This is a genomic window from Sporosarcina sp. P13, from assembly GCF_002743055.1.
In the GTDB taxonomy this organism is placed as follows: Bacteria; Bacillota; Bacilli; order Bacillales_A; family Planococcaceae; genus Sporosarcina.
Window position 1 is genome coordinate 57,672 of sequence record NZ_PDYM01000003.1, and the last position, 111,557, is coordinate 169,228.

Here is a 111,557-nt window from a genome sequence, read left to right on the forward strand (position 1 = left end):
CTTAGGGAACTATATTAATTCCTATCCACACCAATTATCAGGCGGGATGAAACAACGTGTATCCATTGCGAGAGCACTAGTTATGGAGCCGGATATTTTATTAATGGATGAACCGTTCGCAGCACTAGATGAACAGACGCGCATGGTTTTGCATAAAGAGTTATTGGAAATTTGGAGAAAAACGAAAGTGACAGTTTTCTTCATTACACATAATATCCGAGAGGCGGTATTACTTTCACAAAAGATTGTTGTGTTCGCTACTCGACCTGGAAAAATTAAAGCGGTTTTTAATTCGAAAGATTCGAAGGACGGCATTGAACCAAATGATGTTATGTTGCAACTGGAAAAGCAAATTTTAGCTGAACTGCAAGATGAAATAGAGAAAGTGTTGAAGGAGGAGATGGGCGATGACTACAGCTTTAAGACGAATAGTGTTTCTCGGGATACTAGTGGCGATATGGGAAGTCACATCTAGACTATCAGAGTTACCAGACTTTATGTTTCCGAGTTTCACACAAGTCATGTCTACTTTGTTTTCAGGACTTCTCTCTGGTCAGATTTTAATCGCCATTGGAGCCAGCCTTAGTCGCTTGCTCATTGGATTTACAATCGCCTCTGTACTCGGTCTCATCCTAGGTTACTTGATTTGGCGTTATAAACTAGTTGAAGATACGCTTGGTTTTCTAGTAACTGCATTGCAGTCGATTCCAAGTATCGTATGGTTTCCACTGGCAATCATCTGGTTTGGCCTAAATGATTTTGCAATTTTATTCATTGTTACATTAGGGGCTACTTGGACGATGATTGTCAATGCAACAAGTGGATTCAAAAACGTACCCGTGCTTTACCAACGTGTGGCGAAATCGCTTGGCTCAGGCGGATTTCACTTCTTACGTACAGTAATCTTACCAGCATCCGTACCACAATTAATATCGGGTTTACGCATTGCTTGGGCTTTCTCCTGGCGCGCACTCATGGCGGGGGAATTACTTGGTGCAAGTGTCGGGTTAGGTCAACTACTTGAAGCTGGCCGGGCACTAGGTCAAATGGATTTAGTTATTTCCGTCATGATCATCATCGGTGTGATCGGTACAATTATGGATAATGTATTATTCTTACGTTTGGAACGAAGTGTAGAAAGAAAATGGGGAATTCGAGCGTAACTCGCTGAATTAGAAAAGGGGAATAGAATATGAAAAAGAAATTACTAGGTGGATTACTTTCAGCAGTGGCGGTTGCCGGACTTTTAGCTGGATGTGGCAATAAGGACGCGGTGGATGCTGAAAAAAATGAAGTAAAGATCGGTTACTTTCCGAACTTAACGCATATTGCAACAATTATTGGGTTAGAGAAGAACTATTTCGGAGAAGAATTTGGTGAAGACATTAAAATCACAACGAAAACGGTAAGTAATGGTGGATTGTTCATGGAAGCAATGGCTTCAAACTCGATTGATATAGGAACAGTAGGTCCTGGACCCATCATCAACTATTTCGTCAAAGACCCGAAATACCATATTGTTTCTGGAGCAGTAAATGGTGGTGCGGTATTGGTTGCGGATGGTGACAGTGATATTAATGAATTATCGGATTTAGATGGTAAGCGAATTGCGATTCCAGTAATCGGTAGTACTCAGGATGTAATGTTACGTAAAGCGTTGAAAGACGTTGATTTGAAGGCAAAAGTAAATGGTGGATCAGTAGATTTATTCGCAGCTGCTCCGGCAGATACAGCGACATTGTTCATCCAAAACTCAGTAGACGGTGCAGCGACACAAGAACCTTGGGGCTATATTTTGCAAAACCAGGCAGGCGGAAAACTATTATTGGATTGGGAAGACTTCGCTTGGGGTAAAGAATCAACGAACACAGTTGTTGCAACGAGCGATAATTTCTTGAAGCATGATGATTTAGTAAAAGCTTATTTATCAGCGCACGCAAAAGCCGTACAATTCGTGCGTGACGAGCCAGAAGAAGCACAAGCACTTGTCGTAAAGCATATTAAGGATCTAACAGGTAAAGAGCTAGAAGCAGCCGAACTAGAAGCTGCATTCAGCCGTATCGAAGTAACAACAGCAGTTAACGAAGACGTTTTACAAGAAATGGCTGACATCAGTCAAGAAGCAGACTATATTAAAACGAACGACATTAACGGTCTGATTGATTTAAAAGTAATTAATGAGATTACATCTAAATAAAAGCGAGCGAGTATCCTAAAGTGGATGCTCGTTTTTTGGTTAAAAGAATAGGAGGAGTGGAAAGGCTATCGTTACACAGCACACAATGCGAACATGTTCGGGAGGATCCGGAGTGAGCCAACTTTGAAAACCGATGATCCTAACGCTTTACTAGTGTATTTTACTGAAGATAGCGAGTGAGATCTTTAACTTTGCACTTTGTATTTTCTTTTGCATTTAAAAAGATAAAGAACAAATACTAAATCAATAAATAATTAAAATGGACTCTATAAGTATTTGTCATCTAGCTATAGGATTGGAGCGGAAGACGGGCGACTCCTGTGGGGTTAAGCGGGATAGGCGAGACCCCGCAGTGTCGAATAGCGACCGAGGAGGCTCCCTCCCGCCCCACGGAAAGCGCCCGTCTGTAGCGTAAATCCCGAACCACTTATTCTATATCTTTAAGCCATTGTCAATCCCGCTGAAAACAAAATATGTTATTCTATATATAGAACATAATTTCGTATAAATGGAAAGGATGAAGGAAATGCTAGCAGATTTATTGAAGGAATCGAAGCGTACGATTGTCTACACGGGTGCAGGAATGTCAACAGAGAGTGGATTGCCTGACTTCCGTTCCGCAAAGACAGGCATGTGGGAAATGGAAGATCCGTCAAAGGTTGCAAGCGTTACAGCGCTAAATCAACACGTCGAACAATTTTTCCAATTCTATAAACACCGCGTCCTAGCTGCAAAGAAAACAGGTCCACATAAAGGACATGAAATCTTGGCGAAATGGGAGCAACAAGGCTTAATCAACGGCATCATCACACAAAATGTTGATGGTTTCCACACGATGGCTGGTTCGAATAATATTATGGAACTACATGGTACATTGCGCAAAGTTCATTGCGAAACTTGTGGGGAAGTCTACGGCAATGAGCGCTATGCACAAGATGACTTCTATTGTGATTGCGGAGGGAAGTTACGCCCATCCGTTGTTTTATTCGGTGAAATGTTGCCGCAAGAACCATTCATCCAATCGATAGTTGAAAGCGAAAAAGCGGACTTATTTATCGTTCTTGGATCATCCTTAACTGTCACGCCAGCGAACCAATTCCCGATAATGGCGAAACAAGCGGGTGCTAAACTCGTAATTATCAACATGGAACCAACCGAAATGGATCATCTAGCAGACTTAGTCATCCATGACCGGAAGATTGGCGAAGTGCTTAAAGAAGCCGATGATACATTAACTAGTTAATTCTATTAAAATAAGAGGTGACTATTTTGAAAATATTCCACACAGCTGACTGGCATCTTGGAAAACTTGTTCAAGGTGTCTACATGACAGAAGACCAACGTTATATCTTACAGGCTTTTATCGAAGACATCAAGACGGAACAACCAGATGTCGTCATTATTGCAGGAGACTTGTACGACCGAGCCATCCCTCCAACAGAAGCTGTCGGACTGTTAAATGAAGTTTTACATGAAATAGTCATTGGTCTAAAGACCCCGGTGATTGCCATAGCAGGTAACCATGATAGCCCCAGTCGACTGCATTTTGGTAGTACATTTATGAAAGACCAAGGACTCTACATAACAGGTGAACTGCGTGCAGACTTGCAACCTGTAGTATTGCAAGATACGTTTGGTGACGTGAATTTTCATCTCATACCTTACGCGGACCCCACGATTGTTAGTCACCTATTTGAAGATGATACAATCACTAGCCATCAGCAAGCGATGAAGAAAGTCATCGAATGTATCCAGCAATCAATGAATCAAGAGGCGAGACATGTCTTCATCGGGCATGCGTTTATCACGCCGCATGGTGAAAAGGAAGACAATACAAGTGATGCGGAACGACCTTTATCCATCGGAGGAGCAGAATATGTCTCTTCTGATTTATTTGAGCCGTTCCATTATACGGCACTCGGCCATTTGCATAGGGCGCATTTTGTAGACAATGAAACGATACGTTACTCAGGCTCTCCTTTGAAATATTCTATATCTGAAGAGAATCATCAAAAAGGTTATCTGATTGTCAACTTACAAGAAGATGGTCAAGTAGAGATTGAGAAAAGATTACTGACTCCATTACATGATATTCGTACAGTTGAAGGGACGATGGAGGAAGTACTTGCGATGGATCCGAATGAAGATTACGTTTTCGTTAAACTCCTCGATACCGTACCAATCATCCAACCGATGGAGAAAATTCGCTCCGTCTTTCCTAATGCGATGCATGTGGAGCGTAAACTATTCGCTTCTTCAACAGACAGTCTTGGCAGTACAGTGGATGTAGAAAAACGACAAGATGACCGTGCGATGTTTTCTTCCTTCTATAAAGAGTTACAAGGGGAAGAGGCCGACGCTGAAACAACACAGTTATTCGCAGAAGTGTTGTGGGAAGTAAATGAGGAGGAAAACGTATGAAGCCTATACAATTAACTATGACGGCGTTCGGTCCGTATAAAGATACTGAAATCGTAGATTTTCGCGACTTAAAAGAGCATCGTCTCTTTGTTATCTCCGGAAAGACGGGAGCTGGGAAAACAACGATATTCGATGGCATTTGTTTTGCGTTGTACGGACAAGCGAGCGGTGAAGACCGAACCGATACGAAAGCATTGCGTAGTCAATTTGCAGATGATGCTGTTCAGACAACCGTAGAATTGATATTTGACATTCATCAACGTAGATTTCGCGTATTGCGCCAAATCCCTTACAGAAAGCAAGGCAATAAATCGGATACACTTGGCCGTTGTGAATTATATGAAATAAAAGAAGAGCAATCAATTCCTGTAGTTGATAGGCAAATCGTGACGGAAGTAAATGAAAAAATCGAGCAATTACTCGGATTCACGTATGCACAATTTAGCCAAATCATGATGTTGCCGCAAGGAGAATTCCGAAAATTTCTAACGTCTGATACAGGAAATAAAGAAGCGATTATGCGTAAAATCTTTAAAACCGAACCGTATCAAAAAATTGTAGATCGATTAAAAGTGAAAAAAGATGAAGCGCATGTGGCGTATTTGCAGGAAAAACAGATGGGTGACACAATACTTCATCAAATACCTGCGAAATTACCAGCACGAGAATCATTGCTGTTCACAGAACTAGCTTCAGAATATCCAAACTACCATCAATTGATCGTCGGTCTTCAAGAAGAGAACCGCTATTATAAAGTGAGAACTGCTGAATACAACACAGAATATACGAATCTTTATAAAGCGCATGATGATAAGCAAAAAGAATTATACAATGCGCGCTCCATTAATGAACAATTTGATAAACTTCTAAAGCGTCAGCAAGAACTTGTGCATCTTGAAATGAAAACAGCAGAAATGGCTAGCCTTAAGCAACAACTCCAAGAAGCAGAACGTGCAGCTATGCTTGAAGACTTAGAGCAACAAGTGAAAGCGAACAAAATCGAGTCGCAAAAGAAAGAAGCTAGCTATCAAGAAGCTATAGCTTTACTTGCGACTGCCAATGAAAAACTAGTCCTAACAACCGCTAATTATAAAGAGCAACAAGCAAAGGAACCTGAGCGCACAGCTATAAAAGAACAGTTGCTCCAATTAAATGCGCTCTTGCCAACAGTATCAAGCCTTGCTGCGCAGCTTCAGCAGATGGAAGTGTTACAGAAAAATGTATCGCAACTTGATAAACAAGTACAACAAAATCTTCAAGAAATCGAACAACAACGACGCTCCATTAACACGCAGAAGGATGAAATTAAAGAGCTCGAATCTACATTAGAAGACTATGAGCTACATGTGGACGAACTATCAAACGTTACGGATATTGCGAAGCTTTTAAAAAAATTTCAACAGCAAATCCTAGCTTGTAAGTTACTTGATCAACAATATGAAGCTGCTAAAGAGGAAAATGAAACGAGTGCGGTTGCTTACCAGAAACTCGAAGATCATTGGATTAGTAACCAGGCTGTTCTGTTAGCTGAATCATTGTACGATGGAGCTACTTGTCCAGTGTGCGGTAGTGTCGATCATCCTGCAAAAGCAACAAGCATTGGAGAGCGTCAGGTGACGAAGCAACAAGTAGATGATGCGAAGAAAGAATTGCAGGCAAAAGACCAATATTTTCATTCGAAGCAAGCAGAAAGACAGCAACTTCTACAACAAATAGAAACAATCAAAGCTGAACTAACAGAAAGGCGTGTCGAACTAGCGCATGATTACGAAACGGAACGAGTAGAATTAACACAAAAAGTAGCGATGTTAAGAAAAAATCGTGAAGTGCTAAAATCTAAAAAAGAGGCATATTCCCAGGCTGAAACCGCACAGGAAGATCGATATACCCAGTCGAAACTTTTACAACAACAACGTAATGAAACGAATAGCGAGTTTGAAACAAAGCGAGCGCTCTATAATCATTCGATTGCAAGAGTACCAGAAAAGCTAAGAGAACTACCAGCCTTGCAGCAACAAATTCGAACAAAAGAAATGGCTAGTGAACAGTTGGAGAATGTGTGGAAAACGACCCAACAGCAACTTCAGGAAGCTAGTACAAAGCAAACAAAACTGGAATCACGTCAACAGATGGAAAAACAAGCTAACTTAGAAATGAAAGAAAAACTAGTGAATAGTGTGCAAGCTTTTGAGCAACGTCTGAAAGAACAAGGTTTTGATACGGAAGCTAGCTATCTACAAGTAAAGCTACCTCATAGTCGCAGACAGGAAATTCAGCAACTTCTACAAATGCATGAACAACAGCTACATACAGTAAAAGCTGCTGTAGATGAATTAAAGCAAGTGACTGAAGGAAAGCAACCTGTTGAAATTGAGATAGTAGAGCAACAAGTACAGCAACTGAAAGAACAATATGAGAAAGCATTCGAAATATGTAATCAAACACGTACGTGGCAACAGGCTGCTCTGGACTTTTGTAAGCAACTAGAAACAAGTAAATCTCGCGCCGTTACATTAGAAGATACATACGGTAAAGTGACGAATCTATACGACATCGTTCGCGGCCAAAATCGACTCAAAATCTCTTTTGAACGATATATTCAAATCGAATACTTAGAACGGATTATTCAAGCTGCAAACATCCGATTACGTGATCTTTCAAACGGCCAATATGAATTAGTCCGTAGTGACCGTCAAGAGACTAGAGGGAAGCAAAGTGGCCTTGGGATCGATGTGTATGATTCGTATACAGGGCAGACAAGAGACGTGAAAACATTGTCTGGTGGAGAGAAATTCAATGCTTCGCTGTGCTTGGCGCTAGGCATGGCTGACGTGATCCAGAGCTTCCAAGGTGCGGTGCGTATGGAGACGATGTTCATCGATGAAGGATTTGGAGCGCTAGATGAAGAAGCTATCCAAAAAGCAATTGATACATTAATTGCTCTTCAACAATCCGGTAGAATGATTGGCGTGATTTCCCATATAGAGGAGATGAAAGAAGCGATCCCTGCAACTTTAGTAGTGACGAAGATGAGAGAAGGGTATAGTAAGACGAAATTTGTCTTGAATTAAATGAAAAAAAGAGGAATCTAGTTGCATCTGCAGCTAGATTTTTTGAATTGACTCATATTTATATCACTATTAAAAAGAAGGAGCTTAAAAAGAAAGGACATGAATGAATAGTCAGTGAGTTAGAAATAAAGCCAATAGTTAAATGATTTATAGATGTATTGATTTTCTCATTGGGTAAGCGTACTATGAAAATGCGCAATATATTGCATACATAAAGGCGTAGTTGTTAGTAGGAGGTTTTTTGCTCAAATGGAGAAGAAATTATCGTTTTCATCAAGTCTAGTCATAGGAGTAATGCTATTCGCTTTATTTTTCGGTGCAGGCAATTTGATCTTTCCTGCAGAATTAGGTCAGCTCGCAGGAACCTATACATGGAAAGCTATGCTAGGATTTTTGGTAACTGGAGTTGGATTACCTTTCCTAGGTATTTTAGCTATAGGTTTTTCAGGAAAAAGAGATTTACAGGACTTAGCTAGTCGGATTCATCCTGTCTATGCAGTTTTTTTTACTGCCGCTTTATATTTAACAATCGGCCCTTTTTTTGCCGCGCCACGTACGGGAGCAGTTGCCTTTGATATTGGAGTTGCACCGTTCCTAAATGAAATGTCTATTGATTTTGCACGCTTGATTTTCACTATTATATTTTTCGGTCTTAGCATGTGGTTATCATTGAATCCAGCGAAAATCGTTGATAGAGTAGGTAAATACTTATCGCCTTTGATTATCATTCTGTTAATCGGCTTGATAACGATGACAATCATTAATCCGATAGGGGAGATTCAAGCTCCGCAAGAACCATATACAGAGACACCATTCTTCGCAGGCTTTCTCGATGGATACAATACAATGGATGCATTAGCATCGCTAGTTTTTGGAATCATCGTGATTAAAGCTTTACATGTAATGGGTATCAAGAGTAAAAAGGAAGTTTTGACATCTACTGCAAAAACAGGATTTGTTGCAGCTGGATTCTTGGCAATTATCTATTTAGGTATAGCGTATCTTGGTGCTACGTCGGTTGAGTTATTTGGCTATTTAGATGGGGGAGGAGCTGTCCTTAGTCAGACCGCTTCACACTTCTTTGGCTCTATTGGACTTGTATTGCTAAGTGTAGTCATCATGCTCGCGTGTTTGACAACAGCAATCGGTTTACTTACAGCGTGTGGTGAATATTTCCATTCCATCATTCCGCGGATTAGCTATAAGGTTTTCGTCGTATTCTTTTCAACATTTTGTTTAATTGTTGCGAATTTCGGTTTACATAATATTATTAAGTTCTCTCTTCCCGTGCTAGTACTGCTTTATCCACTTGCGATGGTATTGATGTTACTGACATTTGCTGGACCTTTATTCCGCCAATCTAGACTAGTTTATCAGGCAGCAACTATTACAGCGTTTGTCGTCAGTTTTGTTGAAGCGCTTGTGAAGTTCTATTCCTTGATCGAACAACAGATGCCGAATTGGTTGGCTTTCATTCAGGAACTATATGTAGACTTTATACCGTACTATGAGCAAGGAATCGGCTGGTTAATACCCGTCTTACTCGTTACATTCATCACTGCACTTCCAGCAGTGCTATTTAATAAAAAAACAGGAAACGAATCTAGTTGATTCGTTTCCTGTTTTCATGTATTTACTTTTTCTTGTGAATGAAACTCATCAATCGCTCGTAACCAATTCTCGCGCATGACTTTCGTTACTTTCTCGCCATCACGTGTACTCATTAAATGGATAATCTGCTCATGTTCTACAATCGATTTCTCCGTCAAAATAATAGAATTGTGGAAAAAGAGTCTACGTACATGTGCTTGCAGTGAGACAAGTAGGGAAGAGATATACGAGTTATCAGCGGTGTCCACGATGATTTGATGGAACTGCTCATCAATTTTCAACGCTTGAAAATAGTCTTCCTTTTCAACGGCTTGTGCAAATCGTTTATTTGTATCGCGTAGTTTCTTAATTATATTATCAGTCAAATTAGGAATAGAAAGTTCTGCTGATAATGCTTGTAATGCAGCTAGCGGAGGCAATAGATCCGAAATGGATTCACGATCCACATCCGTTACTTGCGTAGCTTTTCCCGGGAACATCTGAACAAAACCTTGAACTTCTAACAACTGGAGAGATTCACGAATTGGCGTTCGGCTAACACCAAGTGCTTCTGCAAGTTCTACATCATTCAATTTTTCGCCAGGCTGCAGTGTTCCATCAATAATCCACTTTTGCAATTGACTAAATGCATTTTCCTTTGCAGTCTTGCGAACAGGTTGTGCATGGTTAGTAGGTATAGGCAAAGTATTACACCATCTTTCTTTAGTATAAGTCTATTTTTACAAAGTATTTCAACATTAGCCGATATACAATATACTACATCTTTTTGCTGTTATTGAACAGTATTAATAAAAAAAGGTTGAGAAATGAATAGTGATTATTTAGTCTATTAAAGAGTTTATTTATTGAATTCAAAATTGCCCTTGTAACTTTGCCGTGTATTTGATAGATTTATATTTATACCAAATATTTAAGGTAATATTGCAAATGTAGTAAACATTTGGTATTGTTATCGTGTGTACTATAACAAAAGATTATCACTCCGCTGTGATAAAGCATTTATTTTAGTTAATGTTGAAAGCGGTTTCAGATGGGGGAGGGATTTAGTAACGGTTTCACTAGTTATATCAAATGGAAAGGGGATTATCAAATGGGTAATCAATCAAAACATGGGAAATCCACATTAGACTATGAAAAAATCGTCGAAACAGAAGATTTCAAAGCGCTAGTAAAAAGGAAGAAGACTTTTTCAAGACCTTATGTGGTGTTTTTCTTCGCAGCATACTTTGCACTACCACTTTTAACAGGTTATACAAAAATTTTAGAAACACCCGCAATTGGTTCAATGAATTATACTTGGATTTATGCATTTTCCATGTTCATTATGGTATGGGTATTCACTTCCATCTACATGAACAAAGCAAAGCATTTTGACAATGATGTAGACAAGATTATAGAGAAAAACGTTCTAAAATAAGGGGGTTGTGTTCATGAGTTTGATTTCATATGTTATATTCTTTTCGGTAATTGTGTTAACACTTTACATTACATACTGGGCGGCAAAGCAGACGACAACAGCAAGTGATTTCTATACAGCTGGCGGCTCTTTGACTGGTTGGCAAAACGGTATGGCAATCGCTGGTGACTACTTATCTGCAGCATCATTCCTAGGTATCGCAGGTGCGATTTCACTTAACGGATTTGATGGTTTCTACTATAGTGTTGGTTGGTTAACAGCTTACCTTGTTGTACTATTCTTAATTGCTGAACCACTACGAAACCTAGGTAAATTTACGATGGCAGATATGATCGGTGCTCGTTTCGGCGCAAAGAAAGTGCGTGGAGCTGCAGCATTGAACACAATTACAATCGTTATGTTTTACATGCTTGCACAATTAGTTGGTGCGGGGGCTCTTATTAAATTATTATTCGGGATTGAATATTGGATCGCAGTTCTAATCGTTGGAACAATGATGTTAATCTACGTTCTGTTCGGTGGAATGACTGCAACAAGTTGGGTGCAAATTATTAAAGCCGTTCTATTGATGGCTGGTACAATTATTATCTCCTTCTTGGTTCTAATGAAATTCAACTTCAACTTCATCGGTATGTTTGATGCAATGAAGACTGCTACTCCACATGGCGAAGCGTTCCTTAACTCTGGAGTAGTTTATAAAGACACAATTGGACTAATTTCAGTATTGATTGCACTAGTTTTAGGTACTGCTGGTCTTCCACACATCTTAATGCGTTTCTTCACAGTTAAAGATGCGAAAACAGCACGTTCTTCCGTTATTTATTCTGTATGGATCATTGGTATCTTCTACGTATTGACTATCTTCCTTGGGTTTGGTGCAGCTAAATTCGTTGGAGCAGATGCAATTATCGCAGAAAACGCCGCTGGAAACATGGCAGCACCTATGCTTGCCGGAGTTCTGGGTGGAGATGCACTTGAATCATTCGTAGCAGCAGTTGCATTTGCTACAATCCTAGCAGTTGTTGCAGGTCTTGTACTTTCTGGTGCTTCTGCAATCGCACACGATATTTATGGACAAATCTTCAAAAGTGGTAAAGTAACAGAGAAGGAGCAAGTAAATGCAGCGCGTTGGGCATCTATTGCAATTGGTGTATTCTCTATCCTTCTAGCATTAGGTTCTGAGAAACTAAACGTAGCGTTCCTAGTATCACTTGCATTCTGTGTTGCTGCATCCGCCAACGTTCCAACAATTCTTTTAACAATCTATTGGAAGCGTTTTAATACAACAGGCGCTGTAGCTTCAATGCTTACAGGTTTGATCGTTGCACTAGTACTAGTGGCAATCAGTCCAAGTGTTATGAATCCAGTTGAAGGAGCTACTCTAATCACTGGTAACCCAATCTTCCCTTATGCTAACCCAGCAATAGTATCCGTACCAGCAGGTTTCCTTGCTGCGTGGATCGGTACACTTGTTGGAGCGAAACGTATTGAGAAAGACGAGATCACGTATGCAGAAGTTCGCTTTAAAGCAGAAACTGGATACAAAGAGCTTGGCAACTAATCTATTTTGACATTCAACTAACGCTCCCCCTTCTACTAGTTATTTAGAAGGGGGCTGTTTTTTGTACTGAATGAATCTTTGCGATAATAAAATGTGAAGTACGGGTATGTATCTATAATTACTATTATGATTCCTTGAGTGTTAAAAGGGGGTATAGAAATGCTACAGATGATAAAAGATCGTGAGTTGTATGACAGAATCCATAAGAACCCTTTGTTCGTTAATACGACGGAAGAAGAGTTTAATCTATTACTAACGGCCTGCAAACTTAGGTTTTATGACAAAGCCGAGAAATCTAATTACTTTAAAAAGCCTGAAGAGGGCTTGTTGCTCGTTTTGCAAGGATCAGCAGAAGTGTTAATTGAGGGACAGGATGGAAGTTCCGTCATGCTTGAAGTGATTCAAGAAAATGAATTTATCGGATTCTCTAACTTTGCTTATTATTTAGGTGAAATGGCTAGACCGCTTGATAAACATCACATCGAAATGGAAGTTGCGGAAAACTCCATCTGTCTCAAAATTCCATATGAAGTAATTAAACGTCGAATGGAACATCAAAGTGTACGTGACTATGTATTGCGTAAAATGTCCTCACGTTTATCAAATATCTATACCTCTCTAGGAGAGCAAGTTCGCTTGGCGGATGAGTATGGTGAAAGCGAGCCGTATGTTCGCCGCGTGCAAGATTTTATGAGTAGACCAGTACTTACGATTCATGCAGAGGCGAAAGCGAAAGAAATTGCAGAGTTGATGATTGCTAGTTCTGTAAGCTCCATTGTTGTGACAGATCAGGCAGGAAAACTGCTTGGTATTGTAACAGAAAAAGATTTAGTGGAACGAGTAATTGCGGGTGGAGGTTCACCAACTTTGCTACTTGCGAAGGATATTATGACAAAAAAACCGCATACTTTGAAAGTAACGGATTATTATTATGAAGCGTTATCAAAGTTCTATAGGCATGGCATCAAACATTTACCGGTCGTCAAAGCAGGAAAGCCCATAGGAATCGTAACATTTGCTACATTAATGACAAAACGTGATCGGAATTCCATGAATATATTAAAGACGATTGAAGAAGCTTCATTTGAAAACTTGCCTGTTGTCAAAGCGGCAATTTACGATGTGTTGTCTAACTTGATACAAGATGAAATTTCGACGATTCATACATTGGAAATTATTACGAAGTTCTATGACCGTTTAGCCAAACACTGTGTCATGCTTGCTATACAGTCTATAGAAGGTAAAGGTCAAGTGGCACCCGTGCCGTTTGCATGGTATCAGATGGGAAGTGGTGCACGAGGCGAGCAATTCATGCTTACCGATCAAGATCATTTCCTCGTTTATGAAGATGTGCCCGCCAATCGTGCGAAGGAAGTTGAGGAGTATTTTGAACTTCTTGGAAATGAAATTGTTATCCATTTAGAAAAGGCAGGTTATACGAGGTGTTTAGGATTTATGATGGCAAGTGAATCACAGTGGCGAGGCACGATGGCAGTGTGGCAAGAACGACTTCGCCAATGGGCTTTACATTCAACGCCTGAACAAATTTTGCTTGGCTATAACTTCTTATCATTCCGTTTCCTTTATGGTGAATCAACGGTTGATGCTCGTTTTGTTGATATGGTGAATAATCAACTACGGAAATCAGCAACTTTCATCTACTATATGGCACAACAGGAGAAAGAGAAGCCGATTCCGCAACTACAGCAAAACTTCTTAACAATCTTTAGAAGTCGCGGTAAAACAGATATCATTGATATTAAAAAGCATGCCTTATTCCCATTGCATCATTGTTTGCAAATATTAGGTGTGAATAGTGGGATTATTAATGCGACTCCTTTGGAGATTATTTCTACATTGCAGAAAAAGAAGAAGATTACAAAAGACTTCGCTGAAGAAATACGTCATGCCTATGAAATTTCATTGAGTATTCGCATTTCTATGTCATGGGAAAAACATTTACGAAATGAATCGATTTCAACTGAAATTGATTTACGAAAACTTAGACGTTGGGAATTGAATGAGTTACGTACTACATTAGATACAGTCCGTGCGCTTCAATCGCATTTATTATCCAAACTGTAAGATGATATAAATGAAAGTTCCTGTGCAAATGCAGTGTGTATTGTACTATACAAACAGAGGGGGCAATAGTATGTTCTGGAAAAAGAAAAAATTAACCTATGAGCTACAGCAATCGCTTCAGCTGAATACACCACTGCAAGATATGAGCTTTACCGTATTCGATACAGAAACTACTGGTTTTGCTATTGGGGCGAATGATCGAATGATTGAAATTGGCGCTGTACAAGTGGAAGGGTTCCATGTAACGGATCGTGTATTTCAAACCTTTGTCAATCCATCTAGAGAGATTCCGTCTGTCATCAGCAAACTGACTACTATACAGCAATCACAAGTCGATACAGCACCTATGCCTTTACCTGCGATTGAAGAGTACTTTGCATTCATTGAAAAAAACAAAAGCGCGGGCTGGGTAGGACATCATGTCAGCTTCGATGAAATGGTGATCAAAAAGGAATTAGGACGGCAGAAATGTACGTTTGAAATGCCAACATCATTTGATACGATGCATTTGATTCGCTATCTAGATCCGACGGGTGAACAGCAAGATTTAGGAGACTATGCAAAGTTGTTTGGTACAGAAACTTTCGAGCGCCATCGGGCGTTAGGAGATGCCTTAACAACTGCTTATGTGTTCACAGCATTATTAAAGAAACTTGATCGACAAGGCGTGAAAACACTTGCAGATTTATTACGAATCAAAAATGGTGGCGCACATAAATTTGTACCTCTAAGTTAATCCATATGAAGCGGCTCGTTATTCAGTGAGCTTGAATAGTGGGCTGTTTTTCTAGTATGTTATAGTAGCTGTAGTAACTTGTAAGGGACGTGACTGAATGAATAGACGTCAGACGATTTTACTGATCATCATTGGTATTGCCATCGCTATATATTGTTGGATCTTGTTTTTCGAACTACCTGATAAGACAGCACAAGGTCGACTAGTAGAATACATAGAAGGAGGTAGATTACTGTGGAAGTAGTAATCATTACAGGTGCGTCAAAAGGGATTGGCCTACAACTCTATAAGCAATTCAATGAAGCGGGTGCGGTTGTGTATGGTTTTGCAAGAACCAATCCTGACGAGTTAGAACGCATGGAAAAAGTAGATATTACAGACTATGAAAATGCAAAAAATACGTTGCAAGAGATTTTAGTTCGCCATAAAGAAAAAGCGACATCCTTTACATTAATTAATAATGCCGGTGTTATCGATCCAATCAGTTTAGTAGGTGCACTGGATTCTATAGAAGTTGAGCAAGCGATGAAAGTGAATTTGACTGCACCTATTCAGCTGACTAATACGTTTATCGAGACATTAGCAACTTATCAAGGGACGAAGAAGATTTTGAATATCTCGTCTGGTGCAGGTCGTCATCCGTATGAAGGGTGGAGTATTTATTGCACAACAAAAGCGGGGCTCGATCACTTTTCCAGAGTTGTTTCAGAAGAACAGAAAGTTGCACAACACCCAGTAGGCATTGTCTCCATTGCACCTGGTATTATTGATACCGGTATGCAAGAGACGATTCGGTCCGCTTCAAACAAACAATTCCCGCATTTGCAGAAGTTTATCTCCTATAAGAAAGAAGGACTGCTAAGCACGCCTGAAGATACTGCTAGTAACATCCTACGATTTGTTCGGGAAACGGATTTTATGAGGACAGAAACTATTGCGGATATTCGTCATATCGATTAAATAGAAATGCCGCTGAAACTTGTATAATCAAGTTCTAGCGGCATGTTATTATTCTTCACTGACTTTACGAACTTCTGTAAAATCTTTCATTTTCTCTAGCCCAATTAAAAACGGAGGATTGCGACGCTGATTTAACAATTCATATCGAATGGCATGGACATCTCCTTGATGGAGTGTGCTTACGTACGCGAGCAACGCATCACGTTCTTCGCTTCCACCTTCATGTCCATCATAGACCGTAATGGTAATAATGCCAGTTTTCTTTAAAAGCCCTAATAAAGCATCGAGTGCCGCAATAGTTGAAGAGGGTTTTGTAATGATGCTGTGATCATCACTATAAGGCAAATAGCCTAGATTGAACATCGCACCACCAATTTCTTCTGTTACATATTGCCGGACATTTGCATGACTATCTAAAACTAACGTAGCACGATTCGCTAAACTTCCGAGATGTGCATGCGTTGCTTCAAGTGCTTGTTGCTGAATATCGAATGCAACGACATGGCCGGTATCTCCAACTAATTCTGCGAGAAAAAGCGTGTCATTGCCATTTCCCGCTGTCGCGTCTACTACTGTTTCGCCAGGCATCACTCGTTCTGAAATGAGTCGCTTCGCAATCGGTAGAACACGATGCAAGATAATGTTTGTCAATTCATCGTCACCTCTTGTAAATACTTTTTTCCTTGCCAACTATTGCGTCGTTCAAGTTCCATATCAATGCCGTTTAATACTTCCCATTTCGTTACACTCCACATCGGTCCAATCAATAAATCAATCGGGCCATCTCCTGTAATGCGGTGTACAATCATTTCTGGTGGTATAATTTCTAACTGATCCACAACGAGATTGATATATGCTTCCTTCGTCAGGAATTCCAGTTTTCCTTTTTCGTATTGCTTCACCATTGGCGTGCCTTTAAGTAAATGTAGCAAATGAATTTTAATCCCTTGCACATCTAACTTCGCTACGGCTTTAGCGGTTTCCATCATCATCTCTTCTGTTTCGCCAGGTAACCCATTAATGATGTGACTGCAAATGCGAATCCCGTGTTTGCGTAGCTTGTCGACACCTTCTTTGTAACATTCAAAGTCATGCGCGCGATTGACTAATTTTGCTGTGGATTCGTGGACGGTTTGTAAACCAAGTTCCACCCATAAATAGGTACGTTCATTAAGCTCAGCCAAATATTCAACCACATCGTCCGGTAGACAATCAGGTCGTGTAGCAATTGATAACGCAACGACACCTTCTTGGGCTAAGGCTGCTTCGAATTTTTCCTTAAGTACAGGAAGGGGAGCATGCGTATTGGTATACGCTTGGAAATAAGCCATGTATTTTGCGTCTTTCCATTTTCTCTGCGAACGTTCTTTGATTTCGGCAAATTGAAGGTCGATGGTGTCGACTCGGTCACCAGCAAAATCACCAGAACCTGCTACGCTACAAAACGTGCAACCGCCATGTGCTACTGTGCCATCACGGTTCGGGCAGTCAAAACCCGCGTCCAGTGCGACTTTCGCTATTTTACAACCGAATGTATCCTTTAAATGACGTGACCATGTATGGTACCGTTTCCCTTCACTCGGGAACGGAAAAATCGTTTGTTCCATTATGTACAGCTCCTTTACATCAGACATTGTACCACGGATTATGACAATACATCACCTACCAAGCCAGAGTACTTCAAGGATTCCGACAAAATGCCACATAAGAAGACTTGTATTCGCTCTGTGTTTCGGGTAAACTGAAGAAAATATTGAAGGTTTTGAATAGGAATAGTACTTCTTTCGCTATTTTTTAGAGAGCAGACGGTCAGTGCGAGTCTGTAATAGTGAAGAACGAACTCGCCTAGGAGCCTGTATTGGTGAATGTTTGTAACTAATACCGTGATCCGCGTTAAGGAATCAAGTTGGACGGCGCAATCCGTCAATTTGGGTGGTACCGCGGGAAACTATACTAGCTCTCGTCCCTTACGTAGGGACGAGAGTCTTTTTATTTGAATTGGAGGAATTTTCAGATGAGTTATCAGCACACGAAGATTGAGAAGAAATGGCAACAGTATTGGGAAGAAAACGACACGTATAAAATGATTGACGATCCATCTAAACCGAAGTTTTACGCTTTGGATATGTTCCCGTATCCGTCAGGCGCAGGTTTACACGTTGGCCATCCACTTGGTTATATCGCCACGGATATTTTGAGTGCATTTAAACGTAAGCAAGGCTATAACGTCCTTCACCCAATGGGATGGGATGCGTTTGGATTACCTGCTGAGCAGTATGCGATCGACACAGGTAATGACCCGGCTGAATTCACAGCGAAAAATATTGCTACATTCAAGCGTCAAATGCAAGATCTTGGGTTCTCTTATGATTGGGATCGTGAAGTCAATACGACAGACCCAAGCTACTATAAGTGGACGCAATGGATTTTTATTCAATTGTATAATAAAGGTCTTGCGTATATCGATGAAGTGGCGGTTAACTGGTGTCCAGCGTTAGGAACTGTGCTTGCCAATGAAGAAGTAATCGATGGTTTATCTGAGCGTGGAAATCATCCAGTAGAACGTCGCCCAATGCGCCAGTGGGTCTTGCGTATTACAGAGTATGCGGATCGTTTACTCGAAGACTTAGATGATTTGGATTGGCCAGAAAGTTTAAAAGATATGCAACGTAACTGGATTGGTCGCTCGGAAGGTGCACAATTGAAGTTTGAAATCGCGGATACTGAGTATTCATTCGAAGCTTTCACGACGCGTCCAGATACAATCTTTGGTGCGACTTATGCTGTATTGGCACCTGAGCATAAATTGGTCGACAAGATTACGACAGAAGAGCAGCGCGAAGCCGTAAAAACTTATATCGATGCAGTGAAGTCTAAGAGTGATTTAGAGCGTACCGATTTAGCTAAAGATAAAACGGGTGTATTTACAGGAGCATATGCAATCAACCCAGCAAGTGGCGAGAAAATGCCAATCTGGATTGCAGACTATGTATTAGCAACTTACGGTACTGGTGCAATCATGGCGGTTCCTGCGCATGATGAGCGTGACTATGAATTCGCGAAGACATTTGATTTGCCGATTGTTGAAGTTGTAGCGGGTGGCAACATTGAAGTAGAAGCTTATGCAGGTGAAGGCGAGCATGTGAACTCCGACTTCTTAAATGGTTTAGGCAAAGAAGAAGCAATCACAAAATCCATCGAATGGTTTGAAGAACAAGGTACGGGCGAACGTAAAATCACGTATCGTTTACGTGACTGGTTATTCTCCCGTCAGCGTTATTGGGGCGAGCCGATTCCTGTTATTCATTGGGAAGATGGAACGATGACAACTGTCGATGAATCCGAATTGCCATTGACGCTTCCAGTAACGGATAATATTAAGCCGAGCGGAACAGGTGAGTCACCACTAGCGAATATTACAGAATGGATCAATGTAGTAGATCCAAAAACAGGTATGAAAGGTCGTCGTGAAACGAATACGATGCCACAATGGGCTGGAAGCTGCTGGTATTATATACGCTATATCGATCCGAACAACGATGAGCAGTTGATCGATCCGGAACTTGCGAAGCGCTGGTTGCCAGTTGATATTTATGTTGGGGGAGCGGAGCACGCAGTTCTGCATTTATTGTATGCACGTTTCTGGCATAAAGTATTGTACGATATTGGTGTCGTACAAACGAAAGAGCCATTCCAGAAGTTATTCAACCAAGGCATGATTCTAGGAGAAGGGCATGTTAAAATGTCTAAGTCACTAGGTAATGTTATCAACCCGGACGATATTGTTCATTCACATGGTGCGGATACATTGCGTATTTATGAAATGTTCATGGGACCACTAGACGCTTCTAAAGAATGGTCAACAAACGGCTTAGATGGTTCACGTCGCTTCCTAGATCGTGTATGGCGTTTACTAGTCAATGAGGATGATACATTGACAGATAAATTGACGGATGAAACAGGCGGTCCTTTGGAGAAAGTTTATAACCAGACAGTCAAGAAGGTTACCGAGGATTTCGAAGCTATGCGTAATAATACAGCGATTTCACAATTAATGGTGTTCATTAATGAATGCTATAAAGCGGAAAAGCTACCGAAAGCGTATATCGAAGGATTTTTATTATTGATTTCACCAATCACACCTCACTTGTCTGAAGAACTTTGGGAGAAGCTTGGTCATACAGAGACGATTGCTTACGCGCAGTGGCCGACATATGACGAAACGAAACTATTCGATGATACAGTAGAAGTGGCTGTTCAGATCAACGGTAAGATCCGGGCGAAAATCACGGTCGCTAAAGATTGTTCAAAAGAAGAATTAGAACAAGTAGCTCTTGCGAACGAAGACGTGAAGCAATGGATGGAAGGTAAAGAATTAAAGAAAATCATTGCGATCCCTGGACGTTTAGTCAATATCGTTGCAGGTTAAATGAAATGAAAGCCGCCCGGAGACAGTAGATAGTCTCCGGGCGGCTTCTTTTATAGGGGGATACTTATTCGACTAATCCTGCATTCATACCAGCTAACCTACCCGTTACCAGTGCAGAGGTAATATTATAACCACCAGTATAACCGTGGATATCAAGGATTTCTCCGCAGAAGAACAAACCATTCTTTTTACGTGATGCCATCGTTTTTGGCTCGATTTCTTTTACGGATACACCGCCACCTGTAACAAAGGCTTTTTCTATAGGTTGCGTACCCGTGACGTGAACGGGGAATGTCTTAAGTAACTGCGCGAGTCTACGTATCGCTTCACGTGAAATATCCGCACCGATATCAGTCTCGTTAATCTCAGCTTTCTTCAATAAGAACAATAACCAACGTTCAGGAACGAGACCTTTTAATGAAGTCTTTACTTGTTTCTTAGACTCTTCTTTAAGAATCTTCGCTATTGTTTGTGATAGCTGTTCCTCGTGCTGATCAGGTATGGAATCGATTTGCAAAAGCACAGGCTGTTTACCGTTTTTCATTTGCTCTTTGACGACAAATTGACTGCAGCGTAAAATGGCAGGGCCACTAAGACCAAAGTGTGTAAACAGCATGTCCATTTGGTGTGTTACAAGTGTTTTCCCTTTTTTATTGAGTACGGAAACTTTAACATCACGTAAGGCGAGACCTTGTAATTCTTTTGAGACGATAAAAGGTTCGCGCGATAATAACGGTACTTCAGTTGGATAAAGTGTTGTCACGGTATGGCCTGCACGCTCCGCCCAAGGGTAACCGTCTCCTGTACTACCTGTTTGCGGAACTGCTTTGCCACCAACTGCTACGACAACCGCATGTGCACGAAATTCTTCACCATCATCCATTCGAACGCCTAGAATTTTTTCGTCATCCATCAATAACTTTTGTACGCGGCTATCAAGACGTATGTCTACACCGAAAGTGTCCAGTTGGTCGAGTAGTGCATTGACAACATCTTTCGCGTTGTTCGAGATCGGGAACATTCGCCCATGATCTTCTTCTTTTAATGGAACACCTAAGCCTTCGAAATAGTTGATGATATCTTGATTATTGAAGACAGAGAACGGGCCGTAAAGAAATTTACCGTTTCCGGGGATATGTTTAATAATTTCCTCTTGGGAGAGTCGATTCGTAACGTTACAACGACCACCACCAGAGATAGCTAGTTTATTGCCGAGTTTGCGTCCTTTTTCAAGCAATACTACACGCTTGTTTTGTTCGGCTGCTGCAATGGAAGCCATTAAACCAGAAGGGCCTCCACCGATCACGATTACATCATACATGCTAGAACCACGCTTTCATTCGTTTTGCTTTTTATTATACCACCAAGTGGATGATGGATTCAGTTAAAGATTGTGCAAAAGCGTGTCGAGAGGTAAACTATACAAGTATCTCTTAAGAAATGGAAGGAATAAATTATGGCATCGAATTTAATTAAAGGAACAGCCATTTTGACGATTGGTTTGTTTCTATCAAAAGCACTTGGTTTACTTTATGTTATTCCTTTTTATGCGATTGTAGGAGAGAAAAGTGTCGGTCTCTATCAATACGCGTACATACCTTATAATCTAGCATTGGCGGTGGCTGTTTCGGGTGCTCCACTAGCGATTTCGAAATTTGTTTCGAAATATAACGCACTCGGAGATTATGCGACCGGTCGGAAATTGATGAAGTCCGGTATGATCATCATGTCGTTGACTGGTTTCTTATCATTTCTAGCCTTATTTTTCTTAGCGGATCCCATCGCTGGACTCGTCATTAAAGATGATGAGCAAATATTCACTGTACAAGATATCGCTACAGTTATACGTTGGGTCAGCTTCGCCTTGTTAGCTGTTCCGTTACTAAGTATCGGACGAGGCTTTTTACAAGGGTATCAAAAATTTGAACCGACATCCGTTTCTCAATTAATTGAACAGATTGTGCGGATTATCGTAGTACTGGTCGGGGCGTATGTAGTAGTCAATGTACTAGACTTGTCTCCACGAATTGCCGTTCAATTTGCGGTGTTCGCTGCGTTTATCGGAGCACTTGCGGGACTTTGGAGTTTGTATTACTATTGGAAGAAATATCAAGACGAATTTAATTATTTATTATCGAATAGTCCGCCTGCAAGTTCGGTGTCACTACGTCAAATGTATACCGAAGTATTTGCCTATGTATTACCGTTCGTTTTAGTCGGCACGATTAATCCACTTTATCAATTTGTCGATATGGTGACGTTCAATGGCGCGATGAAGTCTATCGGCTTAGCTAGTGTGTCGGATTTATATTTGACGAAGCTGAACTTTTTGACACATAAAGTCGTAATGATTCCCGTGATGGTGGCAACTGGTTTTTCAATGGCACTTATTTCGATTATTACGAAAGACTATACGACGAATAATCAAAAAGGTATTACGCGGTCACTTGATCAGACATATCAAATTATGTTGTTTTTGACTATTCCTATGGTCAGTGGCTTGATCGTTCTAAACAGTGAAATTTATCAATTCTTATATGAATACGATGTAGCGGGAGCAAGTGTGCTTGCATCCTATGCACCCGTTGCTATTTTGTTTGCAATGTTTACGGTAACGGCTGCGATTTTACAAGGGATTGATCATCATAAATGGATCGTCTTCACGTCATTACTTGGCTTATTAATTAAAATGGTCATTAATATTCCGCTTATCACGATGTTTGAGACGAATGGTGCCATCCTAGCTACAGCGATTGGTTATTCAGTAGCGGTGGTGATTAACTTGGTCGTCATTAAGAAGGCGATGAACTATAAGTCTGACATGGTTATTAAACGCTTGTTCCTAATTCTATCTTTCAATGCAGTCATGTTTGTAGGGGTCTGGTTGACGAATAAAGGACTGAATATGCTACATATACCAGTCGGTCGTTGGCAAGCATTACTGTATGTCATGATCGGTGCATTTGTAGGTATGGTTATTTATGGGGTTTTAGCTTTCAAATCAGGATTAGCACAACAATTATTCGGAGATCGTCTAACAAGAATAGCACGACGCTTCGGCTTGGGAGGGTAACAAATGAGACTCGATAAATTATTATCCAATACAGGCTACGGCTCAAGAAAAGAAGTACGTCAGATATTGAAAAAAGGAATGGTCCGCGTGAATGGCTCAGTGGCGAAAGACCCTGCGCTACATGTGGATCCTGAATCAGATACAATATCTTTGTTGGGCGAAGATGTCATCTATAGGGAATTCATCTATTTGATGATGCACAAACCGCCTGGCGTATTATCCGCGACGGAAGATAATCGGGATCGGACAGTAGTGGATTTGCTAGGAAGCGAAGAGAGACATTTTGAGCCATTTCCAGTCGGTCGATTAGATAAGGATACGGAAGGGTTATTGCTTTTGACGAATGACGGCAAACTTGCACATAGTTTATTGTCACCTAAAAAAGAAGTACCGAAAACGTATTTTGCGAAAGTGGCGGGGCGTGTAACGGAAGAAGATACGGAGGCATTCTCTCGTGGTGTTATACTTGATGATGCTTATGAAACGAAGCCGGGTATTTTGAATGTTTTACAGTCCGATGAGATTTCGGAAATCGAACTGACGATTACGGAAGGGAAGTTCCATCAAGTGAAGCGGATGTTCGAAGCAGTAGGAAAGAAAGTCATTTATCTGAAGCGCTTAACGATGGGCCCACTTGTGTTGGACGAGGACCTGAAGTTAGGGGAGTATCGGGAACTTACTGAAAAGGAATTGCAAGCGTTAGTAAAGCTTGACAGTTCCAAGCAAAAAGGCTGATGCAAAAGCGTCAGCCTTTTTACTTTATAAACTCATCTATAGGAAGCATAGTCAGGAAGGTAATTTCACTTTCTTGGAAGTCGTCGTCCATTCACCGCGGACTGAGTTCTCAATCAATTCATTGTACTCTAATACGTTAAGATCACGTTGAGCCGTTCGTGGAGAGATGTTGAATTCCTCCGCTACATCCTCAGTCGTCACCTTACCGTTATCCCGAATGAACAGATAGACATCTTTGATACGAATTAACATGCGATCGGTAGCTGGGTTCATCTAAGAAACCACTCCTTCATCTTCATATTTTGACACCAACATTGCAAAAGAAGACTGCTGGGGTATTCTCTGACATTACCTTTTCTAATTCGCTCCTTATAAATAAGTCATGCCAGAATAGTGAGTTAATTATTCTGACAATAGTAGTATAACTTATTTTTGGATAAATCGCACATATTTCCGCTTTACTCTTAAATGCCTAATGGAAAAATAGTTTTGCTTTATTTTATCGTTTAAACATGTGAAAATAGAAATAGCGGAAACTAGCAGGATGAACTGCTCGATGTTTCATAACAAAAGAGGTGATGGGTGTATGATCTATTTTAAAGATGGACAATTCCTACAAGAACAACAGATGAATCTATCAGTTAACGATCGCGGTTATGCATTTGGCGATGGTGTTTATGAAGTAATAAAAGTGTATGATGGTGTACTCTATACAGCGCAAGAACATTTGGAGCGTTTCCTTGAAAGTGCAAAGAAGATCCGTATGCCTATACCTTATACGATTGAGCAGCTGACAAACATTGTGCAAAAATTATTGGAAGAAAACCAATTGTCAGTCGGTCATATATATCTTCAAGTGACACGTGGTGTTGCACCGCGTGCCCACCAATTTCCTGGGCGTGATGTACCGCCGGTGATGATTGGTTATACAGTAGTTAACCCACGTCCACTTGAATATTTGAAAATGGGTACAGCGATGAAGTCTGTAGAAGATATGCGCTGGCTTCGCTGTGATATTAAAAGTTTAAATTTATTAGGTAATGTATTAGCTAAACAAGAAGCGTTAGAACAAGGTTGTCAAGAAGCCTTATTTGTACGTGATGGTCTGGTTCGTGAAGGTTCTGCTTCCAATGTATTTGGCATTAAGGACGGTATATTACATACGCATCCTGCGAATAATTACATTTTAAATGGTATTACGCGTCGTGTTGTCTTGCAATTAGCTAAACATTTAGCTATTCCAGTAGAAGAAAAAGAATTTACGTTAGCTGAGGCACTCGCGATGGATGAGTTTTTCTTCACATCTACTAATGCCGAAATTACTCCTGTCATAACAATTGATGAAAAGCAGATAGGAGAAGGTGTGCCAGGTCCCCTTACTCGAAAGCTACAAAGTGCATTTGATGAGCAGATTCCTATGTTAGTTGCGGCTGGTAATGCTAAGGAAAGAGAATCAAATGGCCCAGCTAGTTAAGCTAGTCGATTACATTTCTCGATATGAGAACGACTTAACACGATACCCTACACAATTCATCCGTTTGAAACGTTATCAATGGAAGCGTGTAAAAAACCAGTGGGAGCATGGTTTTGATCTTTATGCTGAACAAACAGCAATGGAACCGGAAAACTTAAAAGAAAATAGCAAATGGTATTCTATGTTATTTACTAAATGGCGCAAACCTCGACCGCAAGAAGGTAAGGTACCATCAACTGACGAAGGTGAGAAGTTAGAGGAGGATCTGGGTTTTGAAGCGCCGCTTACTAGAAGAGACACAAGCCTAGAGCAACTTAAAAAATCCTATACCGATCAACTATTTCAGTTCCAATTAAAATGGGCGAGTTCAACGTTGTACGATCGATCGCGCGTGGATGCTAAGTTTTTCTCTGATACACTATTGAAGCAGTTGGTGATTCGTTTACCAGATAGTTTTTTGCTGTTTTATTATCCGATTGTCAAAGTGAATAAAGCGCCTGTTGAATTAGATATTGTTCTTCTTGCACCAACTACATGCTATTGCATCACGGTCCTGGAAGATGAACGGATGGCGGCTTATATTGGAAGTGGCGATCGATTTTGGCTGAAGAGGGTTGGAGAAACTGTGGTGAAGGTGCTAAATCCGACGATTGCACTAAGTCGAATGGAGAAAGTTGTTAATTCCTATTTCAAAGCGGCAAAAGTAGATTTGCCAATTAAAAAGGTGATTATTTCGAGAAATGGCTATATTGATTATTCAGGTATACCATATGAGATTACAACGATTGACAAAAAAAAATATGATGACTGGTTAGCAAAACTTAGCAGTAATCCAAGTCCGATGAAACATACACAATTTAAGGCAGCGCAAGCTATTTTAAATCATACACAAACAATCGCAATGAGTCGGTTATTTGATACGGAAGAGCCGGTAGGCGAATAAAATAATTTAAGGATAAAGAGAGAGTGTACTAATTATGCGTTTACGAAACAAACCATGGGCGAAGGATTTCATGGCAGAACATCCTGACATGTTAATATTGAATCCGGAAGATAAAAAAGGTCAATGGGCAAAAGAATTTGGAAATGAAGCGCCAATCCACATTGAGGTAGGAACAGGTAAAGGTCAATTTATCATTGGAATGGCACTTGCTAACCCATCTGTTAACTATATTGGTATCGAACATTTCGATAATGTCGTAGTCTCTGCTTTAGAGAAAGCAATTGATTCAGATAAGCCAGCTAATCTTCGACTGTTACGTTTTAATGGTGAAGATTTGGCGTCGGTTTTTGCAGATGCAGAGATTGATCGGGTCTATTTGAACTTCTCTGATCCATGGCCCAAATTGCGTCATGAAAAACGTCGGCTGACACATGCAAGATTTTTAGAGAAGTATGAAGGTGTTTTGAAGCCGGGTGGAGAAATTCATTTTAAGACAGATAATCGTTCACTGTTCGAATATTCACTTCGTTCACTTACTGATTATGGCATGAAATTACTATCGGTTTCTTTAGATTTACATGCGAACATGCCTGAAGACAATATTTTAACTGAATATGAAGAAAAGTTCTCAAGCAAAGGACAACCGATTTATCGACTTGAGGCGCAGTATCAAGTGAAGTAAGCACCTTTCCACTGATGAGAGTTTTAGTAGACGTGCTCCTTAGGTAAAACTAAGGAATACGTCTATAAGTCAAATGATTGTAAGCGTTAACAGTCTATGTGTATACTTGCTTTTATACATAACTACCATTGTTTATATGCTTTATCTTTCTAAAACTATTTTTTTGGTGTGTAGGAACATTGAAAACTAGGAATGTCGGGAGGAATTAATTTGGATCAATTAACTTTTCATGGAATGAAATTAACATGGCTTGACGGTGGCGTGAACTATTTGGATGGAGGCACGATGTTCGGTGTTGTACCGAAAGCTTTGTGGTCAAGACGATATGAAGCAGATGAAAACAACTTGATTGAGCTTCGAACGGACCCGATTCTTATTCAATATCAAGACAAAAATGTATTGATTGATTCAGGAATTGGTAAAGGTAAATTAGACGAAAAAAAGAAACGTAACTTAGGTGTTCGTGCAGAAACACGTGTAGAAGAAAGTTTGGAAGAACTAGGCTTAACACCGAAAGATATCGATATCATTTTAATGTCCCATCTACATAACGATCACGCGGCAGGCTTAACACAGTGGGAAGGCGATCAACTAGTTTCTGTATTCCCTAATGCTACGATCTACACATCCAAAGTAGAGTGGGATGAAATGAGAGAGCCGAATATTCGCTCACGCAACACATATTGGACGGAAAACTGGGAGCCTATTCAAGCGCAGGTCAAAACGTTCGAGGATGAACTCGAAATCATGCCTGGCGTGAAAATGATCCATACAGGCGGTCATAGTGACGGACATTGCGTCATTACACTAGATCAAGAGGGCGAGACGTTGATTCATATGGCGGATATTATGCCCACACATGCCCACACGAATCCACTATGGGTGCTTGCATACGACGACTACCCAATGGACTCTATTTTTGCAAAAGAACGCATCATGAAAGAAGCGTTACCAAACAACTACGGCTTTATCTTCTACCACGATGCGGTGTACCGCATGGCGAAATTTAGTGAAGACGGCAAGAAAATCGTAGAAAGTTTAGAGCGGACAAGATAAAAAACGAAGGACACGTCATAGTTGGCGTGTCCTTTTAAGGATAGGGATTTCCAATACTTCATTCTTTTGTAGCAATCTAAAAGGACCCGTCAGTAGCTGACGGGTCCTTGATTGATGTTTGGATTATTGACGAATTAACTCCACGACCGTACCTGTTTTTGAATCTGCTGCAAATTCGTATTGCTCTAATTTACCATCTTTCATACGAGAAACGCCTCCGCGGTAGACGTCCATAGAAATCACATGATTTGTGTACGGTTCTGGCTTCATTACGATCCATGAACCATCTATTGGACCTTCTTCTTTAAACGCGTCTTTTACTTTTTTCAATACGTTGTCCGCAGGTACTTCTTCATTAAATCTGTTAAATGCTTCATTTACTACTATTCCTGCAGCAACCCCGGTTAAAATGCCAGCTAAAAATTCTTTTAATCTCATAGTTAATTGCAGCTCCTTCGCAAAACATTTCTTATAGTGTACCATAGATTAAAAGAGCTTGGCGATTCATATGTCTTTCCTAAATGTCTGTTTCGCGAGGTTCTGCGGTACACTGGGATTGTGGTTATGTAGTTCGGGGGTCTAATTAGTTTTCATCTGTTTGGCATACCGATATAATACAAGAGGACAGTATAAAAAGTGAGGGGTTTGTATGAAAAAAGAAACATTGGATTTATTTCGTACGTTGACAGAACTACCGGGCGCACCTGGGAATGAATATCGCGTGCGGGCTTTTATGCGTGAACAACTAGCGCAGAACTCTGATGAAATCATACAAGATGGTCTGGGCGGAGTGTTTGGTGTACGACGCGGTAAGGAAGACCAACCGAAAATTATGGTTGCAGGTCATATGGATGAAGTTGGCTTTATGGTGACGGGTATTACGGATAACGGTATGCTACGTTTTCAGCCTCTAGGTGGGTGGTGGAATCAAGTCTTGCTTGCACAGCGCGTACAAATCATTGCGGAAAAAGAAACGATACCGGGTGTAATTGGTTCTATACCTCCTCATTTATTGAGTGATGCGGAACGCGCGAAACCAATGGATATTAAAAACATGCTTATTGATGTAGGTGCAGACGATAAGGCAGACGCTGAAAGTTTTGGAATTCGTCCGGGACAGCAGATTTTACCGATTTGTCCATTTACCCCAATGGCGAATGCCAAAAAGATTATGGCGAAAGCATGGGATAATCGCTATGGTTGTGGCTTAGCAATCGAACTCTTACAAGAAGTGAAAAACGACACACTCCCGAATACACTTTATTCAGGTGCAACGGTTATGGAAGAAGTTGGACTACGTGGTGCACAAACGGCGGCCAGAATGATTGATCCAGATCTATTTTTCGCTTTGGATGCTAGCCCTGCAAATGATGCTAGTGGCAATAAACAAGAGTTTGGTCAGTTAGGGAAAGGTGCATTGCTTCGCATCATGGACCGCTCAATGGTCACTCATCGCGGCATGCGTGAATTCATTCTCGATATGGCGGAAACGCATAAGGTACCGTACCAATACTTTGTCTCCCAAGGAGGCACTGATGCGGGCCAAGTACATGTAGCGAATGAAGGGGTACCGAGTGCGGTCATTGGGATTTGTTCACGTTATATCCATACAGCGGCATCGATTATTCATACGGATGATTATGCAGCAGCGAAAGAACTGATTGTTCATTTAGTAAAAGCATGCGATAAAACAACAGTCGAAACGATAAAACAAAATAGCTAATGAACATAGTAGAAAAGAGGATACTGAATGAAATTTGTACTAGGCTCAGAAAATCAGGCAAAACTTCGTGCGGTTATTCGAACGATTGAACGCCATATGGGAAATAGTACGGTTTCTTCAGCAGCTGTTGCCTCGGGTGTCAGTACTCAGCCGATAAATGATGAAGAAACGAGACAGGGCGCGATCAACCGTGCTGTTGCAGCGAGCGCCCTGGAACATACATATGGCATCGGACTTGAAGGTGGTGTCCGTATGATCGAAGAAACGATGTATTTATGTAATTGGGGTGCACTTGCTACACCGGAAGGTCAGATTTTTACAGCAGCAGGTGCGCAAATTCCGCTACCAGAAGAGTTGGCTGATGAGATCCGAAGCGGTAAGGAATTAGGTGATGCAGTCGATCAATACTTCAAAAAGCAAAACATTCGTCTCTCAGAAGGGGCGATGGGTATGCTAACGGCTCAAACGGTTCCTAGAGACGTGTTGTTTGAGCATATTATGCAACTATTGATTGGCCAGTTTCTCTATCATAAAACGTCCCGCAGTTGACGATTGCAATAGCGGTGTCGTGCGATTAGAATAAGACTGATAGAAATTTGTACGGAGTAGAGAAGGGGGGAACCTTTATGTCTCAAAAAGGAAAGGTTTTCTTGCTAGTGTTGCTGGCTGTCGTGCTTGTCGGCTGTAATCAAAAAGTCGAATTTCGCACAGACGATGCTTTCGTAGCAGCGAAAAAAGTATTTGAATCGAATGCGAAAAGCACGAACAATACAGTAGGTGGCATCTCTTTTTATAAGCCGCCTACGATGAAAGTGGACAAGGAATCAACTTCACAAACGATTGTATTAACGAAGAAAAGTGATTCGTTTTATTTAACACTCAATCCGAATGAGAAGAAAAATAGTCGTGTCTATTATGATGAACTACTAACAGACGAACCTGAGCAACTAATCGGCTCGCGAACGTTCACAAAAGATGAAGCGTTTGGTTTTGTCGTCGTTATTCAAAAAAGTGAGAAATTAGTAGAAATAATTGCCGGCGTTGGTGGTGCAAAGATCGCAACTGTGACGGATGAAAAAAACATCACTCGGTATGTGGAGAAAATGATGGAGATCACTCGTTCTGTTCAGCAAGAAAATAAGTAATGGTAGCGGTTAGTAGTAGGGAAGGTGAGAGATAAATGGAAGCAAAAGATGTAGTAGAAGAACTGAAGAAGCGATTACCTGCTGAGAAATTTGAATGGCAATTTGATCGTAAAGCGGACAAGCTACGAATTGTCCATCATACGCTTCATAAAGGCATGGAAATTTCATTGCCGGAAATCGTCTCGAAATTTATGCAGAAAAAAGAGTTGGCTATAGACGAAGTAGTGTATACGATTCAAGAAACATTTCGTGCAATGGAGCGTGAACAAGCACATGGCTTTACTGGTGAAAAGACGATCTATCCTGTCATCCGTTCAACGTCTTTTCCTACTAAAAGTGCAGCTGGTCAGTCGTTTTTAACGAAAGACCATACAGCGGAGACACGGATCTTTTATGCGTTAGATCTTGGGACGACTTATCGTCTGATTGATATGGCTATGCTTCCAGAGCTAGGCATGACTGCAACAGAAATACAGGAAATGGCGATGTTTAAAGTGAAGGCACTGCCGGTTTCTTATAAAAAAGATGTTGTGTCCGATAATACATTTTATTTCATCAATAATAATGATGGATACGATGCAAGTAGATTATTGAATCAGCCATTTATGAAGGAAATGGAACAACGGATTGAAGGACATATGGTTGTATCTGTTCCGCATCAAGATGTGTTGATCATTGGCGATATTCGCAATGATACGGGGTATGATGTAATTGCACAAATCGCAATGCAGTTTTTCACGACTGGTGCAGTACCAGTTACGTCACTGTCGTTTATTTATGAAGATGGTAAGCTAGAACCTATATTTATTATGGCGAAAAATCGATTAGCTAGAAGGGAAAAGAAAAAATGAATCTATTTTATAACTTACAAGGCGTAGGCGACGTATTACTCGCTCAATTAACTACTGAAAAACCTACAGAAATCGTTTGTGAAAGAAAAAATGACGTAGCGGTCCTAACAGAAGAAAAGACTGGAAACATAGTAGCATTCAATTTATTTAACGCATCAAGCTATTTAGCTGTAAGAGCGGAAGGGCAAGTCGATTTGACGGAAGAGCTGGCAGAACAAGTAAAAAGAGCGCTTGAGAAAAATGAAGTAAAAATCAAGCTTGACCTAGACTTCAGTCCGAAATTCGTTGTTGGCTTTGTAGCAGAAAAAGTGAAGCATCCAAATGCTGATAAATTGAATATTTGTCAAGTAGATGTAGGCAGTGAGACATTGCAAATCGTTTGTGGCGCGGCGAACGTGGAAGCGGGACAAAAAGTTGTTGTAGCAAAAGTTGGTGCTGTTATGCCTTCGGGTATGGTCATTCGTGATGCAGAATTACGTGGTGTAGCTTCATCAGGTATGATTTGTTCAGCTAAAGAACTTGAATTGAAAGATGCGCCAGATGCAAAAGGCATTCTTGTTCTTGAAAATCAACGTGTAGCTGGAGAACCATTCACAGGATAAGAATTAGTAGCTTTTGTGCGAGGCTTCGTCTAGCTCGTAACAAAAGCTTTTTATTTTGTACATACTATTTGTGAGTAACTATCTATTTATTCCCTAACTACATAGATCTGTTTGATTTTCGCATAGGAAACCTGTTAAAATAGAATGATTGACATGAAAAGAGTGATTTATTTGAGCTGGTTACGAGATATGAAAAGACGCCTTCAGCAATTAGAAGAAGGAAATAAACTATTACATGAACTATTTGACAAACCTAATACTAAAATCAAAGAAGAAAATAGACCTACAAACTTTCAATTCCCGATTGTATCTGACCATGAGATTTATGGTTGGGAACCGCAAAAAGATCTGGATGAACCGATAAGCGATGAACAATTAACCTCAATAGTAGACAACCAAGAAAGAGAAGAACGACATGTGACAGAGGACGACTATGAAATCGTTCCACTTCAACAAAACGAGCGTTGGCCGGGTAGATATGAAAAGGTAGCTAACGTTTATCGGGCAGACTCTATACATGAGTCTTCATTACCTATTCCATCATTTTCTGAAAGCAGGGTTAAACCACAACGAGAGATGAATTCACAGAGCGAACTCAAACCTAAACGTGAATTAAAGTCAATTAGAGAATTACAGTCTCAAAGAGAACTATCCTCTCGTAAGCAAATAGAACCGCAACCAGAAACTGTGAAAACAGAGCGCCCGAAGAAAATGAGAAGACCATTCTCTCCAACGTCTGTGCCTTCACCTGTATATGGTTTAAAGAAAACTTCGCCAATAGGTGCTGCTATTGAAGAGATTCAGTTGAAAAAAGAATCAGAGATTACTATCGAGCCAGAACCATTTAACGAATTCGCGGTAAAGGCTATTAAAAACAGAGAAAAAACACCGCTGTTCGCTAGTTCAACTGAAAAGCGCGAGTCGGTAGACGAAACAGAGCATGTCTATGAAAAACCTGTGGACGTTATTGAACAGCCAATAGAAGAACGGCAAGAGTCAGTGACTGATATAGTAGAAACAGAACAACAACAAGTCGATCAACTAATTTTTGAGCACTTAGAGGAAGCAGGGCAGCAAGTAAGAGAAGAAAAGTCGCAAGAAGTGGAAATAGAAGAAGATGAAGTAATCGATCAAGAACTACAAGAAGTAATGGTAGAAGTACCAGAACTAGAATTAGACATGGATGATCACGTACAAACAGAAACAGAAACAGAAGAACTATCTGAGGAACAACCAGAGCAAAAAAGGAAAGAGAAAATTGTTCCATTCAACGTTATGATGCTTTCTTCAGATAAAGAGAAATTGGCTATGAAAAATAAATCAGTAGTTGAACAACAAGTTGTTAAACCAGAGATTATAGAGAATAGACCACCAGTTGCTAAACCTCCTATTAATCAATTACACAATGTAGAAGAAGTGCAGAATGAATTTGCAGAGGAAGAACCACCTACTTACTACGGCTTTCCGTCCATAAGTTATCTAGCACCACCTGAAGAAGAAGTGACAGATACGGAGTGGCTTGAAACACAGTCCGCAAAGTTGGAAGAAGCATTATCTCACTTTGCTATTCATGCAACCGTCGAAAACGCTGTACAAGGACCTGCAGTTACAATGTTTGAACTGACTGTTGAACAAGGCGTGAAAGTAAGTAAAATTCGAAATTTGACAGATGATTTGAAACTTGCTTTAGCAGCACGAGACATTCGAATTCAAGCCCCTATTCCTGGGACAAGTATGATTGGTATTGAAATTCCGAATCGTCAAACAAGAGCGGTACGAATTTCTGAAGTGATAGATAGCCATTCGTTCAAAAATTCGGAATCGCCTCTTGAGGCCGTTCTAGGTTTAAGTTTAACAGGCGAGCCGCAAACGATTGATTTGCGAAAAATGCCTCATGGAATGATTGCAGGCGCCACTGGTTCTGGTAAATCTGTGTGCATTAACTCATTATTGATCAGTTTATTGTATAAAGCTTCATATCATGATTTAAAGCTATTATTAATTGATCCAAAGATGGTGGAGCTTGCTCCTTACAATGGTATTCCACATTTATTGAGTCCGGTGATTACAGACGTCAAAGCTGCGACGGCTGCATTAAAATGGGCGGTTCAGGAAATGGAGCGCAGATATGAGTTATTCGCACATTCAGGTGTACGTAATATCGAACGTTACAATGAAATGGTCATGGAGTCCCGTCGTTTCTCTTTAAAGATGCCTTATATATTAGTAGTCATTGATGAATTGGCTGATTTGATGATGATGGCGCCAGCTGATGTAGAGGTTTCGATTAGTCGAATTACGCAAAAAGCAAGAGCATGTGGAATTCACTTAATCATTGCGACTCAAAGACCTTCTGTGGACGTTATTACAGGAACAATTAAAGCAAATATTCCGACGCGTATTGCATTCGCAGTATCTTCTCAAGTGGATTCAAGAACAATTTTGGATTCCGTAGGTGCCGATCGTTTGCTAGGTAAAGGGGATATGCTGTATTTAGGTAACGGTCAATCCGCGCCAGTGCGTCTACAGGGGACATTTGTCACGGATGATGAAATCGAGCGTATAATAGAACATGTTCGCAATGAAGCGGATCCGGATTATCTATTTGGTCAAGACGATTTATTGGCAGCAGCTGTGCAAGAAGAGGAAACTGATCCATTATTCCAGCAAGCTTGTAGCTTTATCATCGAACAGGGGAGTGCGTCGACGTCCGCATTGCAACGACAATTTAGTATTGGCTATAATCGCGCCGCTAAATTAATTGACCGTATGGAAGCGAACCAGTTTATTTCTGAACAACGAGGAAGTAGACCAAGGGACGTCTATTTAACTGAGCAAACTTTTGAGAATTTTATGAAATAAACAATCACAAGTTTGCACCTAATATATCCCTTTCAGACATGCTATACTATGACAAGATATCATCTTCTGACGTAGTCTTCGTCAACTGAAGAGAAAAAGAGGGATGAAAGAATTCCCGGGAGGTTTCAATATGACATTGTTTCACTTTACAGGCATAAAAGGATCGGGAATGAGTTCTCTTGCCCAGCTGCTTCATGATTCTGCTTATACAATTCAAGGTTCTGACGTGGAGAAGTACTTTTTCACAGAAGATCCTTTACATGAAAGAAATATAACTGTACTTCCATTTAATGAAGATAATATCCAGCAGGGCATGAAAGTCATTGCAGGAAATGCTTTCAAAGACGATCATCCTGAATTGAAAAGAGCGGAAGAATTAGGTTTAGAAGTGACGCGCTATCATGATTTCCTAGGCTCATATATGGAACAATTCACATCTGTCGGTGTAACAGGTACCCATGGTAAGACATCTACAACAGGCTTGCTGTCGCATGTGCTAGGCGGTTTTGCACCGACATCTTATTTAATTGGAGATGGCACAGGTAAAGGTGTAGAGGACACGGAGTACTTTGTTTTTGAAGCATGTGAATACAAACGTCACTTTTTGGCATACCATCCAGACTATGCAATTATGACGAATATTGATTTTGATCATCCAGATTATTTTACAAGTTTGGACGATATTTTGGATGCCTTCGAACAAATGGCCAATCAAGTAAAGAAAGCATTGATTGCTTGCGGTGATGATGAAAATCTTCAGCGTTTACAAAGTCGAGTACCAATCGTTTATTACGGACTTGATTCATCCAATGACTTTTATGCAACTAACATAGAAAAAAATCGTGTAGGATGCTCATTTGACGTGTTTATCCGCAATGAATTCTATTACCGCTTCACTATTCCATTGACAGGTGATCACGCAATTAAGAATGCGCTAGGTGTTATTACGCTATGCCATTATGAAAATGTGCCAGCAACAATTGTTAATGAACGTTTTGCTACATTTTCAGGCGTGAAAAGACGTTTTTCAGTATCGGAATTTGAAGGCAGAGTCATCGTGGATGATTATGCACATCACCCAACTGAAATCCGCGCCACAATGGATTCAGCACGTCAAAAATATCCAGACCGTGAAGTAATTGCGATATTCCAGCCGCACACATTCACACGCACTGCAGCTCTTTTAGAACAATTTGCAGACAGTCTGGCTGAAGCGGATCAAGTTTACCTTTGCGATATCTTTGGCTCAGCGAGAGAACAAGAAGGGAATTTAACGATAGTGGATCTAATCAATAAAGTACCTAATTCCCGCTATTTGAAAATGGATGATATGTCTGATTTAGCAAGTCATCAAAACGCAGTCTTATTATTTATGGGCGCGGGAGATATCCAACAATATTTAAAACAATTCAAGTCAACTATCACAAACGAAGAAACAGCCTAACCCTTTTAAGGGAAGGCTGTTTTTTTCCTTATAGACTAAAGAGTGGGGAGGTGGAAAGATGCCGTTTTGCTACGTTCCAGGTGGAAGCGATAGGAGTACATCTTTGTCGTAAATCCCGGAACTTTAATTAATTATTCCTCTTATATTATCACTTTCCACTCCCACTCTTTTCGTATTAAAAAGAAACAATTGGAATTTGTAAAAGGAAATCGCCTAGTTATGTCGAACAGGAAGTAGTGGGACGAAAAGTTTAGAAACTTCGCAAGAGGGGTAAAGTTTTCGTAAGAATATGCTCTAGGAGGACGTCATCAGTGGTCAATTTACTTTATATCGCAGCAGTTGTAGCTGCGATAGCATTTCTTATCCTTTGTATCAGTCTCGCCATGACGCTCGGGTCTTTAAAGACCAGTCTACAAAGCGTCACCCATACGGTAGACGACTTAACAAAGCAATTGGAAGGAGTTACTACAGAAAGTACACAGCTCCTTCACAAAACAAATCAACTAGCAGAAGACTTGCAAAGCAAGGTTGAAAAGTTGAACACTGTAGTGGACGCGGTAAAAGGAGTAGGCGATTCAGTGAATAACTTAAATCAGTCAGTTCATCGAATCTCTAATTCTGTTTCCGCGCAAGCTGAACAAAACAGTGATAAAATTGCGCAAGTGTTACAATGGGGGACTGTAGCAGTTGGTCTTTACGACCAGGTGAAAGAACGTCAACCTGAAAAGTCCGGCGGCTGGACAGTGTATAAAGCGCGCTCCTAGCACGATCCTTAGTAGCATACAAAACATTCAATTTACAGGAGGAAGAAAACATGACAGAAAACAAACCGAACTATAGTGAAAACCAAGAAACGTACGCAAATACTTACGGGCAATCTCAATATCCAGCAACCTATAATTATCGTTCAACAAACGACCTTTATGATGAGGATAATAGTGGCGCAAGTAGTTTCATTGCCGGTGCAATTGTAGGTGGAATTATCGGAGCAGCGACAGCATTGTTCCTAGCGCCGAAAACAGGCCGTGAAATGCGTGAAGATTTTACATCTCAGGCATCACAGTTAAAAGATAAGAGTATTGAACTCAGCTCAACGGCAAAAGACAAAGCAGTGGAATTATCGGGTACGGCAAAAGAAAAGGCAGTAGAATTATCTAGTACTGCAAAAGATAAAGCTGTAGAACTATCAAGCGCAGCAAAAGATAAAACTGCAGGTCTTACAGATACTGCAAAAGAAAAGACAGCTGCATTCACAGCAGCTGCAAAAGACAAAACGACTGAGCTTTCTCAAACAATCCAGGAGCAATCAGGACAATTGGTTGATAAAGTGAAATCAGCTACATCTAAAGCAAATATTCCAATGGACGATGGTACGGTATCGTCTGAAGGGGAAGAGGCAACTGATTATAAGAGCGTTATAGAAAACAACGAAGAATCAGGAGAGCTTTCTAAAGAAAATGAAACAACGGCTAAGAAAGAAGTTAAACCTGCTAAAGTAGAAGAGTCGGTTGGTAAGAAAGATGCTAAGGTGGTTGAAGCAACAACCAAAAATGATTTGAAAGCACCTAAAGCAAACAGATCTTCAGCTAAAAATGAAGACAAAGCAATTTCAAAATAATGAAAAGACCTTCCGATATGGAAGGTCTTTTTCGTTGTTTTATTTATTCAAAACTGATTTCTATTTTATCCCCGCCGAAAATAGGTTCCGTAAAACGAATGGATTCTCCGTTTCGCACTATACGATAAGCTGAAGCGGAGTTGGTGGGCAATGAGAAGTCTGTAAATGCAAAGATATCGCTAAAGATGATGGGGGCATTTGAAACAGATGTAAATTCTACTTGATCAGTTGGATAAACCCGGTAATCGGGATTAGCGAGTTGTCCATTTACATAAACCACCGTACGTTTTTTCTTAACAGTGACGGGTTGGCTATTGAGAGTTATCTCTGCACGAACTTCTAAGGTAATGTCTAGCTCATCTGCAATCTCTTGTAAGGTAGCTGCAAGAGGATGACGTGTCTCAATATAATCTCCATTTTGTATTATGTAATCACCTAATATTTCTTTATCATTAACTAGATACACGGTAGAACGGGACTTCAGTAGATGTTTTTGTCCATTATACATCACAGAAAGCAGATCGGGTGCATTTTTCTTTATGACTAAAGCTAATAGGTTAGAAGTTTTTATTGTCAATTCATCGCGATCAGCTAACGTGGTATCTAAAGATGCTACGCGCCCGTTTACTAAGATTTCATCGGTAACTTGCATAGGCGATCCATCCAATTGGAAATGGATAGAAGTAGGCTCTTGTACTAAATCCCTGACCGTCGCTACTGCATCTTTGCCGTCTTTACCGAACTGTAGTTTAATCACATCCTGATGTTGAATCAAATCTTTCGTACTCGCTTCTTGTCCATTCAATAAAATCGTTGTAGATGATCCGTGCTCACCGATTCGTGTAATCCATTCCCCATTGACTTTCACTGTCAACGCAAGGCCTGGCTTGCCATATAATTTACGAGCGGATACATTGGCGGCAAGCAACGCATCCCCGACCGTCATTTCTTTTAATTCAAATAGCCGTATCGTCTTGTCATTCACTGTAAGGGATATATAGTGAATAGGAGCCCTGTGAGCAGCAATCGCAATTCCAATCGGTGTAACAAGCGCTGGAGAAGATTTAATGTTATCCGCAAGCGTAACGCCAGATAATGCATCCAAACTTCGAATCGCAACTCTATTGTTAGGTAATTCTAGTTCGGTGCTCAATTCTTTAGATAATGTCGGTGTCAAACTACCGCCACCTACAATCATCACAGCTTGCGGAGAACCGTCGTTGTTCAAACGTTTAATCTCTTGTGCGATAGAGCTAGCTAGCCGTTTAACGGTGGGACTTATCACATCTACCACTTCTGCAGCGGGAATTTGTTGTTCGAATCCTAAAATATCTTGAATCGTCAACAACTCTTGTGTTGAAGTTTGACGTTTCAGTTGTTCGGCTAAAGGGAAGTCGAGCAAGTAATGGCTACTTAATGTTTCGGTAATTTCATCTCCTGCAACAGGCACCATACCATATGCCGTCACGGTATTTTCATTGACGATAGCAATATCGGAAGTACCCGCTCCTATATCGACTAAGGCAATATTTAATCTTCTCATAGAAGGCGGGACGAGCACATTGATCGCCGCAATTGGTTCAAGTGTTAAAGCTTCCATTTCCAGATCAGCACGTTTAAGAGCAGTCAGTAATGATTCTACGACCACGCGTGGCAAGAAAGTTGCGATGACTTCCACGGTCGCTTGATTTCCCGTCTGATCAATCAAACTACCAATCTTTTCATTATTTAATTTGTAATATAATACGGAATAACCAACGCAATAATAGTGATCATCCTCTTTCAACTCATTTGAAGAGAGCAAGGTTTGCTGAGCATTCTGAACAGCCGAGAGTTCCAAACGATTAATATCTTCAGTAGAAATTAATGTTCGTTCGGAAATATCAACAGTGATAGTACCCATCGCTGTTTTCAATGAACGCCCCGCTGCGGCAACGCTGACTCGATTGAACTTGCCATGATACTGTTCTAATTGCTGTTTTATGTCTATAATAACTGATGCCACGCTTAAAATATTATGTATTTGTCCATCAATCATGGATCGTTCTTTATGTTCTTTTGAAAGTAGATCAACAATATGAAATGAATCATCTTGTTGTTCGAGCACGATACCAACAACGGAGCATGTTCCAATGTCTAGTGCAAATAATTTTTTCCCCAGAAATTCCAACCTCTTTTCAACCTGTATTCTATGTGAAAATAGTGAAAATGTATTAATTCGGTGAAATTGCGTGACTTTTCAAAGATAAGTCATTATACTTGGTTTAGTATATAAAAATGTACCATAGATTCCAGCGTTAGAAAAGGATGATATGTGCGGGGAGGAGACAGAATGATGAGACAGCAAGATCTAGGAGAGTTAAGAGGACGCATTGATGAATTGAATATTGATATTCTAAAATTGATCAATGAGCGTACAAGTATTGTTCAAGAAATTGGTAACGTAAAAGAAAAGCAAGGTGTAAATAGATATGATCCAATCCGCGAACGGGAGATGCTGAATGTCTTAAAGAACGCTAACAACGGTCCTTTACCAGACGGTATCTTGGAACAAGTTTTTAAATCTATTTTTATGTCTGCACTTGAAGTACAACAGGACAAGCAAAAGAATGCGCTGCTCGTATCCCGTACGAAAAAAGCGGAAGATACAATCGTAGACGTGAACGGTCAGAAAATTGGGGGCGGAGAACCAACTTTCATTTTCGGACCTTGTGCAGTAGAATCTTACGAGCAAGTATTGGCAGTCGCGAAATCTATCAAAGCAAAAGGTTTAACGATGATCCGCGGAGGGGCTTACAAGCCGCGTACATCACCATATGACTTCCAAGGCTTAGGTCTTGAAGGATTAAAAATTCTAAAACGTGTTGCGGATGAAACTGGACTTTCCATCGTCACTGAAATCATTACACCTACGCACTTGGAGGAAGCGCTCGAGTATATCGATGTCATCCAAATTGGTGCACGTAATATGCAGAACTTTGAATTGCTGAAAGAAGTAGGAATGGTTAATAAGCCGGTTCTTCTAAAGCGTGGAATGTCTGCTACGATTTCTGAGTTCGTTAACGCAGCTGAATATATTATTTCTAAAGGAAATACAGAAATTATGTTATGTGAGCGCGGTATTCGTACGTATGAACCAGCTACACGAAATACACTCGACATCTCTGCTGTTCCAATCCTGAAGCAAGAAACTCACTTGCCGGTATTTGTAGATGTAACTCACTCTACGGGCCGTAAAGACTTGTTGCTTCCAACAGCAAAAGCTGCAATTGCAGTAGGAGCCGACGGCGTTATGGCAGAAGTTCATCCGGATCCAGCAGTAGCATTATCGGATTCAGCACAACAAATGGACATACCGCAGTTTGATACATTCTACGAAGAGATGAAACACTTCATGAAAACACACCAAACGATCTAACATGTCAGCACCGATCCTTTAAAATAGGGGATCGGTGCTTTCTACATAAACAGAAATATTTTCAATACAGAAAAAATGCTATAGATCGGGAAAACACGGTATACTAGTAATGAAGAAGGATAGGAGGAACAAATATGGCCATCACCATTTACGATGTAGCAAGAGAAGCAAACGTATCTATGGCAACGGTTTCGCGTGTAGTGAATGGCAATCAGAATGTTAAGCCTGCTACTCGCAAAAAGGTATTGGATTGTATCGAAAGATTAGGATATAGACCGAACGCAGTTGCTCGAGGGTTAGCTAGTAAACGGACAACGACCATTGGCGTCATCGTTCCGGATATGTCAAAAAGTTATTATGCTGAGCTTTCTAGAGGGATTGCAGACGTGGCGACGATGTATGAGTACAATATTATCATCTCTAATTCCGACAAGAGTGCATCCCGAGAAGTAGAGTTATTCGAAGATCATTTGGGCAAACAAGTGGATGGTTTAATTTTCATGAGTGATTCTATTTCGCCAGAAGTACGAACAGAAATGAAAACAGCAAATGTTCCAATAGTCTTGGCAGGGACATTGGATTTTGAAACGAATTTACCGTCAGTCAATATCGACCATGAACAAGCGGCCTATGATGTAGTGAAAAAGCTGATAGACAATGGCCATAAGCGAATCGCATTTGTTTCAGGCCCTTTCACACGAGATATTAATCGTGTGTGTAAGCGTGTGGGGTATGTACGTGCGCTAGAAGAGGCTGGTCTAGTGATTGATGAAGAGTTAATCGTGGAGACGGATAACACCTATGATGAAGCCTATGAGAGTTGGAATATCTTAGGGAAACTATCGGATCGACCGACAGCAGTAATGGCGAGTAGTGATGAGATTGCTGTGGGAATTATGAATGGGGTTCGAGATGTAGATCTTCGCATTCCAGAAGACTTGGAAATCATCTGTTTCCAGCACTCTAATCTCGCGCGAATCGTTCGCCCGCAGTTATCTGCCATTGTTGTTCCGCTTTACGATCTAGGTGCCGTGTCGATGCGTTTATTGACAAAGCTTATGAGTGAAGAAGAGGTAGAAGAAACAGAAGTTGTCCTACCATATCATTTAGAAGAACGCCAATCAGTAAGATGAAAAAAGCAACTTATCGTTTGATAAGTTGCTTTTTTGAATACGGATTATCCTTTACGAATGACGTGTAGCGCTCTAGTTAACATTTGTTCATTCTTTTCCTCAATGTCTTTTTTTCGTGGCACAGGCTCGTACAAGTTAGGTGGGTCTTGCCATGTTTCGATAAGAGGGAAGGGAGATTCAGTTTGCCACTTCTTCACCCAAGCCTCTGGTAGGGGACCGGCTGGTGTCGGGATAGATTTCATCGTCAACCATAGATGAGACCATGCTCGCGGTACGACGCGCCAAATATCATACCCTCCACCACCAATGGCGATCCAACGACCATCGCAGTATTCCTCTGCAATTTCCTTCGCAAGTTTAGGGATCTCCTCATAAATCTTCATTGTGCTATATAGATGCGTTAGTGGATCGAAATAATGTGCATCGGCACCGTTTTGTGTCAGGATGACGTCTGGCTTAAAGTATTCTGCTACTTCTCGCAAAGCGGTACGATAGATGTGTAAAAACGAATCATCTTCTGTAAATGCATCGACAGGGAAGTTAAAAGAAGTACCATAGCCTTTGCCGTTCCCGCGTTCAGTTACATTGCCCGTTCCAGGGAATAGGTAGCGGCCAGTTTCATGTATTGAAAACGTGCAAACGTCTGGATCATCGTAAAATGTCCACTGTACACCATCTCCGTGATGCGCATCTGTATCTACATAGAGTACACGCGCACCATATTTCTTCTGTAAATATTTAATTGCAACGGAACTATCATTATAAATACAAAAACCTGAAGCTTTTCCTTGGAAACCGTGATGCAGCCCTCCACCAAGATTTAAGGCGTACCGTGAGCGGCCTTCCATCACTTCCTCGATAGCAGAAAGTGTACCGCCAACGAGCAATGCGCTTGCATCGTGCATGCCAGTAAAAAATGGCGTGTCTTCTGTACCAATCCCATAAATGCTACCGATACTTTCACTTACTTCACCGTTGCTTGCCTTTTTTACAATTTCAATATATTTCGCATCATGTGCGAGGAGCAGTTCCTCATCAGTTGCAGTTCTAGGCTCAACGATGTCATCAGGATCAATAGAATGCATTTCTTTCAATAAATCCATGGTTAAAATTATTCGCTTTTGATTGAAAGGGTGCGTCTCTGAAAATTCATAATTTAACTGCTCGGGTGAGAAGATAAAACTCGCTGTTTTTTTCATAAGTCCATCTCCAGTTCACCTGGCCAAAGTACGTCAAACCCTTCCGCTTTCAAATCCGTGATGATCGCAAGGGGATTCATCCGTTTGATGCGGACGGCTAGAATTTTACAGTCTTCATCATCTTGATAAGGATGAACTAAGACACTTAGTACATTGGTATTATGTTTATTGAATACTTTTGTCACTTCATAAAGAACACCGGCTTGATTCGGCACGCGGATTTGTATATGTGAACTCGGCTGGTTCGCCCCAGTCAATTCAATGTAATTATATAGTAAATCCGTTTTTGTCAGAATTCCAACGAGTTGATAATTAGAAACGATAGGTAAACAACCAATTTCGTACGTGTAGAATAACAAAGCAGCTTCTTCTGCGAAGTCTCTTGGGTGTCCAATTAAAAGATCGGTTTTCATAATCTTATCAAGCGTTGTTTCGTATAGTGAAGGTTCCGATGTCTCGGAAATACTGGAAGGGGAAGCCTCTTTCACATCACGATCAGTTACTAATCCTATTAAACGGTCATTTTCAATAATCGGTATATGTCTAATTCTTTTCTGCTTCATCATTTGAACAGCGTCAGCAATTGTGTGCGTGGAATTCAATGTAATCACGTCTGTTTTCATAATGTCCTGTACGAGCATGATCATTCCTCACTTTCAGTAGTTAACACGATTTTTGAATCGGACACGATAAAATTGCTCAATAGAGGCTTGATCAACACGTAATCCGATTCGCGCCATTAAACAATTTGCGGGGTGGGAGCATACTTCGGGATCGTCAGTTGAGAAAAACTCCATTCCTCCTGCGCGCATCATTTTTTCCATTACTTTACGATAATCCCAGACGGTTAAGCCGGTTCCTTTTAAATCCCAGTGCCAGTAATACTCCGTCGTTATGATAATATAATCTTCCATCGCATCATCCAACATCGAAAATTTTAGCAATGATTTACCAATCTGAGCGCCTCGGTAAGAAGCGGCTACTTCAATAGCACCTAATTCTATCAAGTTAGGCAATTCCGCTTCATACCAACGCTCCAGCGGATCAGGATACAGATAGGTTACGTAGCCAACGATTAAATTCCCAATTCTTGCAATATTAATTCGACCTTCTGGAAATGAAGCGATTTTCACCAATGCTTCTTGCTGCTGTTTAGGTGGACGAAATGCTTTAAGTCCTTCATGGAAATCGAACGCGGCTAGCTGTTCGGATGAAATAGGGCCTTCAATGATCAACTCTCCTTCATCATGCGGATAGGTTCTTGAAAAATAGGTTTTTTTATGATCCACGCAGCTCACTCCTTCCTTTTAGCTTTACCTTTAAAGTAGGTAAGTAATTGCTGTTAGTCTGGTTTGTACTTCTCTAATTTAAGTATACATTTTATACTACAGAAATGTATATTGTTTTCGGAAAATCAGAGGATTGTCGGGAACTCTCTAAAAAAACCGGATTACAATGGGTATATTGTAATCCGGTTTGTTGTTTAGTCCTTATTTGGAGCCTCAGCTTCGGGCTTTTCATCTGGCTTTGCTTCTGGTGTAGCTTCTGGCTTCGCATCTGGTTTTGTTTCTGATGTAGCGTCGGGTTTTTTATTAGGCGTAGCTTCCGTCTCTTGATCAGGTTTTTTCTCCGTATCCGGTGTAGCTTCTGGGTTTGGTTTAGGAGGCGCGACATTCGATACAGTGTTAGATGCTTCTGATTGTAGACCTGTAATATCAACTGCTCGTACATAATATGAGCCATAGCCAATATTATAGGAACGTGATGCACCATCTCTGACCGTGCCAATACGTACGCCATTTTGATAAACATAATAACCGATAACATCATTAGATGAAGAAGCGGTCCATGTAAGGGTCGATCCGTTGTTACCTGTTTGCACTGGAGCGGGTGGTACGTTATTTGCTGGGAATCTAGCGCCGGATACGACATTGCTTGAATATCCACCTTGGCCTGCTAATAATTTAGACCCATCTCCACCTAATCTTCCAAGCATCCGTTTAACGAATTGTGAGTTCACGCCAATACCACCAGAAGAAACGAATTCACGTGGTGTAGAAGGGAGTGCTTGGTACAGTTTTCCATTCACTCGAACAGATGCGGTATTAATAATGCTGTCATCTACTTTCGAAGGAACCATTACTTTTGAATTGAATAGGTCAGACCTGACAAGACCTGCAGACGCACACGCCGCAGAAGGTGCCATGCCAGAAACCCCGCAGAACGAACGAGTCACTACGCCGTTTGGACGTTTAAATCTTTCTGAAGCTTTAATTGTATCTGGTCGAACACTGTTGGCGGTGTTCATCAACTGTCCGAATAATCTAGCTGTTCGTTCAGAAGGGTGCATTTGACCGCTACGATAGCCTTTATACAACGGTGTTTGCTGATTCTTATAACCAAGCCATACACCGAGTGATACGTTTGGGTTGTAACCAACAAGCCAAGCATTTCCATAATGCTGAGATGTACCAGTTTTCACTGCTAAATCCGGACGGAAATTCATAAATCCTGGCAAACGCGCTGCTGTACCAGGTGGTCTTAGTACGTCACGCATCATATCTGTAATAATATAGGCTGTTTCAGGGCTGAACACATCGACTGGTTCAACTTTATGTTCATAGATTACATTGCCTTTCATATCTTCAATTCGATCAATTATATAAGATTTGATGAATTGACCGCCATTTGCAAATGTTGCGAACGCATTTGTATTTTCTTCAACAGAAACTCCTACATCCATACTACCAAGTGCGGTCGTTAGGTATCCTCCATCGGCTTCAGTTAATTTAGAGAAGTTCATTTTCTTAAGGAATTCGATGGGCTTTCTATCAATAATTTGATCGTACAGACGAAGGGTTGATAGGTTTTGAGAACGGGCTAGTGATTCACGAGCGGATAAAATCCCTAATTCCCGATCGAAGTAGTTCCCAGGTTTATAGCTTCCTTGTCTAAACTTGACATCAACTACGGGACTACCCGCACCGATTACGCCATACTCTATAGCGGGTGCATAGACAAGTAGAGGTTTCATAGAAGAACCATTATGTCTAAATGCTTGGGTCGAGTGATTCATCGCTTCAATTTCATGATCGCGTCCACCGATAAATGAAAGTACTTTACCTGTATGGTTCTCGATCATTGTTGCTCCGACTTGTACTGGGTCTTCCACAATAGTCGTTTTCCCTGAATCTGCATCTGTTTTTGTAGATGTATACGTGAATCCGTAATATTTGAAGTTTTTCGCGACTTCATTCATTTGATCGTATAGTTCTTTATCAATCGTAGAGTAGATGCGGTAGCCGTCTGTTCGCATTGAACGGTCTGCCATGATCTCATACTTTTCTTTTACTTTTGAATCTTCATCAAATCGACTAGCGTCTAGTCCGTCTTTTTCGGCTAGGACTTTTGCTAAAATTTCGACTGTCCGATTCTGAATTTCTTGCGTAACATACGGATATCGTTCGGTTGCACGTCTAGAAGGTTGTCTGAAATCCTTAACGATGTCATAAGCAATTGCTTCTCGATATTCTTCTTCCGTAATATACCCTGTTTCTCTCATACGGAATAAAACGGTCTTCATACGATTAATACCAGCCTGTAGTTTTTCAGGCTCCTTAAGTCCTTGGTTCTTACTGTAGAAAGGTGTGTATGTATATGGCGCTTGTGGAATACCTGCAATATAAGCAGATTGAGGTAAGTTTAATTCAATCGCTTTAATGCCAAAAAGTCCTCTTGCTGCAGTTTCGATACCTGCAATATTTTGTCCCACTACATCACGACCGTACGGAATGATATTCAAGTATGCTTCTAGAATTTCATCTTTTGTCATAAAATGTTCTAAACGCATCGCTAATAAAATTTCCTTTGCTTTCCGTTCGTAAGATACTTCATTTGTCAGGATTTGGTTTTTGACTAATTGCTGAGTCAATGTAGAACCACCCGTTTGACTATCTGCGTTCGTAACGTCTTGGAATACTCCGCGGAAAATCGCTTTAGGTACAATTCCTGTATGCTCGTTGAAGTATTCATCCTCAGTAGCTAATACTGCGTCTAGCGCATATTGAGAAACCTTATCTAGCGTAATTTGTCGACGCTCGATATCCGAGTTGACTTTTCCTAAATAGATATTATTTGCAAAGAACATTTCTGATGTTTCCTCGTAAGTAAACACCGCATTACGCAGTTCTTCTTTAGAGCGTAAAGGTTCTTTTGCGACGAGTGAAGCGAAGTACCCTGCACCAACAGATGATGCGAACACAGCACCAATCACACCAAGGATTAGAGTCAATATGAATAAGTTCCACAGTACGCCAGAACTAATCCGAATTTTCTTGGCCCACGGTTCTTTTTTCGCCTTTTCGAATGTATTTTCTAGTTGTTGGATCTTATTATTTTTCAATTTATTCAATTCATTCTCCCCCTAAAAATCTTATTTATTATAGCATAGATTACGGATTAATTAAGCATATATTGTTGACTTTCATTGGAACTTGGTTAAAATTAGAGTCAGATGAAATTACATGTCGAAAAAACCGAAGTAATCATAGTGAATGTCCGTATAAGAGAGGCAACGGTTGGTGGAAGTTGCTCGGTGCGCTATGTATGAATTACAGTTTTGGAGTGTACGTTTTGCGCAACGTTATCCGCGCCTTAAAGCCGGAGAGTATTTGCTCTCAAGCCGGGTGGTACCGCGTTAATTACTAATCAACTAACGTCCCTGCATGATCATTTTTGATTGTGTGGGGACTTTTTGTGTTGATTATAGGAGGAAAAGGAAAATGACAAACGAATTAATGGATGATTTACGCTGGAGAGGGCTACTATACCAGCAGACGAATGAAGAAGGACTAGAAAAATTACTAACAGACGAAAAAATCTCTTTATACTGTGGTGTCGATCCAACAGCAGATAGTATGCATATCGGACATATCGTACCGTTGCTTACACTACGTCGCTTCCAAATGCATGGACATCGGCCGATTCTATTAATCGGTGGAGCAACAGGTATGATAGGTGATCCATCCGGTCGCTCAGAAGAACGCCAATTGCAAACGACGGAGCAAGTGGCAGATAATGTACGCGGGATTAAAAAGCAATTGGAGATGATTTTTGATTTTCAATCAGATAATGGTGCAAAATTAGTGAACAACAATGACTGGATTGGCTCTATGTCATTGATTGAGTTTTTACGTGACTACGGAAAACTATTGAGTGTGAACTACATGCTAGCAAAAGACAACGTGGCTTCTCGTTTAGATCAAGGGATTTCGTACACGGAATTTTCTTATATGCTTATGCAAGGTGCGGACTTCAATCATTTATTCGACCATCATAACTGCCGCGTGCAAATCGGCGGATCGGATCAGTGGGGGAATATTACAACGGGTTTAGAAGTCATTCGGAAAATGCATGACGAAGAAGTGAAAGCATACGGATTTACAATTCCTTTGGTTACAAAAGCGGATGGAACAAAATTCGGTAAATCTGCGGGCGGCGCAGTGTGGCTAGACGCGAAAAAGACGTCACCATACGAGTTCTACCAATTCTGGATTAACGCAGCTGACGCTGATGTTGTAAAATATTTGAAAATCTTCACATTCCTCAGCCGTGAAGAAATCGAAGCGCTAGAAACAGCGGTACAAGTAGAACCACATTTACGTAAAGCGCAAAAAACATTAGCGGAAGAAATGACACGACTAATTCACGGAGAGGCAGCTCTTGAGCAAGCCATCCGTATCTCAGCAGCATTGTTTAGTGGGGACTTGAAGGCATTAACAGCTTCTGAAATGAAAGATGCATTCAAGGATGTGCCGACTGTAGAGATGGAAAAAGCGGATCAGAACATTGTTGATTTTATTGTTCAAGCAGGTGTCTCACCATCTAAGCGTCAAGCGCGTGAGGATGTGACGAATGGTGCAATTTCATTTAATGGTGAACGTATTACGGATACGGCGTTTACAGTGGGGGCGGATCAGCGTTTGGAAGATGCGTTTACGATTGTTAGACGTGGGAAGAAGAAGTATAGTATGGTGAAGTTTGTGTAATTTTAAGAAGAGGACCCCTTGGGATTCTTGGTGAATTTCAGGGGCTTTTTGTTTATTGGATTAGTATATTTTTAATCATGCGGATGTCGATGTCGTGATCGTTTGCTTGATGTTGGATCGTGTGCATACAGGCTAGTTGGTCTGAGTGGTGTGGGACTTTTTCCGTTAGTGAGTCGATTTTTTCTTCGGTAGGAATAGTACGTTCACCGAGTTCAAATAAAATCACAAAAAACCCCGTTAGCTGAGAAAATCTCAACCATCGGGGTTTTACTGTCATTAACGTGAGTAGAATTCTACGATCAATGCTTCGTTGATCTCAGCAGCTAATTCGCTACGCTCTGGAAGGCGAACGAAAGTACCTTTTTTAGAATCTTTATCGAAAGTTACATAGTCAGGAACAAAGCTGCTCACTTCTAATGCTTCTTCGATTGCAGTTAAGTTTTGAGATTTCTCGCGAAGAGAGATTTCAGAACCTGGCTTCACTGCGAATGAAGGGATGTCAACGCGCTTGCCGTCAACTAGCACGTGACCGTGGTTGACTAACTGGCGAGCTGCACGACGAGTACGTGCAAGACCCATACGGTAAACAACGTTATCCAAGCGAGCTTCAAGTAAGATCATGAAGTTTTCACCGTGAATACCTTGCATTTTACCAGCTTTGTTGAAAAGCGTGCGGAATTGACGTTCGTTTACGCCGTACATGAAGCGTAGTTTTTGTTTTTCTTGCAATTGCATTCCGTATTCGGAAAGTTTTTTACGTTGGTTTGGACCGTGTTGTCCTGGAGCGTATGGACGCTTTTCAATTTCTTTACCAGTGCCTGTTAGTGAGATACCTAAACGACGTGACAATTTCCAAGATGGACCTGTATATCGAGCCATGAGAGACTCCTCCTCTGTTGGTTTTATTTTGTTGTAAAATAAGACCAGATATGTTCAATCCATCTGCCATTCTATAATCTTGCAACTTCGCCCCTGCAGCCTCGAGGTTACGTGGTGCACCTTTTAATAAGGAATAGACTGGACAAAACAGAACACATAACTGCTGCAACTATTTTACACAAAGAATAGCATACCAATTTATTGGCTTGGGGTCAAGCATATTCATATGAAAGAAAGAAAAAGTCTGCAATTCTTTTGTTTTCTCTAAAATCGCTGTACACTGAAAAAGAGAATAACGAAGCGCTTTCAGAAACTTTCTGAATAGAATGATAGAAGGAGGAATCAATATGCAGAAGAATAACGACTGGCATAAAGAAACGGCAATGATTCATGAAGGATACGACAGCAAAGAACATCAAGGGAGTCTTGCAGTGCCGCTGTATCAAACTGCAACGTATGTATTTGATTCAGCTGAGCAAGGAGAAAAACGATTCGCTGGGGAAGAAGTGGGGAATATTTATTCGCGCTTAGGAAATCCGACGGTTAGCGTATTAGAAGAACGTATTGCACGACTGGAAGAAGGGCAAACAGGTCTGGCATTTGCGTCAGGAATGGCTGCGGTTAGTGCTGTATTTGTTCATGTCACAAAAGCGAATGATCATGTGTTATGTTCTCGTGGAATTTACGGCTGTACATTCGGACTTTTGAAAATTATGGAAGAAAAATACGCGATTACACATAGTTTAATCTCTATGAGAACAGAAGAAGAAATTGAAAAGGCGGTAAAGCCAGAAACGACGTGTATATATGTAGAAACGCCAATCAACCCGACGATGGAATTGGTCGATTTGCAAGCTGTTGTGAATGTGGCTAAACGACATAATTTAAAAGTAATTGTTGATAATACGTTCTGCTCACCGTATATTCAAACGCCTTTGACGTTCGGTGTTGATTTCGTTTTGCATAGTGCAACGAAATATTTGAATGGTCATGGCGACGTCATTGCAGGATTATTAGTAGGTAATGATAAGGAAGAAATGGCGAAACTTCGAGGCACTGTACAAAAAGATTTTGGTGGCGTTATTTCACCGTTTGACGCATGGCTATTGCTTCGTGGAATTAAAACATTGCCCGTGCGAATGGACCGACATGCGGCAAACGCGAAAATTCTTTTTAATTACTTAAAAAAGAAAGCTCAAGTAGATGAAGTCTTTTATCCATTTGACGACCAACATCCACAATACGAAATTGCGAAGAAGCAAATGAAAACAGGTGGCGGCTTAATTTCTTTCACTATCAAAGGTGGAAAAGAAGAAGCGCAGAAGCTAATGAACCACTTATCACTTATTAAATTAGCAGTTAGCCTTGGAGACGCGGAAACATTAATCCAGCATCCAGCCACAATGACACATTCTGCAGTACCGAAAGAAGAGCGTGAAAAAATGGGGGTAACCGATTCGTTGATTCGGCTGTCTGTAGGGTTAGAGCATATGGATGATATCATCGCTGACTTAGAACAAGCATTTCAATGTATCTAAAAAACAGGCGATCCTTTGCAAAGGATCGCCTGTTTTATTCTATAGAATTGTGGAAGGACTGTCACAATGGGCAGTCCTTACTTTTGATAACTTACCATAATAATGTTGGTTTTATATATCGTGTAGAATCTGAATGTACCGTATTTGCCGCGGTCGTGTTCTACTGGTTGTTTTACTTAAGCAACGCAAACCCTACCTACTTTTGCGTCCTTGCGACCCTATAGTCGCGCCAGTGATGAATAAGTGTTCCGAAAAACATCTGCAGAACGCCATTTCTTTGTGTCAGATTAGTTATCAATCTCAATTCACTACTATACATTATAATTATGTTCTTGTCAATACGTCTTTATCTGGCGACGTCTTTCCAGAAGAACGTATGCCGCCCTAAACGGGAAGCGTAGCAATTTTTAACGGTAACAAAATCTGATTAGTTATCTTCTACTAATAGATCTTTTGCTGCTGTTAAAGCATTTTGAACACGTGGGAAACCAACATACGGAATTAGTTGCATAATACTTTCCACAACCTCAGTTTTTGTCAGACCGACTGTGAGTGCGCGTTTTACATGTGTTTGAATTTGAGTGGTCGCTCCTTGAGTGACGAGTGAAGCGAGTGTCACTAATTGACGTTGTTTACTGTCGAGTCCAGGTCTCGAATAGATCTCGCCATACGCAAATTCTACTATATACTTACGTAAGTCCGGCGCTAACTCTTTTAGTGCGTCAGCTGTCATCATACGATTCGCTTCCTCTTCGCTGACGTACTCTTTAATTTTCGTTAAACCTGCTTCAATTCGTTCTGTTGACATATGCAAATCCCCCTACTATTTCAATTATTCTGTAGATGGAGTATAGCACACTTGTCCATATGCTCGTCTATTGATAAATGAAAGAGAATACTTTTAAGGAGTTTGAAAAACGGCAATAGTACAAATGGTTCTTATTCAAGTAGAAATGTTTAAGAAGTAGTGTAGGAAGGTATAGTTGAGTAGAGCAAGAAAACAACAACTTTGGAGGTAATACAAATGGAAAAGTTTTTCTTGGAAAATGCAGTACAGGCAAAAAAGAAGGTTGAAGAATTGGTAGCACAAGGCTACACACACGAAAAAATTTATGTTTTTGCACATAGCGAAGATCGTGAAGATAAGATTGCGGATGCGCTAGATTCTGAAAAAGTCGGAATGAGTGAAATGGGCTTACTTGATAAGATGAAGAATATGTTTACATCTCGCGGTGATACATTAAGAGCGGAGATGCAGGCGGTCGGACTTACTGAAGCAGAAGCTGAAGAAGGCGAAAGTGAGTTAGACAAAGGTAGATTATTACTCGTCGTTAAACGATAAAATAACGAAGGATCGGTAAAGGGCTTGTCCCTAACCGATCTTTTTCATGCCTATAAATTTTCCATAGCATCATAATACAGGTCAATTGGAATGAATAACCCAACTTTTCCGTGACTCTTTTCATCCAATGTTGCAAAAATCGTACCGATCACTTCACCATTCTCATTAATGACCGGGCTTCCACTATTGCCACGGTAGACAGGAGCCTTTATCATAACAACTGGATTTTCCCAATCGGGTAATTGGATATAATCGATTGTATTGCCTTGATTGGCAATGCCTGAAAAACTAAGTGGATTACCGATAATTGTGATAGGTTCGTGATCATAAAAATGAGTTTCATCTGCCAATGTTAAATGCGGAAGATCTTCTCCATTCACATTTATTACTGCCATATCTATAGAAGGAAATGTTTTTGTGACAGTAGCGGTGAAACGTTCGCCCTTAGGAAAAGAGACAAGCACGGATTTATTCCCTTCAATTACATGATAATTCGTCAATATAGTACCGTCGTCACTAATTGAATAGCCGGTACCTTTGCTATCTCCAGTAGCAACAATAACAATTGATTTCTTATATTCTGCGATATGCAGGTTTTTAGAAAGTGTAGATGAAGTTTTTAAAAATTCAATGGCTGGAATCGAATAAATTTGAAACATGATAGAAAAGGTACTGATTGCTAATGTCATTGCCATGATCCAAAAAATCCATTTAGGGAAAGGGCGGTATGTGCGGCGTATGTTTTTTTCAGCGGCCGCTTTTTCAAGTGCTTCACGCTGCGCTTCGAGTACTAATTCCTGTAACACCTCATCGTCTAGCTCTTCTTGTAAAGGATCTTTTGTCTTCACTCACCACACCTCCTTTTACTACCTAGTCTATCAGAAAATGAATAGAAAAGAAGTGTAGTCCCTTTTACTTCTAGTTATCTGAAAGGTTGTGTAATTATAGTAAAAAAGAACGTTGTATGTGATATGATATAGGTGAAGAAATAGGGCTAAATAGTTGGAGGTGTTCCTATGACTAGATCCATAACTGTCCGGGCAGAATCAGTTGAGCGGATTCACTTAGAGAAGAACAAACAACGATTGTCTATTTACGTAAACTGATTAAGGAAACGGAGTTACTGCTACAAGTATACAGTGAAGAAGTGAGTTCGGTGTCGCTACTGCAAGCCGCATTTGCGCTCAACAGTATCCTATATAGTAGTGGAAATATTCATATTCGCTCGAAAGGTGTCTATCAGTGCTCCATTACCGCACGTAACAACATGGAGATTAAAGGTGTTTGTCGTGGGGGAGAAGTAATTGCTAGCAAAGATATCGAAATGGAAGAAACAGGTTCTACTGCGGGTGTGAAAACGAAAATTCAAACGAACGACGGTGTGATACGTTTCGGCGCTGCACATCCGGGTATGGTAATTCAAATTGGCGAACAACGTCATGAGTTTTTCACAATTACATATGGCGTGATAGCGCTGGTAGATGAAAAGGGGAGGTTAGTGATTAAATAGTCGTTTCCAAACCGTGAATCGAATCGAATTATTCCGTAGAATACGTCTGCAATAGATAAGTTCTCTACTATTTATTAAAAAATATGTTTTAATAAGACGAAAATACTTTAAACATGTTACGATATACTATAATATCTATAGTAGTCACTTTATGCGCGAAGTGTGGGATAGGGGGATCATAGTAAGATGATATATTTCATCATTCCATTAATTATTGTTATTGCCTTAACAGTAATGGCATTTCTTTCTAGGAAAAAGCATTTAGAAGAGATCAATAAGATGGAACAAGAGAAATTACAAATTCAAAATAAACCAATATTTGAAGAAATGATGAAGGTAAAGCAGTTGAACATGACAGGCGAAACGGAAGATATGTTCGAGAGATGGCGCAACACTTGGACAGAAGTAATGGACGAACGCTTGCCGAAGGTAGATTTGCTTTTACTGGATGCAGAGAGTCAAGTCGATCGTTTCCGCTTTAAAAAAGCGACAGAGACGCAGAAACAAATTGTAGATATCATAACGCAATGCGAGAGAGACATGCGTGAACTTCTACAAGAACTAAATGAGTTAATTGGAAGCGAAGAGAAAAATCGTGTCGAAATTGAGACGATTAAAGAGACTCACCGCGCAGCGCGAAAAAGAATTTTAGCTCATCAGTACTCATTTGGACCTGCTGTAGAACCATTAGAGAAGGTATGGGAAGCATTCAATCCAAGATTTGAGCAATATGATGCGTTGATTGAAAGTGGGAATTATTTGCAAGCGCGTGAAATCGTGATTACATTGGCGGATAAAGAAGAACATTTTTCTTATCTACTTGAAGAAATTCCTGCTTTACTAACGGAGCTACAATCGAAAATACCAGCTGCTTTGCGTGAATTACGTAAAGGTATTATCGAAATGGAAGGGCAAGCCTATTATTTAGGTCATCTGAAGTTACCTGCTCGTTTTGATAAAATTGAGCAGCAACTTGTTAATCTTCGTCAACTTCTTGCACGTCTAGAGGTAGAAGAAGTTGCGCATGATGTGGAAGAAATCCATGATGAAATCGAGTCATTCTATGATGTGCTTGAAGAAGAAGTGAGTTCTCGTCATTATGTAGAGGAACATTGGGAGCCTACGCTAGATCTTTTTGAAGAGCTTCAATATTCGATACAAGATACGATCGAAGAATTAAAGTTTGTTCAGCAAAGTTATCGTCTGGATGAAGAAGAATCCCAAATACCTCATTACGGTATGCAGAAGTTGAACGCGTTGGCGAAACGAGTGGAAGAATATATCGATCGTCAAGAACGTCATGAATCTGCTTACTCGGAACGACAGATTGAGCTACAGGGAATAACTGAAGAGTTAGATGAGATTGCGGAAGAGCAAACGAAATTTAGCAATCGTATAAAAAATCTTCGAATTGATGAAAATATGGTTCGTTCTCGTTTGGTCGCTCTTGCACAGCAACTTCATATTGCGGATCGCAACTTGCATCGTGCCAATATTCCAGGTGTACCTGATGATATGGAAATTCAGCTGGAAGAAGCGGATGAACAGATCTTTATTGTCAAACAAAGCTTGGAAGAAGTTCCACTTAATATGGCATTAGTTGAATCATATGTTCAAAAAGCTGCTGCTGTTGTTGAAGATGTTTGTGATAAAGCGGACGATATGGTCGAAAATGCGTTGCTCGTTGAACGCATAATCCAGTATGGAAACCGTTACCGGGCATCTCATCCGCATGTACATGAAAAATTGTTGCAGGCGGAAGAGTCGTTCATGCAATATCGTTACTTAAGAGCATTAGAAGAAGCAGCTACTGCGGTAGAAGAAGTAGAACCGGGTGCCATGAAGAAAATTCAAAGTACACTTCAACAGAAAGTATAAAGATATTCCCACAAAGCCACCGGATTGACCGGTGGCTTTGTTTCGCTCATTCTTATAGAAAAGGAAGGATTACCTCATGTATTTTGATCATAGTGCAACAACTAAAACAGATGAACGCGTCCTTCACACCTTTATGGAAGTCTCCACTACATACTTTTCCAACCCTGCATCGTTACATGCGGCGGGAAAGCAAGCTGAAAAATTATTGGAAAAGGCACGTTCGCAAGTACTCGCTACACTTGGCCTAGAATTGACAGAAGGTGTCTTTACGTCAGGAGGGACGGAAGCAAATAATCTTGCTATTTTAGGTTATGTTTATGCCAATCAACATAAAGGACGTCATTTACTAACGACTGCAGTTGAGCATCCTTCGGTTCTTCACGCATTTAAGTATCTTGAAACACAAAATTTTACGGTCGATTATTTAACTGTAGATTCTGAAGGTAGAATTTCATTGGCTGAACTTCAATCGTTCTTGCGTCCAGATACGCTACTAGTGAGCATAATGCATGTAAACAATGAGATAGGCACCATTCAGCCGATTGCAGAATGTGCAAAAATCATTCATAGTCAATCGCGTGCGGTCTTACATTCGGATTGCGTGCAAAGTTTTGGCAAGATAAAGCTTGATGACGAGCAAAACTGTCCAGACTTAGTTACATTATCAGGACATAAAATTTATGGAGTTAAAGGTAGTGGATTTTTAGCGTACCGTAAAAATATACGACTACATGCTATTTCATATGGTGGCGGCCAAGAAAAGAATCTGCGCAATGGAACAGTCTCTGTACCGCATGCGGCTGCTTTAGCTAAAGCAGCTCGACTGCAAGTGGAAGAAGCTAACATACAGCAATTTCAGCAATGGCGGGATGAGTTAGTGCAGTTTTTTTCAGGAATAGAGGATTGTTTAGTATTAGCGCCTCAGGCGAGCGCACCTTATATAGTAACTGTTGCTTTTCGTCATGTGACAGGTGAAGTAGTCGTCAATTTTTTACAGGAGCGGGGCATTTTTGTTTCTACGTCCAGTGCGTGTTCTTCGAAAAAGTCAGGCGTAAGTCATGTGATTGAAGCGATTCGACTGCCGAAGGATTTTGAAAAGGGTGTTATTCGTATAAGTTTTGGTAAAGACCAAACAACCGATGAGATTCATCAATTGAAGAAAGCTGTCCATCAATTCATGCAGCTATTGAAAAGGGGAATTCGAAAATGAACTGGAATACCATTTTAATTAGATATGGTGAAATGTCTTTAAAAGGGAAAAATAAAAGTAAATTCGTACGGAAATTGAAAGAAAATATAAAGGTTGCATTGTCTGAACTTACAACACTAAAAATGCGTGCAGAAAGAGACCGGATGTTTGTCTATACAGAACGATTAGAAGAATTAGATCGCGCGATTGAAATATTGCCGACGGTTTTTGGTATTCAATCCTTCAGCCCAATCGCTATTTGTGAACCCACGCTTGAAGCGATTAAAGAAACTTCACTCAAGGTACTGGGTAAAACAGAAACAGAAGGTAAAACGTTTAAAGTAGATGTCAAGCGGACAAATAAATCTTTCCCACTCGATACAGGTGAACTACAGCAAGAATTAGGTGGTCATGTTTTACGTGCATTTCCAAATTTAATTGTGAAAATGAAAAAACCCGAAATTTTATTGTATGTAGAGATCCAGCGTGAAGCCGCTTATATTTCATCTCATACGTTTAAAGGTGCTGGAGGCATGCCGGTTGGCTCTAATGGACATTCACTTCTACTGCTTTCTGGAGGAATCGACAGCCCAGTTGCAGGTTATCAGATGATGAAGCGTGGTGTGGCCTTCGATGCGATTCATTTTGCCAGTCCACCCTTTACAAGCGATTTGGCATTACAAAAAGTAGAAGATATCGTTAGACAATTGACGAAATTCGGCTCAACAATTCGTTTGCATATCATTCCTTTCACACAATTACAACAGGCGATCATCAAACAAGTACCAAGTAATTTAACGATGACTACGACGAGACGAATGATGATGAAAATAGCAGATCGAGTACGGGAAGAGACAGGTGCGCTCGGACTTATCACTGGTGAAAGTATGGGACAAGTAGCGAGCCAAACGTTAGAAAGTTTGACGACTATTAATGAAGTAACGTCCACTCCAGTGCTCCGTCCACTGATTGCGATGGATAAATTGGATATCATTCAAATTGCAGAAAAAATTGAAACATATGAGATCTCCATTCGTCCTTTTGAGGATTGTTGTACTGTTTTTACGCCCCCAAGCTCTAAAACGAAGCCGCAACTAGAGAAAGTACGTTATTACGAAAGCTTCGAAAGTTTTGACGAGATGGTCGAAGAGGCTGTGAGTAACCGTACGACCGTTATTCCGAGCCAGAATAAAGAAGAAGCATTCGATGATTTGCTCTAAAGAAAATATTTCCTATCACATCTCCTGCATGATTTTTTGAAAAGTGACCATTCTATAGTCACAAGGAGGTGAGAGACATGCCAAACAACAACAGCAACTCAAACCAGCTTCTAGTTCCAGGAGTACAACAAGCGCTTAACCAGATGAAAGAAGAAATTGCTTCTGAATTCGGTGTACAGCTTGGACCAGACTCCACATCGCGTGCCAACGGATCCGTCGGCGGAGAAATCACAAAGCGATTAGTGCGTCAGGCTCAACAACAAATGAACGGTTACACAAAGTAAGTCGTAGTAAAAACGTCCGTCCTGCATATGCAGGACGGTCTTTTTAGTATGTTTGGAATGATGAAAGTTATGCATTGCTTAACAGTATAATAAAAGAAGAATACATAAAATTTTGAAATTTTCTCCATGTATTTGTATACTTATATTATTATGTAAAAGGGGGAATGAAAATGAACCGTGAAGAACTACTAGCTCCAGAACGCTACAACATCGTATCAGAATTTGAAAAGTATGCTACAGGTGACAATAGAAAAGCGCTGATCTATGTAGATTCAGATAATCAGCAGCAAGAAGTAACCTACGACGAACTCATTCAAGCGGCGAACCGCACAGCAAATGTATTAACCGCGAATGGTTTGAAAAAAGGCGATGTAGTTTTAGTCATGGTGCCGCGTATGATTGAGGCGTACGTATCATATATCGGCGCGCTTAAAGCTGGGCTTGTCGTTATACCTAGTTCAGAAATGTTGCGTTCCTCCGATATTGAATACCGAATTGAACATAGCGATGCAAAAGCGATTATTGCGTTTGATGCATTTACTGATCAGTTGGAACACGTAGGTAATCTAGATAGAGTAACTGTCTATATTATCGGAAAAGCAAAAAAGGGAGAGGTCTCATTATCTGAACAAGAGAAAACTGCCTCTTCTGAATTTGCGGTTTGTGACACGGTAAGCGGCGATACAGCCTTTTTATCGTATACATCCGGAACGACAGGTAAACCAAAGGGTGTCGTTCACACACATGGTTGGGGTTACGCTCACTTACGCACGACCGCGCCTAATTGGCTTGGCATCGAAGAAAAAGATATTGTCTGGGCTACCGCAGCACCTGGATGGCAAAAGTGGATTTGGACGCCATTTTTATCTGTGTTAGGAAGTGGCGCTACTGGGTTTGTCTATAATGGTAAATTTCATGTAGATAAATATTTGAAGTTTTTAGATCAGTACAACGTAAATGTGTTGTGCTGTACTCCGACAGAATACCGCTTTATGGCGAAAGCTGAAAAGATTTCGGATTATTCACTTTCATCCCTAAAAAGTGCTGTATCAGCGGGAGAACCTTTAAACCGTGAAGTCATTGATATTTTCAATAAGCAATTTTCTCTTAATGTTCGTGATGGCTACGGTCAGACCGAAAATACATTACTCGTCGGGACAATGATTGGAATGGAAGCAAGACCCGGTTCGATGGGTAAGCCGACGCCGGGTAATATCGTAGACGTTATTACGATAGATGGAAAAATCGCCGAGGTCGGTGAAGTGGGCGATATTGCGGTCCATAAATCCACTCCTGCGTTATTTCAGGAGTATTTAAATGATCCGGAACGTACGAAAATGCAATTCAGAGGCGATTACTATATTACAGGCGACCGTGCGAAAAAAGATGAAGAAGGATATTTCTGGTTTGAAGGTCGGGGCGATGATATTATTATCAGCTCCGGCTATACAATCGGACCATTTGAAGTGGAAGATGCACTTATTAAGCACCCGGCTGTTCGAGAGTGTGCGGTAGTTGCAAGCCCGGATCCAGAACGTGGAAATATAGTAAAAGCATTTGTTGTGTTGCGTGACCAAGAGCCAGAACAACCAGAACATCTCATTAAAGAGCTTCAAAATCATGTGAAAGAATTGACGGCGCCTTATAAGTATCCGCGAAAAATTGAGTTTTTAGACGAGTTACCAAAAACTACTTCTGGAAAAATCATGCGTGTGGAATTACGTAAAACAGAACAAAATTCACGAGCCTAATAAAAAAGGGCTGTCCGCACGTCAATTGATTCGACAATTGGACAGTCCTTGTCCTTGTTATTGTAACATCAGAAGAATGTACGCTGAACTTTTTCAAAGAAAGAGTTATCCGTTAGTTTTGCTGTGCGAATGACTCTTTTGCTAAGGACGGCTTCTACCTTTTTCACTTGGTTGACACTGATTGCTTCATTGTCGGCTGCAGTTGAAGGGAATTCATTACCTTCTGGTGTGATGGTTAGCGTTAGCTTTCGATTGCCACTTAAAATAAAGGATGTCCCAAGTGTGCGGTAGCGATTATTATTAACGGATGCTAGTTCTGATACTTGGAAACAAGGAAGTAGTGGATCGATTACAGCTCCACGTACCGATTTATTGTAGGCGGTACTCCCAGTTGGTGTGGAAATAATTAGTCCATCACCCAAAAATGTTTCGAATAGTAAGTCATCAATGTATATGTCCATAACGATTGTACGGATTATAGCAGAACGAATACTAAATTCATTTAAGCAATAGAATGGTTTGTGCTGATTGATGGTAACTTCAAGTAATGGATAATGGCGTTCTTCAAGATTTTCTTGTCTCAATGCGTGGATCAAGGTACTGATTTCATCGTATTTGAAATCGCAGTATACACCATGCGCTCCTTTTACTGAAAGACCGAGATACGTACAATCTTGACGGAAATTTGTTTTACGGACTGCTTGAAGGAACGTACCGTCACTGCCAATACTGATGACGAGGTTCGCCTTCGTATGATCAGTTGTTAGCAAAAAACCCTCATTTATTAGTGTTTTTTCAACGTACGTTTTTTTATGCAGTGTGTCTTCATCGAGCTTACTAAATAAAAAAATAGTGTATTGTGCAGTCATAAAGATCGTCTCCTTTATAGATTAATAGGTTAATTGTAGCATGATTGAAACATTTGGACGATTATAAACGTATAGTAAGTGTGGACAAAGGAGGAGTTTTATTTATGACAGCAAAAAGATGGATTGCAGTCGCTGTGGCGGCAACCTTGATTCTCGTGTCGGTTGGTGTCAATTCGATGTCGTGGTTTTTTACAAGGGACTGGAATGTGATGCTCAATGAAATCACAGCCATCAATCAAGAGTTGCAAGAAACAGTAGTAGAGGAAGGTAGTGTGAACGAACGAATAGCTGTAATGAAAGTAGACGGTGTCATTCAAGACACTGGTGCAGCTTCGGTTTTCAGTGGTGAAGAATATAATCACCAGCGTTTCATGGCGCAATTGGAGGAACTCAAAAATGATGAGACGGTGAAAGGGATTGTGCTTTCTGTTAACTCACCGGGTGGCGGTGTGTTGGAGTCGTCTGATATTTATGATGCTATCATTGAAATTCAAGAAACGAAAGAAATTCCGATGTATGTTGCGATGGGTGGAATGGCTGCTTCAGGTGGTTATTATATTTCTGCTCCAGCAGAGAAGATTTTCGTGCATCCTGAAACGTTAACAGGTTCGATTGGTGTAATTATGCAATCAATTAACTTTGGTAAACTAGCAGAAAAACATGGTGTAGATTTTCCGACGATTAAATCGGGACCTTATAAAGATATAATGAGCAGTACGCGTGAAATGAAGCCAGAAGAACGAGCGATGCTTCAGGAAATGATCGATGATTCATATAAGCGCTTCGTAGACATTATCGTAGAGGGGCGTGGTATGCCGGAAGCGGACGTCCGAAAAGTTGCGGACGGTCGTGTGATGAATGGCCGACAAGCAATTGAGGTGGGCCTAGCAGATGACTACGGTAAAGTACCTACAGTTATCGCTGCGATGAAAGAAGATTATCATCTAGAAAAAGCAGAAGTCTTTGAATACGGAGCACCAGATAGTTTCGCATCCCTTCTATCATTGAAGGCACACAACGCATTTGGTGGAGATATTGAATCTCAAATTTTGAAAAAGCTACTAACGGAAAATCAAGCACCTCGCATGATGTATTTATATGGTGAGTGAAAAGGAGGGACTCGATTATGACGAATGAATCTGTAACTGTGCAGACAGCGCTTTTCGAACCGAAATATGCGGGATTCTGGATTAGACTATGGGCGTTTTTAATAGACTTACTTATTGTCTCTGCGATCAGCGGCATTTTTGTTAAACCAATTTTCCGATTGGTAGATGTAGCGATAACTAAACCTTCCTTTTTATTATTCAGTCCATATAAAGTGGTAGCGCTAGTGCTGTTAGTACTTTATTTTATCCTGATGACAAAATTGACAGGTCAGACAATAGGGAAAATGATTATGGGAATTCGTGTAGTAAAAATGAATGGACAGAAATTAACGTGGAGTTCCGTCATATTTAGAGAAGGTTTTGGCCGATTTATATCGCAAATGTTATGGATTCCATACTTACTCGTACTATTCATGCCAAAAAAAATGGCGCTTCACGATGTGTTTGCGGATACAGTAGTAGTTCATGAACGGTTATTCGAGCAAAAGAACGTGCAAGCGATCGCGCCTATTGAAGGCCCTCAGTTGCAAGAAGACCCTACGATTTAGTACACTAAGTTAAAAGGAGTGGTTAGTTATGGTACAAGTAACATTCAAGAACAATCCGATTCATTTACAAGGCACAGAAGTGAAAGTCGGGGATGCAGCACCAAACTTCACAGTTCTTTCAAATGAATTGAAGCCGGTCACATTGGCCGATTCAAAAGGTAAGATTCGCTTAATCAGCGTCGTACCTTCAGTTGATACGGGCGTATGTTCTATCCAAACAAAACGTTTTAACGATGAAGCTTCTTCTCTTGGAGACGATGTCGAAGTATTAACGATTTCTGCGGATCTTCCTTTTGCACAGGCGCGTTGGAAAGCAGAAGAAGGGGTAGAAAATTTACATTTATACTCTGATCACCGCGACCTATCATTCGGTACAGCTTTCGGAACGGCTATTGAAGAATTACGTTTGTTGACACGTTCGATTTTCGTAGTCGATCGTAATGACCAAGTGACATATGTGGAATATGTTAGTGAAGCAACCGACCATCCTGACTACGATGCTGCGATTAAAGCAGCTAAAGAATTAAATTAAACGACAACCCACCTGACAAGAGGTGGGTTTCTTCTTGGAGGAATAGTGAAATGAACAATATGGAGAAAGTCTTTACATATTATGATAACTACGCACAATCAGCGGATGGTTTATATGTAGATGCGATACTTGAAGCAAGTGAAAAATGGCTTGATCAACCATCCTTAGTTGAATTGGAAGAGCCAGTGCAACCGGAAGAGATCCGTAAAGGGATTCAGCTTGCGTTATTAAAAGGGCTAAAGCAATCCGCACAAGCCCATCATCAAATGACACCTGACTCAATCGGCTACTTAATCGGTTATTTGGTCAATAAATTAGTAGGGTCAAAAGAAACAACTACTTTTTTAGATCCGGCAGTAGGAACAGGAAATCTACTCTTTACCGTCCTCAATCAATTTAAAGGTGAAGCGACTGCAAGCGCAGTAGAAATTGACGATGTGCTCGTTCAAATTGCGGCAGCTACAGCCAACCTATTAGAACTTCCGGTGTCATTCTATCTACAAGATGCTCTTCGTCCGTTGCCCATCGATCTAGTAGACACAGTCGTAAGTGATTTGCCGGTTGGATACTATCCTGACGACGAAGTAGCAATGGATTATGAACTCATGTCTAAAGAGGGACACGCGTTCTCACATTATCTTTATATTGAACAATCCATGAGATACGTTAAACCAGGTGGCTATGGGCTTTTCGTCGTCCCGTCTAGACTATTAACTGCAGACGGAGCAGAACCAATCTTGACATACGTCAAAGAGCATCGGTTACTTAGAGGTCTATTCGAACTTCCTAATTCTTTATTTGCAGACCAACGCTTTGCGAAGAGTATCCTTCTATTACAACAGCCGCCAACCGAACACTTCGTACTACCGGACGTTATACTAGCGAAAATTCCGGAGCTAGGAAATGCAGTAGCAATGCAAAGTTTCTTCGACAAAGTTAGTGAGTGGGTAACGAATACAGGAAAATGACGCGTAAGTCAATTCTTCAGACTGCAAATCAACTCTTGTAATTAAGAGTTTGTTTGCAGTTTCTTATTGAAGAGTAGTAAGTTTAACAATTGACTCACTATATCTAGATAAGTAAGCTGGTTGCCTCACAGCGGGCTCAAAAAACGTGTCCGCTTGCAAAGAAGTACAACGAAAGTTTTGTATTTTATTATTACTTTGTTATAAATTAGGGGAATACACTTCGGCCATATCCTGTCGTTTTGCTGAAAAAGAAGATATGCATAGGAAAATAGCGCAGAATTCATTATTTCAATTGCCTTTCAAAGAAATTGCTATTATAATGACTTGAAACGTTCATGAAAACATAATCATTTTAAGGGGTGGAGTTCGTGCCAAAAATATTAGCAATTAATGCTGGAAGTTCATCATTGAAATTTCAGTTAATTGAAATGACGACAGAAGAAGAGATTACAAAGGGGTTATTCGAAAGAATTGGTTTGGAAAACTCTGTTTTTTCTATGTCCAAAAATGAGAAGGAAATTGAAAAAGTATTGGATATCGCTGACCATTCAGTGGCGGTAAATATGCTACTTGAGCATTTGTTAAGTGAAGGAGTCGTATCGTCTTACGATGAGATCGATGGAATTGGTCACCGTGTAGTTCATGGAGGCGAACTGTTTAGTGATTCCGTACTTATCAATGATGAAATTATTGATAAACTAGAAAGTATTTCTAGTTTTGCACCCTTACATAACCCAGCTAATATAACTGGAATTAGTGCATTCAAAAAAGCACTGCCAAACACACCTGCAGTTGCTATTTTCGATACGGCATTCCACCAAACAATGCCTGAAAAAGCATTTTTGTATGCGTTGCCTTATGAATATTATGAAAAGTACGGTATCCGGAAATATGGTTTCCACGGTACTAGTCATAAATACGTTACAGAGCGCGCTGCCAAGATCTTGAACAGACCACTTGAAGACACACGTCTGATTTCATGTCACTTAGGTAATGGAGCTAGTATCGCGGCTGTTAAGGGCGGTAAGTCAGTGGATACATCTATGGGCTTCACTCCATTAGCTGGTGTCATTATGGGTACGCGTTCGGGAAATATCGACCCAGCATTAATTCCTTATATGATGGAACGTACAAACCAATCAGCAGAAGAAGTAGTTAATGTCCTGAATAAAAAGTCTGGATTACTTGGTCTAAGCGGATTTTCAAGCGACTTACGTGATATCACAGGAGCGGCGGAGCAGGGAAATGAACGCGCTCAACTAGCTCTTGATGTATTCACGGATCGTATTCACCAACATATAGGGCAATATGCAGCGGGCATGGGCGGAGTCGATGCTATCATTTTCACAGCAGGAATCGGAGAAAACAGTGCGATTGTGCGTGAAAAGGTAATGAAAGGCCTTGAATTCATGGGTGTCTATTTTGATCCAAGTCTAAATAATGTCAGAGGACAAGAAGCGTATATTAGTTTCCCGCACTCACCGGTAAAAGTATTAATTATACCAACGAACGAAGAAATCATGCTTGCGCGTGATACTGTTCGAATTGCAGATATTACACTAGAACCACTTCAAACAGTAGAATAAGATTGTAAACTGTCCCGAGTGTCTGCAGGCGTTCGGGACAGTTATTTTGATTGGTGAACTTAAAAAGTGACGATAACCAATTGGTTATCGTCACTTGTCTGTTTGAATTATTCTTCAGGTGTACGTACAACAAGTACGTCGCATTTTGCGGAGCGGACGATATTTTCGGAAACACTACCGATTAGGAAACGTTCTACCCTGTTCAATCCAGTAGCGCCACAGATGATTAGATCGGCGTTTAGCTTTTTCGCGATATCCCGTGGAATTAACGTCTTAGGGGAACCGTATTCTACGTGGATTTGCACGTTGTTCAAACCAGCTTTTGTAGCTTCTGTACTGTAATCAGTTAATAACTCTTCTGCGTATTTTTGTGCACGTTCTGCAATTGAACGATCGTATGCTTCAACAGCCGCATATGAACGCGTGTCGATGATGTTGATCAAGTGAAGAGTTGCGTCGTTACGGTCTGCAATAGCGATTGCTTTATTGAAAGCCCATTTAGCCTCATCCGAACCGTCTACAGCCACAATAATATCTTTGTACTTAAGTGCCATAAGATAACCACTCCATCCTTAAAATTAAATTCTTTCTACACTAATTATATTCTACGTACTTTGTTAGTATCCTTCTTTTCTTGTCGAAATATTTTTATAAATCTGTACGCGTTGAAAAAGTCTATTGATTGACAAGAAAAAGAGGAAAAGTCTTTTATTTTCTGATAAGATTAAATTGTAATTAATCGGCAAACGTAACGAGCGATTACCGTAACATTCATTTTAGGAGGATTTTACATGCGTATAGGTGTTCCGAAAGAAATTAAAAACAATGAAAACCGAGTGGCCATTGCCCCTGCTAGTGTACTAACTTTAAAAACGGCTGGACATGAAGTGTTTATTGAAACAGGTGCTGGGATTGGTTCTAGTTTTCAGGATGAAGAATATAAAGAAGCGGGAGCTACGATTGTAGCGACAGCTGCTGAAGCTTGGGATGTAGAAATGGTCCTGAAGGTTAAAGAACCAGCAGCTTCAGAATTTAAATTCTTCCGTGAAGGATTAATTTTATTCACTTATCTACACTTAGCTCCGGAAGAGAAGTTGACTCAGGCGTTGCTTGAAAATAAAGTGACGGCGCTTGCATATGAAACAGTGCAGTTACCAAATGGCGCTTTACCATTACTAGCGCCGATGAGTGAAGTAGCTGGTCGTATGGCAACTCAAATCGGTGCACAGTATTTAGAAAAGACTAGAGGTGGAAAGGGAATCTTGTTAGCGGGAGTCCCAGGTGTTTCGCGTGGTAAGATCGCAATCATCGGTGGTGGACAAGCAGGTACGAACGCGGCACGTGTTGCAATTGGTATCGGTGCGCATGTTACGATTCTTGATTTATCTGTAGAAAGAGTCCGTCAGTTAGATGAAATGTTCGGTAAAGACATTCAAACGCTCGTTTCAAATCCTTATAATATCGCACACGCGGTGAAAGACGCAGACTTAGTTATTGGCTGTGTGCTAATTCCAGGCGCGAAAGCACCAACATTAGTTACTGAAGAAATGATTAAATCCATGAGTCCAGGCTCCGTCTTAATTGATATTGCGATTGACCAAGGCGGTATTTTTGAAACGTCTGACCGTGTAACGACCCATGATGATCCAACATACGTAAGACATGGTATCATTCATTATGCAGTAGCAAATATGCCGGGGGCGGTTCCGCAGACATCAACGATGGCGTTGACGAATGTAACAATTCCTTACGCACTTCAAATAGCGAATAAAGGTGTTAAGAAAGCATGCTTAGAAAACGAAGCATTGCTTAAGGGGATCAATACGTTAGCGGGGCACGTGACATATAAAGCAGTGGCAGAAGCACAATCACTTGAATCTACTGACGCTGCAGAATTACTAGAAACTTTATAACGTAAAAAGGAGTCCGAGGAAAAATCGGACTCCTTTTTACGTTTAATTAGACGATTTTTAGATCTTTGGGGTATTTCGTCAGCACTTCCACACCATTTTTTGTTACGACTACGTCATCTTCAATTCGCACACCTGTAATGTTTGGATCGTATATACCTGGCTCGATTGTAAAGACCATACCTTCTTTTAAAGGCAGCGTGTTTGTTGCTGTTAAGGAAGGATATTCATGTACCGAAATTCCTAAACCGTGGCCAATTCGGTGTGGGAATAATTCGCCGTATCCTGCTTCTTCAATTACGGAACGAGCGGCAAGATCTACTTCTTTCGCCAATGTGCCTGGGCGTACGACATCTATCGCAGCTTGTTGTGCGCGTTGCACTGTATCATAAATTTTACGTTTTTCTTCTGTTGGTTCACCAAATGCAATGGTACGCGTGATATCTGAACAATAGCCTTTATACACTACTCCAAGATCGAATAGGATAAAATCACCTTTTTCAATCGCTCGATTACTAGGAATGCCATGTGGTGAAGCAGTCTTTTTACCTGAAATGATAATCGTGTCAAAGGACATCTTCTCGGCACCTTTTTGTTTCACAGCTTGTTCTACAGCTTGTACGATTTCGAGCTCGGTTTTGCCCTCCGCTATTTCACTACACCCGATTTCGATCGCATAGTCCGCTAATTCGGCTGCTTTGCGCAAAAAGTCAAGTTCCGCCACGTCTTTGATCAAACGATACGTAGCTAATTCATTATCTAAAGTAGCAAATAATAAAGCGGGGAAGCGTTCTTGTAGAATCTCAAAACGGTCAACAGTCAAATGTTCTTTTTCAATTGCTAGCAAGGAGAATGTGGGAACTCGCTCTGTAATCGCTTGATCTAGAAATTCAAACGCATTATCCGTATCTTTATAGCCAATAATGTCGTGTGTCCAACCGATGGCTTTGACATCTTCCACTTCCATGTATGGGCAGATGATGAAAGGATTATGGTCTTTAAAGATGACTACACCTAATAGCCGCTCGTGGGGATCACTTCTGAATTTGGTTAGATAAAATATATTATCGGGATTTGTAACAAGCGCGGCATCAATATTATGAGTACTTAAAAAATCTTGCACTTTTTTAATGGTGGACATGATGGAACCTCCTCTGTTTTAGTTAGTATAACAAAAAAAGAGGGTTTTACGCTGTACTATAGAAAGTGTGCGCTGTACTATAGAAAGTGGTAGAATAGAGTTATAATTTTTTGAGGAGAGTGTGTTTTATGAAAATTTCGTACCATGGACATTCAATAGTAAAAATAGAAACAAAAGGAAAAACCATCTTAATCGATCCTTTTATTACAGGAAACGACTTGACGGATTTAAAAGCAGCGGATGAAAAACCTGATGTGATTTTGTTGACGCACGGTCATAACGACCATGTAGGGGATACGATGGAAATCGCCAAAAGAGAAAATATTCTCGTCGTTGCACCAAATGAGCTAGCTGTATATTTAGGTTTTCAAGGTTTGCAGACTCACGGCATGAATATCGGAGGCTCCAAAGAGTTTGATTTTGGAACCGTGAAATATACGCAAGCATTCCACAGTTCATCTTATACGACTGAAGAAAATGAAATCATTTATACAGGTATGCCGGCAGGGTTATTATTGACGATTGAAGGGAAGATTATTTACCATGCAGGAGACACTTCACTATTTAGTGATATGAAGTTATACGCTGAGGATGGGATTGATGTAGCATTCTTACCGATTGGCGATAACTTTACAATGGGCCCGCGTGATGCGGCGAAAGCTGTAGAAATCTTGCAACCTAAACTGACAGTACCCATTCACTATAATACGTTTCCGCCGATTAAGCAGGACCCTGAAGACTTCAAGACCTTAGTAGAGTCTCATGAAGTGAAAATCATGCAAGCGGGAGATATGATAGAGCTGTAAAAATAAATAAAAAGTACTTACGGTGTAGACGCATTGTTAGCGTCTAGACCGTCTTTTTGCATGACTTATGGTATGATTAGCAATAAGCATAAACCATTTATAACAGGTCGAAGAAAAAGGTGAAATCATGTCAACTAAACACGAACAGATTTTGCGTTATATTGAAAGTTTGGCAGTGGGAGAAAAGATTTCTGTCCGCCAAGTAGCGAAAGCATTAGAGGTTAGTGATGGTACTGCTTATCGCGCAATTAAAGAAGCGGAAAATCAGAAACTGGTCAACACGATTGAACGTGTTGGCACGATTCGAATTGAAAAAAAGAAAAAAGAAAATATTGAACGTCTTACATTTGCTGAAGTGATAAATATTGTCGATGGTGTCGTGTTAGGTGGACGCGATGGATTACATAAAACACTGACGAAGTTTGTCGTGGGAGCTATGCAACTTGAGGACATGATTCGATATATCGATGCAGGCAGTTTGCTGATTGTAGGCAATCGCTTAAAAGCTCATGAAATTGCTATAAAAGCAGGGGCGGCGGTACTCGTCACAGGAGGTTTTGATGCAACCGATGATGTAAAGCAATTAGCTGATGAAATGAATTTACCTGTCATTTCCACAAGTTATGACACGTTTACTGTTGCAACGATGCTAAATCGCGCGATCTATGATCAGCTAATTGAAAAAGAAATATTATTAGTAGAAGACATTCTGACGCCTATTGCGCGTACAGTCACATTATCTCCGGAAGACTCAGTAGATCAATTTTTCGAGGTGAATCATCAGACATCACACTCTGCATATCCAGTCGTCGAGTCAAATGGAAAGTTAGTAGGTATTCTTACTTCTCGCGATGTGGTCAGTAAACCTGATGTAGATATTGTAAAAAAAGTCATGACAACTGAGCCAATAACGGTTAACGGTAAAATGAGTGTAGCTTCCGCGGGTCATAGTATGATTTGGGAAGGCATTGATTTAATGCCGGTTGTAACAGAAGCAGGCATTCTAGAAGGTATTATTAGCCGTCAAGATGTACTGAAAGCCTTGCAGATGACACAGCGTCAGCCACAACAAGGTGAAACGATCGACGACATCGTAAAAAATCAGATGAAAGCTATTCCGAATGCGCCTGAAAAAATCGAATTTTCTGTTGTCCCACAAATGACCAATCAATTTGGCTCGTTATCCTACGGGGCTATGCTGACGATATTGACTGAAGCAGGAAGTCGTGCAATCAAATTACAAAAACGTGGAGAAAGTGTCCCCGAAAATATTACGATTTATTTCATCAAACATGTGCAACTAGGTGCTTCGGTTACAATAAATCCTACAATCATTCATTTAAGCCGTCGATTTATCAAGCTGGAATTTGAATTGTTGTCAAATGACGGTATTGTAGCTAAAGCAATGGGTACGTTCCAACTTTTTGAAAAATGATACAACAAAAAAACTGATGCCTATAGGACATCAGTTTTCGTTCAGTCTACGCTCTTCAGCTATAAACTGCTTATAATGCTTTGTCGCATTAAAATTGAAAATCGCGACATAACCGCCGAACAATATGAAAATCGCGGCTATAACATATGTTAAAATACCTTCAAATAACATTAACTGATTGATCCCGAAAAAGATCAATAGCGCACCGAGTGCAGTTCCGGCCATGCTTGCATACATCTTTTTACGGATAGGAAACATATAGCTTGTACGGAATTGACGCGTTTTAAAAACAAAATAAAAAACGCCGGAAGCGACGATACCAAAAACGAAAAGAAAATTAACCGTCTCCATCAAAAAAGCCTCCATTACATAAAAATAACCTTATGCACTTTAGTGCTCCTTGGGTCACTATATATTGTAGCGGCTTTTAACTAGAATTGCGAATACTAGAACAAGAACTTGGGGGAATCCGCATGAAACGACAAATCATTGACACAATTGAACAATACGACAAAATCATTATCCACCGTCACGTCCGTCCAGATCCAGATGCATATGGATCTCAAATGGGTCTGAAAGCATTGATTGAAAAAAATTATCCTACTAAAGAAGTCTTAGCAGCTGGAGAACACGATGAACAGCTAACTTATTTAGGAAAGCCTAATCCAGTGAGTGAAACAGACTATGAAGGGGCACTCGTCATTGTGACGGATACTGCGAATACGGGTCGTATCGATGGATCATTCTATAATAATGGTGCATTTTTATTGAAAATCGATCATCATCCAAATGAAGACCCATATGGCGATGCGCGTTGGGTCAATACGGATGCAAGTTCTTGCTCGGAGATGATTTATACGATTTACGAAGAAGGTCAAGCTTCCTATGGTTGGGAAATGTCACCCGAAGCCGGGCGTTATCTATTTGCTGGAATCGTAGGAGATACAGGAAGATTTATGTTCCAGAGCACTACGGAAAAAACATTTGAAGTTGCAAGTGAATTGATCAAACAACCTTTTGATCGGACAGAGCTATTTGCTGGAATGTATGAAGTGGATCGTAAAATATTACATCTACAAGGGTATATTTATCAAAACTTCACAATTGACGAAAATGGTGCAGCTTATATTAAACTGACTAAAGAAATTCTTGAACAATTTGATGTTACCGTATCCGAAACATCACAGCTAGTAGGTTCATTAGGGGACGTCAAAGGAATTTGTGCTTGGATTATCTTTATTGAAGAAAACAATCAAATTCGTGTTCGTCTACGCTCGAAAGGTCCCATTATCAATACATTAGCGATGCAACACAATGGTGGCGGTCATCCACTTGCTTCAGGTGCTTCCGCTTATTCTTGGACCGAAGTAGACGAAATCATTGGGAAGCTGCAGGAACTTTGCAGAAATTATTAAGCAGAGCTGAGGGATTGAAATGAACCTGATGTATCCGCAAATTATAACTGGTGCAGATTTATTGCGCGGAATAGTGAAACTAGATGAACTGGCTCCTCTTTTAAAAGAAAGAGGAGCTAGTTCCGCTGCTATCGTTAATAGTAAATTATTTGGTGTACGTTCATTTAGTACGATGCTATCGAAATATGGCATTCGCCCGGTAATCGGTCTATCTGTTAAGGTGTCGATTGCTGATGAAGATTTGCTAGTCTATATCTATGCGCAAAATCAAGAAGGTTTCTCTAATTTATTGAAAATCAGTAGTGCAATCTCTACGCGTGAAGAGGGTAATTTACCACTTTCTTGGTTACAGGCGTACAGGCAAAGTTGTTTTGTCGTTTGTGCGCTCACGCATGCATCTTGGACCAATCACCGAAACGTAGAAGTTCTTCAGCAACTAGCAGAGGATGTAAAACAATCGACGTTCATTGGGATCAGTCGTCCTGGTGGAGCGAGACATACTAAAGAAGATAATATAATCCAGCTAAGTGAAGAGTGTGAACTTTCCATTGTCGCTTGCCACGAAGCTCGCTTTTTACACGCAGATGATTTTCCTGCGTATGAAGTAGCCACGGCTATCCGCAAAGGGTATAAACTGAACGATTCAAAAAAACCAAAAAATCGTTTCCGACAAGCCTATTTACCGACACAAAAGACGTTTAGTGAATGGTTTGCAGATCATCCTGAATGGCTACAGAAGATGGCTGATTTATTGGATTCTTGTGAAGTGAAATTCGGGAAAGAACCGTTTCAACTACCGAAGTTTCCCGTGCAAGAAGGACAGACGCCGATTCGTTTATTGACCGAGAAATGTCAAGACGGTCTCGCGAAGCGTTTTCAATCAATGCCAATCGAATATGCAGAACGCTTACGCTATGAATTAACGATTATTGAACAGATGGGATTTACTGATTACTTTTTGATAGTAGAAGATTATGTACGCTATGCAAAAAGTCAGCAGATTTTAGTTGGTCCAGGGCGTGGGTCTTCTGCAGGGTCGTTAGTCGCGTTTGCTCTTGGTATTACAGAAGTAGACCCAATCCAATATGGCTTACTATTTGAGCGGTTTTTGAACCCTGAACGTGTAACAATGCCGGATATAGATATCGATTTTGCTGATAATCGACGGACGGAAGTAGTAAACTACGTAGCTGATACATACGGTAAACACTATGCAGCACAGATTATTACGTTCGGCACATTATCCACGAAGGCAGTGGCTAGAAACGTAGCTAGAGTACTTGACTTTACTCCAGAAGAAGTACGTTTTATGTCTTCTGAATTAAATAGTGGCCTATCATTTAGTGAAACTATCCGCCAATCAAAAAAACTTCAGGACTGGATGGCGGTGGATCCGCGTAGAGCACGTTGGAGAGAGGCAGCAGAACGTTTAGAAGATTTGCCAAGAAATGCATCCACTCACGCAGCGGGTGTCGTTCTTGCAGCGAATCCACTAGTCAACTATGTGCCGCTGCAAATTGGTACCGATGAAGTGTTTTTAACGCAATGGGCAATGAAAGATGTCGAAGAAGCAGGCTTGCTGAAAATGGACTTTTTAGGTTTGCGTAATTTGACATTGCTCGATAGAATTCGTTCCATGATTGAATATAACAACAAGCAACCCATCAACTTTGAAGAAATTCCACTTGATGATCAGAGGACCTATCGATTATTTAAAGCGGGGGACATGTCAGGCATTTTCCAATTTGAATCACCCGGTATGCGACGTGCGTTGCAGACTATTCAACCAGATAACTTTAAAGACCTATACTCTGTAAACGCTCTATATAGACCGGGACCAATGGAGTTTATTCCGCTGTATAGTCGGCGTAAAAATGGACAAGAACAGACGAATTACGATATACCTGAGTTACAGCCAATATTGGCAGAAACGTATGGTATCATCATTTATCAAGAACAAATCATGAAAATCGCTGTCGAAATTGCTGGTTTTACGATGTCGGAAGCAGATTTGCTACGTCGTGCGATTAGTAAGAAGAACCAGCAGGTGTTGGAACAAGAACGTCAACACTTTATTGCGGGTGCAACGAAAAAAGGATTTGACCATGTCAAAGCGAATAATGTCTATAACTTAATTGTGAAATTTGCAGATTATGGTTTTCCAAAGAGTCACGCAGTAGCTTATACATTGATTTCTTATCGTCTTGCCTTTTTTAAAGCGAATGAACCAAATATTTTTTACGCGGCCTATTTATCTTCTCTTTCAGGTAATAAAGAGAAGACGGTGGAGCTGATTCGTGAAATTAAAGCAAAAGGTATAGAGGTGTATCCTCCATCTGTGAAGAGTAGTCGTTATTCACATACCGTAGAAGGAAATGCGATACGCTTAGGATTAGGTGTGATTAAAGGTGTGACTTACCCTTTCTATCAACAATTAGCTGCAGCGAGAGGAAACTGGTCTTCGATGTTTGATATGGCCATTTCACTAGGTGCCAATCATTTTAATGAAAAATCGATGATTCCGTTAATTAAAGCAGGAGCATTAGACGAGTTCGGAGAAAAACGTTCTGTTCTTTTAGCCTCAGTGGATGCTGCCCATTCCCATGCGCTATACATAGGCAATGATGCATTCAGTGATCAATTTCAATTTAATTCCCGACCGAAATATACACCGGGTGGCGCGATGGATCAGATGACCCTGCTTAGCTTCGAGCGAGATGTTTTAGGTTTTTATCTATCCGAACATCCTGTGGAACAACTAAAACGTAATGTAATGGACCATATTCAGCCGATTGCATCATTAGTTAATTTACGCCAGGGTACGAAAGTGAAATGTATTGGATTAATCTTATCGGTCAAGCGGATACGTACAAAAAAAGGCGAAGCGATGGCGTTCTTTACACTTCAGGACGAGACAGAAGAAGTTTCGTGTACGGTGTTTCCGAAACAATATGCAAATTTCAGCAACTTGAATGAAAATGAATTCATTCAAGTGACAGGAAGTATTGAGTTTCGTAACCAATCATTGCAACTAATTATCGATAAGCTTGTGCCTGTAACTAGCTAACATAATTATAAAAATATAACTGAAAATATATCATGGTCAGTCATGGCGTAAATTGCAGAATGACTGACTATTTTCTACTTATTTGGAAAGCGAGCGTTCAGTCAGTTGAATAATTTTGAAAAAGAAATAACTTGAATTTTTATGTTTATGCTTTACGGAGTGCATTCTTTTTTGTATGCTAGTAGTCAGGTGGTCTGACCACTTTGCTGAACGAATGGAAAAGGAGTTCTCCAATGCAAAATTCACAATCGTCATCCAAGAGATTTTTGGATATTATCGTAGAGCTGCAATCGCTGATTAAAGAACAAGGGATTCAATACGGCGATAAACTGCCTTCCGAACGCCATTTAGCGGAGAAACTGCAGGTTAGCAGAACAGCGGTCCGTGAAGCATTGCGTAGCATGGAACTGCTTGGCTTGATTAAAACAAAGCGTGGAGAAGGTACGTTTCTATCCGATTTCAAAAAGCATCAATTAGTTGAAGTTCTCTCTACGTTCATCATGCAACAAGCACGATCCGTCCAGGACGTTGTGGAAACTAGAATGATCCACGAACGAGCAGCCATTACAGCAGTGACGCAACAACCAGAGCTGCTACTGTTGCCAGTATGGAAGGGTATGCAGAGCAAATTAACTGAAGAGGACGCAGTTTTCTTACGTGAAGATATGGTACGTGAAACAATCATTGCTACAGAAAATCGGCTATCGTTAAAAATTTGGTTTTTACTGAAACAATACAGTGGGGTTTCTTTCGATGTCGCTATCACAGAAAAAGAAGAAATAGCGATTGTAAGCGAGTTACTGGATGAAATGATGGCAGGTAATACAAAGCAGGCTTTAGCTTGCTATGAACAATGGATGAACAGAGTTGAGGGAGAAAGAAGGGAAATTGAATGAGTATCCGACAATTATTTAAAAAGAAATCTAAAGAAGAAAATCATACAATGACATCTGAAAAAAGTAAAAATGATGTACCTGAAGGAATTATGACTAAATGTCCGGAGTGTAAACACGTTATTTTAACAAAGGATCTTCAGAAGAATGGTAAAGTTTGTCCTTCTTGTCAACACCATTATAAAATGACAGCACAAGAACGGGTCGAGCATTTATTTGACGAGGATAGTTTTGAATCGATGGACGACCATTTGAAAACGGAAAACCCACTCGATTTTCCTGGGTATACAGAAAAAGTTCAAGCGGATGGTGAAGCGACTGGTTTAAACGAAGCGGTACTGACAGGAGTCGGTCGCATTCAAGGAAAACAAGTAGCCGTCGCTATTATGGATGCACATTTCCGTATGGGGTCTATGGGATCTGTTGTAGGTGAGAAAATCACTAGAGCTGTAGAAAAAGCAAGCCAATTAGGAATTCCTATGTTGATATTCTCCGCAAGTGGAGGGGCTAGGATGCAAGAAGGCGTTCTCAGTTTGATGCAAATGGCAAAAGTAAGCGTAGCATTAGAACGTCATGCTGAAAAAGGGCTGTTATATATTTCTATCATGACCTATCCAACGACAGGCGGTGTCTCGGCTAGTTTTGCCTCTGTTGGAGATATTAATCTAGCAGAACCAAAAGCACTTATTGGTTTCGCAGGTCGTCGTGTAATTGAGCAGACCGTACGGGAAAAACTGCCTGAGGATTTCCAAACAGCAGAATTTTTGCTGAGCCACGGACAAGTAGATGCAGTCGTTCACCGCAATGATTTGCCAGATATGCTGAATACAATCGTTAAGCTTCACGCGGGAAAGGAGATCAATCCAGTATGAGTAAAACACTAGCATTTGAAGAACCTATCGTGAAATTGCGTGAAAAGATTAATGAATTAGAAGAATATACGGCAATGAATGACGTAGACTTATCTTCTGAAATTAGTAACTTAAAAAATCGTTTGGCAAAGTTGGAAAAAGATATTTATGAAAGTATGGATCCGTGGGACCGCGTGCAAGTCGCTCGGCACCCTGCAAGACCGACTACGACAGATTATATTCAATACCTGTTCGAAGACTTTATCGAGTTCCATGGTGACCGCAACTTTGGTGATGATGAAGCGATCGTTGGCGGAATTGCATCTTTCGAGGAAATGCCGATTACGATCATTGGTCACCAGCGTGGTAAAGATACAAAAGAAAATGTTAGACGGAATTTCGGTATGCCCCATCCAGAAGGTTATCGCAAAGCACTTCGTTTAATGAAACAAGCAGAAAAGTTTCGTCGTCCAATTATTTGTTTCATTGATACGAAAGGTGCTTATCCTGGTAAAGCCGCAGAAGAGCGTGGACAAAGTGAAGCAATTGCGCGAAACCTAGTGGAGATGGCAGGATTAAAAGTTCCTGTAATTTCTATCGTAATTGGTGAAGGCGGAAGTGGTGGTGCGCTAGCATTAGGAGTGGCAAATCATGTTCATATGCTTGAAAACTCTACGTACTCCGTTATTTCTCCAGAAGGTGCTGCATCTATTTTATGGAAAGACCCATCGCTCTCTAAGCAGGCTGCAGAAGCGATGAAAATCACTGCACCTGATTTAAAGGGAATGAACATCATCGATGAAATCATTCCTGAAGTAATGGGTGGTGCACATCGGGATCCTAGCCGACAGGCAACGGAAATCCGTGATACATTACGTAGATCATTAAAAGTATTAGGCGAATTGACAACAGAAGAATTACTGGATAATCGCTATGAGAAATTCCGCACAATCGGCATATTTTCAGAATAAAAGATGCGGGAAACCGCATCTTTTCATCATTACATATGACGTTTTAACTGAAAGGAGTGGGTATCATGAAGAGAATTGCAGTATTAACTAGTGGTGGCGATGCACCCGGCATGAATGCGGCAATCCGTTCAGTTGTCAGAAAAGCGATTTTTGAAGGATTAGAAGTTTTAGGTGTATTTAACGGTTATCAAGGTTTGATTGATGGAAGGATTGAACAATTTCAGCTAGGGTCAGTCGGCGATATTATTCAGCGTGGAGGAACAATTTTACGTTCTGCTAGATGTCCTGAGTTTACGACAGAAGAAGGTCGTGATAAAGCGCTGAAACAAATTAAGCTACATGGAATAGAAGGCGTTGTCGTTATTGGTGGTGACGGTTCATTCCGTGGTGCTTATGAGTTAGTTAAGCTTGGCGTGCCATGTGTATGTGTCCCTGCTACGATCGATAATGATATAAATGGCACGGAGTTTACTATCGGTTTTGATACAGCTCTTAATACAGTAGTAGAAGCAATAGATAAAATTCGTGACACGGCGACTTCACACGAACGTTCATTTATTATTGAAGTAATGGGTCGCGATGCAGGCGACTTGGCATTGTGGTCAGGTCTGGGTGGCGGTGCAGAGTCGATTTTACTACCGGAGAAAGCGTTCGACGTGACATCTGTTATTGAGCGCATTAAGCAAAGTACCGGACGTGGAAAAAAACATAGTATTATCGTGTTAGCGGAAGGGATGATGTCCGCGCATGAACTAGCTGATATTCTTAAAAAAGAAGCTGGTGTGGATACGCGCGTGTCCATCTTAGGGCATATGCAAAGGGGAGGAACACCTTCGGCACGTGATCGTGTAATTGCCAGCCAATATGGTGCACGCGCTGTGGAATCATTAATTGAAGGAAAACAGAGTGTTGCCATTGGTATGAGAAATCATAAAGTGGTAGACTATAATTTAGAAGAAGTCTTTACGAAAAGAGAAAAGTTGGACTTGTCATTACTGGATTTGGCTCAAACTTTATCCATTTAATTTGTCACAGTCTATATGACACAGAGGAGCGATAAGTAGTGAGAAAGACGAAAATTGTCTGTACAATCGGCCCAGCAAGTGAATCTTATGAAACACTAGGGAAGCTGATTGACGCAGGGATGAATGTAGCACGATTAAACTTCTCCCATGGCACCCAAGATGAACATAAAGTACGAATTGAAAGAATTCGTGAAGTAGCAAAAGAAAAAGGCAAAGTCGTTGGGATTTTACTTGATACGAAGGGTCCTGAAATTCGTACGCATAAAATGGCAAACGGCCAAATTGAGTTAGTTAGAGGGCAATCCGTTGATATTTCAATGGAAGAAGTTCTAGGAACAGAAAAAGTCTTCTCAGTAACTTATGAAGAATTGATTAAAGATGTGGATCGCGGGTCATTCGTCTTGCTGGATGACGGATTGATTGAACTTGAAGTAACAGGCAAAGATCAAGAAAATGGTTTGATCCATACAAAAGTTATTAATGCAGGACCATTAAAAGACAATAAAGGTGTTAACGTACCGAATGTTTCGGTTCAGCTACCTGGAATTACCGATAAAGATAAAGAAGATATTTTATTTGGAATTGAACAAGGTGTAGATTTCATCGCGGCTTCATTCGTCCGTCGTGCAACAGATGTTATGGAAATCCGTGAATTGTTGGAGAAAAACAATGGCAACAAAATCCATATCGTACCGAAAATCGAAAACCAAGAAGGTGTTGATAACTTGGATGAGATTCTTCAATTATCAGATGGATTAATGGTTGCACGTGGGGATTTAGGCGTAGAAATTCCGGCTGAAGAAGTCCCTCTGGTGCAAAAAATGATGATAAGAAAATGTAATCAATATGGTAAGCCGGTTATTACCGCAACACAAATGTTGGATTCTATGCAAAGAAATCCCCGACCGACACGCGCGGAATCGAGTGATGTGGCAAACGCTATTTTAGATGGATCGGATGCAATCATGCTTTCTGGAGAAACAGCTGCAGGGTTATATCCAGTAGAATCAGTGGAAGTTATGTGTAAAATTGCATTATCTACAGAAGAGTCAATGGATTTCAAATCTGTAGTATCTACACGTTCTAGAGAAAAAGAAGGTAATTTAACAGAGGCTATTGGACAAGCGGCTGCTTACACGGCATTGAATCTTAATGTGAAAGCGATTTTAGCGCCAACAGAAAGTGGTCAAACTGCTGGAATGATCGCGAAATATAGACCAGGAGTTCCAATTATTGCGGTTACACGTTCTGAAGAGATTTGTAGTAAGTTAACATTGATTTGGGGTGTTTATCCGATTGTCGGGAAAAAGGCACTAGATATCGATGGGATTCTTCAAGAATCAGTTGAAGAAAGTGTTAAACATCAATATGTTACTCATGGTGATGTTGTAATTATTACAGCGGGTGTACCAGTAGGAAAAGCAGGTACGACTAACTTGATGAAATTGCACGTAATTGGTGATTTAATCGGACGCGGACAAGGTATTGGTAAAAACATTGCGTTCGGTAAAGCTAAAATCATTAGTTCCGCTAGAGAAGCATTATCCCTAGTGAACGAAGGTGATATCATCGTTACTCATGCAACGGATCGTGATATGTACGCGGCTCTTGAAAAATGTGGAGGTATCATTACAGAAACAGCCGGCTTGACTAGTCATGCAGCAATAGTTGGACTTAGTTTAGGTATTCCTGTAATCGTAGGTGTGGAAAATATTACCTCTGTAATTAAAAACGGCAGTGATATTACGATGGATGCAGCAACTGGCGTTATTTATAATGGTCATGCAAAAGTATTGTAAAACATATGGACCGCTATTCTCATAAAGAGAGGGCGGTCTTTTGGGGGTTTTTATATGAAATGGCTAGCGGCTCTTTTCATTATTGTTCCGACAGCTGAATTAGCACTACTAATGGTGTCGGGTAAAACGCTTGGGATCCTTCCCACAATTTTTATCATTATTGCGACGGGGATAGGTGGAGCTTATTTAGCAAAAAAACAAGGGCTACGAGCATGGCGAGATCTTCAATATCGTCTGGTAAATAAAGAGACACCGGGAAAAGCGCTTGTCGATAGTGTTTGCATATTATTTGGTGGGTTACTTCTATTAATGCCGGGATTTTTGACAGATTTAGTAGGTCTTTTATTGTTGTTTAGTGGCCCGCGTAAACTTCTATATCCGTTTATTGTAAAATGGCTTTATAATAAGATAAGAAGTGGTCAAATTCGTGTCATGTAAAAGTTGGATGTTCTTTTACTTTCAATGCAAGAAAAAGAAAAAATGGTAAAAATAAAACACCGTATAGACCGAACAAGTAAACAGCACAGGCAGTGATCAGAAATGAGTGGACCGTACGCAATTTAAAAGTATGCGCCCATAAATATGATTCGGTCATCTGTCGTGTAATAAGTAAAGTGATGTATAAAATTAACAGTCCGATGGCTAACTGTAAGTGATCTACGTAAAATGTAAACACAATCATTGGTAAAAATACAAGCCCGATGCCTAAAAAAGGTATACTATCTACTAATGAAATTAAAAATGCTTTTGTAAGGTAAGACTCGAAATTTAATAACCAGAATCCGATGCTCATAAGAATAAAGGTAACAAAAAATAACCGAAGTTGAACTGAGAAGAAATGACCCATCAAACGACTTGCCTTTGAAAATATACGCTTAGCGGCAGGTCTGAAGCTTTTGGGGAAATATACTAGAAACCAAAAACGATTCATTGCGCTTTCGCGTAAAGCGAAAAAAAACGCGATGATAAACATGAATGTACTAAACAATTGTTGGAAGATCTTTTGAATGAAACTGATGAATCCTTCTACTGCATCATGACTAGATTGAATGAAATTTTCCGCTACATCATTTATATTCCAGCCCTTTACATCTACCATCTCTAAAATTAAAATAAGCTGATCTTCTATCGTCCAAATAACAGAAATAAAGCCGTTTATCAGTAAGAATATAAACGCATATAACAGAAATGACAGCATGGCCATGACGACTAACGTTGCTAAAAATGCAGGTAGTCTAGTAAGTGAAATTAATGAATTTACTAGAGGAGCCGCAAAAAAAGCTAAAATTATTGCGAATCCAATAGGCGGAATTATGAGTATGAAAAGTACGATGGTTAACGCGGGTAACCATTGACGTGAGTAGGTTTGTAAACGTTTTGAGTCGATGGAGAACATGTATATTTGTCCATTCCTTTCGAATAAATATAAATAAAAATTGCCTTTACCATTCACAAAACCGTAAAAGTTGCTTATAATGAAATTTGTAAGCGTTTTTAGATAAAAATATAATTAGCAGTTGGCCGTCATTCTCACCTAGCTTCTGGGGGATGGCCAGACTGGGAAGAAGGAGAGAATATCATGACAGCAACAAAAGGATTGGAAGGTATCGTTGCAGCACAATCTCAAATCAGTTCAATAATCGATGACACTCTTACATATGTAGGTTATGGCATCGACGATCTGGCGGAAAATGCTAGTTTTGAAGAGGTTGTTTATCTTCTGTGGCATAAGCGTCTACCAAGTGTAAGCGAACTTGCTGAGCTAAAGCAGCAACTAGAAGATAATGCAGAAATTCCACAAGGTGTGATTGATCACTTCAAAACATATCCAATCGACAAAGTGCACCCAATGGCAGCACTTCGTACAGCAGTATCACTTCTAGGATTGTATGATGATAAAGCTGAAGATATGTCGCCAGAAGAAAATTATAATAAAGCAATTAAGCTTCAAGCTAAAGTTGCTACAGTTGTAACTGCTTTTACACGTATCAGAAAAGGTCAAGAGCCAGTAGCACCTAAAAAAGGTCTTAGCTATGCGGCAAACTTCCTTTACATGCTTTCTGGGGAAGAGCCTGCTGATATCGCTGAAGAAGCATTCAACAAAGCACTTGTATTACACGCAGACCACGAGTTGAACGCATCTACGTTCACTGCACGTGTTTGTGTGGCAACTCTCTCTGATATGTATTCAGGTGTAACTGCTGCAATTGGTGCTCTTAAAGGACCACTTCACGGTGGTGCAAACGAAGCAGTTATGAATATGCTAATGGAAATCGGTGACGAAGATAATGTCGAGCCGTATATTCGTGAAAAACTCGAGAATAAAGAAAAAATCATGGGCTTTGGTCACCGTGTATACCGTTCTGGCGATCCACGTGCAAAGCATTTACGTGAAATGTCTAAAAAGTTAACTGCTCTTCGTGGTGAAGAAAAGTACTACAAGATGTCTGAAAAAATCGAAGCAATTGTAACAGGCGAAAAGAAATTGCCGCCAAATGTTGATTTCTACTCCGCTTCGGTATATCATTCATTAGACATCGATCATGATATTTTCACACCTATTTTTGCTGTTTCTCGTTTCTCAGGATGGATTGCACATATTCTTGAGCAATACGAAAACAACCGCTTGATCCGTCCGCGTGCTGAGTACGTAGGACCAGGCATGCAGAAATATGTCCCAATCAATGAACGATAAAAACTAGTAAATTCGTGGGGCGGTATCTCGTATACCGGCCCACTGATTTTGAAATCAGGAGGATATCAATAATGGCTAATGATGGAAAGATTACAGTAACTAACGGTGTTTTAAACGTCCCAGATCACGCAACGATACCTTTCATTATAGGCGATGGAACTGGTCCAGATATCTGGAACGCAGCTTCACGAGTAATTGAAGCAGCTGTAGAAAAGGCTTATAACGGAGAAAAGAAAATTAATTGGCTTGAAGTTCTTGCGGGAGAAAAGGCATTCAATGAAACAGGCGATTGGCTTCCAAAAGAAACTCTTGATAAAATTGATGAGTATCTAATTGCGATTAAAGGACCTCTTACAACACCGATCGGTGGAGGATTCCGTTCATTGAACGTAGCTTTACGTCAAGAACTTGATCTATACACTTGCTTGCGTCCGGTTCGTTATTTCGAAGGAGTACCTTCACCCGTGAAACGCCCTGAGGATTGTGACATGGTTATTTTCCGTGAAAACACAGAAGATATCTATGCTGGAATCGAGTACCAAAAAGGTACTGACGAAGCGAAAAAATTAGTTAACTTCCTTCAAACAGAGCTTGGAGTTAAAAATATTCGTTTCCCTGAAACTTCAGGTCTAGGTATCAAACCTATTTCAGAAGATGGTACAAAGCGTATTGTACGTGCTGCTTTGAAGTATACAATCGAGGAAGGCCGTAAATCTTTAACGATTGTACACAAGGGGAACATTATGAAGTTCACAGAAGGCGCATTCGCAAGCTGGGCATACGAGTTAGCTGAAGAAGAATTCGGCGACAAAGTATTCACATGGAAAGAATACGACCGTATTAAAGATGCAGAAGGTACAGATGCTGCAAACAAAGCGCAGTCTGATGCGGAAGCTGCAGGCAAAATCATCGTTAAAGATGCAATTGCAGATATCTTCTTGCAACAAATTCTGACTCGTCCTAAAGAGTTCGATGTAGTAGTTACGATGAACTTGAATGGTGACTATATTTCAGATGCGCTAGCTGCACAAGTTGGCGGAATTGGAATCGCACCAGGAGCGAATATTAACTACGAAACTGGACATGCAATTTTCGAAGCGACACACGGTACTGCACCTAAATACGCTGGATTGGATAAAGTTAACCCTTCATCCGTACTTCTTTCAGGTGTTATGATGCTTGAGCACTTAGGTTGGAAAGAGGCTGCTAATCTAATCACTGCTTCTATTGAGAAAACTATTGCGTCTAAAGTTGTAACTTACGACTTTGCACGTCTAATGGACAATGCAACAGAAGTGAAAGCATCTGGATTTGCTGATGCGTTAATCGAAAATCTATAAGATTTAAGTTGGAGGGGGATTATTCCCCCTCTTTCTATTATACTGTTTTGGAAAAGGAGAGTTTTACATGTCATTGAAGCGCAAAAAAGTATCGGTTATCGGATCTGGTTTTACTGGAGCAACAACTGCATTTCTTTTAGCTCAAAAAGAACTTTGTGATGTCGTTATTGTTGATATTCCACCAATGGAAAATCCGACAAAAGGCAAAGCTTTGGACATGTTGGAAGCTGGACCAGTTCAGGGGTTCGATGCGAATATTATTGGTACTTCTAATTATGAAGATACAAAAGATTCGGATGTAGTCGTTATTACAGCGGGCATTGCGCGTAAACCAGGAATGAGCCGTGATGACTTAGTTCAAACGAATCAAAAAGTAATGAAGTCCGTAACAGCTGAAATCGTCAAGTATTCTCCAAATACAAAAATTATCGTATTAACAAATCCAGTAGATGCGATGACGTACACAGTATATAAAGAGTCAGGATTCCCGAAAGAGCGAGTCATTGGTCAGTCGGGAGTACTCGATACAGCGCGTTTCCGTACGTTTGTAGCGCAAGAGCTGAACCTTTCAGTGAAAGACGTAACAGGTTTCGTTCTAGGCGGTCACGGTGATGATATGGTGCCTTTGGTGCGCTATTCAACAGCGGGTGGAGTTCCCTTAGAGAACTTGATCTCTGCAAGTCGTTTAGAAGAAATCGTTGACCGTACACGTAAAGGTGGAGCTGAAATCGTCAACCTTTTAGGGAATGGTTCTGCTTACTATGCTCCTGCTGCTGCGTTGGTAGAAATGACTGAAGCAATCCTAAAAGATCAAAAACGTGTATTGCCATCTATCGCTTACCTTGAAGGTGAATATGGTATGGATGGAATTTATTTAGGCGTGCCTACAGTTTTAGGTGCGGGCGGTATTGAGAAAATCATAGAGCTTGAGTTAACTGACGACGAAAAAACTGGACTAGTAAAGTCTGCGGATTCGGTGCGCGCGGTAATGAATGTTCTTGCATAATGAATAAAAGCCGAAACGAGTAGCCGTGTGCTGCTCGTTTTTTATCGTCGCTCGATTTTTCATGAATTGATTGCTATAATTCATGTATTGAATAAAGATTCTGCATTTTTTAGATTTATCGAACATATATGAGGAGGGATTTTTTTGTTGAGAAGTAAACGGAAACAGATGGGTAAAGATATTTCAAAACTAGTGATAGGAGAGAAAATTAACCTTACGGAGAAAATAGAAGACAAGGACTTGATGCTCTATCTCGGGCTTACAAACGATGCGAATCCGCTGTATCTCCAGCATGACTATGCGGCTGAAACGATTTACGGACAACCAATTGTACCACCCATTATGCTCACGGGTATCGTAACTGCTGCGATTTCTAAACATTTACCGGGACCAGGCGCGCACATCATTAACCAGCAACTGCATTTTCCGAAGCCTGTTTTTCATTATGCAATTGTTGAATTTACATTAGAAATTACAAAGTTAGATTTCTCTACGAATCAAGTAACAATCCAAGTAGATGCAATCGATGAAGAAGGTGAGCGTGTAATGAGTGGGGAACTGGTTGTCAAAGCACCCGAAAAGACAGTCGCTGAAAAATTGTATCAAAAGGAAGTTACTGATGACAAATAAACAGAAGATTTTAATTGTAGAAGATGAACAATCGATACAAAAACTCTTGAAATTTACGCTAGAACAAGCAAATTATCATACGGTTCTTGCGAGTGATGGAGAACAAGCGATTCAACTCGTTTTGGACGAGTCACCTGATTTAATCATTTTGGATTTAATGTTGCCAAAAATAGATGGTATTGAAGTGTGTAAAATGTTGCGTAGACAAGATATTGAAACACCGATTATTATGTTGACCGCAAAAGGCGAAGAGATGGATAAAATCATAGGCCTGGAGATGGGTGCAGATGATTATATGACAAAGCCTTTTAGTCCACGTGAAGTTGCGGCACGCGTGAAAGCAGTCCTTCGACGTTCAGGTGAAAAAACTGCTCAAACAGAAGATGTATTAAAAACTGGACAACTGGTCGTATATCCTGAACGATTTGAAGTGTATCTAAACAAAATGCCATTAGAATTTACGCGCAAAGAGTTTGATTTACTTGTGTATTTTATGAGACATCTTAATCGGGTGCTTACACGCGATCAACTACTTCAGGCGGTATGGAATTATGATTTTGCAGGGGATACGAGAATCGTCGATGTTCATGTTAGTCATTTGCGAGATAAGATTGAAGAGAATACGAGAAAACCTCGTTATATTAAAACAATGAGAGGGGTCGGCTATAAGTTTGAGGGACAAAACTAAATGAAAAATTATTATTCAAGTTTACTAGCTGCTTCAGGAATTATTCTTTCTATCTTATTAATTGTGCTAGGAATTATCTTAGGGCAATTTTTTCATTTGTTTGCTGAAGATGTTGATCCAATTATTCAACAGACGTATTGGGTGTTTCTATTATTTACGCTCGTTTTAGTTTTTATTGTCATGATGGTTGTCATGGCGAAAATACTTCAACAGTATGTACAACCGATTGATCATTTTACAGAGGTCACTCATCAATTGGCGCAAGGTAACTACTTGGCGAGGGCGCAGATTGATGATGGTCGTATGAATCAGCAATTAACGATAGCAATTAATCAAATTGCACGGAATTTGCAGGAAAATTCCATTTTACGTGAGATGGAAGCAGAGCGCCTGAAGACGTTAGTTAGTAGTATTGGCAGTAGTCTTCTTATGTTTGGCCGGTCTGGTGCCGTCAATCTGGTAAATAAAGTGTTTGAAGAAACCTTTCATCGAAACGGTGAAGAGTTAATTGGCAGGACGTATAAGGATATTGGACTTCCTGAAGATATTGAAATTGAAATTGAGCAGGTTTTCTTAACTGAAGAAGTTCGTTCGTTTCAATCAAAGGTCTATTTAGGGAATGATATTTGTCATCTTGAAGTCTACGGAGCCCCAGTTATTGGAGAAAACGGCAATTGGCTAGGGATTGTAATTATTATGCATGATATTACAAAATTGATCCGATTGGAACAAGTACGTAAAGATTTCGTAGCGAATGTTTCGCATGAATTGAAAACACCAATTACATCTATCAAAGGATTTTCTGAAATGTTATTGGATGGCGCAGTGGAAGATCCTGTGATACAACGTGAATTTTATGAAATTATGTATAAAGAGAGTAATCGTTTACAGTTATTGATTGAAGATTTACTACGCTTATCCAGTATGGAACGAGGAAGTTTTGAAATCGTTAGTACGCGTGTAGATTTAATCGATATCGTACAGCAATCACTACAAATTGTCAGAGCCAAACTTCAAGAGAAAAACATGGAAGTAATGCTAAATATGCCAGAACACATGATAATTTCTGCAGACCATGACCGTTTGGTACAAGTGATGGTGAACTTATTACACAATGCTATTGCGTATTCCCATGAAGAAACGCTCATAACAGTCGCAGTTGAGAAAGTAAAAGATGCTGTTCATATTACTGTCAGCGATCAAGGGATTGGTATTATGCCAAATGAGTTGCCAAGATTATTTGAACGCTTTTATCGCATTGATCGTGCCAGGAGTAGAGAATCAGGTGGGACAGGTCTTGGTTTAGCTATTGTTAAACATATTGTAGAAGCACATCATGGTACAGTTACAGTTGAAAGTAAAGTAGGGGATGGAACAGCCTTTCATGTTCAACTGCCGGGGGATGAGGAATAAATATTTGAAACTTAATTGCCTCCTGCTACGTAGAGTAACTATACATATGAAAAGGGAGGAACAACTATGGGGACAAAAAGGATCCTGGTGACGCTAGGACTAGCGATCGCGGGATTATTACTTTTATTGATTGCTTTCACGACTTGGTACACTGTTGATGAATCCGAACAAGCTGTTGTAATTTCATTCGGACAGGCGGGCGCACCAATTACTGATTCCGGTCTGCACTTTAAATTGCCTTGGCCTATCCAAAAGGCGGAAATCTTATCGAAGGAAACGTACAGTATTCATTTCGGTTATAAACAAGATAAAACTGGAGAGATTGTCGATAAGGAAACAAAAATGATCACAGGGGACGAATATATTGTGCTCACCGATCTAACCGTCCAGTGGCGAATTGTAGATCCAAAAAAATATTTATTTAACGCGGAAGAGCCGATTGAAATTTTACGTGACGCGGCTTCGGCCTCTATCCGTTCTGTTATCGGAAGCTCAACGATTGATGCGGCTTTAACAGATGGAAAAGCAGAAATCGAGGCGAAAACACGTGATTTATTAACTAACTTAGTAGAGAAGTACGATGTAGGAATTGCTGTCCAAGGCGTTAAATTACAAGACGTGGAATTGCCAAATTCAGAAGTACGTGCGGCGTTTACAGCTGTAACGGATGCGCGTGAAACGAAAAACACGAAAATTAACGAAGCAAAAAAGTATGAAAACAAAAAGAAAAATGAGGCAATCGGTGAACGTGATGCAATCAAATCACAAGCACAAGGGAGAAAAACCGCTCGTATAGAACAAGCTCGTGGAGATGTAGCGTTATTCAGCGATTTGTATGCGGAATATGCGAAAAACAAAGAGATTACTAGAGAGCGTTTAATCTTGGAGACGCTTGAACAAGTTTTACCTAAAGCCAATCTTTACATCATGAATGATAGTGGAGAGACGATGAAGTATTTACCGATTCAGCAACTGCAGAAAACACAGACTAAAGATTCAACGGAAACGGAAAAGTCTACTGAGAAAGGAGAGAAAGCTTCATGAGTAATGAACAGAATCCTTTCAAAAAGATAGAGGAAGCATTGAAGAAGATGGGTGAAACAGAACAACAAAAACAAAAGAAAGATACGGAGAAAGCAGCGGGGCCGGAATCGAAAGTTTACCCTATCAAACCTAAGCGGACAATCGATGTGAAACGCTATACGAAGTTAATCATCACACTGACGGTAGCATTCGCAATCATTGTAATTTTATTGTCCAATTTATTCATCGTGAAGGAAAACGAATACCGAGTCGTTCGTCAATTCGGGGAAATTACGCGAATTGTTCAGGAACCGGGAATTAATATAAAAATTCCATTTATCCAAAGTATTTCAACGCTACCTAGAAATCAAATGACGTATAACGTATCGGAAGCGGAAATTACTACTAAAGACAAGAAACGAATTACTATTGATAATTATGCAGTATGGCGGATTACAGATCCAGCGAAAATGATTTCCAATGCCCGAAACATTGTCAATGCGGAAGCGCGTATGGAAGAATTTATCTATTCAGTTGTCCGGAATGAAATGGGGCAGTTGAACTACGTAGATGTTGTAAATGATGAAAATTCTTCTCGCGGTAGCTTAAATGATCGTGTAACGGAAAAAGTGAATACCTTCTTAGATGATGGGAATTATGGAATCGAAGTAGTGGATGTTCGTATGAAGCGTATCGATTTACCACAAGAAAATGAACAATCTATCTACACACGAATGATTTCCGAACGTCAATCGACAGCGCAATCCTATTTGTCAGAAGGGGATGCGGAAAAACGTAAGATTGAAGCGGAAACAGATCGTGAAGTACAAGAGATGCTAGCCAAAGCGAAAAAGGAAGCTGCGCTCGTCACAGCACAAGGTGAGGCTGAAGCTGCTAAGATTTACAACAATGCATTTGCTAAAGATCCAGAGTTCTATAAGCTGTACAGAACGCTACAGTCGTATTCTAAAGTAGTGGATGACGAAACAATGATCATCCTTCCAGCAGATTCACCATATGCCAAGCTATTAACAGGTTCGTTACAATAATTAAAAGTGCGCCATTTTCCCTTCTAGTTGCCTACATGGTAAACTATAAAGGAAAATGGTTTTTTAATTTATATAAAAGAGGAAAGTGCAGTGCAGACCCTACAGACGTTGGATGACGTACAATAATGACGTTCTATGCCTGTACTGAATGTCTGAAACGACCCGAGAGCGCTGCGATTGTAGCTAGATATTACAAATGCTTATATGTGTTATAAAGGAGTGGAATGGATTTTGACGAAAAAGAAAATTGTTTTACTTGACGGTAATAGCTTAGCGTATCGAGCATTCTTTGCTTTGCCATTACTGACAAATGATAAAGGGATTCACACAAATGCGGTTTATGGGTTTACAATGATGCTCGAAAATATTTTGACCAATGAAAAACCAACGCATGTGCTAGTTGCGTGGGATGCAGGGAAGACGACATTCCGTCATAGTACATTTACAGAATATAAAGGCGGGCGTCAAAAAACGCCACCTGAACTATCAGAGCAATTCCCTTATATTCGTAAATTGGTTGAAGCATTCGGTATTACACAATACGAACTCGATCAGTATGAAGCGGATGATATCATCGGCACATTGAGCAGAAAATCTAGCGAGGAAAACGCGCAAGTAGTTGTAATTTCAGGAGATAAGGACTTAACGCAACTCGCGAACGAACAAACGACAGTGTGTATTACAAGAAAAGGGATTACGGATCTTGAAATATACACGCCGGAACACATTGCGGAAAAATACGGTATCGCTCCATTACAAATTATTGATATGAAGGGGTTAATGGGTGATGCTTCGGACAACATTCCAGGTGTACCCGGTATTGGTGAGAAGACCGCGCTGAAACTATTGAAGGAATATGGTTCAGTAGAAAAAGTGTATGAATCGATTGATCAGATTACGGCTAAGAAAATGAAAGAAAACTTAGTGACGAATAAAGAACAGGCATTTATGAGTAAGCAATTAGCAACGATTGAAGTACACGCGCCAGTGGAAGTTGTCGTGAATGATATAGAGTATGCTGGTAAAAATGAAGAAGATGTTATTCAATTGTATAAAGACTTACAGTTTAACTCGCTTTTAGAGAAGTTAGATGTACCGGTGGAAGTACAACCACTTGAAGAGATTGAAGTTCAGGTGATAGAAGAAGTGACGGCTGATTTATTGACAGATAGGATGTCACTGCATGTGGAGCTTGATGGTGATAATTATTTATCCGCAGATATTTTGGGGATAGGCTTATCAAATGATGATCACACATATTTTATCTCTACAGAAACAGCGAAGTCTGCTGACGTGTTGAAAGAGTGGCTAGCTAATCATACGACAGTAAAATATGCATCTGATTCCAAATCTGCTTTTGCAGCGATTGCGAGAATGGATATGGAACTTAATGGTGCCGATTTTGATTTGATGCTGGCGGCGTATATCGTCAATCCTTCGTTCTCTACAGGAGAAGTATCAGAAATTGCACGTTCATTTGGTTATCACGGTGTGAAAAGTGATGAAGTAGTTTACGGTAAAGGAGCGAAACGTTCGCTTCCTACTTCAGACGTATTGGCGGATCATGTAGGGCGTAAAGCCCATGCGGTATGGGAATTACAACCGATTGTTACTAAACAGCTAGAAGAGAATGAACAACAAGAATTGTTTCATAAACTCGAATTACCGTTAGCAAAAATATTAGGCAAGATGGAAGTAGCCGGAGTGAAGACTGATTTAGATGTACTTCAAACAATCGGGAAACAGTTAACAGAACGACTAGAATTGATTGAAAAAGATATTTATGAAATGGCCGGTGAGACATTTAATATTAATTCACCGAAGCAGTTAGGAGTCATTTTATTTGAGAAAATTGGTCTAACGCCTATTAAGAAGACAAAAACGGGTTACTCAACGGCTGCGGATGTTCTAGAAAAGCTTGAAAGCGAGCATGAAATCATTCGTTATATTCTATTGTATCGCCAGCTTGGAAAGTTAAATTCTACGTATATTGATGGATTATCAAAAGAAATTCATGAAGATGGTAAAATCCATACTCGATTCCAACAAGCCTTGACGCAAACCGGGCGTTTAAGCTCGATTAATCCGAACTTGCAAAACATTCCGATCCGTTTAGAAGAAGGACGTAAAATACGTGCGGCGTTCATTCCGTCCGAAGCGGAATGGATTATGTTTGCGGCAGACTACTCTCAAATTGAATTACGTGTGCTGGCACATATTTCTCAAGATGAAAAACTAATAGAAGCATTCCGTCAAGGGGCGGATATCCACACGAAGACAGCGATGGATGTCTTTGGTGTTACGGAAGATGAAGTAGATAGCAATATGCGCCGTGCAGCTAAAGCTGTAAACTTTGGAATTGTCTACGGTATTAGTGATTATGGTTTATCGCAAAGCTTGAATATTACGCGAAAAGAAGCGGGGGAATTCATTGATACGTATTTGGCAAGTTTCCCAGGCGTTAAAAAATATATGGATGATAGCATTATCGATGCCAAACAAAAGGGCTATGTCACGACATTGCTCAATCGCCGTCGGTACTTACCTGACATTACAAGTTCGAACTTTAATTTGCGCGGCTTTGCCGAACGTACAGCGATGAATACGCCTATTCAAGGAACGGCTGCAGATATCATTAAACAAGCGATGATTGACATGGATGCGCGACTTGCGAAAGAAAACTTACAAGCACGTATGCTATTGCAAGTACATGATGAATTGATTTTCGAAGCACCTGTAGAAGAATTAGAAAAATTAAAAGAAATCGTACCGGAAGTTATGGAACAAACGATTCAATTAGACGTGCCGTTAAAAGTCGATTGGAATTATGGCAAGTCCTGGTACGAAACGAAGTGAGCGATGATACATGCCAGAACTACCTGAAGTAGAAGGAGTGGTGCGAGATCTTGCACCACTTGTAGAAGGACGTACGATTAAAAAACTATCTGTGTCAGATACCGTCGTGACGTCTAAATTAGCTGGAAAAGAAACGATTATTAAAGGGAAAACGGTAGATGACTTTCTTCAAGGTATGGAGAAAATGAAAATTTCTAAGATTGTTCGCCGCAGTAAATATATTTATTTTCATTTGCAAAAAGGGGATCAACCACATTTGCTTGTCAGCCATTTAGGAATGACAGGCGCGTGGTTTGTCGTAGGTTCTCCGGATGAAATCACGGAAGAGAAGTTTCGTAAGCATGCGCATATATTTTTGGAGATGGAAGATGGCGGATTACTTGTTTATTCGGATATTCGTAGATTCGGGGAAATGCGTTTATTGAAGTCAGAAGAAGATTTTCCGCCGTTACTTGAGATGGCTCCGGAACCATTCTCAGATCAAGCGCTAAATCATTTTCTTGAAATGGCGCAATCTCCGAAGTATAAAGGCAAAGCGATAAAAGAAGTAATTATGGATGGCAAAGTCATTTCTGGTTGCGGTAATATTTATGCAACGGAAGCTTTGTTTCATATGAAAATTCATCCAGCGCGTACCGCTGAAAGAATTAGCAGGAAACGAAAAATCCTATTATTTCAAGAAATCGTCCGTGTGTTACAGGAAAGTATTGATGCAGGTGGTAGTACCATTTCAGATTATCGTTCAGTTAACGGGAACGCAGGAACGATGCAAGACCGTTTACATATGTACGGTAAAAAAGTCTGCACATGTTGCGGGAAACTAACAAAAAGTAAGCAAATTGCAGGTAGAACATCTGTCTATTGCCCTGCTTGCCAAAAATGAGGAGTGAAAACATGATCATTGGATTGACCGGCAGTATCGCAAGTGGCAAAAGTACAGTAGCTACTATGTTGCGTGAAAAAGGTTACCCTATTGTTGATGCGGATGTCATCGCGCGCCAAGTAGTGGAACCTGGTAGCCCACTGCTTTTTGAGATTAAAGAAGTGTTTGGAGATTCAGTCATAGAAGAAAATGGATCCCTTCATCGCGAAAACTTGGGTGCGATCATCTTCAATGACGAAACTAAACGTCGCCAACTAAATGAACTCATGCATCCTGTTATAAGAATTCAGATGGTAAGTCAAAAAGAACAGTATTTAGAGCAAGAATACCAGACCGTTATTATGGATATTCCTTTACTATTTGAAAGTAAGTTACACTCTTATGTTGACAAAATACTAGTTGTTTCCGTCACTAAAGAAGTACAAAAGCAACGGTTGATCGCTAGAAATGAATTAACCGAACAAGAAGCAGACGCACGAATCGCTTCGCAACTAGATATGAATAGTAAAGAACAAGGTGCAGACGCGGTTATCCATAATAATGGAACGATGGAAGAAACTGAAAAACAATTAGTAGAAATCCTTGAGATGTGGCAAGCATTTCCTCGTTAACAACTCTTGTAGCGACCGATTTCGACAGTTATAGCTAATTTATGTCATCAGAATGATAAAAGTACAAAAAAGATTAGTAATAGTGTTGGCTTAATTGAAATATGTGTTATACTAATCAACGATTAAACATAAAAAGTATAACATACATGCAGGAGGATCCCTTACATGACTACTACAATTGCGATTAACGGACTCGGCCGTATTGGACGGATGGTATTCCGTCAGATTATCAAAGAAAACGATGTTAATTTAGTTGCGGTAAACGCAACGTATCCAGCAGAAACTATTGCACACTTATTAAAATATGACTCAACTCATGGCGTTTTTGATGGCGATATTCAAACAGAAGAAGACGCAATTATCGTAGACGGTAAACGTGTTCAACTTATTACACAACGTGATCCATCTAAACTACCATGGAAAGAACTTGGCGTTGATATTGTAATCGAATCAACAGGAGTTTTCAATTCACGTGAGAAAGCAGCACTTCACTTAGAATCAGGCGCAAAGAAAGTAATCTTAACAGCTCCAGGTAAAAATGAAGATGTTACAGTCGTTCTAGGTGTTAACGATGATAAGCTAGACATTGACAAACATAGCGTTATTTCTAATGCTAGCTGTACAACAAACTGCTTAGCGCCAGTAGCAAAAGTATTGAACGATGAGTTCGGTATTGTAAATGGTCTAATGACGACGGTCCATGCTTACACGAATGACCAGAAAAACTTGGATAATCCGCATAAAGATTTGCGTCGTGCGCGTTCTTGTGGTGAATCGATTATTCCAACTTCAACGGGTGCTGCAAAAGCATTGGCATTAGTACTGCCTGAACTAGAAGGAAAGATTCATGGTTTGGCATTACGTATTCCAACACCGAACGTTTCTCTAGTAGATTTAGTTGTCGATGTAGAAAAAGATGTAACTGTTGAAGAAGTAAATAACGCATTCCAAAAAGCCGCAAACGGTCCTTTAAAAGGAATTGTTCGTTTTACGACGGAACCACTTGTTTCGATTGACTTCAACACGACAACTGAATCTGCAACAGTTGATGGTCTTTCCACAATCGTTATGGGTGATCGCAAAATCAAGGTACTTGCTTGGTATGACAATGAATGGGGCTATTCAGCTCGCGTAGTTGAGTTGACTCAAAAAGTAGCAGCAGCTTTGAACAATAAAGTAACTTCTTAATGTAAAAAACACTTCACTTTAACGGGTGAAGTGTTTTTCGTTGTCGCGATGTTGTTGTATAGCTAGATTCTGTTATAATGAAAGGTACCAATGAAAATGCGGAGGAACTGACTATGTTATGTCCAGCTTGTCACTACAATGGAACACGTGTTATCGATTCACGCCCAGCGGAAGAAAACCGTTCAATTCGAAGAAGACGCGAATGTGAAAAATGTAGCTATCGTTTCACGACGTTTGAAAAAGTGGAACATTCTCCGTTAATCGTCGTTAAGAAAGATACGACACGCGAGGAGTTTAACGGTGAAAAGTTACTTCGTGGTTTGATTCGCGCTTGTGAAAAGCGAGCAGTGCCTATTGAAAAATTGAAAGATATTGTCATTTCGATTGAAAAAGAACTCAGAAGTTCAGGAATCGTCGAAATAGACTCTGATCAAGTCGGCGAAATGGTAATGAAGAGATTAGTCGATGTCGATGAAGTCGCTTACGTTCGGTTTGCTTCAGTTTATCGACAGTATAAAGATATCACGGTGTTTATAGATGAATTAAAACAGTTACAAAGTAGAAAAGATCAACAAGAGTAAGGCGTATTGCCAGAAGGGAAGGCGTTTATGATGCTATATACAGAATTGCAGCCGGTCGATTCCTTTCAGGTGAAATTAACGCATCCATTTTCATCCTATGATCGACAAATGCTTACATTGTTTTACCAGCCTCTAATTGGTTCAGAAGCTATAAGTCTGTTTTTGACTTTATGGACAGATGCAGAAAATGTGGAGCCTCAAGAGCACTCGCACTACTATTTGATGAATATTTTATCCTTTGCCCTACAGCCAATTTTTGAAGCGCGGATTACATTAGAGGCGATTGGGCTGTTACGGACATATAAAAAGAAAGAAATTGGGGAGAAGCGATCATTTGTCTATGAACTACTGCCTCCTTTGGACGCCCCTTCTTTTTTTAGCGACCCTTTATTATCTACGTTTTTGTTCAGCAAAATTGGCGAACAGCCCTATCGTCAATTGCGTAGACGTTTCTTAGATGAACGGATTTCGAAAGAGGAGTACCAAGAAGTTTCTCGAACGTTTTTGGACGTGTTTCAACCGGCTAGAGCAGATTTAGCAACGGAACTGACGGCTGGTGTGGATTTTTATGGAAAAACGGCGGCGCCGGGTGTGCCATTTGATATGCATGAATTTAATTTTGATTTATTTTATGATGGACTATCTGAGCAGATGATACCAAAGTCATCAGTTCGTGTGATTCCCCAGGAAATAATCGCTAAACTGTCATTTTTATATACGCTCTCTCCTCTTGATATGCAAAAAGTCATGATGATCGCGATGGATGAAAATCTACAAGTGACTGAAGAACGCGTACGGAAAGCTGCTTCAGAATTCTATAAAATGAATCGTTCGCCACAACCACCGAAATTACAACCAGCTTTCAAAATGCCTGAGGCAAAAGAAGCGCCAAAAGAAAACATGAGTCGCGATGAGGAATTAATCTTTTATTTAGAAAACACACCACCAAAAGATATGTTGCGAAAAATTAGCGGTAAAGAACCGTTTACTGTAGATATTCAACTTGCTGAACGTCTAATAACTCTTCACCAATTCCCAGTCGGTGTCGTCAATGTGCTACTTCAATATGTGATGCTACGGAATGATGGGAAAATCACAAATAGCTTTGCAGAACGAATCGCCTCTCACTGGGCTAATAAAAAAGTAAATGATGCCAAGACGGCTTTGAAATTATCTCGCGAAGAACATGATCAATACATGAAGTGGCTAAAAGAAGGAAAACAATCCACTCCGAAAAAACGTAAACCGACTAGAGAAGAAAAAGTACCGGAATGGTTTGCTAATCGCAAGGAAAAGACAAAGAAATCGGATACGCCATCGGATTTCAATGTTGAAGAAGAACGTAAAAAGTTACTAAAAGAATTAGGGATAGAGGAGAATGAGGTGAAATAAGATGGAACGAATTGGAGATGCTATGAAACGAGTGGTCAATGCTCCTTCGTTAGCCCAAAAGTATGAAGAACTTCGAAAAGAAGTCGTTGAAGATCCAACAATTCAGCAATTTATTAGTGACCATTCAGATGAAGTCAATACTGAAGTCGTCAACCGCAGCCTCGGGAAGCTGTATGAATTTAAAACGGCATCCCATGCCTGTGTTCGTTGTCCTAACATAGAAGGTTGCATCAATGTAATGAAAGGTTTTGAGCCTAAATTAGTCATTGCACAGCGACTAATCGATTTAGATTATGTCATTTGCCCAACAAAACAACTAGAGGACGAGCGCCGAAATGTATCAAAAATGGTTAATAGTATGTATATGCCAAAAGAAGTGATGGAAGCTCGTTTATCAAATGTAGACTTTTTATCAGAAGACAGCCGTGTAATGGTCATGAGGGCGGCTAAAGATTACCTAAACCAAATAGACTCCACAGGAAAAATACCTGAACGCGGATTTTATTTGTACGGGAATTTTGGCATCGGTAAATCTTTCATTTTAGGTGCCTTAGCAAATGAACTCGCTGCGAGACAAGTGCGAACAGTCGTTGTTTACGTACCAGAGTTCTTACGTGAAATGAAACAGTCTATTCAAAACCAAACGTTAGATGAAAAGGTCGAATTTGTCAAAAAAGCACCCGTCCTCATGCTCGACGACATCGGTGCAGAAACAATGTCTACGTGGACGAGAGACGAAGTACTAGGTACTATTCTGCAATATCGCATGGCTGAAAAACTACCTGTCTTCTTCACGTCAAACTTTAACTACAACGAGCTAGAACATCACCTAACTACGAGTCAGCGCGGAGAAAATGAACCAATCAAAGCTGCACGAGTCATGGAAAGAATTCGCATGGTCAGCCAACCTTTCAAACTAGGCGGTCAAAACTGGCGAGATTAATAGCTGGAATCGTGACATGCGTCTAACTGGACAGTTTTGAATGTATTTAATATTTACAAGAGGAAATAGTTATGCTAATTACCTAAATTGAAATAGTGGTTTAGCATTTGCTTATGTGCAACATGAATAACTCTCCTTACTAGCGAAGGCGCAACTGCGGGGTCGGCCGAAGCATTGATAGGTGGCTAACCTATTCTATAAAGTGTGCTGTCGAAGAGTCGAGCAACGACATAAGAAAAGTAGTAATTGTTTGGTTCTTCTTTATGCAATTATAAGAAAATAATAATATAAACTTGCAATTCCGCCAAAAATTTTCTATACTATTACTCAGTTAAGCATAAATAATTTCTCAAAATGCATCGAAGAGGACAATAATTTATTTCGAACCTTTCAGAGAGCAGGGGCACGGCTGAAACCCTTGTAGGCAAAAATGAATTTACCACCTCCAAGCAGCATCAGCGAACTTTAGTAGCTGATGACGGTAACGGCCCGTTAGCCGATCGAAAGCTTCGTCTATCCGAAAGGACAGAAGGAAGAAGGGTGGAACCACGAGCTCAAGCCTCGTCCCTTTAGGGATGAGGTTTTTTTGTGTCCAAAAATAGAAAGGAAGTCATACAAATGGTAGAAAATATTCATTTAACATTTCCAGATGGAGCAGTAAAGGAATTTGCAAACGGTACAACAACGGAAGAAATTGCAGGCTCCATCAGTCCTGGATTGCGTAAAAGTGCATTAGCAGGGAAAATTGGGAATCAATTAATCGATTTGAAAACACCGATTCATGAAGATGGAGAGATTAGCATCGTGACGCCTAATTCAGAAGAAGCGTTAGAAATTCTTCGTCATAGTACAGCTCACCTTTTAGCGCAAGCTGTTAAACGTAAATTCCCAGATGCAAAACTTGGAATTGGTCCGACTATCGAAAATGGATTTTATTATGATATTGATTCACCTACGCCTATTACAGCGGAAGATCTTCCTGAAATAGAAAAAGAAATGAAACGTATTATTGGAGAAAACTTACCAGTTATCCGTCATGATGTTTCTCGTGAAGAAGCACAAAGACGCTTTGAAGAAATTGACGATGAATATAAACTGGAACTTCTTGAAGCAATTCCTGAAGGCGAACAAGTTTCAATCTATGAACAAGGTGAATTTTTCGATCTATGTCGTGGAATTCACGTTCCTGCTACAGGTAAGTTGAAAGAATTCAAACTGCTAAGTATTGCGGGTGCTTACTGGAGAGGTAATTCAGATAATAAAATGCTTCAACGTATCTATGGAACAGCTTTCTTCAAAAAAGATGAACTGAAGGAACATTTACGTTTACTTGAAGAAGCGAAAGAACGTGATCACCGTAAAATCGGTAAAGAACTTAATCTATTCACAAACTCCCAAAAAGTTGGACAAGGTTTACCTTTATGGTTACCAAAAGGTGCTACAATCCGTCGTGTAGTAGAACGTTATATCGTGGATAAAGAAGAAAGACTTGGCTATCAACACGTCTATACACCTGTTCTCGGAAGCGTTGAGTTATATAAAACGTCTGGCCATTGGGACCACTACCAAGACGGAATGTTCCCAGCGATGAGCATGGATAACGAAGATTTAGTGTTACGTCCGATGAACTGCCCGCATCATATGATGATTTATAAAAATGGTATTCATTCGTATCGTAATCTGCCACTTCGTCTTGCGGAGCTTGGCACAATGCACCGCTATGAAATGTCAGGAGCACTATCAGGATTGCAACGAGTACGAGGTATGACATTAAATGACGCGCATATTTTCGTTCGTCCTGACCAAATTAAAGATGAACTGAAGCGAGTAATTTTGCTAATCGTCGAAGTGTATAAAGATTTCAACATCAAAGATTATTCATTCCGTCTTTCTTATCGTGATCCTGCGGATACAAAGAAATATTTCGATGATGATGAAATGTGGGAACGAGCACAGTCTATGTTAAAAGAAGCGATGGACGAGCTAGGTCTTCCTTATACAGAAGAAGAGGGAGAAGCGGCATTTTACGGACCGAAGCTTGACGTGCAGGTGAAAACGGCAATAGGTATGGAAGAAACACTATCTACTGCACAACTCGATTTCTTGTTGCCTGAACGTTTTGACCTCACGTATATCGGAGAAGATGGAAAGCAACATCGTCCAGTCGTTATCCATCGTGGTGTCGTATCGACAATGGAACGTTTTGTTGCATTCTTGATTGAAGAGTATAAAGGAGCATTCCCGACGTGGTTAGCACCTATTCAAGTGGAAGTCATTCCCGTTTCGCCAGAAGTGCATTTTGATTATGCGGAAGAGGTAAGAGAGAAATTGACATTAGCTGGATTCCGTGTGGATGTTGATAGTCGGGAAGAAAAAATCGGCTATAAGATTCGTGAAGCACAAGTTCAAAAGGTTCCATATATGTTAGTGCTTGGTGATCGTGAGTTGGAGTCTGGCGAAGTTAACGTTCGTAAGTACGGTGAACAAAAATCCGAAAGTATGTCATTTGACGCGTTCCTTGAGATGCTTCAAGAAGATGTGAAGAAGTAAGATCAGTTTTATACTATTGAAACGGCACTTGTGGTACTTATCTGCAAGTGCCGTTTTGCCTTCAATTTTGTGTATAGAGTAGTTTGATTGGGTCCTTTATATGGTAAAAATACTTATTGTCGGATCGTATCTCGACTCATTTGCAATACTGAAGTTTGTAAAGGTCGGCTTTCTATCATCGCTTCGGCACGTGGGGGATTGCCTCCCGCCAGGAGCCAACAAGCGAAGGTCGCGCTAGTTGTCTCCTGGCTTCGGCTGACCCCGCAGTTGTGCCTTCGCTTTTTGAGTTTAGGGTAGATTGGATAGGCTTCTGTACGTAGTAAAACCATTTTGTGTAGGATCGCAGCTCGACTTAATTCCGATTCTGAAGTCAGTAAAGGTCAGTTTCCTATCATCGCTACGGCACGTGGGGGATTGCCTCCCGCCAGGAGCCAACAAGCGAAGGTCGCGCTAGTTGTCTCCCGGCTTCGGCCGACCCCGCAGTTGTGCCTTCGCTAATGAGTATAGTGTAGTTTTGGTAGTCATTGGTACTTAGTAAAATTCACTATTAGTCTTTAAAGTACTATGATACTTACTGGTCCTCACAAAACGCAGGCGCCTTACAAGCGGTAGGCGGAGCGATAAGACGGATAGGTGCTCTTCCTATCTGGCTTATTGCGGGAGCCATCCGCCAGCGCCGAAGTGAGTACAGAGACGACTACTTCACTACTTTAAGAAGCGGATTGAAGTGGTTAGAAGTTACCGAATCCCTAACTAACTCATCGCAGGAGCCATCCGCCAGTGCCGCAGTGGGTCCGGGGAAGAGATGCTCATAACTTAAATGCATATTTTAAAATTTATACTTGCCAAAAATTTGATGATAGGCTATACTAAGAAAGTTGAAATGATGTAAACGTTATACAGTGTATCCAACAACCAGCTTAAACCAAGTTGTTGACACTCACTTCTATGTATGATAAAGTAAATAAGGTTAAATGAATACAGTTTGTGGTATAAGAAGAGGCTACCCGCTTCTCACCTGATCGACGCAATGAAGTTGTTGACAGGTTGGCACATAAGTTAATTACTATGCATATTTTGCATGGATTACTTACGCGGGTAGACAAATAACATTTGTCTACTTTTTTTATTTCGTAAAATGAATGGACCTATGGGACCCTAAAGTCGAAGTTTTCGATATACCCAAAATGTGTATTCACGAGACAATATTCGGAGGTGGATTACTATTAGCAAAGACATGTACGTAAATGACGGTATCCGAGCACGTGAGCTACGCTTAATTGATCACAATGGCGAGCAACTCGGTATCAAAACACGTAATGAAGCTTTAGAAATTGCTGCTCGAGTGAACCTGGACCTTGTTCTTGTTGCTCCACAAGCGAAGCCCCCAGTAGCTCGTGTTATGGACTATGGAAAGTTCAAGTTCGAACAGCAAAAGAAAGAGCGCGAAGTTCGTAAAAATCAAAAGATCATCAATATGAAAGAAGTTCGGTTAAGCCCGACGATTGATGAGCATGATTTTCAAACGAAACTACGTAACGGAGTCAAATTCCTAGAAAATGGGGATAAGGTAAAAGCTTCGATTCGTTTCCGTGGGCGTGCGATTACGCACAAAGAAATCGGTCAACGAGTGCTCGATCGCTTTGCAGAAGCTTGCAAAGAAGTAGCAACTGTTGAAGTGAAACCAAAAATGGAAGGTCGGAGCATGTTCTTAATACTTGCACCGCTTGCCGAAAAAAAGTAACACGAACAATTTAGGAGGAACAGAACATGCCAAAAATGAAAACTCACCGCGGTTCCGCGAAACGTTTCAAAAGAACTGGAACTGGTAAATTAAAGCGTGGCCGTGCTTACACAAGTCACCTTTTTGCAAACAAATCTACGAAGGCTAAACGTCACTTACGTAAGTCTTCACTAGTTTCTTCAGGCGATTACAAGCGTATTCGTGAAATGCTAACAAACATGAAGTAATACCGGTAGACTTTTCGTTAATCGAATTTCTATCAACACACACTTACAGGATAAGCAGGAGGTAATGCACTATGCCACGCGTAAAAGGTGGAACAGTCACGCGCAAGCGTCATAAACGAGTATTAAAATTAGCAAAAGGCTACTTCGGTTCAAAACATAGACTTTATAAGGTTGCTAACCAACAGGTTATGAAATCTTTAAACTATGCATACCGTGATCGTCGTCAAAAGAAACGTGATTTCCGTAAACTATGGATCACACGTATCAACGCGGCTGCACGTATCAATGGCCTTTCATACAGCACATTAATGCACGGCTTGAAAGTAGCTGGCATTGATGTTAACCGTAAAATGCTTGCAGATCTAGCTGTGACAGATGCACAAGCATTTGCACAACTTGCAGATACGGCAAAAAAAGCGGTTGCAAAATAAGATGAACTAAAATCCACTTTCGTTTTCATTCTTATATGGAAACGAAAGTGGTTTTTTTGTGCAAAGGAGTAGCTAACATGGCACAAACTCTTATGATTTATATGGCGATCCTATCTGTCTGGGCTTTTGTGGCGATGGGATACGATAAAAAACAAGCGCAGAAGAAAAAACAGCGAATTCCAGAACGTAATCTTTGGTTGTTGGCATTTCTGGGTGGAGGAGTGGGGGCTTACTTCGGTATGCAAGTCTTTCACCATAAGACAAGAAAAACAACGTTCCGTGTAGGTTTTCTTTTACTGGCAATGCTTGATATCGTAATCCTACTCATGTCAGCTGGATTTGAATTGCCGACTTCCCTTATATTTTAATGAAAAAGGAAACAGCCAATTTAGCTGTTTCCTTTCAGTCCGTGTATTACCCCTTCATCAATTGTTCAATCGGGTTTTTCCAATTGATTTCGGCAAATGGATAATACGATTTTACTTCCGCCTCAAGGAAGTGAAAATCTTCTTTCGTCATCCCTTGTAGTTTCGATTCATTTTTGACCCAAATAAAAATGGATACTACATCAAAAGAATCAGGTGTAGTTCCGAGATACTTTTCACCTTCAAACATGGCACCTTTAAACGTAATGAAGAAGTTTTTACGTATGTTTTTCACGTCATCATAAAAATAGTATTGCTCTTTTTCATATGCTTCATCTAGTTTTCGCTTGGCATCTGTCAAATAGCGAATGCCTGCATAAAACAAATAAATAATAAGTGCTATAATGAGTATACGAATCAATAAAATCATGAAATCAACTCCTGAACACATTCTAGTTTATACCTATACGGATGAGTAAGAGAAAAGGTTTCATTTTATAGTAAATTTTCAGGAGGGTGTTAAAATGAAGTTAGATCAGTTATTTAACATGCAAAAAGCATTGGATGCATACATACAAGAAAATCATAAAGCAACCGAAACGTTTAACGAAAAAGGCTTGGCTTTACTAGTTGAATTAGCGGAATTAGCAAATGAAACAAGATGCTTTAAATTTTGGAGTATGAAAGGCCCTTCAGCTAAAGATATGATTTTAGAAGAGTATGTCGATTCAATCCACTTCCTACTGTCCCTTGGAATTGAAAAAGACTTTGATGGATTAGAAAACTGGCCTACTAGTAACGAGCTTGAAATGGATTTGACGCAGTTATTCTTACAGACAGGACAAGCGATCTATACATTCTTAGATGAGCTAAGTTTTGAAAGTTATAAGAATATTTGGATGCAATATGGTGCGCTCGCTAAAACATTAGGTTTTACAGAAAAACAGATTATTCAAGCGTATATTGACAAAAATGAAGAAAATTATGCACGTCAAAGAAGTGGTTATTAAATAAAATTACCTGCTTATGTGGGAATTGCAAATTGTACATTTCATAAACGTTGATTGTGAATAATTTCATGAAAAAGTTAATTGACAAAAATACCGTTGTGATAATAATATAATGAGAATGATGGTAAATGGGGGGTATTTCGTTGAACGAATGGAGTAAGGATGATTTTGGTTTGCGGTTGAAAGAGTTAAGAGAACGTCGTGGGCTTTCGATGATGGCTTTTGGTGCAGCTATCGGGACATCTGCTAGTCGAATCAAAGACTGGGAGCGTGGAAAAAATGCTCCATCCGCAGCGTGGATCGCGAAAATTTCAGAACGTTTTTCAGTCTCTACTGATGAATTGATCATGGGAGAAGTAACGTTCACTCCATATATAAAAACAACAGGTAACACTGTAGAATCTCTCTACGATCGTCTTCGTGAAACGATGAATGTTGAAAGTACACAATCATCTGAAGAGGCGGACGGGTTATATAAAGAGATCGATGCGGTTAACAAAGAACATTATCGTAGCGGAAAAGGCAGAAGATCAGCAGAAAAAGAACTGATGGAGTTAGTTATCAGATTACCCAAAAAAGATGTACTCGAACTATTAGAATTAGCTAAATATAAAAGACGGAACTTATAACACAATGACTCTATAGCTCATTGTGTTTTTTTCTACATAAACAGTTGTTCAGATTAAGCGACCTATAGGAAAATATAACAAAATACGTTATGATAGTAGCGTATATAAACGTAGAGAGGATGAGTTGATTGAAGGCATTCGTTCATGAAAATGGTGAATTGCGATTTACAGACATCCAAGAACCGACAGCTAAAAAAGGTGAAGTCATCGTATCCTTAAAAACGGCGGGTGTAAATCGCCGGGATACAATGATCCCAGTACGTCGCGGAGACGCAAAAGAACCTCTTATATTAGGTTCAGATGGTGCTGGCATTGTTGAGTCAGTAGGCGAAGGGGTAACAAGATGGCGTGTTGGAGATGAAGTAATTATCAATCCGGCGCTTCGTTGGTATGATGAGAGTAACGCGCCATCAGCTACATTTGATATTCTTGGCATGCCAGATCACGGGACATTTGCAGAGAAAATTTGTATCTCAGCAGAACAATTAGAAAAGAAACCGGAACATCTTTCTTGGGATGAGGCGGCCGTCATTGCTCTTGCCGGACTTACTGGCTATCGTGCACTTGTCACAAAAGGTCAAATTCAAGAAGGTCAAACTGTTTTTATTCCGGGCGCTGGAAGTGGTGTCGCTACGTTCTTAATTCAATTTGCAAAGAAACTAGGAGCGCGTGTCATAGTTACGTCTAGAAGTGAAGAAAAAAGACGTCATGCAACTGAATTAGGTGCTGATCTCGCAATAGATACAAATAGTGACTGGCCTACAGAATTAGAAGGTGAAAGTGTAGATCTTGTAATCGAAAGTGTAGGAAGAGCGACATTTAATCGCTCGCTCAAAGTATTAAAACAAGGCGGTCGAATCGTTGTCTTTGGCGCAACAACAGAAGATACAGTGGATTTAAATTTGCGTGAGTTCTTTTATGGTCAGTATACGCTTCTTGGAACAACGATGGGGAGTCGAAATGAATTGCGCGATATGCTATCGTTTATTGCGGAGCATCAAATTCATCCAGTAGTAGACTCGATTATTCCTCTTGAACAAACGGCTCAGGCGTTTGCTAAGTTAGATAAAAGTGTGCAGTTCGGTAAAATCGTATTGCAAATAAATCAATAAAATTATATATGGAGTGGAAAGGCAGTGGGAGAAGTGACAGAAAAGGTGAAACCGTTGACGGACTTGGAGATTGCATCCAAAGCAACTATGCAACCGATTGGGAAGATTGCAGAGAAGGTGGGGATTTCTCCAGATGCGCTTGAATTATACGGCAAGTATAAAGCAAAAATTAATGTAGATCTCATACCGAAGCAAAAGACTAAAGCGAAGGTAGTCCTCGTCACGGCTACGAGCCCTACGCCTGCTGGAGAAGGAAAATCCACAGTAACAGTCGGTCTTGGAGATGCGCTGTCACGTCTAGGCAAGAAGACAATTATCGCGTTACGGGAACCATCTCTTGGACCCGTCATGGGAGTTAAAGGTGGGGCAACTGGTGGTGGTTTCTCGCAAGTATTACCTATGGAAGATATCAATTTACATTTCACAGGAGACCTTCATGCAATCACGACTGTCAATAATGCATTAAGTGCAATGATCGATAACCATTTACATCAAGGGAATCTGTTGAACATAGATCCACGCCGTATTACATGGAAGCGAGTTATGGATATGAACGACCGTTCGCTACGTCATATAACAATTGGGTTAGGTGGACCAGGGCAAGGCATCCCACGCGAAGATGGCTTTGATATTACAGTTGCATCTGAGATCATGGCAGTGTTCTGTTTAGCGACAGATTTACAAAATCTAAAAGAGCGCTTAGCAGACATCGTTATTGGCTATACGTATGACAAGGAAGCTGTTACCGTTAGAGATCTGAAAGTAGAAGGTGCTTTAACGTTATTGTTGAAGGATGCGTTTAAACCGAACTTAGTACAAACGATAGAAGGGACACCGGCACTTATTCATGGTGGACCGTTTGCAAATATCGCACACGGTTGTAACTCATTAATTGCGACGAATACCGCACGGGATTTGGCGGATTTTGTCGTGACGGAGGCGGGTTTTGGGTCTGATTTGGGCGCTGAGAAATTTATGGATATTAAAGCGCGTCAAGGGAATTTTCAACCGGATGCTGTTATATTAGTGACAACCATTCGTGCGTTGAAAATGCATGGTGGTGTAGCTAAACAAGACTTGAAAGAAGAAAATAGTGCAGCGGTTGAGCGAGGATTAGTAAACCTAGAAAAACACGTAGAAACCATTCGAGCTTTCGGTGTTCAGCCAGTCGTTGCATTAAATCACTTTGTTCTTGATTCTAAACAAGAGCTTCAGAAAGTGCAGAATTGGTGCAAAGAGAACAATGTGAAAGTTGCTTTAACCGATGTATGGGCAGATGGTGGAGCAGGTGGCGAAGCGTTGGCGAAAGAAGTGTTAAAAGCAATCGATGAGCCGAATCACTTCGCGCCAATTTACGACATCGACCAGTCTGTCGAAGAGAAAGTAACGGCTATTGTTCAAAAAGTGTATGGCGGTCTAGGTGTGAACTTTACGGATCAAGCGTTAAAAGACTTAGCTGAAATTAAGAAAAATGGCTGGGACTTGTTGCCAGTCTGTATGGCGAAGACTCAGTATTCATTTTCTGATGATCCAAAAAAATTAGGACGTCCAACAGAGTTTACGATTACTGTTCGCAACATCCTACCGAAACTTGGAGCTGGATTTCTCGTTTGTTTAACAGGAGATATCATGACGATGCCTGGCTTACCTAAACAACCAGCTGCACTTAATATGGACGTGGATGCAGAAGGAAATGCAAAAGGCTTAATGTGATAATACTATTGAGGTTGGGACATAAGTAGAAAATCTTGTGTAGCTACCAAAAAAGAGCGAAACTAAAACCGCGTGAAACCAAGGTTCTTATAGCTTGGTTTCACGCTTTTTTAAAATTTTATATTTTATTAAGTTTTTCTCAGCCTCTTATTGTAAAAACTAGAAAATTAGGAGTGTTCGTATATGACGCTCTGGATATACAACAAAATTCAAGTGATTTTAGAAGTTCAGCTATATGCCTAGTATCTGCTTCGAAGGGTAACTGTAAATTTGCTACAGCTACAAGTTCCAAAAGGATTTAAAACCATCTAATTGGCACAGTTGAACGTAATTTGATGTAACCGTCAAGTAATTTTGAACAGTTTTTGCTCATTAGTTTTGAACAGTTTACGCTTGAAATAATGTTTCACGATACTTAATTCTGTGACTAGCACCTTCAAAGTGAAGGACTTCAGAGCGGTGGAGAAGG

At 40.4% G+C, this 111,557-nt stretch carries 101 protein-coding genes and 3 other annotated features (1 of these 104 only partly in view); of the genes, 80 read left to right on the top strand and 21 right to left on the bottom strand.

The features are described 5' to 3' along the window. The 7 genes from CSV79_RS02645 to brnQ all read left to right on the top strand — a co-directional run. On the top strand, positions 1–475 hold the 3' portion of the coding sequence (locus CSV79_RS02645; RefSeq protein WP_099687495.1) for an ABC transporter ATP-binding protein. It extends 368 nt beyond the left edge of the window; 475 of the gene's 843 nt are visible here — the last part of the coding sequence; its start codon lies beyond the left edge, outside the window; it ends in the stop codon at positions 473–475. Next, the gene (locus tag CSV79_RS02650; RefSeq protein WP_099687496.1) at positions 408–1,163 is read left to right on the top strand and encodes an ABC transporter permease; all 756 of its coding nucleotides are present in this window, start codon (positions 408–410) and stop codon (positions 1,161–1,163) included. Before CSV79_RS02645 ends, CSV79_RS02650 begins: the two co-directional genes overlap by 68 nt. 29 nt (positions 1,164–1,192) lie before the next feature. Next, positions 1,193–2,197 (top strand): aliphatic sulfonate ABC transporter substrate-binding protein, encoded by a 1,005-nt coding sequence (locus CSV79_RS02655; protein ID WP_099687497.1) that lies wholly within the window; start codon positions 1,193–1,195, stop codon positions 2,195–2,197. Positions 2,198–2,723: 526 nt separating this feature from the next. Further along, complete coding sequence (locus CSV79_RS02660) at positions 2,724–3,440, top strand: NAD-dependent deacylase (RefSeq protein WP_099687498.1); 717 nt, start codon at positions 2,724–2,726, stop codon at positions 3,438–3,440. A 26-nt stretch (positions 3,441–3,466) separates the two neighbouring features. Then, the gene (locus tag CSV79_RS02665) at positions 3,467–4,618 is read left to right on the top strand and encodes an exonuclease SbcCD subunit D (RefSeq protein WP_099687499.1); all 1,152 of its coding nucleotides are present in this window, start codon (positions 3,467–3,469) and stop codon (positions 4,616–4,618) included. Beyond that, positions 4,615–7,689, top strand: a complete 3,075-nt coding sequence (locus tag CSV79_RS02670; RefSeq protein WP_099687500.1) for an SbcC/MukB-like Walker B domain-containing protein — start codon at positions 4,615–4,617, stop codon at positions 7,687–7,689. The genes CSV79_RS02665 and CSV79_RS02670 overlap by 4 nt, the downstream gene beginning before the upstream one ends. 249 nt (positions 7,690–7,938) lie before the next feature. Next, positions 7,939–9,300 (top strand): branched-chain amino acid transport system II carrier protein, encoded by a 1,362-nt coding sequence (gene brnQ, locus CSV79_RS02675; RefSeq protein ID WP_099687501.1) that lies wholly within the window; start codon positions 7,939–7,941, stop codon positions 9,298–9,300. Between the two features lie 14 nt (positions 9,301–9,314). Here brnQ and CSV79_RS02680 read toward each other — a convergent pair whose 3' ends face one another. Beyond that, positions 9,315–9,983, bottom strand: a complete 669-nt coding sequence (locus tag CSV79_RS02680; RefSeq protein WP_099687502.1) for a GntR family transcriptional regulator — start codon at positions 9,981–9,983, stop codon at positions 9,315–9,317. 407 nt (positions 9,984–10,390) lie between these two features. Here CSV79_RS02680 and CSV79_RS02685 point away from each other — a divergent pair, with 407 nt between their 5' ends. The 6 genes from CSV79_RS02685 (at position 10,391) to CSV79_RS02705 (ending at position 16,059) form a co-directional block, all read left to right on the top strand. After that, positions 10,391–10,717 (top strand): DUF485 domain-containing protein, encoded by a 327-nt coding sequence (locus CSV79_RS02685; protein ID WP_099687503.1) that lies wholly within the window; start codon positions 10,391–10,393, stop codon positions 10,715–10,717. Positions 10,718–10,730: 13 nt separating this feature from the next. Next, complete coding sequence (locus CSV79_RS02690) at positions 10,731–12,278, top strand: solute symporter family protein (protein WP_099687504.1); 1,548 nt, start codon at positions 10,731–10,733, stop codon at positions 12,276–12,278. A 159-nt stretch (positions 12,279–12,437) separates the two neighbouring features. Beyond that, positions 12,438–14,363: a DUF294 nucleotidyltransferase-like domain-containing protein gene (locus CSV79_RS02695; protein WP_099687505.1), complete on the top strand. Its 1,926-nt coding sequence runs from the start codon at positions 12,438–12,440 to the stop codon at positions 14,361–14,363. A 70-nt stretch (positions 14,364–14,433) separates the two neighbouring features. After that, positions 14,434–15,099, top strand: a complete 666-nt coding sequence (locus tag CSV79_RS02700) for a 3'-5' exonuclease (protein WP_233201350.1) — start codon at positions 14,434–14,436, stop codon at positions 15,097–15,099. A gap of 97 nt (positions 15,100–15,196) precedes the next feature. Then, a complete protein-coding gene (locus CSV79_RS16715) occupies positions 15,197–15,343 on the top strand; it encodes a hypothetical protein (protein ID WP_158232454.1) in 147 nt (48 codons plus the stop codon). Next, entirely contained in the window at positions 15,334–16,059 is a 726-nt protein-coding gene (locus CSV79_RS02705) for an SDR family NAD(P)-dependent oxidoreductase (RefSeq protein WP_099687507.1), read from the top strand. Before CSV79_RS16715 ends, CSV79_RS02705 begins: the two co-directional genes overlap by 10 nt. Positions 16,060–16,107: 48 nt before the next feature. On the opposite strand, the gene mnmM is transcribed toward CSV79_RS02705, so the two are convergent. Beyond that, positions 16,108–16,710, bottom strand: a complete 603-nt coding sequence (mnmM, locus tag CSV79_RS02710) for a tRNA 5-(aminomethyl)-2-thiouridylate-methyltransferase MnmM (RefSeq protein ID WP_099687508.1) — start codon at positions 16,708–16,710, stop codon at positions 16,108–16,110. Next, the gene (gene mnmL / locus CSV79_RS02715; RefSeq protein ID WP_099687509.1) at positions 16,707–17,666 is read right to left on the bottom strand and encodes a tRNA modification radical SAM protein MnmL/YtqA; all 960 of its coding nucleotides are present in this window, start codon (positions 17,664–17,666) and stop codon (positions 16,707–16,709) included. Before mnmL ends, mnmM begins: the two co-directional genes overlap by 4 nt. A gap of 146 nt (positions 17,667–17,812) precedes the next feature. Then, positions 17,813–18,030: a binding site (T-box leader), on the top strand. Positions 18,031–18,073: 43 nt separating this feature from the next. On the opposite strand from mnmL, the gene leuS reads away from it, so the two are divergent. Then, entirely contained in the window at positions 18,074–20,488 is a 2,415-nt protein-coding gene (gene leuS / locus CSV79_RS02720) for a leucine--tRNA ligase (protein WP_099687510.1), read from the top strand. A 64-nt stretch (positions 20,489–20,552) separates the two neighbouring features. On the opposite strand, the gene CSV79_RS02725 is transcribed toward leuS, so the two are convergent. Further along, complete coding sequence (locus tag CSV79_RS02725) at positions 20,553–21,809, bottom strand: BaiN/RdsA family NAD(P)/FAD-dependent oxidoreductase (RefSeq protein ID WP_099687511.1); 1,257 nt, start codon at positions 21,807–21,809, stop codon at positions 20,553–20,555. 135 nt (positions 21,810–21,944) lie between these two features. Between CSV79_RS02725 and CSV79_RS02730 the strand changes: the two genes are divergently transcribed. Next, positions 21,945–23,561, top strand: a complete 1,617-nt coding sequence (locus tag CSV79_RS02730; protein WP_099687512.1) for a putative polysaccharide biosynthesis protein — start codon at positions 21,945–21,947, stop codon at positions 23,559–23,561. Positions 23,562–23,564: 3 nt separating this feature from the next. Then, positions 23,565–24,296, top strand: a complete 732-nt coding sequence (locus CSV79_RS02735) for a pseudouridine synthase (protein ID WP_099687513.1) — start codon at positions 23,565–23,567, stop codon at positions 24,294–24,296. 51 nt (positions 24,297–24,347) lie between these two features. Here the strand turns inward: CSV79_RS02735 and CSV79_RS02740 are convergent, their stop codons facing one another. Next, complete coding sequence (locus tag CSV79_RS02740) at positions 24,348–24,569, bottom strand: DeoR family transcriptional regulator (RefSeq protein ID WP_099687514.1); 222 nt, start codon at positions 24,567–24,569, stop codon at positions 24,348–24,350. Positions 24,570–24,882: 313 nt separating this feature from the next. Here CSV79_RS02740 and dat point away from each other — a divergent pair, with 313 nt between their 5' ends. The 4 genes from dat to CSV79_RS02760 all read left to right on the top strand — a co-directional run bounded on the left by dat (position 24,883) and on the right by CSV79_RS02760 (position 28,451). Next, the gene (dat, locus tag CSV79_RS02745) at positions 24,883–25,770 is read left to right on the top strand and encodes a D-amino-acid transaminase (RefSeq protein WP_099687515.1); all 888 of its coding nucleotides are present in this window, start codon (positions 24,883–24,885) and stop codon (positions 25,768–25,770) included. Further along, positions 25,754–26,713 (top strand): nuclease-related domain-containing protein, encoded by a 960-nt coding sequence (locus tag CSV79_RS02750; RefSeq protein WP_099687516.1) that lies wholly within the window; start codon positions 25,754–25,756, stop codon positions 26,711–26,713. Before dat ends, CSV79_RS02750 begins: the two co-directional genes overlap by 17 nt. A gap of 34 nt (positions 26,714–26,747) precedes the next feature. After that, entirely contained in the window at positions 26,748–27,395 is a 648-nt protein-coding gene (trmB, locus tag CSV79_RS02755) for a tRNA (guanosine(46)-N7)-methyltransferase TrmB (RefSeq protein WP_099687517.1), read from the top strand. A 210-nt stretch (positions 27,396–27,605) separates the two neighbouring features. Then, positions 27,606–28,451, top strand: coding sequence for a YtnP family quorum-quenching lactonase (locus tag CSV79_RS02760; RefSeq protein ID WP_099687518.1), 846 nt, complete (start codon positions 27,606–27,608; stop codon positions 28,449–28,451). Between the two features lie 123 nt (positions 28,452–28,574). Here CSV79_RS02760 and CSV79_RS02765 read toward each other — a convergent pair whose 3' ends face one another. Continuing rightward, the gene (locus CSV79_RS02765; RefSeq protein WP_099687519.1) at positions 28,575–28,889 is read right to left on the bottom strand and encodes a hypothetical protein; all 315 of its coding nucleotides are present in this window, start codon (positions 28,887–28,889) and stop codon (positions 28,575–28,577) included. A gap of 211 nt (positions 28,890–29,100) precedes the next feature. Between CSV79_RS02765 and CSV79_RS02770 the strand changes: the two genes are divergently transcribed. The 9 genes from CSV79_RS02770 to CSV79_RS02810 all read left to right on the top strand — a co-directional run bounded on the left by CSV79_RS02770 (position 29,101) and on the right by CSV79_RS02810 (position 38,696). Continuing rightward, the gene (locus CSV79_RS02770) at positions 29,101–30,174 is read left to right on the top strand and encodes a M42 family metallopeptidase (protein WP_099687520.1); all 1,074 of its coding nucleotides are present in this window, start codon (positions 29,101–29,103) and stop codon (positions 30,172–30,174) included. A 27-nt stretch (positions 30,175–30,201) separates the two neighbouring features. Continuing rightward, complete coding sequence (locus CSV79_RS02775; protein ID WP_099687521.1) at positions 30,202–30,723, top strand: DUF84 family protein; 522 nt, start codon at positions 30,202–30,204, stop codon at positions 30,721–30,723. A gap of 77 nt (positions 30,724–30,800) precedes the next feature. Then, positions 30,801–31,319 carry a hypothetical protein gene (locus CSV79_RS02780; RefSeq protein WP_099687522.1) on the top strand — a complete coding sequence of 173 codons (519 nt, stop codon included), beginning with the start codon at positions 30,801–30,803 and terminating at the stop codon, positions 31,317–31,319. A gap of 35 nt (positions 31,320–31,354) precedes the next feature. Continuing rightward, complete coding sequence (locus CSV79_RS02785) at positions 31,355–32,170, top strand: DUF1444 family protein (RefSeq protein ID WP_099687523.1); 816 nt, start codon at positions 31,355–31,357, stop codon at positions 32,168–32,170. Further along, positions 32,167–32,772 (top strand): YtpR family tRNA-binding protein, encoded by a 606-nt coding sequence (gene ytpR / locus CSV79_RS02790; RefSeq protein ID WP_099687524.1) that lies wholly within the window; start codon positions 32,167–32,169, stop codon positions 32,770–32,772. The genes CSV79_RS02785 and ytpR overlap by 4 nt, the downstream gene beginning before the upstream one ends. Before the next feature lie 171 nt (positions 32,773–32,943). Further along, on the top strand, positions 32,944–35,634 hold the full coding sequence (locus CSV79_RS17355) for a DNA translocase FtsK (protein WP_304442579.1): 2,691 nt from the start codon (positions 32,944–32,946) through the stop codon (positions 35,632–35,634). A gap of 130 nt (positions 35,635–35,764) precedes the next feature. After that, the gene (gene murC / locus CSV79_RS02800; protein ID WP_099687525.1) at positions 35,765–37,078 is read left to right on the top strand and encodes a UDP-N-acetylmuramate--L-alanine ligase; all 1,314 of its coding nucleotides are present in this window, start codon (positions 35,765–35,767) and stop codon (positions 37,076–37,078) included. Positions 37,079–37,389: 311 nt separating this feature from the next. Next, complete coding sequence (locus CSV79_RS02805) at positions 37,390–37,842, top strand: DUF948 domain-containing protein (protein WP_099687526.1); 453 nt, start codon at positions 37,390–37,392, stop codon at positions 37,840–37,842. Positions 37,843–37,892: 50 nt separating this feature from the next. Next, positions 37,893–38,696 (top strand): YtxH domain-containing protein, encoded by an 804-nt coding sequence (locus CSV79_RS02810; protein ID WP_099687527.1) that lies wholly within the window; start codon positions 37,893–37,895, stop codon positions 38,694–38,696. Positions 38,697–38,739: 43 nt separating this feature from the next. Here the strand turns inward: CSV79_RS02810 and CSV79_RS02815 are convergent, their stop codons facing one another. Next, a complete protein-coding gene (locus CSV79_RS02815; RefSeq protein WP_369824906.1) occupies positions 38,740–40,866 on the bottom strand; it encodes a cell division protein FtsA in 2,127 nt (708 codons plus the stop codon). 165 nt (positions 40,867–41,031) lie between these two features. Between CSV79_RS02815 and CSV79_RS02820 the strand changes: the two genes are divergently transcribed. Together CSV79_RS02820 and ccpA are read left to right on the top strand one after the other, a co-directional pair. Continuing rightward, positions 41,032–42,114, top strand: coding sequence for a bifunctional 3-deoxy-7-phosphoheptulonate synthase/chorismate mutase (locus CSV79_RS02820; protein WP_099687592.1), 1,083 nt, complete (start codon positions 41,032–41,034; stop codon positions 42,112–42,114). A 134-nt stretch (positions 42,115–42,248) separates the two neighbouring features. After that, positions 42,249–43,247 (top strand): catabolite control protein A, encoded by a 999-nt coding sequence (gene ccpA / locus CSV79_RS02825; RefSeq protein ID WP_099687528.1) that lies wholly within the window; start codon positions 42,249–42,251, stop codon positions 43,245–43,247. 44 nt (positions 43,248–43,291) lie between these two features. Here the strand turns inward: ccpA and CSV79_RS02830 are convergent, their stop codons facing one another. From CSV79_RS02830 to CSV79_RS02845, 4 genes are all read right to left on the bottom strand, one after another. Continuing rightward, complete coding sequence (locus CSV79_RS02830) at positions 43,292–44,446, bottom strand: acetoin utilization protein AcuC (RefSeq protein WP_099687529.1); 1,155 nt, start codon at positions 44,444–44,446, stop codon at positions 43,292–43,294. Next, positions 44,443–45,087 (bottom strand): acetoin utilization AcuB family protein, encoded by a 645-nt coding sequence (locus tag CSV79_RS02835; RefSeq protein WP_099687530.1) that lies wholly within the window; start codon positions 45,085–45,087, stop codon positions 44,443–44,445. Before CSV79_RS02835 ends, CSV79_RS02830 begins: the two co-directional genes overlap by 4 nt. A gap of 15 nt (positions 45,088–45,102) precedes the next feature. Continuing rightward, positions 45,103–45,735 (bottom strand): GNAT family N-acetyltransferase, encoded by a 633-nt coding sequence (locus tag CSV79_RS02840; protein WP_099687531.1) that lies wholly within the window; start codon positions 45,733–45,735, stop codon positions 45,103–45,105. 194 nt (positions 45,736–45,929) lie between these two features. Then, a complete protein-coding gene (locus CSV79_RS02845; protein ID WP_099687532.1) occupies positions 45,930–48,857 on the bottom strand; it encodes a transglycosylase domain-containing protein in 2,928 nt (975 codons plus the stop codon). Between the two features lie 370 nt (positions 48,858–49,227). Here CSV79_RS02845 and tyrS point away from each other — a divergent pair, with 370 nt between their 5' ends. Next, positions 49,228–50,493, top strand: coding sequence for a tyrosine--tRNA ligase (tyrS, locus tag CSV79_RS02850; protein ID WP_099687533.1), 1,266 nt, complete (start codon positions 49,228–49,230; stop codon positions 50,491–50,493). Positions 50,494–50,545: 52 nt separating this feature from the next. Here the strand turns inward: tyrS and CSV79_RS16720 are convergent, their stop codons facing one another. Together CSV79_RS16720 and rpsD are read right to left on the bottom strand one after the other, a co-directional pair. Continuing rightward, positions 50,546–50,719, bottom strand: a complete 174-nt coding sequence (locus CSV79_RS16720) for a hypothetical protein (protein ID WP_158232456.1) — start codon at positions 50,717–50,719, stop codon at positions 50,546–50,548. Between the two features lie 50 nt (positions 50,720–50,769). Then, entirely contained in the window at positions 50,770–51,372 is a 603-nt protein-coding gene (gene rpsD, locus CSV79_RS02855; RefSeq protein WP_099687534.1) for a 30S ribosomal protein S4, read from the bottom strand. Positions 51,373–51,719: 347 nt separating this feature from the next. On the opposite strand from rpsD, the gene megL reads away from it, so the two are divergent. Continuing rightward, on the top strand, positions 51,720–52,910 hold the full coding sequence (megL, locus tag CSV79_RS02860) for a methionine gamma-lyase (RefSeq protein ID WP_099687535.1): 1,191 nt from the start codon (positions 51,720–51,722) through the stop codon (positions 52,908–52,910). Positions 52,911–53,337: 427 nt separating this feature from the next. Here megL and CSV79_RS02865 read toward each other — a convergent pair whose 3' ends face one another. Then, complete coding sequence (locus tag CSV79_RS02865) at positions 53,338–53,718, bottom strand: carboxymuconolactone decarboxylase family protein (RefSeq protein WP_099687536.1); 381 nt, start codon at positions 53,716–53,718, stop codon at positions 53,338–53,340. 216 nt (positions 53,719–53,934) lie between these two features. On the opposite strand from CSV79_RS02865, the gene CSV79_RS02870 reads away from it, so the two are divergent. Further along, the gene (locus tag CSV79_RS02870; protein ID WP_099687537.1) at positions 53,935–54,252 is read left to right on the top strand and encodes a YflT domain-containing protein; all 318 of its coding nucleotides are present in this window, start codon (positions 53,935–53,937) and stop codon (positions 54,250–54,252) included. A 50-nt stretch (positions 54,253–54,302) separates the two neighbouring features. Here CSV79_RS02870 and CSV79_RS02875 read toward each other — a convergent pair whose 3' ends face one another. Then, on the bottom strand, positions 54,303–55,100 hold the full coding sequence (locus tag CSV79_RS02875; protein ID WP_099687538.1) for a S1C family serine protease: 798 nt from the start codon (positions 55,098–55,100) through the stop codon (positions 54,303–54,305). Between the two features lie 308 nt (positions 55,101–55,408). Between CSV79_RS02875 and CSV79_RS02880 the strand changes: the two genes are divergently transcribed. From CSV79_RS02880 to mbcS, 6 genes are all read left to right on the top strand, one after another. Continuing rightward, positions 55,409–55,762, top strand: a complete 354-nt coding sequence (locus tag CSV79_RS02880) for a hypothetical protein (protein ID WP_099687539.1) — start codon at positions 55,409–55,411, stop codon at positions 55,760–55,762. 186 nt (positions 55,763–55,948) lie between these two features. Next, positions 55,949–57,640: a septation ring formation regulator EzrA gene (gene ezrA / locus CSV79_RS02885; protein ID WP_099687540.1), complete on the top strand. Its 1,692-nt coding sequence runs from the start codon at positions 55,949–55,951 to the stop codon at positions 57,638–57,640. A 76-nt stretch (positions 57,641–57,716) separates the two neighbouring features. After that, a complete protein-coding gene (locus tag CSV79_RS02890) occupies positions 57,717–58,850 on the top strand; it encodes a cysteine desulfurase family protein (RefSeq protein ID WP_099687541.1) in 1,134 nt (377 codons plus the stop codon). Continuing rightward, positions 58,847–60,049, top strand: coding sequence for a tRNA uracil 4-sulfurtransferase ThiI (gene thiI, locus CSV79_RS02895; RefSeq protein WP_099687542.1), 1,203 nt, complete (start codon positions 58,847–58,849; stop codon positions 60,047–60,049). The genes CSV79_RS02890 and thiI overlap by 4 nt, the downstream gene beginning before the upstream one ends. A 77-nt stretch (positions 60,050–60,126) precedes the next feature. Then, the gene (locus tag CSV79_RS02900) at positions 60,127–60,333 is read left to right on the top strand and encodes an alpha/beta-type small acid-soluble spore protein (RefSeq protein ID WP_099687543.1); all 207 of its coding nucleotides are present in this window, start codon (positions 60,127–60,129) and stop codon (positions 60,331–60,333) included. Between the two features lie 170 nt (positions 60,334–60,503). After that, a complete protein-coding gene (gene mbcS / locus CSV79_RS02905; protein WP_099687544.1) occupies positions 60,504–62,084 on the top strand; it encodes an acyl-CoA synthetase MbcS in 1,581 nt (526 codons plus the stop codon). A gap of 68 nt (positions 62,085–62,152) precedes the next feature. Here mbcS and CSV79_RS02910 read toward each other — a convergent pair whose 3' ends face one another. Further along, positions 62,153–62,953: an NAD kinase gene (locus CSV79_RS02910; protein WP_099687545.1), complete on the bottom strand. Its 801-nt coding sequence runs from the start codon at positions 62,951–62,953 to the stop codon at positions 62,153–62,155. Between the two features lie 104 nt (positions 62,954–63,057). Here CSV79_RS02910 and sppA point away from each other — a divergent pair, with 104 nt between their 5' ends. From sppA to CSV79_RS02935, 5 genes are all read left to right on the top strand, one after another. After that, entirely contained in the window at positions 63,058–64,062 is a 1,005-nt protein-coding gene (sppA, locus tag CSV79_RS02915) for a signal peptide peptidase SppA (protein WP_099687546.1), read from the top strand. A gap of 17 nt (positions 64,063–64,079) precedes the next feature. Next, positions 64,080–64,610, top strand: a complete 531-nt coding sequence (locus tag CSV79_RS02920) for an RDD family protein (protein WP_099687547.1) — start codon at positions 64,080–64,082, stop codon at positions 64,608–64,610. Between the two features lie 28 nt (positions 64,611–64,638). Beyond that, positions 64,639–65,142 carry a thiol peroxidase gene (tpx, locus tag CSV79_RS02925; protein ID WP_099687548.1) on the top strand — a complete coding sequence of 168 codons (504 nt, stop codon included), beginning with the start codon at positions 64,639–64,641 and terminating at the stop codon, positions 65,140–65,142. Between the two features lie 50 nt (positions 65,143–65,192). Beyond that, a complete protein-coding gene (locus CSV79_RS02930; protein ID WP_099687549.1) occupies positions 65,193–66,110 on the top strand; it encodes a class I SAM-dependent methyltransferase in 918 nt (305 codons plus the stop codon). Between the two features lie 368 nt (positions 66,111–66,478). After that, positions 66,479–67,696, top strand: coding sequence for an acetate kinase (locus CSV79_RS02935; RefSeq protein WP_099687550.1), 1,218 nt, complete (start codon positions 66,479–66,481; stop codon positions 67,694–67,696). 107 nt (positions 67,697–67,803) lie between these two features. On the opposite strand, the gene CSV79_RS02940 is transcribed toward CSV79_RS02935, so the two are convergent. Then, complete coding sequence (locus CSV79_RS02940; protein ID WP_099687551.1) at positions 67,804–68,250, bottom strand: universal stress protein; 447 nt, start codon at positions 68,248–68,250, stop codon at positions 67,804–67,806. A 237-nt stretch (positions 68,251–68,487) separates the two neighbouring features. Here CSV79_RS02940 and ald point away from each other — a divergent pair, with 237 nt between their 5' ends. Beyond that, positions 68,488–69,609 carry an alanine dehydrogenase gene (gene ald / locus CSV79_RS02945; protein ID WP_099687552.1) on the top strand — a complete coding sequence of 374 codons (1,122 nt, stop codon included), beginning with the start codon at positions 68,488–68,490 and terminating at the stop codon, positions 69,607–69,609. Between the two features lie 46 nt (positions 69,610–69,655). Here the strand turns inward: ald and CSV79_RS02950 are convergent, their stop codons facing one another. After that, positions 69,656–70,747 carry a M24 family metallopeptidase gene (locus CSV79_RS02950; RefSeq protein ID WP_099687553.1) on the bottom strand — a complete coding sequence of 364 codons (1,092 nt, stop codon included), beginning with the start codon at positions 70,745–70,747 and terminating at the stop codon, positions 69,656–69,658. A gap of 128 nt (positions 70,748–70,875) precedes the next feature. On the opposite strand from CSV79_RS02950, the gene CSV79_RS02955 reads away from it, so the two are divergent. Then, positions 70,876–71,553: a metal-dependent hydrolase gene (locus tag CSV79_RS02955; RefSeq protein WP_099687554.1), complete on the top strand. Its 678-nt coding sequence runs from the start codon at positions 70,876–70,878 to the stop codon at positions 71,551–71,553. A 127-nt stretch (positions 71,554–71,680) separates the two neighbouring features. Further along, positions 71,681–72,988 (top strand): DRTGG domain-containing protein, encoded by a 1,308-nt coding sequence (locus CSV79_RS02960; RefSeq protein WP_099687555.1) that lies wholly within the window; start codon positions 71,681–71,683, stop codon positions 72,986–72,988. 30 nt (positions 72,989–73,018) lie between these two features. Here the strand turns inward: CSV79_RS02960 and CSV79_RS02965 are convergent, their stop codons facing one another. Then, complete coding sequence (locus CSV79_RS02965) at positions 73,019–73,339, bottom strand: YtpI family protein (protein ID WP_099687556.1); 321 nt, start codon at positions 73,337–73,339, stop codon at positions 73,019–73,021. A 122-nt stretch (positions 73,340–73,461) separates the two neighbouring features. Here CSV79_RS02965 and CSV79_RS02970 point away from each other — a divergent pair, with 122 nt between their 5' ends. The 8 genes from CSV79_RS02970 (at position 73,462) to CSV79_RS03005 (ending at position 83,447) form a co-directional block, all read left to right on the top strand. Beyond that, on the top strand, positions 73,462–74,403 hold the full coding sequence (locus tag CSV79_RS02970) for a DHH family phosphoesterase (RefSeq protein WP_099687557.1): 942 nt from the start codon (positions 73,462–73,464) through the stop codon (positions 74,401–74,403). Positions 74,404–74,422: 19 nt separating this feature from the next. Next, the gene (locus tag CSV79_RS02975) at positions 74,423–77,470 is read left to right on the top strand and encodes a DNA polymerase III subunit alpha (RefSeq protein ID WP_099687558.1); all 3,048 of its coding nucleotides are present in this window, start codon (positions 74,423–74,425) and stop codon (positions 77,468–77,470) included. Positions 77,471–77,703: 233 nt separating this feature from the next. Then, complete coding sequence (locus tag CSV79_RS02980; RefSeq protein ID WP_099687559.1) at positions 77,704–78,366, top strand: FadR/GntR family transcriptional regulator; 663 nt, start codon at positions 77,704–77,706, stop codon at positions 78,364–78,366. Further along, complete coding sequence (gene accD / locus CSV79_RS02985) at positions 78,363–79,235, top strand: acetyl-CoA carboxylase, carboxyltransferase subunit beta (protein WP_099687560.1); 873 nt, start codon at positions 78,363–78,365, stop codon at positions 79,233–79,235. Before CSV79_RS02980 ends, accD begins: the two co-directional genes overlap by 4 nt. After that, on the top strand, positions 79,232–80,185 hold the full coding sequence (gene accA, locus CSV79_RS02990; RefSeq protein WP_099687561.1) for an acetyl-CoA carboxylase carboxyl transferase subunit alpha: 954 nt from the start codon (positions 79,232–79,234) through the stop codon (positions 80,183–80,185). The genes accD and accA overlap by 4 nt, the downstream gene beginning before the upstream one ends. A gap of 65 nt (positions 80,186–80,250) precedes the next feature. Then, positions 80,251–81,210 carry a 6-phosphofructokinase gene (gene pfkA / locus CSV79_RS02995; protein WP_099687562.1) on the top strand — a complete coding sequence of 320 codons (960 nt, stop codon included), beginning with the start codon at positions 80,251–80,253 and terminating at the stop codon, positions 81,208–81,210. A 38-nt stretch (positions 81,211–81,248) separates the two neighbouring features. Continuing rightward, positions 81,249–83,009, top strand: a complete 1,761-nt coding sequence (pyk, locus tag CSV79_RS03000) for a pyruvate kinase (RefSeq protein ID WP_099687563.1) — start codon at positions 81,249–81,251, stop codon at positions 83,007–83,009. A 54-nt stretch (positions 83,010–83,063) separates the two neighbouring features. Then, positions 83,064–83,447, top strand: coding sequence for an FxsA family protein (locus CSV79_RS03005; protein WP_099687564.1), 384 nt, complete (start codon positions 83,064–83,066; stop codon positions 83,445–83,447). Here CSV79_RS03005 and CSV79_RS03010 read toward each other — a convergent pair. Further along, positions 83,440–84,405, bottom strand: a complete 966-nt coding sequence (locus CSV79_RS03010) for an AI-2E family transporter (RefSeq protein WP_099687565.1) — start codon at positions 84,403–84,405, stop codon at positions 83,440–83,442. The two genes, CSV79_RS03005 and CSV79_RS03010, sit on opposite strands and share 8 nt — an antisense overlap. A 183-nt stretch (positions 84,406–84,588) precedes the next feature. Here CSV79_RS03010 and citZ point away from each other — a divergent pair, with 183 nt between their 5' ends. The 20 genes from citZ (at position 84,589) to CSV79_RS03110 (ending at position 106,627) form a co-directional block, all read left to right on the top strand. After that, on the top strand, positions 84,589–85,704 hold the full coding sequence (gene citZ, locus CSV79_RS03015) for a citrate synthase (RefSeq protein ID WP_099687566.1): 1,116 nt from the start codon (positions 84,589–84,591) through the stop codon (positions 85,702–85,704). A 68-nt stretch (positions 85,705–85,772) separates the two neighbouring features. Then, complete coding sequence (icd, locus tag CSV79_RS03020) at positions 85,773–87,044, top strand: NADP-dependent isocitrate dehydrogenase (RefSeq protein ID WP_255407407.1); 1,272 nt, start codon at positions 85,773–85,775, stop codon at positions 87,042–87,044. A gap of 67 nt (positions 87,045–87,111) precedes the next feature. Then, positions 87,112–88,050: a malate dehydrogenase gene (gene mdh / locus CSV79_RS03025; protein WP_099687568.1), complete on the top strand. Its 939-nt coding sequence runs from the start codon at positions 87,112–87,114 to the stop codon at positions 88,048–88,050. Positions 88,051–88,194: 144 nt separating this feature from the next. After that, the gene (locus CSV79_RS03030; protein WP_099687569.1) at positions 88,195–88,680 is read left to right on the top strand and encodes a MaoC/PaaZ C-terminal domain-containing protein; all 486 of its coding nucleotides are present in this window, start codon (positions 88,195–88,197) and stop codon (positions 88,678–88,680) included. Continuing rightward, positions 88,670–89,368: a response regulator transcription factor gene (locus CSV79_RS03035; protein ID WP_099687570.1), complete on the top strand. Its 699-nt coding sequence runs from the start codon at positions 88,670–88,672 to the stop codon at positions 89,366–89,368. The genes CSV79_RS03030 and CSV79_RS03035 overlap by 11 nt, the downstream gene beginning before the upstream one ends. Beyond that, on the top strand, positions 89,369–90,781 hold the full coding sequence (gene pnpS, locus CSV79_RS03040) for a two-component system histidine kinase PnpS (RefSeq protein ID WP_099687571.1): 1,413 nt from the start codon (positions 89,369–89,371) through the stop codon (positions 90,779–90,781). A 66-nt stretch (positions 90,782–90,847) separates the two neighbouring features. Then, positions 90,848–91,825: an FtsH protease activity modulator HflK gene (gene hflK, locus CSV79_RS03045; protein WP_099687572.1), complete on the top strand. Its 978-nt coding sequence runs from the start codon at positions 90,848–90,850 to the stop codon at positions 91,823–91,825. Then, entirely contained in the window at positions 91,822–92,853 is a 1,032-nt protein-coding gene (gene hflC, locus CSV79_RS03050; protein ID WP_099687573.1) for a protease modulator HflC, read from the top strand. Before hflK ends, hflC begins: the two co-directional genes overlap by 4 nt. 231 nt (positions 92,854–93,084) lie before the next feature. Then, positions 93,085–95,709: a DNA polymerase I gene (polA, locus tag CSV79_RS03055; protein ID WP_099687574.1), complete on the top strand. Its 2,625-nt coding sequence runs from the start codon at positions 93,085–93,087 to the stop codon at positions 95,707–95,709. A gap of 10 nt (positions 95,710–95,719) precedes the next feature. After that, complete coding sequence (mutM, locus tag CSV79_RS03060; protein WP_099687575.1) at positions 95,720–96,592, top strand: bifunctional DNA-formamidopyrimidine glycosylase/DNA-(apurinic or apyrimidinic site) lyase; 873 nt, start codon at positions 95,720–95,722, stop codon at positions 96,590–96,592. A gap of 11 nt (positions 96,593–96,603) precedes the next feature. Beyond that, a complete protein-coding gene (gene coaE, locus CSV79_RS03065) occupies positions 96,604–97,203 on the top strand; it encodes a dephospho-CoA kinase (RefSeq protein WP_099687576.1) in 600 nt (199 codons plus the stop codon). Between the two features lie 165 nt (positions 97,204–97,368). Then, the gene (locus CSV79_RS03070; RefSeq protein ID WP_099687577.1) at positions 97,369–98,391 is read left to right on the top strand and encodes a glyceraldehyde-3-phosphate dehydrogenase; all 1,023 of its coding nucleotides are present in this window, start codon (positions 97,369–97,371) and stop codon (positions 98,389–98,391) included. Positions 98,392–98,504: 113 nt separating this feature from the next. Continuing rightward, the gene (nrdR, locus tag CSV79_RS03075; protein WP_099687578.1) at positions 98,505–98,972 is read left to right on the top strand and encodes a transcriptional regulator NrdR; all 468 of its coding nucleotides are present in this window, start codon (positions 98,505–98,507) and stop codon (positions 98,970–98,972) included. A 27-nt stretch (positions 98,973–98,999) separates the two neighbouring features. Then, the gene (locus CSV79_RS03080) at positions 99,000–100,364 is read left to right on the top strand and encodes a replication initiation and membrane attachment family protein (protein WP_099687593.1); all 1,365 of its coding nucleotides are present in this window, start codon (positions 99,000–99,002) and stop codon (positions 100,362–100,364) included. Position 100,365: 1 nt separating this feature from the next. Beyond that, the gene (gene dnaI, locus CSV79_RS03085) at positions 100,366–101,307 is read left to right on the top strand and encodes a primosomal protein DnaI (protein ID WP_099687579.1); all 942 of its coding nucleotides are present in this window, start codon (positions 100,366–100,368) and stop codon (positions 101,305–101,307) included. Between the two features lie 350 nt (positions 101,308–101,657). Further along, positions 101,658–101,879, top strand: a binding site (T-box leader). Between the two features lie 46 nt (positions 101,880–101,925). Further along, the gene (thrS, locus tag CSV79_RS03090; protein ID WP_099687580.1) at positions 101,926–103,857 is read left to right on the top strand and encodes a threonine--tRNA ligase; all 1,932 of its coding nucleotides are present in this window, start codon (positions 101,926–101,928) and stop codon (positions 103,855–103,857) included. A gap of 988 nt (positions 103,858–104,845) precedes the next feature. Beyond that, positions 104,846–104,992 (top strand) — a sequence feature (ribosomal protein L20 leader region). A 102-nt stretch (positions 104,993–105,094) separates the two neighbouring features. Next, positions 105,095–105,601 carry a translation initiation factor IF-3 gene (infC, locus tag CSV79_RS03095; protein WP_143560531.1) on the top strand — a complete coding sequence of 169 codons (507 nt, stop codon included), beginning with the start codon at positions 105,095–105,097 and terminating at the stop codon, positions 105,599–105,601. Positions 105,602–105,627: 26 nt separating this feature from the next. After that, the gene (gene rpmI / locus CSV79_RS03100; RefSeq protein ID WP_029052909.1) at positions 105,628–105,828 is read left to right on the top strand and encodes a 50S ribosomal protein L35; all 201 of its coding nucleotides are present in this window, start codon (positions 105,628–105,630) and stop codon (positions 105,826–105,828) included. Positions 105,829–105,899: 71 nt separating this feature from the next. Beyond that, positions 105,900–106,259: a 50S ribosomal protein L20 gene (gene rplT, locus CSV79_RS03105; protein ID WP_099687582.1), complete on the top strand. Its 360-nt coding sequence runs from the start codon at positions 105,900–105,902 to the stop codon at positions 106,257–106,259. Between the two features lie 77 nt (positions 106,260–106,336). Beyond that, positions 106,337–106,627 carry a DUF1294 domain-containing protein gene (locus CSV79_RS03110; RefSeq protein WP_099687583.1) on the top strand — a complete coding sequence of 97 codons (291 nt, stop codon included), beginning with the start codon at positions 106,337–106,339 and terminating at the stop codon, positions 106,625–106,627. Between the two features lie 46 nt (positions 106,628–106,673). Here CSV79_RS03110 and CSV79_RS03115 read toward each other — a convergent pair whose 3' ends face one another. Next, positions 106,674–107,054: a sigma-w pathway protein ysdB gene (locus tag CSV79_RS03115; RefSeq protein ID WP_099687584.1), complete on the bottom strand. Its 381-nt coding sequence runs from the start codon at positions 107,052–107,054 to the stop codon at positions 106,674–106,676. Positions 107,055–107,148: 94 nt separating this feature from the next. On the opposite strand from CSV79_RS03115, the gene CSV79_RS03120 reads away from it, so the two are divergent. The 4 genes from CSV79_RS03120 (at position 107,149) to CSV79_RS03135 (ending at position 111,088) form a co-directional block, all read left to right on the top strand. After that, positions 107,149–107,634: a dUTP diphosphatase gene (locus CSV79_RS03120; protein ID WP_099687585.1), complete on the top strand. Its 486-nt coding sequence runs from the start codon at positions 107,149–107,151 to the stop codon at positions 107,632–107,634. A 143-nt stretch (positions 107,635–107,777) separates the two neighbouring features. Continuing rightward, positions 107,778–108,263 (top strand): helix-turn-helix domain-containing protein, encoded by a 486-nt coding sequence (locus CSV79_RS03125; protein ID WP_158232457.1) that lies wholly within the window; start codon positions 107,778–107,780, stop codon positions 108,261–108,263. A 128-nt stretch (positions 108,264–108,391) separates the two neighbouring features. Next, a complete protein-coding gene (locus CSV79_RS03130; protein ID WP_099687587.1) occupies positions 108,392–109,375 on the top strand; it encodes a zinc-binding dehydrogenase in 984 nt (327 codons plus the stop codon). Between the two features lie 87 nt (positions 109,376–109,462). Continuing rightward, positions 109,463–111,088 (top strand): formate--tetrahydrofolate ligase, encoded by a 1,626-nt coding sequence (locus CSV79_RS03135; RefSeq protein WP_233201351.1) that lies wholly within the window; start codon positions 109,463–109,465, stop codon positions 111,086–111,088. The last annotated feature ends 469 nt before the right edge of the window (positions 111,089–111,557 follow it).

Coding starts and splice junctions, on each gene's coding strand:
- CSV79_RS02650 (WP_099687496.1), top strand. CDS start 408: ATGACTACAGCTTTAAGACGAATAGTGTTTCTCGGGATACTAGTGGCG.
- CSV79_RS02655 (WP_099687497.1), top strand. CDS start 1,193: ATGAAAAAGAAATTACTAGGTGGATTACTTTCAGCAGTGGCGGTTGCC.
- CSV79_RS02660 (WP_099687498.1), top strand. CDS start 2,724: ATGCTAGCAGATTTATTGAAGGAATCGAAGCGTACGATTGTCTACACG.
- CSV79_RS02670 (WP_099687500.1), top strand. CDS start 4,615: ATGAAGCCTATACAATTAACTATGACGGCGTTCGGTCCGTATAAAGAT.
- brnQ (WP_099687501.1), top strand. CDS start 7,939: ATGGAGAAGAAATTATCGTTTTCATCAAGTCTAGTCATAGGAGTAATG.
- CSV79_RS02685 (WP_099687503.1), top strand. CDS start 10,391: ATGGGTAATCAATCAAAACATGGGAAATCCACATTAGACTATGAAAAA.
- CSV79_RS02690 (WP_099687504.1), top strand. CDS start 10,731: ATGAGTTTGATTTCATATGTTATATTCTTTTCGGTAATTGTGTTAACA.
- CSV79_RS02695 (WP_099687505.1), top strand. CDS start 12,438: ATGCTACAGATGATAAAAGATCGTGAGTTGTATGACAGAATCCATAAG.
- CSV79_RS02700 (WP_233201350.1), top strand. CDS start 14,434: ATGTTCTGGAAAAAGAAAAAATTAACCTATGAGCTACAGCAATCGCTT.
- CSV79_RS16715 (WP_158232454.1), top strand. CDS start 15,197: ATGAATAGACGTCAGACGATTTTACTGATCATCATTGGTATTGCCATC.
- mnmL (WP_099687509.1), bottom strand. CDS start 17,666: ATGGAACAAACGATTTTTCCGTTCCCGAGTGAAGGGAAACGGTACCAT.
- leuS (WP_099687510.1), top strand. CDS start 18,074: ATGAGTTATCAGCACACGAAGATTGAGAAGAAATGGCAACAGTATTGG.
- CSV79_RS02725 (WP_099687511.1), bottom strand. CDS start 21,809: ATGTATGATGTAATCGTGATCGGTGGAGGCCCTTCTGGTTTAATGGCT.
- CSV79_RS02730 (WP_099687512.1), top strand. CDS start 21,945: ATGGCATCGAATTTAATTAAAGGAACAGCCATTTTGACGATTGGTTTG.
- CSV79_RS02735 (WP_099687513.1), top strand. CDS start 23,565: ATGAGACTCGATAAATTATTATCCAATACAGGCTACGGCTCAAGAAAA.
- CSV79_RS02740 (WP_099687514.1), bottom strand. CDS start 24,569: ATGAACCCAGCTACCGATCGCATGTTAATTCGTATCAAAGATGTCTAT.
- dat (WP_099687515.1), top strand. CDS start 24,883: ATGATCTATTTTAAAGATGGACAATTCCTACAAGAACAACAGATGAAT.
- CSV79_RS02750 (WP_099687516.1), top strand. CDS start 25,754: ATGGCCCAGCTAGTTAAGCTAGTCGATTACATTTCTCGATATGAGAAC.
- trmB (WP_099687517.1), top strand. CDS start 26,748: ATGCGTTTACGAAACAAACCATGGGCGAAGGATTTCATGGCAGAACAT.
- CSV79_RS02765 (WP_099687519.1), bottom strand. CDS start 28,889: ATGAGATTAAAAGAATTTTTAGCTGGCATTTTAACCGGGGTTGCTGCA.
- CSV79_RS02770 (WP_099687520.1), top strand. CDS start 29,101: ATGAAAAAAGAAACATTGGATTTATTTCGTACGTTGACAGAACTACCG.
- CSV79_RS02775 (WP_099687521.1), top strand. CDS start 30,202: ATGAAATTTGTACTAGGCTCAGAAAATCAGGCAAAACTTCGTGCGGTT.
- CSV79_RS02780 (WP_099687522.1), top strand. CDS start 30,801: ATGTCTCAAAAAGGAAAGGTTTTCTTGCTAGTGTTGCTGGCTGTCGTG.
- CSV79_RS02785 (WP_099687523.1), top strand. CDS start 31,355: ATGGAAGCAAAAGATGTAGTAGAAGAACTGAAGAAGCGATTACCTGCT.
- ytpR (WP_099687524.1), top strand. CDS start 32,167: ATGAATCTATTTTATAACTTACAAGGCGTAGGCGACGTATTACTCGCT.
- murC (WP_099687525.1), top strand. CDS start 35,765: ATGACATTGTTTCACTTTACAGGCATAAAAGGATCGGGAATGAGTTCT.
- CSV79_RS02810 (WP_099687527.1), top strand. CDS start 37,893: ATGACAGAAAACAAACCGAACTATAGTGAAAACCAAGAAACGTACGCA.
- CSV79_RS02820 (WP_099687592.1), top strand. CDS start 41,032: ATGAGACAGCAAGATCTAGGAGAGTTAAGAGGACGCATTGATGAATTG.
- ccpA (WP_099687528.1), top strand. CDS start 42,249: ATGGCCATCACCATTTACGATGTAGCAAGAGAAGCAAACGTATCTATG.
- CSV79_RS02830 (WP_099687529.1), bottom strand. CDS start 44,446: ATGAAAAAAACAGCGAGTTTTATCTTCTCACCCGAGCAGTTAAATTAT.
- CSV79_RS02835 (WP_099687530.1), bottom strand. CDS start 45,087: ATGCTCGTACAGGACATTATGAAAACAGACGTGATTACATTGAATTCC.
- tyrS (WP_099687533.1), top strand. CDS start 49,228: ATGACAAACGAATTAATGGATGATTTACGCTGGAGAGGGCTACTATAC.
- rpsD (WP_099687534.1), bottom strand. CDS start 51,372: ATGGCTCGATATACAGGTCCATCTTGGAAATTGTCACGTCGTTTAGGT.
- megL (WP_099687535.1), top strand. CDS start 51,720: ATGCAGAAGAATAACGACTGGCATAAAGAAACGGCAATGATTCATGAA.
- CSV79_RS02865 (WP_099687536.1), bottom strand. CDS start 53,718: ATGTCAACAGAACGAATTGAAGCAGGTTTAACGAAAATTAAAGAGTAC.
- CSV79_RS02870 (WP_099687537.1), top strand. CDS start 53,935: ATGGAAAAGTTTTTCTTGGAAAATGCAGTACAGGCAAAAAAGAAGGTT.
- ezrA (WP_099687540.1), top strand. CDS start 55,949: ATGATATATTTCATCATTCCATTAATTATTGTTATTGCCTTAACAGTA.
- CSV79_RS02890 (WP_099687541.1), top strand. CDS start 57,717: ATGTATTTTGATCATAGTGCAACAACTAAAACAGATGAACGCGTCCTT.
- thiI (WP_099687542.1), top strand. CDS start 58,847: ATGAACTGGAATACCATTTTAATTAGATATGGTGAAATGTCTTTAAAA.
- CSV79_RS02900 (WP_099687543.1), top strand. CDS start 60,127: ATGCCAAACAACAACAGCAACTCAAACCAGCTTCTAGTTCCAGGAGTA.
- mbcS (WP_099687544.1), top strand. CDS start 60,504: ATGAACCGTGAAGAACTACTAGCTCCAGAACGCTACAACATCGTATCA.
- CSV79_RS02910 (WP_099687545.1), bottom strand. CDS start 62,953: ATGACTGCACAATACACTATTTTTTTATTTAGTAAGCTCGATGAAGAC.
- sppA (WP_099687546.1), top strand. CDS start 63,058: ATGACAGCAAAAAGATGGATTGCAGTCGCTGTGGCGGCAACCTTGATT.
- CSV79_RS02920 (WP_099687547.1), top strand. CDS start 64,080: ATGACGAATGAATCTGTAACTGTGCAGACAGCGCTTTTCGAACCGAAA.
- tpx (WP_099687548.1), top strand. CDS start 64,639: ATGGTACAAGTAACATTCAAGAACAATCCGATTCATTTACAAGGCACA.
- CSV79_RS02930 (WP_099687549.1), top strand. CDS start 65,193: ATGAACAATATGGAGAAAGTCTTTACATATTATGATAACTACGCACAA.
- CSV79_RS02940 (WP_099687551.1), bottom strand. CDS start 68,250: ATGGCACTTAAGTACAAAGATATTATTGTGGCTGTAGACGGTTCGGAT.
- ald (WP_099687552.1), top strand. CDS start 68,488: ATGCGTATAGGTGTTCCGAAAGAAATTAAAAACAATGAAAACCGAGTG.
- CSV79_RS02950 (WP_099687553.1), bottom strand. CDS start 70,747: ATGTCCACCATTAAAAAAGTGCAAGATTTTTTAAGTACTCATAATATT.
- CSV79_RS02955 (WP_099687554.1), top strand. CDS start 70,876: ATGAAAATTTCGTACCATGGACATTCAATAGTAAAAATAGAAACAAAA.
- CSV79_RS02960 (WP_099687555.1), top strand. CDS start 71,681: ATGTCAACTAAACACGAACAGATTTTGCGTTATATTGAAAGTTTGGCA.
- CSV79_RS02965 (WP_099687556.1), bottom strand. CDS start 73,339: ATGGAGACGGTTAATTTTCTTTTCGTTTTTGGTATCGTCGCTTCCGGC.
- CSV79_RS02970 (WP_099687557.1), top strand. CDS start 73,462: ATGAAACGACAAATCATTGACACAATTGAACAATACGACAAAATCATT.
- CSV79_RS02975 (WP_099687558.1), top strand. CDS start 74,423: ATGAACCTGATGTATCCGCAAATTATAACTGGTGCAGATTTATTGCGC.
- CSV79_RS02980 (WP_099687559.1), top strand. CDS start 77,704: ATGCAAAATTCACAATCGTCATCCAAGAGATTTTTGGATATTATCGTA.
- accD (WP_099687560.1), top strand. CDS start 78,363: ATGAGTATCCGACAATTATTTAAAAAGAAATCTAAAGAAGAAAATCAT.
- accA (WP_099687561.1), top strand. CDS start 79,232: ATGAGTAAAACACTAGCATTTGAAGAACCTATCGTGAAATTGCGTGAA.
- pfkA (WP_099687562.1), top strand. CDS start 80,251: ATGAAGAGAATTGCAGTATTAACTAGTGGTGGCGATGCACCCGGCATG.
- CSV79_RS03005 (WP_099687564.1), top strand. CDS start 83,064: ATGAAATGGCTAGCGGCTCTTTTCATTATTGTTCCGACAGCTGAATTA.
- CSV79_RS03010 (WP_099687565.1), bottom strand. CDS start 84,405: ATGTTCTCCATCGACTCAAAACGTTTACAAACCTACTCACGTCAATGG.
- citZ (WP_099687566.1), top strand. CDS start 84,589: ATGACAGCAACAAAAGGATTGGAAGGTATCGTTGCAGCACAATCTCAA.
- mdh (WP_099687568.1), top strand. CDS start 87,112: ATGTCATTGAAGCGCAAAAAAGTATCGGTTATCGGATCTGGTTTTACT.
- CSV79_RS03035 (WP_099687570.1), top strand. CDS start 88,670: ATGACAAATAAACAGAAGATTTTAATTGTAGAAGATGAACAATCGATA.
- pnpS (WP_099687571.1), top strand. CDS start 89,369: ATGAAAAATTATTATTCAAGTTTACTAGCTGCTTCAGGAATTATTCTT.
- hflK (WP_099687572.1), top strand. CDS start 90,848: ATGGGGACAAAAAGGATCCTGGTGACGCTAGGACTAGCGATCGCGGGA.
- hflC (WP_099687573.1), top strand. CDS start 91,822: ATGAGTAATGAACAGAATCCTTTCAAAAAGATAGAGGAAGCATTGAAG.
- mutM (WP_099687575.1), top strand. CDS start 95,720: ATGCCAGAACTACCTGAAGTAGAAGGAGTGGTGCGAGATCTTGCACCA.
- coaE (WP_099687576.1), top strand. CDS start 96,604: ATGATCATTGGATTGACCGGCAGTATCGCAAGTGGCAAAAGTACAGTA.
- CSV79_RS03070 (WP_099687577.1), top strand. CDS start 97,369: ATGACTACTACAATTGCGATTAACGGACTCGGCCGTATTGGACGGATG.
- nrdR (WP_099687578.1), top strand. CDS start 98,505: ATGTTATGTCCAGCTTGTCACTACAATGGAACACGTGTTATCGATTCA.
- CSV79_RS03080 (WP_099687593.1), top strand. CDS start 99,000: ATGATGCTATATACAGAATTGCAGCCGGTCGATTCCTTTCAGGTGAAA.
- dnaI (WP_099687579.1), top strand. CDS start 100,366: ATGGAACGAATTGGAGATGCTATGAAACGAGTGGTCAATGCTCCTTCG.
- thrS (WP_099687580.1), top strand. CDS start 101,926: ATGGTAGAAAATATTCATTTAACATTTCCAGATGGAGCAGTAAAGGAA.
- infC (WP_143560531.1), top strand. CDS start 105,095: ATGTACGTAAATGACGGTATCCGAGCACGTGAGCTACGCTTAATTGAT.
- rpmI (WP_029052909.1), top strand. CDS start 105,628: ATGCCAAAAATGAAAACTCACCGCGGTTCCGCGAAACGTTTCAAAAGA.
- rplT (WP_099687582.1), top strand. CDS start 105,900: ATGCCACGCGTAAAAGGTGGAACAGTCACGCGCAAGCGTCATAAACGA.
- CSV79_RS03110 (WP_099687583.1), top strand. CDS start 106,337: ATGGCACAAACTCTTATGATTTATATGGCGATCCTATCTGTCTGGGCT.
- CSV79_RS03115 (WP_099687584.1), bottom strand. CDS start 107,054: ATGATTTTATTGATTCGTATACTCATTATAGCACTTATTATTTATTTG.
- CSV79_RS03120 (WP_099687585.1), top strand. CDS start 107,149: ATGAAGTTAGATCAGTTATTTAACATGCAAAAAGCATTGGATGCATAC.
- CSV79_RS03135 (WP_233201351.1), top strand. CDS start 109,463: ATGCAACCGATTGGGAAGATTGCAGAGAAGGTGGGGATTTCTCCAGAT.